This is a genomic window from Streptomyces griseoaurantiacus (genome assembly GCF_036189845.1).
GTDB classification, from domain to species: Bacteria; Actinomycetota; Actinomycetes; order Streptomycetales; family Streptomycetaceae; genus Streptomyces; species Streptomyces griseoaurantiacus.
Window position 1 is genome coordinate 5635343 of the sequence record NZ_CP108326.1, and the last position, 115343, is coordinate 5750685.

The following is a 115343-nucleotide window of genomic DNA, read 5'->3' on the forward strand; positions in this document are numbered from 1 at the left end:
ACCCCGGGGCGTGCCGAAGGGCTCGTATCCTGGTACGGCAGCGCAGTTCTCGCGCGTGTTCCGGAGTTGTCCGGGACGCGCGCCGGCACGGAGGGGTCGCACGGTGGACCAGAGCCCGGTGAACCGGAGCCCGAGCCGTCGGCAGGTACCGGTCGTGGTCCTCGCCGGGTTCCTCGGCTCCGGCAAGACCACCCTGCTCAACCATCTGCTGCACCACAGCGGGGGCAGCCGCATCGGTGCCGTCGTCAACGACTTCGGGTCGGTCGAGATCGACGCCATGGCCGTGGCGGGGGCACTCGGCGACTCCACCGTCTCGCTCGGCAACGGCTGCCTGTGCTGTGCCGTCGACGCGAGCGAGCTCGACGCCTATCTGGAGCGGCTGACCCGGCCCTCGGTCGGCGTCGACGTGATCGTCATCGAGGCCAGCGGGCTCGCCGAACCGGGGGAACTGGTGCGGATGGTGCTCGCCGGGGAGAACCCCGACGTCGTCTACGGCGGGCTCGTCGAGGTGGTCGACGCCGCCGAGTTCGAATCCACCCGCTCCCGGCACCCCGAGATCGACCGGCACCTCGCCCTCGCCGACCTGGTCGTCGTCAACAAGCTGGACCGGGCCGCCGCGGACGGCGCCGGGGCGCGCGTGCTGGAGACCGTACGGGAGCTCACCGACCGGGCCGCCGTCGTCCCCGCCTCCTACGGGCGCGTCGACCCCGAGTTCCTCTTCGACTGCCGGCCCTCCGAGGAACGCCTCGGGCAGCTCTCCTTCGACGACCTCCCCCGGGAGGACGAGGACCACGCCGCCCACCCGCACTCCGGCTACGACACGCTGTCCTTCGTCTCCGGTGTGCCGCTCGACCCGCAGCGGCTGCTGGCCTTCCTCGACAGCCGCCCCGAGGGCCTGTACCGCATCAAGGGGTACGTCGACTTCGGCGCCCACGACCGCCGCAACCGCTACGCCGTGCACGCGGTCGGGCGGTTCCTGCGCTTCACCCCGGAACCCTGGCCGGACGCCCGGGCCGGAGCCGCAGCCGGAGCCGGATCCGCAGTCGGAGCACGGGCCGGGGCGGAGACCGGGGGCCGGCTGACCCAGCTCGTGCTGATCGGTACCGGTCTCGACGCGCCCGCGCTGCGCAAGGAACTCCAGGCCTGCGAGGACGGCTCGCCGGACATCGACGAGCACGCCCTGTGGGGCGTCCTGCGCTATGTGCCGGACCCGGAGGAGGCCCCGGGCGCACGGGGCCTGGACGGACCGGCCCCGGACCCACTGACCCCGGACCCACTGGATCCGGACGCACCCGACGCGGACGCCCCCGACGTAGACCTGCGGGGCCCGGACGGCGGTCCGGGCCCCGAACGCCCCCTCGACTAGGCGAACACCCTCTCGGCCGGGCGAACCCGTCCGCCGGGCCGGGCGAACGCCCCCTCCGCCGGGCGAACGCCCCCTCCGTCAGGCCGGGCCCGCCACCACCGCCACCGTCTTCGCCAGGGACACCCCCGAGCCGTCGCGGCGCGGGTCGATCTCCGGCAGTTCGGCCGGCGCCCCGTTCTTCTGGGCCGCCCGCGCCGGGGTCGGACCCGCCCAGGCGAAGGACAGGCAGTCCTCGCCCTTGAGGAACCGCTGGCAGCGCACGCCGCCCGTCGCCCGCCCCTTGCGCGGGTACTGATCGAACGGTGTGGCCTTGGCCGTCGTCTGCACGGAGTCGTCCAGCGTGCCGCGCGATCCGGCGACCGTGAAGACCACCGCGTCGGCGGCCGGATCCACCGCCGTGAAGGAGATGACCTTGGCCCCCTGGGTGAGCTTGATGCCCGCCACGCCGCCGGCCGGGCGGCCCTGCGGGCGCACCTGGGAGGCCTGGTAGCGCAGGAGCTGGGCGTCGTCCGTGATGAAGACCAGGTCCTCCTCGCCGGTGCGCAGTTCGGCGGCGCCGACGATCCGGTCGCCCTCCTTGAGGGTGATGACCTCCAGCTCCTCCTTGTTGGAGGGGTAGTCGGGCACCACCCGCTTGACGACCCCCTGTTCGGTGCCGAGCGCCAGGCCGGGGGAGGACTCGTCCAGCGTGGTCAGGCACACCACCGTCTCGTCCGCGTCCAGGGAGACGAACTCCGCCAGCGGGGCGCCGCCCGAGAGGTTGGGCGTGCCCGTCTGCTCCGGGAGCTGGGGCAGATCGACCACGTTGACCCGCAGCAGCCGGCCGGCCGAGGTCACCACGCCCACCTCACCACGGGCCGTCGCCGGGACCGCGGAGACGATCAGGTCGTGCTTGACGCGGCGGCCCTTGCCGTCGTCGGCGAAGGGGTTGGCGTCCGCCGTCCGTGCCAGCAGCCCCGTCGAGGACAGCAGCACCCGGCACGGGTCGTCCGCCACCTGCAGCGGCACGGCGGCCGGCGCACCCGAGGACTCCAGCAGGACCGTGCGCCGGTCGGTGCCGAACTTCTTCGAAACGGCGGCCAGTTCGGCGGAGACCAGCTTGCGCAGCTCCGCGTCGGAGTCCAGGATCCGGGTCAGCTCCGCGATCTCGGCGTTCAGCCGCTCCTTCTCCGACTCCAGCTCGATCCGGTCGAATTTGGTCAGCCGGCGCAGCGGCGTGTCCAGGATGTACTGCGTCTGCACGTCGGACAGTGCGAACCGCTCGATCAGGCGCTCCTTGGCCTGTGCGGAGTTCTCGCTGGAGCGGATCAGGCGGATCACCTCGTCGATGTCCACCAGGGCGGTGAGCAGACCCTCGACCAGGTGCAGGCGGTCGCGCCGCTTGCCGCGCCGGAACTCGCTGCGCCGCCGCACCACGTCGAACCGGTGGTCGAGGTAGACCTCCAGCAGTTCCTTCAGACCCAGCGTCAGCGGCTGGCCGTCGACGAGGGCCACGTTGTTGATGCCGAAGGACTCCTCCATGGCGGTCAGCTTGTAGAGCTGCTCCAGGACCGCCTCCGGCACGAAGCCGTTCTTGATCTCGATGACCAGGCGCAGGCCGTGCTCGCGGTCGGTGAGGTCCTTGACGTCGGCGATGCCCTGGATCTTCTTGGCGCCGACCAGATCCTTGATCTTGGAGATGACCTTCTCCGGACCGACCGCGAAGGGCAGTTCGGTGACGACGAGGCCCTTGCGGCGGGCCGTGACCGTGTCGATCTCCACCGTGGCGCGGATCTTGAAGGTGCCCCGGCCCGAGGCGTACGCGTCCCGGATGCCGGACAGCCCGACGATCCGGCCGCCGGTGGGCAGGTCGGGGCCCGGGACGTGCTTCATCAGGGCGTCCAGGTCCGCGTTCGGATAGCGGATCAGATGCCGGGCGGCGGCGATCACCTCGCGCAGGTTGTGCGGCGGCATGTTCGTGGCCATGCCGACCGCGATCCCGGAGGCGCCGTTGACCAGCAGGTTGGGGAAGGCGGCGGGCAGCGCCACCGGTTCCTGCTCCTGGCCGTCGTAGTTCGGCCCGAAGTCGACGGTGTCCTCCTCGATGGACTCCGTCATCAGGCTCGTCGCCTCGGCCATCCGGCACTCGGTGTACCGCATGGCGGCCGGCGGGTCGTCATTGCCCAGCGAGCCGAAGTTGCCGTGGCCGTCGACCAGCGGGACGCGCATCGAGAAGGGCTGCGCCATGCGGACCAGGGCGTCGTAGATCGACGCGTCGCCGTGCGGGTGCAGCTTGCCCATGACCTCCCCGACGACGCGGGCGCACTTGACGTAGCCGCGGTCGGGCCGCAGCCCCATCTCGTTCATCTGGTAGACGATGCGGCGGTGCACCGGCTTGAGGCCGTCCCGGGCGTCGGGGAGGGCGCGCGAGTAGATGACCGAGTACGCGTACTCGAGGAAGGAGCCCTGCATCTCGTCGACGACGTCGATGTCGAGGATCCGCTCCTCGTACGAGTCGTCGGGCGGCGGGGTCTTGGTGCTGCGGCGGGCCATCGCTGCCGGCTCCTTGTGTGGGCGTGGGCGGGATCTGATGCGGACCATTGTGGACCGGGGGACCGACAACGTGTCGCGGGACCCGGCCCGGAGGCCCGCGGCCGTGCTCCCGGACCCGCCCACCGGGGGTGCCGGCGGCGGCCGGGCGGGTACCCGCGCACCCGTGGGTGAGCCGCGCACCGGCGTGGCCCCGCGCCCTCTGCGAGGGCACATACAGTGGCAGGATTGGCACAACTCCGCGGTTGGTCACAGCCGCTTCTCGTGAGTGAAGGGACGTACATGCCCATGGGTCACACGGCCACCGCCGAGGCAGGCTCCGGCGGCCTGACAGCGACCGAACACCGTCTGGCCAACGGTCTGCGCGTGGTGCTCTCCGAGGACCACCTGACCCCGGTCGCGGCGGTGTGCCTCTGGTACGACGTCGGCTCGCGCCACGAGGTCGAGGGACGCACCGGCCTGGCTCACCTCTTCGAGCACCTGATGTTCCAGGGCTCTGGACAGGTGAAGGGCAACGGCCACTTCGAACTGGTGCAGGGCGCCGGCGGCTCCCTCAACGGCACCACGAGCTTCGAACGCACCAACTACTTCGAGACCATGCCCGCCCACCAGCTGGAGCTCGCCCTCTGGCTGGAGGCCGACCGCATGGGCTCGCTGCTGGCCGCCCTGGATGAGGAGTCCATGGAGAACCAGCGGGACGTCGTCAAGAACGAGCGCCGCCAGCGCTACGACAACGTCCCCTACGGCACCGCCTTCGAGCGGCTGACCGCGCTCGCCTATCCCGAGGGCCACCCCTACCACCACACCCCGATCGGCTCGATGGCCGACCTGGACGCGGCCACGCTGGAGGACGCCCGCGCGTTCTTCCGCACCTACTACGCGCCCAACAACGCGGTGCTCTCGATCGTCGGCGACATCGACCCGGAGCAGACGCTCGCCTGGGTCGAGAAGTACTTCGGCTCCATCGCCTCGCACGACGGCAAGCCCGCCCCGCGCGACGGCTCCCTCCCCGACGTCATCGGCGGGGAACTGCGCGAGGTCGTCGAGGAGGAGGTCCCGGCCCGCGCGCTCATGGCCGCCTACCGCCTCCCGGAGGACGGCACGCGGGCGGCGGACGCCGCCGACCTGGCCCTGACCGTCCTCGGCGGCGGCGAGTCCTCCCGGCTGTACAACCGCCTGGTCCGCCGGGACCGCACCGCCGTCGCCGCCGGCTTCGGCCTGCTCCGTCTCGCCGGGGCGCCCTCCCTGGGCTGGCTGGACGTGAAGACCTCCGGCGACGTCGAGGTGCCCGTCATCGAGACGGCCGTCGACGAGGAGCTCGCCCGGTTCGCCGAGGAGGGCCCCACCGCCGAGGAGATGGAGCGCGCCCAGGCGCAGCTCGAACGCGAGTGGCTGGACCGGCTCGGCACGGTCGCCGGACGCGCCGACGAACTGTGCCGGTACGCCGTCCTGTTCGGCGACCCGCAGCTCGCCCTGACCGCCGTCCGGCGCGTCCTGGAGGTCACCCCCGAGGAGGTCCGGGACGTCGCCCGGGCCCGGCTGCGACCCGACAACCGCGCGGTGCTCGTCTACGAGCCGGTCGCCCCCGAAGCGGCCGAAGCCACCGACGAGGCAGCCGAAGCCACCGACGAGAACGAGGAGTCGGCGAAGTGACCGAGCTCGCGACCATGGAGTTCCACCCGCAGCCCCGGCCCGGCGAGGCGAAGCCCTGGGCGTTCCCCGCGCCCGAGCGCGGCACCCTGGACAACGGCCTGACGCTGCTGCGCTGCCACCGCCCCGGCCAGCAGGTCGTCGCCGTGGAGATCCTCCTCGACGCGCCCCTGGAGGCCGAGCCGCAGGGCCAGGAGGGCGTCGCCACCCTCATGGCGCGCGCCTTCTCCGAGGGCACCGACAAGCACTCCGCCGAGGAGTTCGCCGCCGAGCTGGAGCGCTGCGGCGCCACCCTCGACGCGCACGCCGACCACCCCGGTGTGCGGCTCTCCCTGGAGGTGCCCGTCTCGCGGCTCGCCAAGGCGCTCGGCCTGCTCGCCGACGCGCTGCGCGCCCCCGCCTTCGACGACGGCGAGATCGAGCGCCTGGTGCGCAACCGGCTCGACGAGATCCCGCACGAGACCGCCAACCCGGCCCGCCGCGCGGCCAAGGAGCTGTCCCGGCAGCTCTTCCCGGCCGACTCCCGGATGTCCCGGCCCCGCCAGGGCACCGAGGAGAGCGTCTCGGCCATCGACTCCGCCGCCGTCCGCGCCTTCTACGAGCGGCACGTACGGCCCGCGACCGCGACCGCGGTGGTCGTCGGCGACCTCACCGGCTTGGACCTCGACGCGCTGCTCGCGGACACGCTCGGCGCGTGGACCGGCGCGCCCGGACAGCCGCGCCCGGTGCCCCCGGTGACGGCCGACGACACCGGCCGGGTGATCGTCGTGGACCGCCCCGGAGCCGTCCAGACGCAGCTCCTCATCGGCCGTGTCGGGGCCGACCGGCACGATCGTGTGTGGCCCGCCCAGGTCCTCGGCACGTACTGCCTCGGCGGCACCCTCACCTCGCGGCTCGACCGCGTGCTGCGCGAGGAGAAGGGCTACACCTACGGAGTGCGGGCCTTCGCCCAGGTGCTGCGCTCCGCGCCCGACGGCAGCGGCGCGGCGATGCTCGCCATCAGCGGCTCCGTGGACACCCCGAACACCGGTCCCGCCCTCGACGACCTGTGGAAGGTGCTGCGCACCCTGGCGGCGGAGGGCCTGACCGACGCCGAGCGCGATGTGGCCGTGCAGAACCTGGTGGGCGTCGCCCCGCTGAAGTTCGAGACCGCGGCCGCCGTCGCGAGCTCGCTCGCCGACCAGGTCGAGCAGCACCTGCCGGACGACTACCAGGCGACGCTGTATCAGCAGCTCGCCGCCACCGGCACGGTGGAGGCGACAGCCGCCGTCGTCAACGCCTTCCCGGGGGACCGCCTGGTGACGGTCCTGGTGGGCGACGCCGAGCAGATCGTGGAGCCCGTCCGTGCCCTGGGCATCGGCGAGGTCACCGTGGTGGCCGCCGAGTAGCGCGCCTCCCGCGGCGACGTGGTGGGCCGGGCCCCGGTGACCCGAGAGGTCGCCGGGGCCTTCCGCGTGCCGGGGCCGGCGCTTCGCCCGCCCCCTGAAGGCCGCTCAGGGGCGCGAGTTTGTCCGTATTGCCACAGGAGAGAGCGCTTCGCTCATGTGGGATACGCAACAAAACCGTTACCTCGTTTGCCCGCTGAAACGCCGTCCGCTTAGCGTCTTCCCGGCTGTCCGTCAGGCAGCGCGCCGCATCCGCGGCAGCGGGCAGCCATCGCCGAGTCCCCCTACGGCGCGAGCCCGGGGGAGCCGGGGACCCACGTCCCTGGGGTGAATCGGGCGCCCCCGCAAAGGGTGTCCGTAGGAGACCTTCCTGCTCCGAACCCGTCAGCTAACCCGGTAGGCGAGAAGGAAGGAAAGGACAAGCCCCTTCATGGCGTTCACCCGCGCCCCTGGGAAGCACCGCCGCGCCGACCGCACGAAGCGCACGACGACCGGCGCCGTGGGCGTCGCGGCCCTCGCGACCACCGGCGTCGTCGGCACCCTCGCCGGCTCCGCGGTCGCCGCCGAGCCGCCCGCCTCGGTCGGGCAGACCGGCCTCCTGCGGGCCGCCGGCATCGGCGAGAGCGTCGCCGCCCGGATCGACGCCCAGGCGCTCGCCCAGGAGAAGGCCGCCGCCCGCAAGGCCGCCGAGGAGGCCGCCCGCAAGGAGGCCGCCGCGAAGGCCGAGCGGGCCCGTGAGGCCAAGGAGCGCGCCGCCCGCGAGGCGGAGCGCAAGCGGCTCAACACCTTCGTCATGCCGATCACCGGTTCCTACGTCTCCACCGGCTACCAGGCCAGCAGCTCGCTGTGGTCCTCCGGCAGCCACACCGGCATCGACTTCCACGCCGCCACCGGCACCTCCGTGCACGCCGTCGGCGCCGGCACCGTCGTGGAGACGGGCTGGGGCGGGGCGTACGGCAACCAGGTCGTCATCAAGATGAACGACGGCACCTACACCCAGTACGGCCACCTGTCGTCCATCGGCGTCACGGTGGGCCAGCAGGTCACGGCCGGCCAGCAGATCGCCCTGTCCGGCGCGACCGGCAACGTCACGGGCCCGCACCTGCACTTCGAGGCCCGCACGACCGCGGAGTACGGCTCGGACATCGACCCGGTGGCGTACCTGCGCGGACACGGCGTCAACGTCTGAGGCGCACGCACCGACACATACCCGCCACGACGGCCCCGGCTCACGCAGCCGGGGCCGTCGCCGTTTTTGTCCCGCCGCTGTCCAAAAAATAACCATGGATCAGGGATCGCCGTCGGAAATTCCTCCCGTCTGCAATAGAGTCGGACGAGCAATGCGCCGGCCGACGGTGTTTGCACGGAAATCAGGCGGAGGTCGGACATGCGTATTCCGGCGCACTCGGTATGCACGGCGATCCGTGAGGACATCGTCGCCGGTGTCCACGAACGCGGGAGCCGGCTCACCGAGGAGGTCCTCGCCAGACGCTACGGCGTCTCCCGCGTCCCCGTGCGCGAGGCGCTGCGCACGCTGGAGGCCGAGGGGTTCGTGGTCACCCGCCGGCACGCGGGCGCCTGCGTGGCCGAGCCCACCGGGCAGGAGGCCGCCGACCTGCTGGACATGCACGTCCTGCTGGAACCGCTCGGCGCCGCACGGGCCGCCCAGCGGCGCACCGAGGCGCATCTGAAGGTGCTGCGCGGCCTGGTCAGACTGGGCCGGGAGCGGGCCGGCCAGGGCAGCAGCGAGGACCTGCGCTCCCTGGACGGCTGGTTCCACGACACGCTGGCCCAGGCCGCCGGGAGCCCGGCGCTCAGCAGCACCCTGGCCCAGCTCCGGCACAAGATCGCCTGGATGTACGTGGCCGGGGCGCCGGCGGACCCGGTGACCGACTGGGCGGAGCACGCCGCCGTCGTCGACGCGATCGCCCGCGGCGACGGCGAACGCGCCCGCACCCTCACCGCCCGGCACACCGAACGCGCGGCCGCCGCCCACCGCCTGCGCCCCGCCCCGACGGGAGCGGACGTGAGCACTTCGCAACAAGCCGTAAACATTGCGAGCCCGCGGAATTAACGCGCGCGCCGTATACAAAGGGGAGCGAATGGGAGGAGCGGGCCTCCTTTTCTTTTCCGCTGCCCTTATTCGTGTCCGTCCGCGCCCGTGAATTGAACGGCCGACGGAAAAGCGCGAGAGCGGGGGAGAGCGGAGCGGCAAAGGGAAAAGCGAGAGCCGCGCCGCCTCGAGGGCGACGCGGCTCCACCGCACCGGGACGAGCGCTCAGACCGTCTCGGGAAGCTCCTCGAGGCCGTCGGCGACGAGCTTGGCCAGGCGGTCGAGGGCCTCGTCGGCGCCCGCGGCGTCGGAGGCGAGGACGACCTCCTCGCCGCCCTGGACGCCCAGACTGAGCACGGCCAGCATCGAGCCGGCGTTGACGGGGGTGCCACCCGCCTTGGTGATCGTCACGGGGACGCCGGTGGCGCTGGCCGCCCGGACGAAGATGGAGGCGGGGCGGGCGTGGAGGCCCTCGGCCCAGCCGATGTTGACGCGGCGCTCAGCCATGGTGATGCAGCCCTTCAGGTGTGTGCCAGGTTGTCTAGACCACTGCCCAGTGTTCCACACGGTGGCTCCCCGGCGTGCGGTCGGCTCCGGGACGCGTGCTTGTCGGTGCCGGGCCGTACGCTGGGGCCCATGCAGAGCCCGTCGGACCGGCACGAGTATCCCGCCCACTGGGAGGCCGACGTGGTGCTGCGCGACGGCGGCACCGCGCGGATCCGGCCCATCACGGTGGACGATGCCGAGCGCCTGGTCAGCTTCTACGAACAGGTGTCCGAGGAGTCGAAGTACTACCGCTTCTTCGCCCCGTACCCGCGGCTGTCCGCCAAGGACGTGCACCGCTTCACCCACCACGACTTCGTCGACCGCGTGGGGCTCGCGGCCACGGTCGGGGGCGAGTTCATCGCCACCGTGCGCTACGACCGCATCGACGCCGAGGGCCGCCCCGCCACCGGACCTGCCGACGAGGCCGAGGTCGCCTTCCTGGTGCAGGACGCGCACCAGGGCCGGGGCGTCGCCTCCGCTCTCCTGGAGCACATCGCGGCGGTCGCCCGCGAGCGCGGCATCCGCCGCTTCGCCGCCGAGGTGCTGCCCGCCAACACCCGGATGATCAAGGTGTTCACGGACGCCGGATACACCCAGAAGCGCAGCTTCGAGGACGGCGTCGTCCGCCTGGAGTTCGACCTGGAGCCGACCGACCGCTCGCTGGCCGTGCAGCGCGCCCGGGAACAGCGCGCCGAGGCCCGGTCCGTGCACCGGCTCCTCGCGCCCGGCTCGGTCGCGGTCGTCGGCGTCGGCCGGGCCCCCGGCGGGGTGGGCCGCAGTGTGCTGGGCCACCTCAGGGACGCCGGGTTCACCGGGCGGCTGCACGCCGTCAACACGGCCTTCGCCGAGGACCTCGAGGAGATCGACGGGGTGCCCGCGCACCGCTCCGTGCGCGAGATCGACGGCCCGGTCGACCTCGCCGTCGTCGCCGTCTCCGCCGAGCGGGTCCCCGACGTGGTCGCGGCGTGCGGCGAACACGGCGTGCAGGGCCTGATCGTCCTCTCCGCCGGATACGCCGAGAGCGGTCCCGAAGGGCGCGAACGGCAGCGCGCGCTGGTCCGCCATGCGCGGACGTACGGCATGCGCATCATCGGCCCCAACGCCTTCGGCGTCGTCAACACCTCGCCGGAGGTCCGCCTCAACGCCTCCCTGGCGCCCGAGATGCCCCGCCCCGGCCGGATCGGCATGTTCGCCCAGTCCGGTGCCATCGGCATCGCCCTGCTCTCCCGGCTGCACCGGCGCGGCGGGGGCGTCACCGGGGTGACCGGCGTCTCGACGTTCGTCTCGGCCGGCAACCGCGCCGACGTCTCCGGCAACGACGTGCTCCAGTACTGGTACGACGACCCGGACACCGACGTCGCCCTCATGTACCTGGAGACCATCGGCAACCCCCGCAAGTTCACCCGGCTCGCCCGGCGCACCGCCGCGGTCAAGCCCCTGGTGGTGGTCCAGGGCGCCCGGCACGGCGGCACCCCGACCGGTCACGCGGTACGCGGCACCCGGCTGCCGCACGCCACGGTGTCCGCGCTGCTGCGGCAGGCCGGGGTCATCCGCGTCGACACCATCACCGAACTGGTCGACGCCGGACTGCTGCTCGCCCGGCAGCCCCTCCCCGCGGGCCCCCGGGTGGCGATCCTCGGCAACTCGGAGTCGCTGGGCCTGCTGACCTACGACGCCTGCCTGGCCGAGGGGCTGCGGCCGCTGCCCCCGCTGGACCTGACCACGGGCGCGAGCGCGGAGGACTTCCACGCCGCCCTGTCCCACGCGCTCGCCGACCCCGGCTGCGACGCCGTGGTCGTCACGGCCATCCCCACGGTGGGGGAGGACGCCTCGGCGGACGCCGCCCTGGCCGAGGCCCTCCGCTCCGCCGCGAGCGAAGCCCCCGCGAAGCCGGTCATGGTGGTCCACGTCGAACTGGGCGGCCTGGCGGAGGCCCTCTCGGCGGCGGCCGGCACGGGCCCCCAGCCCTCCGCACCCCCTGCGCCCGCCCTCCCGCAGCCGCCGGACCACCCGCCCGCCGCGCACACCACGAGGCCCGCCCCCGCCGCACCCCCCTCCCCGCAGCCGCCCCGCGCCGTCCCCGCGCCGCCCGCGGGCTCCCGGCTCATCCCCGCCTACCCCGCCGCCGAACGGGCCGTACGGGCCCTCGCCGAGGCCGTGCGGTACGCCCAGTGGCGCCGGGAATCGGCCGAACCGGGCCGGGTGCCCGAGTACGAGGACATCGACGAGAAGGGCGCCGCCCGGCTCATCACCCGGCTCCTCAGCGACGGCCAGGGACGCACCCTCGACCCCGACCGCACCTGCGACCTGCTCGCCGCCTACGGCATCCACGTGCACCGCGCGCTGCCCGCCCCCACCCTCGCCGCCGCCACCGAGGCCGCCCGCACGATCGGCTACCCCGTCGCCCTCAAGGCCACCGCCCCGCACCTGCGGCACCGCGCCGACCTCGGCGGCGTCCGCCTCGACCTCGCCGACGAGGGGCAACTGCGCCACGCGTACACCGAGCTGACCGAGCTGTTCGGCGGCCCCGAGGAGCTGCGCCCGGTCGTGCAGGGCATGGCACCGCGCGGCGTCGACACCGTCGTACGGGCGGTCATCGACCCCGCCGCCGGGGCCGTGCTGTCCTTCGGGCTCGCCGGGGCGGCCTCGCAGCTCCTCGGCGACACCGCGCACCGGCTGGTCCCGGTCACCGACCGGGACGCCTCCTCGCTCGTGCGCGCGATCCGCACCGCACCGCTGCTGTTCGGCTGGCGCGGCTCGGCCCCCGTGGACACCCCGGCGCTGGAGGAACTCATGCTGCGCCTGTCCCGTCTGGTCGACGACCACCCCGAGGTCGTCGCCGTCACCCTGGAACCGGTCGTGGTCGCCCCGCACGGGGCCAGCGTGCTCGGCGCCACCCTGCGACTCGCGCCCCCGCCCGCCCGCGACGACCTCGGCCCCCGCACCCTGCCGGTCTACTGACCGGTACACCGGCGGGCCGGGGCTCCCGGGAGGGCGGTGACGAGCGGTGCCGGGCAGTGGGCGCGCCCCCGTAGGATGGACGTCATGGCCAAGACCAGTACGACGACCCAGGGGCTGCGGACGGCGATCGAGCGCAGCGGCTACTACCCGGCCCTCGTGGCCGAGGCGGTGGAGGCCGCCGTGGGCGGCGAGCCCATCCGGTCGTACCTGGTCCACCAGGAGACCACGTTCGACCAGAACGAGGTCCGCCGCCACGTCACCGTGCTCGTCCTCACCGGCACCCGCTTCATCGTCAGCCACACCGACGAGCAGGCCGCCGACGACACCTCGCCGACGCCCTACGCCACCACCTCCACGGAGTCCGTGAAGATCGGCCGCATCTCCTCCGTCGTGCTCAGCCGCGTCGTCGCCAACCCCGAGTCGTACAAGCCGGGCACCCCGCCCCGCGAGGTCGTGCTCACCATCGGCTGGGGCGCCGTCTCCCGCATCGACCTGGAGCCGGCCGCCTGCGGCGACCCCAACTGCGAGGCCGACCACGGCTACACCGGCAGCTCGACGGCCGACGACCTGAGCCTGCGCGTGAGCGAGGCGGGGGACGGACCGGAGACGGTGGCGCAGACGCTCGCCTTCGCGCAGTCCCTCTCCGAGGCGACCGCGGACACGACCCGATAATGGCACTGCCCGCCTGGGACCACCCCGAACCCCTCGCCCTCCGGTCGGCGCCCGTCCCCGAGTACGGCAGCGGCTCGCTCGCCGACCTGCTGCCCACCCTGGCCGCGGGCATGGGGGTACCCGGCACCACCGCCACGATCCCCGAGCTGACCCCCGCCGACCGCGCCTGCGTCTTCCTCGTCGACGGCCTCGGCTGGGAGCAGCTCAAGGCGCACCCCGACGAGGCCCCGTTCCTGACCTCCCTGCTCGGCACCTCGCGCGGCGGCACCGGCCGCCCGCTCACCGCCGGCTACCCGGCGACCACCGCCACCTCCCTGGCCTCCGTCGGCACCGGCCTGCCCCCCGGCGCCCACGGACTGCCCGGCTACACGGTGCGCAATCCGGACACCGGCGCGCTGATGAACCAGCTCCGCTGGCAGCCCTGGGCGCCGCCCGCCGCCTGGCAGCCCCACCCCACGGTCTTCCGGCTCGCCCACGAGGCCGGTGTGCACGCCGCCCAGGTCTCCGCCCCGAACTTCGAGAACACCCCGCTGACCAAGGTCGCGCTCAGCGGCGGCACCTTCCTCGGCCGGCTCTCCGGCGAGGAGCGCATGGACCTGGCCGCCGAACAGCTCGCCGCGGCCGACCGCGCCCTCGTCTACACCTACTACTCCGAGGTGGACGGCGCCGGCCACCGCTACGGCGTCGACTCCGACACCTGGCGCGGCCGGCTCATGCACGTCGACCGCCTGGTCCAGCGCCTGGCCGAGCAACTCCCGCCACGCACCGCGCTCTACGTCACCGCCGACCACGGCATGGTCGACATCCCGTTCGACGAGGAGCACCGCATCGACTTCGACGAGGACTGGGAGCTGCGCGCCGGGGTCGCGCTGCTCGGCGGCGAGGGCCGCGCCCGTCACGTCTACGCGGTGCCCGGCGCGGCGGAGGACGTCCTGGCCTGCTGGCGCGAGGTGCTCGGCGAGCAGTTCTGGGTCGCCTCCCGGGACGAGGCGATCGCGGCAGGCTGGTTCGGTCCCGAGGTCGAGGCCCGGGTCCGCCCGCGCCTCGGCGACGTCATCGCCGCCGCCCACGACGACGTCCTGCTCATCGCCTCCGAACGGGAACCGAAGGAGTCGGCGATGGCCGGCAACCACGGCTCGATGACCCCGGCCGAGCAGTGGGTCCCCCTGCTCGAAGTACGCTCCTGATCCCGCGCCGTCCCGGCCGCGCCCCTCACCGAAAGGTGCCCGTTCCCTCATGCCCGAGCTGGTGTTCTTCTCCGGAACGATGGACTGCGGGAAATCCACGCTGGCCCTCCAGATCGAGCACAACCGTTCGGCGCGCGGTCTGCAGGGCGTGATCTTCACCCGGGACGACCGCGCGGGCGAGGGCAAGCTGTCCTCCCGCCTCGGCCTGGTCACCGACGCGGTGGAGGTCGAGGACGGCTGGGACCTGTACGCCTACCTCGTCGACCACCTCTCCAAGGGCGGCCGCGCGGACTATGTCATCGCCGACGAGGCCCAGTTCCTCGACCCCGTGCAGATCGACCAGCTCGCCCGCGTGGTCGACGACCTCGGCATCGACGTCTACGCCTTCGGCATCACCACGGACTTCCGCTCCAAGCTCTTCCCCGGCTCCCAGCGGCTGGTCGAACTCGCCGACCGCGTCGAGGTCCTCCAGGTCGAGGCCCTGTGCTGGTGCGGCGCCCGCGCCACGCACAACGCGCGCACCGTCGGCGGCGTCATGGTCGTCGAGGGCGCCCAGGTGGTCGTCGGCGACGTCGCCCAGTCGCCCGACGAGATCGGCTACGAGGTCCTCTGCCGCCGCCACCACCGCCGCCGCATGACGGCCGCGACCTCCCGCGCGGGGGCGCTGTCACCGGACGTGCTGCCGGTGTCCTCGGACTGACGCCGGCTCCGGCCGAGGGGAAGCGCTCCGGTCGAGCAAGGCCCTCCCTCCTCCGGCCGAGGAGGAGCCCCCTCCCGCCTCAGCCCCCTAGTTGCCGCAGGAGGCCGGTGAGTTGGCGCACCCGGGGGTGGTCGGGACCGTGGGTGTCGCGGTATCCCTCGATCGCCTCGCGCAGCAGCGGCACCGCCTCGGCCGCCCGGCCCTGGTTGGCCTTGGCCGCCGCGAGGTCGACCTGGGCGCCGAGGGTGGAGGTGTGCCGGGGCCCGCACAGCCGGCGACGTGCCTCCACGACCTCGGTGAGCAGTTCCTCGGCGCGCGCGGTCTGCCCGAGTTTCGTCAGGACGGCGGCGTAGTTGTGCCGGGCGGTCCAGGTGGACGGATGGTCCTCGCCCTGCCGCCGGGCCCGGACCTCGATCAGCTCCCGGTACATGTCCAGGGCCTCGGCGTGCCGGCCGTGGTGGGTGAGGACGGCGGCGAGGTTGTGGAGCGCGCTCAGGGAGGTCTCGGACGCGGGATCGGGGTCCTCGGCCAGGATCGAGCGGTACTCGCGCTCCGCCTCCGCGAGCCGTTCGGGCGAGCCGCGCAGGGCGCCCGCCAGGGTGTTCCTGCTGCTCAGCGTGGAGGGATGGGCGGGGCCCAGGGTGCGGGTGCGGCGGGCCACGGTGTCCCGCATGAGCCCCTCCGCCTCGTCGTGACGGTCGAGGTGCAGCAGGACGAGCGCGAGGTTCGAGGCGATGCCGAGGGTCTGCTCGTCGTCCTGGCCGCGCAGTCGTTCCCAGCCCGACAGCGCCTCGCGCAGCCGCTGTTCGGCCCGGACGAAGCCGCCCTCGTCCTGGAGGAGCCGGGTGAGGTCGTTCAGCGCGAGAAGCCGCCGCTCGGGTTCGGCGCCGGCGGAGTCGACCAGCCAGGTCAGCAGGTCGACGGCATCGCCCCGCCGGTCGGGGAGGCGGCCCAGGGCGACCGCCCACACGTGCAGCGCGCGCAGTGTCTCGGGGTGTCCCTGCCCGAGCCGCTCCCGGCTGTTCAGGAATTCCAGCTCCGCCGCGTACTCCCGGGTCGGTGTCAGCTTGACCTCGACCAGGGGCACGTCGCCCTGCCGTTCGGTCACGGTGATGTCGGCGCTGCCGAAAGCACCGTCCACGTGTTCGCTCGCCCTCGCCGGCCCGGCCGCCGTGCCCGCGACGCCCGCCGTGTCCGTCGAGTCGATCGGGTCCGTCGTCTTCCTTCGCCAGAATGCCACCCACCCAGCTTCGCGCGTCCCCGCCCCGAAGCGGAGTCCTTTGCCGGTCATCGCCCGGAATGCAGGTACGCGGCCCAGAGGGTCGGGGTCCCGGGGAACCGCTCCCGGCAGCGCCGCACGGCGTGGTGCAGTGCCCTCGCCACGTCCTCGCCCGCCCTCAGCCCGCGGTGCAGATCCACCGAGACGAGCCGGGCCACACGGTCGTTGACCTGCCAGAGCGTGCCGACGACCTGGGGGTAGCCGGCGAGCTGGAAGGCCGAGACCAGATGCAGGCTCTCGTCCGGGATACGAGGGGCGCCCAGGGAGGTCTCGCAGGCCGAGAGCACGGCGAGCCGGACCCCGGACAGTTCCAGCCCGGACAGGTCGAGGAGGGACAACCGGCCGTCGTGCAGCAGGAGATGACCGGCCGAGGGATCGTCGGGGTCGCTCGCCGCATGGCAGGCGATGTGGACGGAGGCGTGCGAGGTGAGCGCGGCCCGGACCGCGTCGACCGTCGCCCGCGCACCGTCCAGCCGCGTGACCGGCCTCAGCGCCGCGATGTCCTGCGCCTCCCGGCCCACCCCGCGCAGTGTCCGCGCCCCGGCCGCGTCCCCGACGGTCACGACGAGGAGGTCACCGTCCGCCGGGCCGGCCGCGCTCCCCTGGTCGTGCCGGGTCCTGGCGTGGCGCAGCGCGCGCAGGGTCGGCGTGTAGGAGGACACGACCCGGTCCAGGACGGCCGGGCCCCGCGGGAAGCGGCCCGCCGCGTGCAGGGGGAGCAGGGCCGGCCTGCCCGCCGGCGACCACCACAGACGCGGCGGGTCCCCCTCCGGCGCGCCGGTGCGGCCGAGGGCGGCGAGGACCGGCTCGGCGATCGCCTCCCACAGCCAGCCGAGGACCTCCGTGACGACGGTCTGGGCCTCCGCCTCCCCCGGTCCCGGCCGGGTCGAGGCGGTGAGCGCGGCCCCGAAGTCCGCCGCCCGCTCCGCCACCGCCTCCGGGGTCACGCCGGGCAGGGCGACCGGGGTGACCCCCGAGGACCGCACGAGCAGCGCGTCGCCGCGGAAGCGGCTCACGTTGATCAGCACCACCGGACCGTCCTCCGCGCACGCGAGCAGGTCGGCGAGGCGGGGCGCGGCGAGGAAGTCGCCGAAGCCCGGCAGCGCCCGCGCCCGGTCCAGCAACTCCTGCAGCCGACGGTCCAGTCGGTGCCGGACGTCCGCCGCCGTGTTCGGCAGGTACCCGGCGGGGCCCAGCAGGTCGAAGGTCTCGCGCAGCCGGCCGGCGAGGTCCGGCGCCACGGTGCGCAGCCGGGACAGGTCGTCGCGGCCCTGCAGCACCTGCCCGCCCAGCAAGCCGCGACCCTGTTCGAGCAGCAGCACCGCGCCCTCCGGATCACCGGCGGCGAGCGCGGCGGCGGCCGCGTCGGAGGCGAGACCGTCGAGTTCGGCGAGCATCCGCTGCTGATCGGCCCGGGCCAGCCGCCGCGGCACCACGAGCGGCAGCAGGCCGACCGCGAGCGCGTACGTGTCCCGGGCGCGCCGCCACTTCCCCGCCCGCGCCTCGGTGAGTGCCCAGGCGCGGGCGGCCCTGACCCGCGTCAGCGGCGGCACCGCCTCGTTGCGCGCCGCCTCGCGGTAGGCGTGCCCGGCCGCCGCGAGCACACCGGGGTCCCCGCCGAGCGCGTACTGCGCGTCCAGCGCCTCGCCGTGGGCGATCTGCGCCTCGGCACGACGGGGCGAGTCGGGGGAGCAGGCCCGGACGGTACTGCCCAGTGCCACCACGGCCGCGCGCAGCGCCTCCGCGTCGCCGCCCGCCAGATACTCCGCGAAGCGCACCTGGCCGAGACCGGCCAGGGCGGTCACGTGGTCGTCCCCGCCGTACGGCGTCGTGCCGACGACCTCGCCGAACAGGGCGGCCGCCCGCTCCAGATCGGCGGGCCGGAGCGTGTGCCGGTACCGCACATGGTGCAACTGGCCCAGCAGCAGCGGGACCATGGCGCCCCCGCCTGCCCCGCCGCCCGCGTCGTACGCGGCCCGGCCCACCTCCAGCGCCCGGTCCAGCAACTCCACGTCGGCGGTCAGCTCGACCAGACTGTGCACGGCGGTCAGATGGTTCTCGCAGAAGTTGTGCCACGGGCCGGTGCCGGGCGGGACCGCCGCGAGGGCCTCCTCCAGCAGGGCCACGCTCTCCCGCAGGGCCACGACGTCTCCGGTGTGCCGGCCGCGGTCCCGCAGCGCGGCGGCGAGGTCGACCTTGTGCCAGGGCATACCCGCCGAGGTCTCCGGCACCTCCTCCACCACGGCCCGCAGGTACCGCACGGCTTCCTCGCGCAGGCTCTCCTCGCCCGTGTGTTCCGCGGAGGTCTGCAGCACATTGCCCAACTCGCCCAGGCGGAGCACGCGTTCGGGGGCGTCGGCGGGCGTCTGGCGCAGGCACTCCCGCAGCACCGCGGCCGCCCCGACGAGGTCCTCGTGCGCGTGGGTCACCTTGTACCGCACGTACAGGGCACTGCCCAGAACCTGCAGCGCGGCCGGTACCCGGGGCAGCCGGGACGCCGCCTCGACGGCCTTGTCCACGGGGCCGCGGTCGCGGGTCGTCTCGCCCAGCCGGAGAAGGGCGTCGGCGCGCATCAGTTCCGCCGCGAACCGGTTCTCCCCGTCCAGCAGCGGCAGGGCCTCCTCGAGCCCGTCGAGTGCCTCGCGCAGCGCCGCCGGGTCGCGGAAGTACGGGAAGTGGTCCAGCAGGAGGGCGCTCAGCGAGGCCACCAGCACCGGCCGAACGGGGTGGTCCGGCACGTACCCGAGGGCGGTGCGCAGCTGGGCGATGCCCGTCAGCAGGTCGGCGGGGTCGCCCGTGTGCCGGTGGCGCTCGCGCAGCAGCATCGCCAGCTCGTGCATCGCGTTCACCGAACCCCGCGCGGCCTCGCGCCGGTTCCGCGCGATCTCGTCGTCGAAGGGTGTCGGGGCCACCCCACGAGGCTATCCTCCGTACGGTGACGGCTGATCAACTCGGGGTGTTGTGCGGGCGCCTGACCCTCGACGGTGACGCGGTGCGCGTGACGCCGGAGATACGGGCACTCGCGGAGTCGATCGTCGAGCGGGTGCGCGCGGGCGTCCCGCCGGACGAACTCGCGGACGACTTCGACGACCTGGAGGACGCGCTGTTGCGGGCCGGCCACGCCGCGGGACTCGGCCCGGTCCGCTCGCCCTACGAGGGCTGGCCGGGCGCGGGCGACGGGCATCGGGAACTGGAGGTCCACACCTGCCCCGGCGGCACCTGCGCCCGCGTCGAGGTGCCGGGCGCGCGGCCGGTCCCCTGCCCGGTGCACCGGCGGCCGATGGCCCTGACCAGGCTCCGGCCGTGATCAAGTTCCTGGAGGCGCTCGGCGGGAAGCTGGCCGAACGCTGGCTGGCCCTGCTGTTGGGCCCCGGCGCGCTGCTGCTGTGCGTGGCCGCCGCCGGGACGACGCTCGGACAGCGGCACTGGTACCGCCTCGGCCCACTGACCGAACGCCTCGACCGGCTGTCGACGGAACCCGCGCTGCGCAACACGGGCACCCTCGTCCTCGCTCTGGCCGGGCTGCTGGCCGCCTCGGCGGGACTGGGGCTGGCGGCCGGCGCCCTCGGCGCGGCCCTGGAGCGGCTGTGGCTCGCCGACCGCCCGCGGCGCCTGGTCGAGCGGCGCAGACGGCGCTGGGACGAGGCCAGGAGGGACTACGAGGCGGCCCTGCTGGAGGCGGCCACGCGCACCTTCGCCGAGGAGGCGGCCGCCGCCCGGGAGCGGGCCCACGTCTGCAACGCCCGGCGCAACCGGATCGCCCTCGCCCGGCCGGCCCGGTCGTTCTGGCTGGGCGACCGGCTGGCCGCCGTGGACACCAGGATCTGGGAGACCTACCGGCTCGACCTCACCTCCGCGTGGCCCCGGCTCTGGCTCACGCTTCCCGAGGACGTCCGCACGGAGATCGGCGCGGCCCGCGCCCGCCTCGCCGCCGCGACCCGGCTGGCGGCCTGGTCCCTCGGCTATCTCGCGGTGGGCCTCGTGTGGTGGCCCTCGGCGCTCGCCGGCGTCGTCACGGCCGCCACCGCCTGGCGTCGCGCCCGGGTCGCCGGGGCGGCGTTCGCGGACCTCGCCGAGTCCGCCGTCGACCTGCACGGCAGGACGCTCGCGGACCGACTCGGCATCCCCTGCGAGGGCGTGCTCACCGAGGAGACGGGCGCGGCGATCACCGGACTGCTGAGGAAGCGGACCTGAGCATGGGGCCGCGGCTCTCGCGGCGGCCTGCCTCCGTCGGTGCTCCCGCCTTCGTCAGCGCGGCCGCCGCAGCAGCGCGAACAGCGCGCCCTCCGGGTCGGTGACCGTGGCCGTCCTGCCGTGCGGGCCCTCGTGGGGCGGTTCGAGGACCTGCCCGCCCAGGGCCGTCACCCGGGCCGCGGCCGCGTCGACGTCGGCCACCCGGAAGTACGTCACCCAGTGCGCGCCCCGGTCGCGGGGGAGGGCCTGGCCCATCCCGCGCACGGTGGCGACCGGGCGGCCGCGGCGGCGCAGGACGACCCGGTCGACGGGGTCGGCCGCATCGGCGGGCCCGGCCGTGCCCTCGACGTCCGCCGCCGGGTCCCGCGCCTCCGCCGTCTCCGCCTCCTCTCCGTCCTCGTAGCCGAAGACGTTGCGGTAGAACTTCGTCACCCCGGTGGACTCGTAGGTCAGCAGTTCGTTCCACACGGGTGTGCCGGGCCCCTCCGCCGGCTCCGCACCCCCGTGGACCGTCGGCTGCCAGATGCCGAAGACCGCCCCCATCGGGTCGACGGCGACGGCCATCCTGCCGTCCGCACCCGCGTCCAGGGGGCCGACGCCCACCGTGCCGCCGCAGTGGCGCACGGTCTCCGCCGTCGCGTCGGCGTCCTCGCAGGCGAAGTACGGCGTCCAGGCCACCGGGAGCTCCTGGTCGGGCGGCATGTGCCCGATGCCGGCCACCTCCCGGCCCGCCAGCAGGGCCCGCACATACGGGCCGAGCCGCCCGGAGCCGGGACGGAACTTCCAGCCGAACAGCTCCTGGTAGAAGTCCTGGGTCGCGGCCGTGCCGTGCGCCATCAGGCTCACCCAGCAGGGTGTGCCGGGTGCGGGACGGGCGGGCGCGGTGCCGTTCGGGCCGGCCGGCCGACGTGCCTCGGTCATGGTCACTCTCTTCTCGGCCCCTTGGCGGTGGCCGGTCCGCTTCGCCTGCGTGCGGCCTGTCGCGGTCGCGCCGGTGCACGCTTCGTGCCGATGGTCGCACCGCGGGTCGGGTCCGTTGCCGGGCCGCGCCGTCGTCGGTGCCTCACCGCGGGGGACCTCGGGGGTGCGATGTCCCGTCCGTTGCCGGGCGATGGCCGCGCGGTGACGTTCGGCTGTACAGATGGTGTCCGATCCCGTACGCGGGGTGATCGGAACCGTCCGGCCGGAAGGGTAGCCGGATCGCGGGGAAGTGGCCACCCCGTGCGGGAGGATGGGCGCCATGAATGCCATCATCTCCGCATCCGAGCTGGCCGGTCTCCTGGCGGACCCCGCGCCGGAGCGGCCGGCCGGCTCCGCCGCGCCCGTGCTGCTCGACGTCCGCTGGCAGCTGAGCACCGCCACGGCCTCCGGTCAGGCCCCCTTCGACGGCCGGGCCGCCCACGCGGCGGGCCATCTGCCGGGCGCCGTCTACGTGGACCTGGACGCGGACCTCGCCGGGCCGCCGGGACCGGCCGGGCGTCATCCGCTGCCCGACGTGGAGCACTTCGGCGCGGCCATGCGTGCCGCCGGTGTCCGTGAGGACCGCCCCGTGGTCGTCTACGACGGCGGCCAGGGCTGGGCGGCGGCGCGCGCCTGGTGGCTGCTGCGCTGGGCCGGGCATCCGGACGTGCGGGTGCTGGACGGCGGGATCGCCGCCTGGGACGGGCCGTCGGCCACCGGGGCCGAGGAGCCGGAGCCCGGCGACTTCCGGCCGCGTCCGGGCGCGCTCCCGCTGCTCGACGCGGACGGGGCGGCGGCGCTGGCCCGGACCGGGGTGCTGCTCGACGCGCGGGCGGGGGAGCGGTACCGGGGCGAGGTCGAGCCGATCGACCCGGTCGGCGGCCACATCCCGGGCGCGGTCTCGGCGCCGACGACGGAGAACGCGACCGCGGCCGGCACGCTGCTGCCCGCCGCCGAACTCGCCGACCGCTTCAAGGCGCTGGGTGTCACGGAGGGCACCGAGGTGGGCGTGTACTGCGGCTCCGGCGTCTCCGCCGCGCACCAGGTGCTGGCGCTCGCCGTAGCGGGCGTCCCGGCGGCGCTGTACGTGGGCTCCTGGTCGGAGTGGAGTGCCGACCCCGGCCGTCCGGTGGCGGTGGGTCCCGACCCGCAGTGACCGCGGAGCGCGTACACGAAAGCGGGGCCCGTACCGGATGAGGTACGGGCCCCGCCTCGCGCTTGACGTTCCGTCATCCGGGGCTTGCCGGTCGGTCAGCCGGAAATCGGTCCCCACACGAACGTGGCCACCACGGCGCCGGGTTGACCGGCTGTCGGTGACCACCGTGCCGAGGTGCCACGGGGACCGAGGGAGCAGATCGGACCCCGTGTCGGCTCCCGCTACTCCTGCTTCTTGCGGCGGGTGCCGAACACGATCTCGTCCCAGCTCGGCACGGCCGCCCGACGGCCCGGGCGGACGCCGTCCGCCTCGGCCTGCCGGTCGGTGGAGCCGATCAGCCGGTCGCGGTGGCTGGTCACCGAACGCGGCATCAGCACATCGGCGTAGGCCGAACCGGCCGAGGCCGCCGGCGCCGGCGGCTCCTCCGCGGCGGGTTCCTCCGTGGGCTCGTCCTCGGGCTCCGCGGGCGGCTCCGGGACCACCAGGTCGCCCCGGAAGCTCGGCACCGCCTCCAGCAGGCTGGTCAGCGAGTCGCGTTCGCCCGCGCCCTCCTCGGGCTCGGGCACCTGCGCGGGCAGTACGGGGCGCTCCGTCTGCCGGTCCAGGGCGCGGTCCAGCGGACGGTCGCGCGGCAGCCGGGCGATCCGGGGCACGAACGGGAAGCTCGGCTCGGGCGCGGCGAGGTCCTCGGACTCGCCGATCAGCGAGCGCGCCTCCTCGTCCACGGCCTGCACGAGGCGACGCGGCGGGTCGTACGTCCAGCTCGCCGAGTGCGGTTCGCCCGCGACCCGGTAGACGAGCAGAACCTCCCAAGTGCCGTCGTCCCGGCGCCAGGAGTCCCACTGGACGGTGTCCTTCTCGGCGCCGCGCAGCAGCAGTCGCTCCTGCACGGCCTCGCCGAGCAGGGGACCGGCGTTCTCGCCGGGGCGGCGGACGGGGGTCTTGCGGGCCCGCTCCGCCATGAAGGCGCGCTCGGCCAGCACCGGACCCTCGAACCGGCGGACGCGGTCCACGGGGATGCCGGCGAGCTGGGCGACCTCCTCCGCGGAGGCACCTGCTCTTATACGGGCCTGGATGTCACGGGGGCGGAGATGGCTCTCCACCTCGATCTCGATCTGGCCGAGGCGGGGACGGTCGCCGCGCACGGCGGCGCGGAGCCGTTCGTCAATCGGAAGCGTGTACTCCGTGCTGTCCGCAGCCTTCAGCACCAGCCGTGTGCCGTCATTGGAGACGGCCACGACACGCAGTTCGGGCATGGGGACCTCCCGGGTGGTGCCTGCCGACGTCACGTGCGTCGCTGCTTCCGCTAGTCGAGTGTGGCCTGCCCGGGTGCAGCCTGCCACAACCTTGCCGAGTTGCCCGGCGTGTCGGGCGCGAGCCCTGAAACGCCGTTATGGCACGGTTACCTGATCGCAACGCTGAGTGACGAGCTCAGTCACTCTGTGCAACGCACTCTCCCTCCCGGCGGTCCAGCACGGTCCCGGACACCCTGATGGGACCCGGGACCCAGGGCTCGCAACAGTACTCCATTCGGACCACCTTCGTGGATCACCACGCCGTCGGACTTCTCGGGAACAGTGCGCTCCCGAGGGTCCGGTGGGTAGGCCGTCCCGAGGTGCCGCGAGCCAGGTACCTATCTCCCCAACACACGCCGCAAGTAGTCGTTCTGGAAGCGGCCGTCCGGGTCCAGCCGGTCCCGGAGCGCCGTGAACTCGCCGAAGCGCGGATAGGACGCCGCGAAGTACTCGGCGTCGCGGGTGTGCATCTTGCCCCAGTGCGGGCGCCCCTCGTGCGCCGTGAAGATCCGCTCGGCGGCGGTGAAGTACGCCTGGTACGGCGTGCCGCGGAACATGTGCACGGCGACGTAGGCGCTGTCCCGGCCGGAGGCGGTGGACAGCGGGATGTCGTCGGCCGGGCAGGTGCGGACCTCCACCGGGAAGCTGACCCGCAGCGGCGAGCGGTCCACCATCGCCTTCAACTCCCGCAGCGTGTCGGGCAGGGCGGCGCGCGGGACGGCGTACTCCATCTCCATGAAGCGCACGCGGCGCGGGGAGGTGAAGACCCGGTAGGGGAGGTCGGTGTACGTCCGCGTGGGCATGCCCCGGCTGGCGACCCTCGCGATCGTGGGGATGGTCGCGGGCACCGCGCGGCCCAGGTGGTTGACGGCGCGGAAGAGGCCGTTGGAGAGGAACTCGTCCTCGTACCAGGTCCTCGCCCAGTGCACCGGCCGGCGCGGGCCGGCGCTGCGGTTGTTGCGCTTGGTGTTGGTGTTGCCGGTGTGCGGGAACCAGTAGAACTCGAAGTGCTCGTTCTCGGCCCACAGTTGGTCGAACTCGGCCAGTACCCGGTCCAGGCGCATCCCTTCCTCGCGCGCGGAGAGCAGGAAGACCGGCTCCACGGCGAAGGTGACCGCGGTGACGACACCGAGGGCGCCGAGCCCGATGCGGGCGGCGGCGAACACGTCCGGGTTCTCCGTGGGTGAGCACGTCAGCACCGAGCCGTCGGCCGTCACCATTTCGAGTGCCCGGATCTGGGCGGCCAGTGAGCCCGACTCGCGGCCGGTGCCGTGGGTGCCGGTGCCGGTCGCCCCGGAGACCGTCTGCTCCATGATGTCGCCCATGTTGGTGAGCGAGAGGCCCTCGCGCGCGAGGGCCTCGTTCAGCCGCTTGAGCGGGGTGCCGGCCTCGACGGTGACCGTGCCGGCCGCGCGGTCGACGCTCCGGATGCCGGTCAGCAGATCGGGGCGGATCAGGAGGCCGTCGGTGGCGGCGATCGAGGTGAAGGAGTGACCGGTGCCCACCGCCTTGACGCGCAGCCCGTCCTCGGCCGCGCGGCGCACGGCGGAGGAGACCTCCTCCACCGACGCGGGGGCGACCTGGCGGGCGGGCCGGGCGGTGATGTTGCCCGACCAGTTACGCCACGGGGCGGTTCTCCCCGTCCCGGTCCTCCCCGTACCCGGCCGCCTCGGGCCGGACCTCCCCGAGGCCGGTCCGCCGCTCCCCGTGCCGCTGTTCCCGCTCGCTGTGGTGCTCATGAAGCCCCTCCCGCCGCGTGACCGGCCTCGACAGCCGGCGGTACCCGAGGAGACCGACCGCCACCGCGACGGCCCCGGAGACCACCGGGACCCCGTACCCGGCCCTGGCCCCGGAAGCGTCGATCACCCACCCGGACACCGAGGAGCCGAGCGCGACGCCGACCGCGAGCCCGGTGCTCACCCAGGTCATGCCCTCGGTCAGTTTCGCGCGGGGTACGTGCTGCTCGATGAGGCCCATCGTCGTGATCATCGTCGGAGCGACGGACAGGCCCGCAAGGAACAGCGCCACGGCCAGAGACGGCAGGTTTCCGACCAGTAGGAACGGGATCATACTCACGGCCATGGCGCAGATGCCCAGGAACCAGCGGCGTTCCGGCGCCCCCGCGAAACGGACCAGCCCGAACAGGAGTCCGGCCAGGCAGGAACCGGTGGCGTACAGGGCGAGCACCAGGCTGGCGGCCCCCTTGTGGCCCTGCTCGTCGGCGAAGGCGACGGTCACCACGTCGACCGCGCCGAAGATCGCGCCGGTCGCCGCGAAGGTGCCGACGAGCACCTGCAGGCCCGGCGCGCGCAGGGCGGAGCCGCCGCCCCGGCCCGCGCGCGGATGCGGCGGGGGCTCGGTGGCCCGCTGCGAGGTCAGCCAGAGGACGCCCGCCGCGAGGAAGCAGGCGGCCAGCAGCGGACCCGCCTCCGGGAACCACCGGGTGGACAGCCCGATGGAGAGGATGGGGCCGAAGATGAAGCACAGCTCGTCGACGACCGACTCGAAGGAGTAGGCGGTGTGGAGCCGCGGGGTGTCGCGGTAGATCGCCGCCCAGCGCGCCCGGATCATCGCGCCCAGGCTCGGTACGGCGCCGATCCCCGCCGCGCACACGAAGAGCACCCAGTCGGGCCACCCGTGGTGCGCGGCGGGCAGCAGCACGGCCGCGGCGGCCAGCGCCACGAGGGTCGCGGGGCGCAGTACCCGGCGTTGCCCGTACTGGTCCACGAGGCGCGAGATCTGCGGCCCGAGCAGCGCGGCGGACAGCGCGAGGGTCGCCGACAGCGCGCCGGCGAGCCCGTAGCGGCCGGTGAGCTGGGAGATCATCGTCACGATGCCGATGCCCATCATCGACAGTGGCATCCGCCCGACCAGCCCGGCGGCGGAGAACGCGGCGGAGCCGGGGGCGGCGAACAGGGCGCGGTAGGGGCTGGGCACGGGGGGCTCTCCGGAGAAACGCGCGGTAAGGCGTGAAGCGAGGGACACGCCTTACGACTTAGGGGAGCCTTACTGTACGCGGGTCCTCGTCGCGCGGTACCCCGTGGGAGGATCGAAGACATGCCCGACGTACTCGATCCCGCCCCTTACGACGCCCTTCTGCTCCTCTCGTTCGGCGGCCCCGAGGGCCCGGACGACGTCGTTCCGTTCCTGGAGAACGTGACCCGCGGCCGCGGCATCCCCAAGGAGCGTCTGAAGGAGGTGGGGCAGCACTACTTCCTCTTCGGCGGCGTGAGCCCCATCAACGCCCAGAACCGCGCGCTGCTCGACGCCCTGCGCGAGGACTTCGCCGCGCACGGCCTCGACCTCCCCGTCTACTGGGGCAACCGCAACTGGGCGCCCTACCTGACGGACACCCTGCGCGAGATGGTCGCCGACGGCCGCCGCCGCATCCTGGTCCTGGCCACCAGCGCCTACGCCTCCTACTCCGGCTGCCGCCAGTACCGCGAGAACCTCGCCGAGGCGCTGGCCACCCTGGAGGCGGAAGGACGGGAGCTGCCGAGGATCGACAAGCTGCGGCACTACTTCAACCACCCCGGCTTCGTCGAGCCCATGATCGAGGGCGTACTGGAGTCGCTCGCCGACCTCCCCGAGGACGTGCGCGAGGGCGCCCACCTCGCGTTCAGCACTCACTCCATCCCCGAGACGGCCGCCGACACCTCGGGCCCCGCCGGGCAGCACGGGGACGGCGGGGCCTACGTGCGCCAGCACCTCGACGTGGCCCGGCTGATCGCCGAGGCCGTCCGGGAGCGGACCGGCGTCGACCATCCGTGGCGGCTGGTCTACCAGTCGCGCTCCGGCGCCCCGCACATCCCGTGGCTGGAGCCCGACATCTGCGACCACCTGGAGGAACTGCACGGCCGGGGCGTCCCGGCCGTCGTGATGGCTCCCATCGGGTTCGTCTCGGACCACATGGAGGTCCTCTACGACCTCGACACCGAGGCGAAGGCCAAGGCGGAGGAACTGGGCCTGCCGGTGCGCCGCTCCGCCACCGTCGGCGCCGACCCGCGCTTCGCCGCCGCCGTGCGGGACCTGGTGACCGAGCGTGCCGCCGCCGAGCGCGGGAAGAAGGTCGCCCCCTGCGCCCTCGGCGCGCTCGGCGCGAGCCACGACGTCTGCCCGGTCGGCTGTTGCCCCGCCCGTGCCCCCAAGCCCGCCGCCGCGGGCGCCGACAGCCCCTACGCGTGAGGAGCGGCGTGAACCAGCCGGACCACAACCCCCTGACCGAGCGGCCGGAACGGACCGCACTGAAGGGCGAACTGCTGCGGATCGCCCTCGACGCCGCCGACCGCGCCGGAACCTTCCTGCGCGACGGCCGGCCCGAGGACCTCGCGGTGGCCGCGACCAAGTCCAGCGCCGTCGACGTCGTCACCGAGATGGACATCGCCTCCGAGAAGCTGATCACCGGCCTGCTCGCCGAGGCGCGGCCCGAGGACGGGGTCCTCGGCGAGGAGGGCGCCAGCGTCGAGGGCACCAGTGGCGTCCAGTGGGTCATCGACCCTCTCGACGGCACCGTCAACTACCTGTACGGACTGCCGAGCTGGGCGGTGTCCATCGCCGCCCGGGTGGACGGGGAGACCGTCGTGGGCGTCGTGTACGCGCCGATGCGCGGCGAGACCTACCGCGCGGTTCTGGGGGAGGGCGCCCACGTCAACGAGCGCCCCACCCGGGTGCGGCCCGCCCCGGAGTTCGCCCAGGCCCTCGTCGGCACCGGCTTCGGCTACCTCGCCGAGCGCCGGGCCCGGCAGGCCGAGGTCATCCGTCACCTGGTGCCCGAGGTGCGTGACATCCGGCGCGGCGGCTCGGCCGCGATCGACCTGTGCGACGTGGCGCTGGGCCGGCTCGACGCCTACTACGAGCGCGGACTGCACCCCTGGGACTACGCGGCCGGCGACCTCGTTGCCCGGGAGGCGGGCGCGCTGACCGGCGGCCGCCCCGGAGAGCCCGTGTCGCCCGAGCTGACGCTCGCGGCACCCCCCGGCCTCTTCGAGCCGCTCCAGGCCCGCCTGGAGGCCCTGGGCGCCTGGCACGACTGACCCGGCCGCCGGCGGGCAGGGGAGAAGAGCGCGGAGAACACGCGGCGGGGCCCCGGTCGGATCGATCGACCGGGGCCCCGTTGCGCATGACGTGCGCGGGGTACGGCGGGAGCAGGGCTCGAAATGCCGTACGCGGATGGTTCAGACGTGGGTCACGCCTACCTCGACGCCGTGCTCGGCGGCCAGACGACGGAGGTCGTCGAGCTCCGACTCCTCGACCTCCACGAGGAAGTCGTCGCCGGTCTCGCGTGCCCGCGTCAGGTCGGACTCGGTCGTCCTTATGCGCTGCAGAAGTCCTGCGGTGAATGCGTCCATGCTGCGCCCCCTCGTCCTGGGTCGTGGGTCGGTGGCACCGGGGGGTGCCCTTCGGAAGGGACGATCACGGCTCCGGCGGATGCCCGGCGCACTCCCGCCGGGCGGCGACGGTGCCGGACACCCACGTCCGCTCTGCGCAAAAGCGGCCGCCGGCCCGCCACACGGGAGTGGCGTGCCCAAGCAGAGCGTGATCGCGGGGTGTAAAGCCGTCCTCCCCATGCCGCATCGCGGGGAAACCTCGGCGGAGAAGATTTTCCGCGCACCCCCGGCCTCACCGGACGTCCTCCACGCGCACGGGCCCCTTCCGGGCCGTCCGTCCGGCCGTCTTACAGCCGACTTATGGCCGAAAAGGGCAGGATGGAGCTCTCATCCACGAACGGACCCCTGCCCGCGTGCCCCCGCTGTGGGCCGCGTGGACAGGAACGAGGGAAGGACGAACGACGTGCGCGTACTCGTCGTCGAGGACGAGCAACTGCTCGCCGATGCGGTGGCCACCGGACTGCGCCGGGAGGCCATGGCCGTCGACGTCGTGTACGACGGCGCGGCCGCCCTGGAGCGCATCGGCGTCAACGACTACGACGTGGTCGTCCTCGACCGGGACCTCCCCCTCGTGCACGGCGACGACGTGTGCCGCCGGATCGTCGAGCTCGGCATGCCCACCCGGGTGCTGATGCTCACGGCCTCCGGCGACGTCAGCGACCGCGTCGAGGGCCTGGAGATCGGCGCCGACGACTACCTGCCCAAGCCCTTCGCGTTCAGCGAGCTCATCGCCCGCGTGCGCGCGCTGGGCCGGCGCACCAGCGTGCCGCTGCCGCCCGTCCTGGAGCGCGCCGGGATCAAGCTCGACCCCAACCGCCGCGAGGTCTTCCGGGACGGCCGGGAGGTGCAGCTCGCCCCCAAGGAGTTCGCCGTGCTCGAGGTCCTCATGCGCAGCGAGGGGGCCGTCGTCTCCGCCGAGCAGCTCCTGGAGAAGGCCTGGGACGAGAACACCGACCCCTTCACCAACGTGGTCCGGGTGACCGTCATGACCCTGCGCCGCAAGCTCGGCGAGCCCCCGGTGATCGTCACCGTGCCCGGCTCCGGCTACCGGATCTGAGCGCGTGGCCGCCACGCCGGCGCCCCCCGCGGCGCCCCCGAAGCCCACCTGGGACCCCAACCGGCCGGAACCCCCCTTCCCCTGGCTGCGCCCGACCATTCGCATACGGCTCACGCTGCTCTACGGCGGCATGTTCCTGATCGCCGGCATCCTGCTGCTGTCGATCATCTATCTGCTCGCCGCCCAGGCGCTGCGCACCGGCAGTGAACCGTTGTTCAAGATCGTCGAGTTCAACGACCTCAAGGTCACGAGCAACGACTGCCCCGGCGTCAACAACAAGCTGTCGCTGACCGAGTTCAACGACGCGATCAGCGCGTGCACCGACCACCAGCGCCAGGTGGCCCTCGACCACCTGCTCAGCCGCTCGCTGCTCGCGCTGCTCGGCCTCGCCGTGATCGCGTTCGCCTTCGGCTACGCCATGGCGGGCCGGGTGCTCTCGCCGCTCGGCCGGATCACCCGCACCGCCCGCGCGGTGGCCGGCTCGGACCTGTCCCGGCGCATCGAACTGGACGGCCCGGACGACGAGCTCAAGGAGCTCGCCGACACCTTCGACGACATGCTGGAACGGCTCCAGCGGGCCTTCACCGCCCAGCAGCGGTTCGTCGGCAACGCCTCGCACGAGCTGCGCACGCCGCTGGCGATCAACCGCACGCTCCTGGAGGTGCACCTCTCGGACCCGGGTGCGCCGGTGGAGCTCCAGCAGCTCGGCAAGACCCTGCTGGCCACCAACGAGCGCAGCGAGCAGCTCGTGGAGGGCCTGCTGCTGCTCGCCCGCAGCGACAACCAGATCGTCGAGCGCAAGCCCGTCGACCTCGCGGAGGTCGCCGCCCAGGCGATCGACCAGGTGCACGCCGAGGCCGAGGCCAAGGGCGTGGAGATCCGCAGCACCCGCGCCCCGGCGGTGGTCCAGGGCAACGGCGTCCTGCTGGAGCGGATCGCCCTGAACCTGGTCCAGAACGCCGCGCGCTACAACGTGCCGGAGGGCGGCTGGGTGGAGGTCACCACCGAGGTGCAGCACGGGCAGGCGGTGCTCGTGGTGTCCAACACCGGGCCGGTCGTGCCGGCCTACGAGATCGACAACCTCTTCGAGCCCTTCAGAAGGCTCCGCACCGAACGCACGGGCAGCGACAAGGGGGTGGGGCTCGGGCTGTCGATCGTGAGGTCGGTGGCCCGGGCGCACGGCGGACACATCTCCGCCCGGCCGCGGGAAGGGGGCGGTCTCGTGATGCGCGTCACCCTGCCGATCTGAGATCATGTCGCCGCCCGCACGGCCGGTACGGAAATTGTTTCGCTTTGGGCGTAATTTCCGAACCGGTCATCCGGCCGTCATATGTGTGATCGATCACAGGAGGGCTTTTCCGGCCGTCTACGCTGCGTGATCATTTGGGCGTCGACAAAGCCGGAAAATACGGGTTTTCCGGCACCGGTATCACGGGAAGTACACGGTGAGACGCCTTTGGAGGGCACCGTGTGGACCGTGTACGGTCCGGTTCGCCATCCAACCCGATCACTCTCGAGGACTCCGGTTGGGTGTCGATTGAGTAACAGACCTTGATGTGAGGCAAAATCTCCGCCTCGAGGCGGGCACAAGTCCGGCCTCTCACGCGTTACGTGCGCTGGAGACACCCGCAGACACCCAGAGGGGGAGAGCGAAATGGCAACCGACTACGACACCCCACGCAAGACCGACGACGATGTCGATTCCGACAGCCTGGAGGAACTCAAGGCCCGGCGGAACGACAAGTCGACCTCCGCGGTCGACGTCGACGAGTTCGAGGCCGCCGAAGGCCTGGAACTGCCCGGAGCGGACCTCTCCAATGAGGAGCTGGCCGTCCGGGTGCTGCCCAAGCAGCAGGACGAGTTCACCTGCATGAGCTGCTTCCTGGTGCACCACCGCAGTCAGCTGGCCCGGGAGAAGAACGGCCAGCCGATCTGCCGCGACTGCGACTGAGGCGGGGTCGGCCGTGACCGGCTCGACCCCTCCCTGGAAGCGCCGCTTCCGCAGGAAGGCGGAGGCGGACCCGGGGCCGCAAGACGGCCCTCACGGCGTGCGTGACGACGAGCGGGGCCCCTCGGGCCCCGGAGTGCCGGAACACCCGGGAAACCCCGGGGAGAAGGGCACTCCGGGGGACAGGGGGGCCTCGCTCGCGTCGGACGGCACGCCCTCGCGCCCTCCGGCGCCCTGGGACTCCTCCGCGCCCACGGACCACTCCGCATCCGCCGACTCCCCGACGCCCACGGATTCTCCGGCGCACACGGCCCCTCCGGCGTCCCCGGACGAGGCGCTCCCCGCCCCCGCGGCGGGCGGACCGCCCGCGCCCGTCGAGCCCTCGCGCGTGAAACGGCGCCGGGCCGAGGCGGCGCGGCTCGTGCGCACCGGCGTCCGGGCCGGTGTCCGCATGGGCGACCACGGAATCCGGCTGGGACTGACCCACCTGGCCGACCGCATCATCGACATCGCCCCGCGCGTGCCCGTGCGCGACCTCACGACCCTGCGCCGGCAGTTCCCGGGGCTGGGACCCGAGGAGATCGCGGACCGGCTGGTGACCGGCGCGGCGGCCGCGACCGCCACGGTCGGCGCCGGCGTGGGCGCCGCCGCCATGATGCCGGTGCCCCCGGCCATGCCCACCGAACTGGCCGCGGAGATCACCGGCGTCGCCGCCGTCGAACTGAAGCTGATCGCCGAGGTGTACGGCGTCCGGCCGCCCGGGACGGTCGCGCAGCGCAGCGTGGTCTATCTGCGGACGTGGTCCGGTGAGCGGGGCATCGACGTGACGAAGCCGGCGACGCTGAACACGGCGCTCGCGGGACCGATGAAGCGGGAACTGCGGCAGCAGATCACCAAGAGGCTGGTGCGGGACCTGCCCAACCTGATCCCGTTCCTGATCGGGGCGGCGGTGGGGGCGGCCCTGAACCGCCGCGAGACCAGACGGCTCGCGAAGCGGGTCCGCGCCGATCTGCGACGGGTGCGGACCGACTGGCCCGCCGTCGAGGCGTGAGCACCCCGCGCCGGGGGGACTACGACGTCCGGGCGGCCTTGAGGGAGGCCGCCAGCCGCTCCGGCTCCCTGGTGGAGAGGTAGAGGTACGGGGTGGGGTCCTCGGGGTCCGTCACCTGGACCCGCAGGGCCGTGCGGATGTAGGCCCGCAGCAGCATGAAGGCCCGGGTGTCGGCCTTGCGCGTGCGCCAGGCCTGCGCCTCCTCCGGGTCCAGCACCTCCGCCTCGCCCAGCGCGGCGACCGGGATGCGGGCCTCGCCGGCGATCAGCGCGTCGCCGACCACGCGGATGCGCGGGGAACCGTACGCACTCACCACCACCGCCGAGACCGCCGTCCCGCCGACGAGGCCGCCCAGCATCGGCAGGGTGCCGAAGGGGAGCAGGACCAGGGCCACCGCGAGGCCCATCAGGAGGCACATCAGCCACCAGGAGCGGGGGGCGGTGAGACGTTCTTCGTACGCGGGCGCGGAGGGCTGCATGAGGCCAAGCTTGGCATGGTGTCGGGGCGGGGCCGACGCGCGGGTAAGGTCTGCGCCTGTGAGTGGTACTTCCCCAAGTTCGCAGGGCGCGCGGGGCCCTCAGGGCCCGCCTGGCGCGCAGCCACCGCAGGACACGAGCGGCGCCCCCGGCCGCGGGCTCGAGGTGCTCCTCCGGCGTGTCGACCCCGACGTACCGCTTCCGGCGTACGCGCACCCCGGCGACGCGGGGGCCGACCTGCGCACCACCGAGGAGTGCGAGCTGGCACCGGGTGAACGCGCCGTCCTGCCCACCGGGGTGTCTGTCGCGCTCCCCGAGGGGTACGCGGCCTTCGTGCACCCGCGATCCGGCCTCGCTGCCCGCTGCGGTGTCGCTCTGGTGAATGCCCCGGGGACGGTTGATGCCGGGTACCGTGGGGAGATCAAGGTGATCGTGGTGAATCTCGACCCGCGCGAGAGCGTGCGGTTCGAGCGCTTCGACCGGATTGCCCAATTGGTCGTCCAGCAGGTCGAGAGGGTCCGCTTCCGCGAGGTCGCGGAACTTCCCGGCTCGGCGCGGGCCGAGGGGGGCTTCGGGTCCACCGGCGGTCATGCCGCCGTGGGCGGCACAACGGGTGGGAATCGATACGCTTCGGTCGTATCCGACCGGGAAGGACAGTGACGTGTTCGGACGTCGCAAGAAGAAGGGGTTCGCCGACGACGTGGCGGACGCGACGGGCGAGGCCGAGCAGGTCGTCGACGGCGTCGAGACCGAGGCGGACGACGAGCAGGCCGAGGGCGGGCGCGAGCGCGTACGGCTCGCCCCCGGACCGCGGCCCGACGGCCCCTGGGACGAGTCCGAGGTGCGTGACCCCGCCGAGGGCCGGGTCGACCTCGGCGGTCTGTTCGTGCCCGGTGTGGACGGCATGGAACTGCGGGTCGAGGTCGCCGGTGACGCGATCGTCGCCGCCACCGTCGTCCTGCGCGACAGCGCCATCCAGCTCCAGGGCTTCGCCGCCCCGAAGCGCGAGGGCATCTGGGGCGAGGTCCGCGAGGAGATCGCCGGCGGCATCACCCAGCAGGGCGGCATCGTCGACGAGGTCGAGGGCCCGCTCGGCTGGGAGCTGCGGGCCCAGGTGCCCGTGCAGCTCCCGGACGGCACCGGCGGCTTCCAGGTCGTGCGGTTCGTCGGCGTGGACGGTCCCCGCTGGTTCCTGCGGGGAGTGATCTCCGGGCAGGGCGCGGTGCAGCCGCAGGCGGCCGGACTGCTCGAGCAGATCTTCCGGGACACGGTCGTGGTCCGCGGCGAGGGCCCGATGGCGCCCCGCGACCCGATCGTCCTCAAGCTGCCCAACGACGCCCAGATGGTGCCCGAGGGCGTGCAGCAGGAGGAGGGCTCACGCTTCTCCGGCGGCATGGGGCAGCTCCAGCGCGGACCGGAGATCACCGAGGTCCGCTGACCGCGCCCGGCGCACCGCGCGCAAGAGGCCGCGTCCCTGGTGGGACGCGGCCTCTTCGCGTGTCCGGGCGCGAGTGCGAAGATGTGCCGCGGGCCGGGAACCCGGCCCCGGTCCCGGCCGTTCGACCGGGCGGGCGCAGGTGGGAATCCGGTGAGAATGCCGGGTGGTGCAGCGGTGCGCGGGCCGAGAGGGCCGGCGGACGGCGGGGAAGCGGGGGAGGGGCCATGAGCCTGGCCGTCACCGGGACGGAGACCGGCACGAGGACGATGGTGCGCGTCGAGGAGGTCCACAAGTCGTACGGCACCGGTGCCGCCGCCGTGCACGCGCTGCGCGGGGTCTCCTTCGAGGTACCGAAGGGCGAACTCGTCGCCCTCAAGGGACGCTCGGGATCCGGCAAGACCACCCTGCTCAACCTGCTCGGCGGGCTCGACGAGCCGGACGCGGGCCGCATCACCGTCGCCGGGCACGGCCTCGGCGACCTCGGCGAGGAGGGACTGCTCGCGCTGCGGCGGGACCGGATCGGCTTCGTCTTCCAGACCTTCGGCCTCATCCCCGTCCTCACCGCCGCCGAGAACGTGGGGGTGCCGCTGCGGCTGCGCCGGGCGGACCGGCGGGAGCGGGAGGAGCGGGTGGCGCTGCTGCTGTCGCTCGTCGGGCTCGCCGACCACGCGGAGCAGCGGCCGGGCGAACTGTCCGGAGGGCAGCAGCAGCGGGTCGCCATCGCCCGGGCGCTGGCCAACAGCCCCTCGCTGCTCATAGCGGACGAGCCGACGGGGCAGCTCGACGCCGAGACGGGGCTCGCGGTGATGGAACTGCTGCGCGCGGTGGTGCGCAGCGAGGGCGTCACCGCCGTGGTGGCCACGCACGACACGACCCTGCTGGGGCTGGCCGACCGGGTGCTCGAACTGAGCGACGGCGAGCTGACCGAGCGGACCGGGAGCATCGAGCGGACCGGGACCGCCGGGGCCTGAACCCGCGCGTTCCCCATGCGCCCCCGTCGAGGTCGTGTGCCCGCCGCCCCGTCAGGGTCGCGTCAAGGACGCCCGCGAGGGCGCCGGGCCGGCCGCCGGGCCGGAACCGCGCGCCGTAGGGTCGACATCGCGCACGCGCGCGGACGGCGGCACCCGGCGGCGGCCCGGTGCGGCGCAGAGGGACGATGAGGCGATGGGACGCGGCACACTACGGATCTACCTGGGGGCGGCACCGGGCGTCGGCAAGACCTACGCCATGCTCAGCGAGGCCGGACGCCGCCTGGCACGCGGCACCGACTGCGTCGTCGGCCACGCCGAGCACCACGGCCGCCCCCGCACCGAGGCGCTGCTGTGGGGCCTTGAGGTGGTGCCGCCCCGTGAGCTGGAGCACCGGGGCGCGGTCCGCGCCGAGATGGACGTCGAGGCCGTACTGCGCCGCGCTCCCGCCGTCGCCATGGTCGACGAACTCGCCCACACCAATGTCCCCGGCTCCCGCAACGCCAAGCGCTGGCAGGACGTGGAGGAACTGCTGGCCGCCGGGATCGACGTCGTCTCCACCGTCAACATCCAGCACCTGGAGTCACTCGGCGACGTCGTCGAGTCGATCACCGGGGTGCGGCAGCGGGAGACCGTGCCCGACGAGTTCGTGCGCCGCGCCGACCAGGTCGAGCTCGTCGACATGTCGCCGCAGGCGCTGCGCCGCCGCATGGCGCACGGCAACATCTACCAGCCGGACAAGGTCGACGCCGCCCTCTCGCACCACTTCCGCCCCGGCAACCTCACCGCCCTGCGCGAGCTGGCCCTGCTGTGGGTCGCCGACCGGGTCGACGAGCACCTCACCCGGTACCGCAGCGAGCACCGCGTCTCGGCGATATGGGGCTCCCGGGAACGCATCCTGGTCGGGCTGACCGGCGGTCCCGAGGGTCGCACCCTGATCCGCCGGGCCGCACGCCTCGCCGAGAAGGGCGCGGGCGGCGAGGTGCTCGCCGTCTACGTCGCCCGCAGCGACGGCCTGACCTCCGCCTCGCCCAAGGAACTCGCCGTCCAGCGCACCCTCGTCGAGGATCTCGGCGGCACCTTCCACCACGTGGTGGGCGACGACGTGCCCGCCGCGCTGCTCGACTTCGCGCGCGGCGCCAACGCCACGCAGATCGTCCTCGGCTCCTCGCGCCGCAAGACCTGGCAGTACGTCCTCGGCCCCGGCGTCGGCACCCTCGTCGCCCGCGACTGCGGGCCCGACCTGGACGTGCACATCGTCACCCACGAGGAGGTCGCCAAGGGGCGCGGGCTGCCGGCCGCCCGCGGCGCCCGGCTCGGCCGGGCCAGGATCGTCGCGGGCTGGGCCACCGGCGTCGCCGGTCCCGCCCTCCTCGCCCTGCTGCTCGTCACCGTCGACCCCGGTCTCGCCAACGACATGCTGCTCTTCCTGGCGCTGACGGTGGCCGCCGCCCTGCTCGGCGGACTGCTGCCGGCGCTGGCCTCCGCGGCGGTCGGTTCGGTGCTCCTCAACTATTTCTACGCACCCCCGCTGCACCGCTTCACCATCGCCGACCCGAGGAACATCGTCGGCATCCTGATCTTCGTCGGAGTCGCCGTCGCGGTCGCCGCCGTGGTGGACCTCGCCGCCCGGCGCACCGACCAGGCGGCCCGGCTGCGTGCCGAGTCCGAGATCCTCTCCTTCCTCGCGGGCAGCGTGCTGCGCGGCGAGACCAGCCTGGAGGCGCTCCTGGAACGGGTCCGGGAGACCTTCGCCATGGAGTCGGCGGCGCTGCTGGAACGCGCCGGCGACGTCGCCCCCTGGACCTGCGCGGGCGCGGCCGGCCCCGGCGCCCGTGTGGCGCGGCCCGAGGAGGCCGACGTGGACGTGCCCGTCGGCGACCACATGGCGCTCGCCCTGTCCGGGCGGGTGCTGCCCGCCTCCGACCGGCGGGTGCTCGCCGCGTTCGCCGCGCAGGCCGCCGTCGTCCTGGACCGGCAGCGGCTGCGGCAGGCCGCCGAGGAGGCCAGGACGCTGGCCGAGGGCAACCGCATCCGGACCGCGCTGCTCGCGGCCGTCAGCCACGACCTGCGCACCCCGCTGGCCGGGATCAAGGCGGCGGTCAGCTCCCTGCGCGCGGACGACGTGGCCTGGTCGGAGGAGGACCGGGCGGAACTCCTCGAAGGCATCGAGGACGGCGCCGACCGGCTCGACCACCTGATCGGCAACCTCCTCGACATGTCCCGGCTGCAGACCGGCACCGTCACCCCGCTGATCCGCGAGATCGACGTGGACGAGGTGGTGCCGAGAGCGCTCGGCGGGGTCCCCGAGGACCGCGTGGGCCTCGTGGAACTCGACGTGCCCGAGACACTGCCCATGGTCGCCGTCGACCCCGGGCTGCTGGAGCGGTCGGTGGCCAACCTCGTCGAGAACGCCGTGAAGCACGGCCCGCCCGGGACGCGGGTCCTCGTGGCCGCCAGCGCGCTGGCCGACCGGGTCGAGGTGCGCGTCGTCGACCGCGGACCCGGCGTGCCCGACGAGGCGAAGGACCGCATCTTCGAGCCCTTCCAGCGCTACGGCGACGCCCCCCGCGGCTCCGGCGTCGGACTCGGCCTCGCGGTGGCGCGCGGCTTCGCCGAGGCGATGGGCGGCACCCTGACCGCCGAGGACACCCCCGGCGGCGGACTGACGATGGTGTTGACCCTCCGGGCGGCCCCGCGGCCGGCGGAGGACGTGCCCGCGGCCGCCCCCGCCGTACTCACCGGTCCGCCCGCCCTGCACGGAAGGAGGGCCTCATGACGCGCGTACTGGTGGTCGACGACGAGCCCGGGATCGTGCGCGCCCTGGTGATCAACCTCAGGGCGCGCGCCTACGAGGTGGACGCGGCGCACGACGGCGCCACCGCGCTCCGGCTGGCGGCCGCACACCGTCCCGACGTGATCGTCCTCGACCTCGGACTGCCCGACATGGACGGCGTCGAGGTCATCCGGGGACTGCGCGGCCGGACCAGGGTGCCGATCCTCGTGCTGTCCGCCCGCCACGCCTCCGACGAGAAGGTCGGCGCGCTCGACGCGGGCGCCGACGACTACGTCACCAAGCCCTTCGGCATGGACGAACTCCTTGCCCGGCTGCGCGCCGCAGTGCGCCGGGCGGAGCCGGTGGGCGCCGGCGAGGGCGATGTGATCGTGCAGACCGAGGGCTTCACCGTCGACCTCGCCGCGAAGAAGGTCGACCGGGGCGGCCGGGACGTACGCCTCACGCCCACCGAGTGGCACCTCCTCGAGGTCCTGGTGCGCAGCCCCGGCCGGCTGGTCGGCCAGAAGCAGCTCCTGAAGGAGGTGTGGGGGCCCTCCTACGGCACGGAGACGAACTACCTGCGGGTGTACATGGCCCAGCTCCGCCGCAAACTGGAGGCCGACCCCGCCCACCCGCGGCACTTCATCACGGAACCGGGAATGGGATACCGGTTCGAGAAGTAGCCCACACCGGTCGGCGGGCGGACCGTACGTATGTGTCGGCGGCCCCCGGTACGCTTTCGGTATGAGTGCTGTTCCCCGTTCCGAGAAGCCGGTGGGCCGGTTCCGGCGCATGCTCGACCGGCTCTCCTCGTCCCAGGAGGACCTGGAGTCGGAGGAGCTGCGGGAGGACACCGAGACCGCGGGGTGCACCCGCATCGGTGACTGTCAGGACCGCCAGCTGGTCACCGTTACTGGTACCTTGCGCACGGTCACGCTGCGCCCGCGGGCCGGGGTGCCGGCCCTGGAGGCCGAGCTGTTCGACGGCACGGCCGCGCTGGACGTGGTGTGGCTCGGCAGGCGCTCCATCCTCGGCATAGAACCGGGGCGCAAGCTGATGGCCTCGGGTCGGATCTCGATGAGCCGGGGCCGCAGAGTGCTGTTCAACCCCAAATACGAACTGAGACCGCTCGGACGGGAGTAGCCGGTGACCTCACTCGAGAAGCCGACCGAAGACGACACCGCGCACGATTCGCGCGCGGTCACCGAGGCCGCTCTCTTCGAGGCGTTCGGCGGCGTCCGGGGCATGGTCGAGACGGTGCTGCCCGGACTGCTCTTCGTCAGCATCTTCACGATCAACAAGAACCTGCACCAGTCGGCGATCGCCGCGCTCGTGGTGTCGCTGCTGCTCGTCGCGGTGCGGCTGGTCCGCAGGGACACGGTGAAGCACGCCTTCAGCGGGGTCTTCGGCGTCGCCTTCGGTGTCGTCTTCGCGATGATGACCGGCAACGCGAAGGACTTCTACCTGCCGGGCATGCTGTACACGCTGGGCCTCGCGCTCGCGTACATCGTGACGACGCTGGCCGGTGTCCCCCTGATCGGCCTGATGCTCGGGCCGGTCTTCAAGGAGAACCTGTCCTGGCGCACACGCAACCCCGGCCGCAAGAAGGCCTATGCCAAGGCGAGCTGGGCCTGGGGCCTCATCCTGCTCGCCAAGTGCGCGGTGCTGTTCCCGCTGTACTGGTGGGCCGACACGACGCAGCTGGGCTGGGTCCTGATCGCCCTGAAGATCCCGCCCTTCCTGCTGGCGGTCTGGCTCACCTGGGTCTTCCTGGCCAAGGCCCCGGCGCCGATCGACGTCTTCGCCGAGATGGAGGCGCAGGAGGCGGAGGAGAAGGCGCGGGAGCAGGCGGCGCGGGGCGAGAGCGCCTCATAGGCGAACGGTCCCCCGGGGTCCGAGGGGTTCGGCCGGTCCGACGGATGGGCACCCCGTCAACGACGCGCGCCCCCCGCGCCCGCGCCCCCGCAGGGGCCGGACGCGGGGCCCGCAGGGTCCCGGCAGGACCCGTCAGCCGATCGCGTCCTCGCGGCGCACCGAGAGCAGGTCCTCGAGCTGCTCCTCCCTCGCCTGCGCGGCCACGAACAGCAGTTCGTCACCGGCCTCCAGCGCGTCCTCCGGCGAGGGCGTCAGCACCCGCGTCCCGCGGATGATCGTCACCAGCGAGGTGTCCTCGGGCCAGCGCACGTCACCCACCTGCGTGCCCGCCAGCGCGGACTCCGGCGGCAGCGTCAGCTCCACGAGGTTCGCGTCCCCGTGGCTGAAACGCAGCAGCCGTACGAGGTCGCCGACGCTCACCGCCTCCTCCACCAGCGCCGACATCAGACGCGGTGTGGACACGGCGACGTCGACGCCCCACGCCTCGTTGAACAGCCACTCGTTCTTCGGGTTGTTCACCCGGGCGACGACGCGCGGCACCCCGTACTCCGTCTTGGCGAGCAGCGAGACGACGAGGTTGACCTTGTCGTCACCCGTCGCCGCGATGACCACGTTGCAGCGCTGCAGCGCGGCCTCGTCCAGCGAGGTGATCTCGCAGGCGTCGGCCAGCAGCCACTCCGCCTGCGGCACCCGCTCCACCGAGATCGCGGTCGGCGCCTTGTCGATCAGCAGGACCTCGTGGCCGTTCTCCAGCAGTTCGCCCGCGATCGAGCGACCCACCGCACCGGCCCCGGCAATGGCGACCCTCATCAGTGACCGGCCTCCCTCTCAGGGCCCTCGGCGAACGTCGCCTCGACCTTCTCGACGTCGTCCGTGCGCATCATCACGTGCACCAGGTCGCCCTCCTGCAGCACCGTCTGGGAAGAGGGCAGCATCGCCTCGCCCAGCCGGGTGAGAAACGCGACCCGCACCCCGGTCTCCTCCTGCAGTCGGCTGATCTTCTCGCCCACCCAAGCCGGGGAGGCGTGCACCTCGGCGAGCTGCACCCCGCCGGTGGGGTCCCGCCACAGCGGCTCGGCGCCCGAGGGCAGCAGTCGGCGCAGCATCTGGTCGGCGGTCCAGCGCACGGTCGCCACGGTCGGGATGCCGAGCCGCTGGTAGACCTCGGCGCGGCGGGGGTCGTAGATGCGCGCCGCCACGTTCTCGATGCCGAACATCTCGCGGGCCACCCGGGCGGCGATGATGTTGGAGTTGTCGCCGCTGGAGACGGCGGCGAAGGCGCCGGCCTCCTCGATGCCCGCCTCGCGCAGGGTGTCCTGGTCGAAGCCGACCCCGGTGACGCGTCGGCCGCCGAACCCGGCGCCGAGCCGGCGGAAGGCGGTGGGGTCCTGGTCGATCACGGCGACCGTGTGCCCCTGCTGCTCCAGGGTCTGGGCGAGAGCGGAACCCACTCTGCCGCAGCCCATGATCACGATGTGCACGGCCCTACACCACACTCCCCGCGGACCTCGCGGCCCGCGTACGCGTCCTGCTCATGGCTCTCTTTCGGCTCGCCCGGCAACAGTGGCGGCCCGGTGCACGGGCCGCGGTGCACCATCATGCCGTTGGAACACCGTGGCGGACTCCCCCGGGGACCGGTCCGTCGCCCCGCGTCCAACGTAGCGGCAGCCGGGGCCGGACCGGGCGCCACCGTCCCCCGGCCGCCGCGAGCGGGGGCGGTCCCGTACCCGGTACCGTCTGCGGACCCCGCACGGCCCCGTCCCCGTACCGCCCCGGTACCCCCGCTGCTCCCGATACCGATACCGATACCCATACCGATGCCGACGCCGACCCGAGAAGAGGCATGCGTGACCGGAGACAATCCGTTCGGACGCCCCGAGCCCGAGCCCGAGCCCGAGCCCGAGCCCGAGCCCGAGCCCGAGCCGGGACCCGAGCCGGGACCAGGACCCGAGGCCGGGCCCGAGGCCGGGCCCGGACCCGGGCCCGAAGACCGGGCCGGGCAGGAGGCCGGACCCTCGCTCACCGCCGAGCTGCTGCGCGAGTTCCTCGCCGCGGGCAGCGACGCGCTGGCCCGGCTGGCCTCCGACGAGGGCGCCGTCGACGACTTCGGCTTCGATCCCGACCTCACCGACGAACTGATCCTGCCCCTCCTCAGGCCGCTGTACGAGAAGTACTTCCGGGTCGAGGTGGAGGGCCTGGAACACGTCCCGGCGGACGGCGGCGCCCTGGTCGTCGCCAACCACTCCGGCACGCTGCCGCTGGACGCGCTCATGCTCCAGGTCGCCCTGCGCGACGACCACCCCGCCCACCGCAGGCTGCGGCTGCTCGCCGCCGACCTCGTCTTCGAGCTGCCGCTGGTCCGCGACATCGCCCGCAAGGCGGGCCACGTGCGCGCCTGCCGCGCCCACGCGACCCGGCTGCTCCAGGCCGGCGAACTCGTCGGTGTCATGCCCGAGGGCTACAAGGGCCTCGGCAAGCCGTACGAGGAGCGCTACCGGCTGCGCCGCTTCGGCAGGGGCGGCTTCGCCGCGGTGGCACTGCGCACCGGCCGGCCCCTGGTGCCCTGCGCGATCGTCGGCGCCGAGGAGACGTACCCGATGATCGGCGAGTCCCGCACCCTCGCGCGGATGCTGAACCTGCCGTACTTCCCGATCACGCCCACCTTCCCGCTGCTGGGCGTGCTCGGCCTGGTCCCGCTGCCGAGCAAGTGGACCATCCGCTTCGGCGCGCCGATCACCGTGGACGGTTTCCCGGAGGGCGCCGCCGAGGACCCGCGAACGGTGGAGAAGCTGGCCCGCGAGGTGAAGGACACCATCCAGCACTCGCTGAACGAACTGCTCGCCGAGCGCCAGTCGCCGTTCGGCTGAGGCGCGGGCGGCCGAGCTGAGACGCGGGCGGCCGAGCTGAGACGCGCGGCCGAGGGGCGGCCCACCTCGCCACCGGGCCCCGCCCCACGGCCCCCGCCCCACGGCCCCCGTCCCGCGGCTCCGGCCCGGCCTCGGCAAGATTCCGTTAAGAATTCGCCGCCGTCCGTCCGGGCCCTCGCGGGCACAGGGCCGATCTCCTGCGGGAATCGGCGATCCGCCGCCTCCGACGCGTCGGGGGTGGCGGGTGGGCGCCGTGTGTTCGAACCCTTAACATCCCGGTTGTGTCCAAACTGACCGACGTGCCCAAACGCATCCTCATCGGGCGCGCACTGCGCAGCGACCGGCTCGGAGAAACGCTCCTGCCGAAACGCATCGCACTCCCCGTCTTCGCCTCCGACCCGCTCTCCTCCGTCGCCTACGCGCCGGGGGAGGTGCTCCTGGTCCTCTCCATCGCGGGCGTGTCGGCGTACCACTTCAGTCCCTGGATCGCGGTCGCGGTCGTCGTCCTGATGTTCACCGTGGTCGCCTCCTACCGGCAGAACGTCCACGCCTACCCCAGCGGCGGCGGCGACTACGAGGTGGCCACCACCAACCTCGGCCCGAGGGCCGGCCTGACCGTCGCCAGCGCCCTGCTCGTCGACTACGTGCTCACGGTCGCCGTCTCCATCGCCTCCGGCATCGAGAACCTCGGCTCCGCGATCCCCTTCGTCATCGAGCACAAGGTGATCTGCGCGGTCGCCGTGGTGGTCCTGCTGACGCTGATGAACCTGCGCGGGGTGAAGGAGTCGGGCAAGCTCTTCGCGATCCCGACGTACGTCTTCGTCGGCGGCGTCTTCATCATGATCGTGTGGGGGGCGTTCCGCGGTCTGGTCCTGGGCGACACCATGCGGGCACCGACGGCCGGCTTCCACATCCGGGCCGAGCACCAGGGCCTGGCCGGATTCGCCCTGGTCTTCCTGCTGCTGCGGGCCTTCTCCTCCGGCTGCGCCGCGCTCACCGGCGTCGAGGCCATCTCCAACGGCGTCCCCGCCTTCCGCAAGCCCAAGTCGAGGAATGCCGCGACCACGCTCGCGATGATGGGCCTGCTCGCCGTCACCATGTTCTGCGGCATCATCGCGCTCGCCATGACCACCAAGGTCCGCATGGCCGAGAACCCCGCCGTCGACCTCATCCGGGGCGGCACGCCGGTCGGCTCCTCCTTCGTGCAGGACCCGGTGATCTCCCAGGTCGCCGAGGCGGTCTTCGGCGACGGCAGCTTCCTCTTCGTCGTGCTGGCCGCCGCCACCGCGCTGGTCCTGTTCCTCGCCGCCAACACCGCCTACAACGGCTTCCCGCTGCTCGGCTCGATCCTCGCCCAGGACCGCTACCTGCCGCGCCAGCTCCACACCCGCGGCGACCGGCTCGCCTTCTCCAACGGCATCGTGCTGCTCGCGGGCGCGGCGGCCCTGCTCCTCATCGTCTACGGGGCCGACTCCACCCGGCTCATCCAGCTCTACATCGTCGGCGTCTTCGTCTCCTTCACACTCAGCCAGACCGGCATGGTTCGGCACTGGAACCGGCACCTGCGCACCGAGAAGGACCAGGCCAAGCGACGCCACATGATCCGCTCCCGCGCGATCAACACCTTCGGCGCCTTCTTCACCGGCCTGGTGCTCGTCGTCGTCCTCGCCACCAAGTTCAGCCACGGCGCCTGGGTGGCGCTGCTCGGCATGTGCATCTTCTACGCGACGATGACCGCGATCCGTAAGCACTACGACCGGGTCGCCGACGAGATCGCCGCACCCGAGGAGCCGGTCCCCACCGACGACCTGGTGCGCCCCTCCCGGGTCCACTCCGTCGTCCTCATCTCCAAGATCCACCGGCCCGCGCTGCGCGCCCTGGCCTACGCCAAACTGCTCCGCGCCGACAGCCTGGAGGCCCTCAGCGTCAACGTGGACGCAGCGGAGACCAAGGCGCTGCGCGCCGAGTGGGAACGGCGCGGCATCGACGTCCCCCTCAAGATCCTCGACTCGCCCTACCGCGAGGTGACCCGGCCGGTCATCGACTACGTCAAGAGCCTGCGCAAGGAGTCCCCGCGCGACGCCGTGTCGGTGATCATCCCGGAGTACGTGGTGGGCCACTGGTACGAACACCTGCTGCACAACCAGAGCGCGCTGCGGCTCAAGGGCCGGCTGCTGTTCACCCCGGGCGTCATGGTGACCTCGGTGCCCTACCAGCTCCAGTCCTCCGAGGCCGCCAAGGTGCGCGCCCGCAGGCGCCTGGAGTGGAACGCGCCGGGCGCGGTCCGCCGGGGCCCCAAGGAGCACCGGGACCACCACCACCGGGAGTCCGGCACGAAGCGCTGAGAGCCGGCGGGCCCGGGAGGGCGCTCAGCGCCGGCCGGCCCGGGAGCCGGGCGACGCGGGCGGGTGTGCCGGGCACGTAGACTGGTGGGCTGTTGCCCACCGGCGGACGGACGCGCGCCGCCCCGCCGCACCCCCTCTTGATCATCTGGAGTACTCCCCCCATGCAGGCAGAACCGAGGAAGTCGCTGGTGGGACAGGAGTACGAGGTCGAGGTCGGCCCCGTCGCCCACGGCGGCCACTGCATCGCACGCACGTCCGAGGGGCAGGTCCTCTTCGTGCGGCACACGCTCCCCGGCGAGCGAGTCGTGGCCCGGGTGACCGAGGGCGAGGAGGGCGCCCGCTTCCTGCGCGCCGACGCGGTGAGCGTCCTGGAGGCGTCCAAGGACCGCATCGACGCCCCCTGCCCCTACGCCGGCCCCGGCCGCTGCGGCGGCTGCGACTGGCAGCACGCCAAGCCGGGCGCCCAGCGGCGCCTGAAGGCCGACGTCATCGCCGAACAGCTCCAGCACCTGGCCGGGCTCACCCCGGAGGAGGCCGGCTGGGACGGCACGGTGCTCCCCGCCGAGGGCGACAAGCTTCCCGCGGGCGAGGTCCCGGCCTGGCGCACCCGCGTGAGCTACGCGGTGGACCCCTCCGGCCGCGCGGGCCTGCGCCGGCACCGCTCGCACGAGGTGGAGCCGATCGAGCACTGCCTGATCGCCGCGCCCGGCGTGAGCGAACTCGGGATCGAGCGCCGGCAGTGGCCCGGCATGGACTCCGTCGAGGCGATCGCCGCGACCGGCTCCCAGGACCGCCAGGTCGTCCTCACCCCGAAGCCGGGCGCCCGCCTGCCGCTGGTGGAGTTGGACCGCCCGGTCTCCGTGCTCCGCGTCGACGAGCGCTCCGGGGGCGTGCACCGCGTCCACGGCCGCCCCTTCGTGCGCGAGCGCGCCGACGACCGCACCCACCGGGTCGGCGCCGGCGGCTTCTGGCAGGTCCACCCGAAGGCCGCCGACACCCTGGTCGCCGCCGTCATGCAGGGACTCCTGCCCCGCAAGGGCGACACCGCGCTCGACCTGTACTGCGGAGTGGGCCTCTTCGCGGGAGCGCTGGCCGACCGGGTCGGCGAGAAGGGTGCCGTGCTCGGCATCGAGTCCGGCAAGCGCGCGGTGGAGGACGCCCGGCACAACCTCGCCGAGTTCGACCGCGTCCGCATCGAACAGGGCAAGGTCGAGGCCGCCCTGCCGCGCACCGGCATCACGGAGGCCGACCTCGTCGTCCTCGACCCGCCCCGCGCCGGCGCCGGCCGCAAGACCGTCGCCCACCTCACGACCCTCGGCGCCCGCCGCATCGCCTACGTCGCCTGCGACCCGGCCGCCCTCGCCAGGGACCTGGCGTACTTCCGCGAGGGCGGCTACCGGGTGCGGTCGCTGAGGGCGTTCGACCTGTTCCCGATGACGCATCACGTGGAGTGCGTGGCTGTTCTCGAGCCCGCCCAGAAGGGGCTTTGAGCTGCCGTTTTCGTGGCTTCGTCGGGGGTGGCCGGCGCTGACCCGGTGGTCCACCCGTCATGCGAGGTGGCTGATCCGGCCCGGACGGCCCGGCCTCGCGTCCGTGACACAGGGTCCTGACGCTCGACCGACGCGCGTTCCGGACGGCAGGTCAGCCCGAGCCCGTCGGTCCCCGGCGCCCCGTCGGCTCGCGGGTCAGGTCGTCGGAACGGGTCGCAGCCGGTAGGCGTCCCCGTGCGCGACGACACGGCCGGCTGTGGGCGGGGCGAAGTGGGTGCCGAGGAGGAGGGTGTCCGTACCGGCGAGGGAAGCGAGCAGTTCACCGCGGGTGGTCGCGGACTGCCGCGGGTCGATGTCCACGCAGGCGCCGATGGCGGGGTGGGCGAGTTGGACCGGGTGGTGGATGCAGTCACCGGTGATCAACGCCGTTTCACCCTGACTGTTCAGTTCGACCGCTACATGGCCGGGGGTGTGGCCGGGGGTGGGGACCAGGCGCAGGCTCGGGGTGACGCGCACGCCCTCGGCCGGGACGTCGACCAGGTCGAGCAGACCGGCCTGCTCGACCGGGATCACCGAGTCGCGGAACATCTGGCGGCGTGCCTCTTCCATGTCGTGGGCGGCCCAGAACGCCCTTTCGGCGCGCGCGGTGAGGTAGCGCGCCTCGGGGAACGTGGGGACCCATGCGTCATCCACCTTCCGGGTGTTCCAGCCGACGTGGTCGGCGTGCAGGTGGGTGAGGACGACCAGGTCGACGGAGTCGGGCGGGAAGCCTGCGGCGGTCAGTCGCTCGGGGAAGTCGGTACGCAGGTCGTGCCAGGCCGGGTTGGCCCGTTCCTTGCCGTTGCCGATGCCGGTGTCGACGAGTACGCGTAGCCCGTCCACGGCGAACGCGAAACTGTGGCTGTCGATGCGGAGGATGCCGTCATCGTCGGCGAAGTGGGGACGCAGCCAGTCCTGGCCGGCTACCACCTGAGGAGTGGCGTCGGGCAGCAGCCAGGGACCGGTCGCGGGCGGCAGCGGTATCTCGTCGATGCGGTGGACGGTGATGTCGCCCACGGCCCAGGAGGGGAAGGGGGTGTCCGAGGGAGTCTGCATGATCTGTTGTTTCCTTTGCTCTTCAGCGCAGTGGCCGGTTGCGTGGACTGCTGCTGGGCTCAGTTCGGGCTCGTGACACGGCGAGCGCGGTGAGGGCCGCTGCAGCGAGGAGTGCCGCGATGACGGCGTAGACGTGCGAGGTGGTCCTGAGCCCGTAGTGCCGGGTGGCGATCCCTGCGGCGACGGCGGGCAAGCTCATGGAGAGGTAGCTCAGAACGTAGTAGGCGGCCAGCGTCGCGGCTCGGTGCTGCTCGTCGAGCGAGTCGAGGAGCGTCCGAAGCACGCCTCGTGAGACGGCGCCGAAGGCTGTGCCGGCCAGGGCGGCGCCGCCGTAGACGGTCGGCAGCCCGGCGCCGTGCAGACCGCTCAGGGTCAGGACCGCGGTGGGCAGGACGGAGAGGCATCCGCCGATCGCGGTGGTGAGGGGATCGGTGCGGCGCAGTACCCACACGGTGAGTGCGGCTGCGGCGCTGAAGGTGAAGAAGATCATGCCGAGGGCCGCCTGCGGGGCGTTGGGGGCCACCAGGCGCACGAGGGCCGGCCCGAGGGAGGAGTAGAAGCCACCCAGTGCCCAGACGGCGACGACTGCGGTGCCGGTGGTCAGCAGGGTGCGGCGCACCGCGGGCGGTACACCGAGCCGTGGACGCAGCGATCGGACCCCGTTCGCCTGCCGGTCGACTGTCTCCGTGGTGAAGGTGACGGCGATCGCCTGGGCGGTGAACAGCGCTGCCAACAACGCGTAGACGGTGACGGCGGGGGCCGGGGCGAAGCGGATGAGGAGGGTGGAGACGAGAACGCCCGCAGCCATGCCGGCGACCGGGGCGATGATGTTGGTCAGGGCGGACCGGCCGGGGTGCCGCGGGTTTTCCAGGTCGAGGAGAGCCGCGCCGGCGGCGCTGGTGGCCACGCCGGTGGCCGCTCCTTGCAGGAGGCGGGCCGCTGCCAGGGAACCCGCGCCGTCCGCTGAGGCGAGGAGAACCATGGCGACGGCCTGCGCGCCCAGGGCGCCTGCCAGGACGGGGCGCCGTCCCAGTCGGTCGGAGAGCGCTCCGGTGGTGAGAAGGGCTGACAGCAGCGCCAGGGCGTAGGCGCTGAAGACCACCGTGACGGCGAGCGCCGAAAGGCCCCACTGGTCCTGATAGAGGGGATACAGCGGTGTCGGGGCACTGGATGCCGCCAGGAGGGCCACGAGTACGGACGCGTCCAGACCGAAGGAGGCGGCACGGTTCTTCCCGCGGGCGCGGCTGTCTCCGACAGGGCAGTGCGCAACTGGGCCGGACACGACGTCGGACATGGAACCCCTTCCTTAAAGCAACTCGTTTGCCTTAAGGAAGGGTAGGTTCTACAGTCGAGCTAAAGCAAATCATTAGCTTTAAGTGTGGTGCGCCTCGTCGCTCCATCCCGACCAGGGGAGAATCCGTGTCCTCCGCCGAACTCACACCGTCCGAGGCCGCCCGCTGGGCCGCCCGGGCCGGGCTTCCGTTGCCCGATGACCGCCACGCGGCGGTCGCGGCCACCGCCGACCACATCCACTCCGTCGTCGCGGTCCTGCGCGAGCTGAATCTCCGTGACACCCCGCCCGCCGGTGCCTTCCGTGCGGAGAAGGAGAAGCACGATGCAGCCGTATGAGTTGTCCCTCGCCGCCGCCGCGCAGGAGATCCGGGAGCGGCGGCTGTCCCCCGTCGAGCTGGTCGACTCGGTCCTCGACCGCATCGAGCAGGTGGAGCCGCACATTGCGGCCTACGTCTCGGTTCTCGCCGATCAGGCCCGCCGGACCGCCCGTGACGCCGAGCGTGAAGCCGTACAGGGCTCCTACCGAGGCCCTCTGCACGGGATTCCGGTGGGGCTCAAGGACTTGATCGATGTCGTCGGCGTGTCCACCACGGCAAGCTCCAGGACCCGGGCCGGTCATCGCGCGGCCTCCGACAGCACGGTCGCCGCGAGTCTGCGGGCGGCCGGCGCGATCCTGATCGGCAAAACGCACACCCACGAGTTCGCCTACGGGCTGATCACCCCGCAGACCAACAACGCCTGGGATCACAGGAGGATCGCCGGTGGCTCCAGCGGCGGTTCCGCCGTCGCCGTGGCCTCCGGCGCGGCGACATTCGCCCTCGGTACCGACACCGGCGGATCGATCCGGGTGCCCGCGACCCTGAACGGAGTGGTCGGACTCAAGCCGACGTACGGACTCGTGCCCCGTCACGGCGTCACGTCGCTGTCCTGGTCGCTCGACCACGTCGGCCCGATCGCCCGTACCGTCGACGACACGGCCCTCGTCCTGACCGCCCTCGCCGGGTACGACCCCCGCGACCCCGCCTCGGTGGCCGTGCCCGGCGTCGGCTACCGGCCGCACCCCGACCCGGACCTGACGGGAGTGCGTGTCGGCGTGCCCCGCAACTACTACTTCGCACACGTCGACGCCGAAGTCGCGGCCGCCGTCCGCCGCGCCATCGCGCAGCTCGAGGCGCTCGGCGCTCGGCTCATCGATGTCGACATACCGATGACCCGCTACATCCAGGCCGTCCATTGGGGCCTGATGGTGCCGGAAGCCACCGCGTACCACCAGGCCACCCTGCGTACCGTCCCCGAGCTGTATCGGGCGGATGTCCGGATCCTCCTGGAGGCCGGCGAACTGATGGGCGCGGGCGACTACCTGCGGGCGCAGCGCGCCCGGACGCTGATGCGCGACGAGTGGGCCCGCGTCCTGGAGGAGGTCGACGTGATCGCCGCTCCCGCGGTGCCGATGGCCGCGGTCCCGGCCGGTCAGGAGACCGTCACCTGGCCCGACGGCACGGTCGAGAGCGTCTCCGACGCGTACGTGCGCCTCTCCTCCCCGGCCAACATCACAGGAGTGCCCGCACTCTCCGTCCCGGTCGGCCAGGACGCGGCGGGCATGCCCATCGGCATGCAGTTGCTCGGGCGGCCCTTCGCCGAGCGGACGCTGCTGCTGGTGGGCCACGCATACGAGCGGACGCAGCCCGCCCGATCGCTCGCACCCGTCACCTGAGGGCGGTGCGTGGGGCCGGGCCGGAAATTTCCGGCCCGGCCCACACACCGCTCGGCTCCGGCGAGATCGGGACCGGATGCCCGCCACGACGAGATCGGCGAGGACCCCGGCACAGCTGTCGGGCAGGCGCTCGCCCTTCGCCGCGGAGGTGGTGCCGGCGTCACCCGAGGGTGCCGGAGCGCGTCGAGGGCCGGCGGCCACAGGGCCACGGTGCCACCGAAGGGCATGCTGCCCGGGGGCACGGAAAACCGCTAAACGCAAGGACTGTGCTTTAGGCTGGTGGGATGAGCACCAGGCAGAGGGTTCGCCCCGGCGGGCGCAGCGCACGCGTCCAGGCGTCGGTGCACACCGCCGTACGGGAACTCCTGGAGGAAAGGGGCCGCGAGGCGCTGACCGTCCCCCTGGTCGCCCAGCACGCCGGAGTCACCCCGTCGACCATCTACCGACGCTGGGGCAACCTGCAGGAACTCCTCTCCGACGTCGCGGTGGAGCGGCTGCGACCCGACGCCGCACCGGAGGACCACGGCGACCTGCGGTCCGACCTGACGGCGTGGGCCGAGCAGTTCCTCGACGAGATGACGTCCGCCTCGGGCCGCGCCTATGTTCGCGACGCCCTGCTCGGCGACCCGGACGGCGACAACGCCGGTCAGTGCTCGGCCTACGCGGCCGAACAGATCAACGTCATTCTCGCCCGAGCCGCCGGCCGAGAGGAGAACACTCCTGACGTCGAGACGGCTCTGGACCGCGTCGTCGCCCCCATGATGTATCGCATCCTCTTTCGTCCGGCCGGGCTCGACGCCGCGTACGCCCGCCGGCTCGTGACCGAGCTCTTCGGTGCACCCCGGAAGGGCGACCGGTGACCGGGCGGCTGTCTCCGTCGCCCGCGACAGCGCTCGCGCGGCCCACGTCCCGACGGGCGCTCCGGCCACTTCACCCGTGGCCCCGTGAGACGGGCACGAGAGCTCCCGGGTCGAGCGGGAGGTGAACGCGCCTGTGGCGCCCACGGTCGTCCGTGCGACATCGGCTACACGATCCCGGGCCGGTCGTGGACCTACCGGCACCTGGGCCCGGGGCCGGGCCCGGACTACCTCGACGACTCGCGGGGCCACGACGGGGCGCACAGGAGACGACTCGCGGGGCCGCGACCGGGCGCACAGGACCGGCCGCGCCACGGCCGCCGACCTGGAGGGCACCGCCCGTGCGCTCGCCGCCACTCCGCTGGGCCCCGCCCCGGTGAACGCACCGCGGTGAGGCCCTTGTCGGGATGGCGGCCCGGTCCGCCGGTCGTGGCCGCCGCCCGCGGGGCGTGGGGCCGGGCGCGGTGGTTACCCGTGCCGCATGACTGAGACACGGCCTCTTGCCCTGATCACCGGTGCCTCCAGCGGAATCGGCCGCGAACTCGCCCGGCAGTTCGCGCGGCACGGCCACGACCTCGTGGTGAGCGCGGAGGACGAGTCGCTGGAGTCGGCCGCGCGGGAGCTGGTGGAGGCGGGCGTGGAGGTGCGCGCCGTACGTGCCGACCTCCGCATCGGCGAGGGACGGTTCCGGCTGCTGGACGCGCTCGCCGGACTGACGGTCGACGTCGCCGTCCTCAACGCGGGGGTGGGCCGGGGCGGCGCCTTCGTGGACACCGACCTCGCCGAGGACCAGGAGATCGTCGACCTCGACGTCACGGCGACGATGCGGCTGGCCAAGCCGCTGCTGCGGGCCATGGTGATGCGCGGGGAAGGCCGGCTGGCGTTCACCTCGTCCCTCGCCTCGACGATGCCCGGCTCCTTCCAGCCCGTCTACAACGCGTCCAAGTCGTTCGTGCAGTCCCTCGCCCAGGCGCTCGCGGAGGAGGTCGAGGACACCGGCGTGACGGTCACCTCGATCATGCCGGGGCCGACCGACACCGAGTTCTTCGACCGGGCGGGCATGGCGGAGGACACCCGCATGGGCACGTCGAAGAAGGACGATCCGGCACAGGTGGCGGAGCAGGCGTTCAGGGCGATCATGGAGGGCGAGAGGAAGGCCGTGACCGGGTCCCTGATGACCAGGGCGCAGGGCCTGGTCGGGAAGGTGCTGCCCGACGGGGTCAAGGCGGCGGCCCACCGGCGCATGGCGGAACCGGGCACCGGGCGTCCCTCCGAGAACCCGGAGGACCCCGAGAAGTCCGGGCACGGCCAGGAGTGACCGCGGTACCGGGCGCGGGCGCTCCGGTTCCGGCGCTCAGACTCCCGAGGGGGTGACCGGGCGCGGGGACCGGCCGGCGTCGCCCGGGCCGTACCAGTCCAGGCAGAGGACGGTGGCGTCGTCCGCGGGCTGCCGGCCCCCGTAGGCGGCGGCGACGGCGGCGACCATCGCGCCCACCGCCTCCCGCGCGTGCTCGACGGCCGTCTCGCGGAGGAGGGCGGGCAGGTCGACGACCGAGGCGTCGCGGTCCTGCATGCCGTCGGTGTACAGCAGCAGACGGTCGCCGGGGCGCAGGTCCAGGTCCTGGACCGCGTAGGCACCCTGCCCGAGGACGCCGAAGGGCAGGTTCACCCGCGGACGGAGCTCGCGCACCCTCCCCTCGCGCAGCAGCAGGGGCCAGGGGTGACCGGCGTTGACGAACTGGGCGCGGCTGCCGTCGAGGGCGATCCGGAAGAGCTGGCCGGTCGCGAAGGTGCGCCGGCCGTGGTCGAGGAGCGCCTGGTGGATGCTGCGGGCCTGCTCGGCGAGGTCCACTCCCGCCCGGCGGGCACCGCGTGAGGCGTTGACCGCGAGGGTGGCCATGAGTGAGGCGTCCACGTCGTGCCCCATGGCGTCGGTGATGGACAGGTGCAGATGGTCCTGGTCGAGGGAGTAGTCGTAGGTGTCACCGGCGATGTCGGAGGCCGGGACCAGCGCCCCGGCCAGGTCGAACTCGGGCGCCGCGCAGGCGGAGGCGGAGGGGAGGAGCTGGCGCTGGATCTCGGCGGCCAGACTGACCGAGGTGGTGCGGTTGCCCCAGTGGTAGAGGTCGGTGAACCGGCGGTCGGTGACGATGATGTAGGCCAGGGCGTGCGCGGCCTCCTGGACCTGTTCCAGCACCTCCTCGGTGACCCGGGTCAGGAACAGCTCCAGGACGCCGATGGCGTCGCCCCTGTTGGTGACCGGGGCGAGGACCCGCTGTCCGCGCCCGTGCGCGTCCTGCGGCGTCCGCACCAGTTTCTGCCCGCGCAGCACCTCGTCGTAGACGCTGTCGTCACCGAGGAAGACCTGCTCGGCGGGGTGTTCGCGCGGGGGAGCCGCCTGATCGCTGACCCGCAGCAGACGCCTGCCCACGATGTCGACGAACAGGAACGACACGTACCGCGCGCCGAACCGCTCCCGAAGATCACGCGCGACCACGTCCAAAGAGCGCACCGGGGCGGCGTTCTCGGCCGCCGCCAGCACATCCGTCAACATCATTCGATCACCCGCCATGAAACCCCCGCACCGTGCGGCCTGCTCGCCGGCACAGCGGTCCCCGCCGGGTGCCCGGCGTGCCCGCGACCGGACGTCATCGTCTCGTACCCGCAACGCCCGCGCTCAGCCGTCCTTCGTGAAGGACGCGTGACCGTCCTCCGCACGGCCCCTTCACGCATGCCCGCCGGGGCGTGCGTGAAGGGGCCGTCACTGGCGGCTGAGGGCCCTGGACACCCCCGCGGTCAGGGTCGTCGCCAGGATCCACCCGGCGACGGTCAGCGTGTGGGCGAGCAACTGCCCGCCGCCGTGGGGCGCGAAGGCGGCCTTCTGCCCGAAGCCGATGACGGGGAGAAGGAGGTCGAGGGCGTAGAACACCGGGCTGAACGGCGGGGCCTTGCCCGCCTCCAGCGGAGCGGGGGGATGCGCGGAGAAGAAGGAGGCCCCCAGGGCGAGAAGGGCGATGATCCACAGTGCGGCGCGGGCGGGCCGGTAGCCGTAGCCGACGGTGGCGTCCTGGACGTAGCCCCACAGGCGCGCGTGCGCGGGGAGCGCGGAGCGGCGGTGCCGCTGCTTGGCGAGCAGGACGGTACGGGCCTCGTCCTCGTGCCCCAGGCTCCGGTAGGCGGCGGCGAGCTGCTCGTAGGGCTGCGGGACGTACCCTTCCGTCCCGCGCCGGAGCCAGGCGAGCCGTTCGCCGGCGGTGAGGGGGGTGGCGAGGGCGTCGTACGCGGTGTGGGCCAGGCGCAAGCCGGTGGGCCAGGTGTCCGGTGCGTCGTGGAGGACGCCCAGCTGCGCGTTTCCGGCGTCGACCGTGCCGTCGATGGGTCGCCGCGTGCGCAGATCGGTCTCCCGCGCCTGGACCAGGCGCAGCGACAGCGCGGTGCCCGAAGGGTGGTCCACGGTGGCGTCGCGGAAGCTGAGGAGGGTGCCGACGCGGGTGCCGTCGAGCTGGACGCCGCCCTCGACCGTGAGGCCCAGGCCGAGGTCGGCATTGCGGTGGACGGTGACGTCGACGGCCTCCAGGGCGATGTCACCGGGGTTGCTCAGCCGGGCGCCGCAGAACCCCAGGGCGGCCGCCACCTGGGCGCCGGACAGGATGAGGCGCCCCTCGGACCGGAAGCCGGGGTGGAAGGTGAAGTCCTCGGTGACATGCACGTGGTAGGCGTCCAGGGCGGTGCCGCTGGGGTTGCTCAGGTGGGCGCCCTCCAGGTCGAACTCGCCGGCCACCGCGGCTCCGGTGACCCGCGTCAGGCCGTGCACGGTCAGGCCGGTGCACAGCAGGTCCCCGCCCGTGGACAGCCGTACGGCGCGGACCGCGTCGCGGCCCGGCGCGGTGATCACGGTCCGCCTCAGGTCCAGGTCGCTGTGGATCTCCGCGCGGGTGAGGACGAGGGGGCCGGAGAGCCGGCAGTGGGAGAGGACCATCCGGCCGCGGACCTGGACGGTGTCGGCGCTCAGGCCGGGCAGGACGCAGTCGGAGAGGACGAGCTCGCGGAACTGGGCGCCCCGCAGCAGGGGCGCCTCGTCGAAGTGGCAGTCCGTCAGGGCGACGGGCGCGATGACCTCGGCGAACTCCAGGTCCAGCGTGCCGGTGACGGACACGCCGTCCAGGCGCAGCGCCGGGCGTTCGCCCGGGCCGGGCTCGGGGCCGGCACCGAGGAGCAGCGCCGCCAGGAACTCCGCGCGGACGGAGGGCCGGGGGCCCCGCGGCGTTGCGGGACGCGGAGCGACACGGTGGCCCCGGGCGTAGGAATGCCACAACTGGCGTTCGGTCGTGCCCAGTTCCTCCAGTCGCATGATCGGTGATCATCGCAGTGCCCGGGGGCCCGGACAAGTGCGGCGGAACGGCGGCGCGGGGCGCGCGCGACACCGTCGGCCGTGCTCCCCGGGCGCCTCAGCACGGCAGGCGCACGGTGAACACCGTCTCCTCGTACGGCCGGCTGCGCACGAGGACGTCACCGCCGTGGGCCCGCACGAGCTGCCGGACGATGGACAGCCCGAGACCGCTGCCTCCCGTGCGTCTGCTGCGGGAGCGTTCGGCCCGCCAGAAGCGGTCGAACACCCGGGGCAGGTCCTCCTCACCGATGCCGCAGCCCGTGTCCCGCACCTCGATCGCCACGGCTCCCGGCACCCGGCGGGCGTCCAGGGTGACACGACCGCCGGGAGGGGTGTGGCGTATCGCGTTGGACAGCAGGTTGCCGAGGACCTGGCGCAGGCGGACCGGGTCGGCGGTGACCGTGAGGCTTCCCGGGGCGAGGACGGCGGTCTCGACGCCCCCGGCCCGCGCGGTCGCCCGGTGGGCGCTCATCGTCTGTTCGACCAGCTCGCGCAGATCCAGTACCCGGGGGTGCAGGCGCAGGGTCCCGGCGTCCGCCGCGGCGAGCACCTGGAGGTCGTCCACGATGTGCTGCAGGAGGCCCGCCTCCTCCTGCAGCGAGGCGAGGAGGTCCGCGTCGGGCTCGGCCAGGCCGTCCTGCGCCGCGTCCAGCCAGCCGCGGATGTTGGTGAGGGGGGTGCGCAGCTCGTGGGCGATGTCGCTCACCATGACCCGGCGCTGCTCGTCGGTGCGCTCGCGGCGTTCGGACAGGTCGTTGAGGGCGGCGGCCAGATGCCCGGTCTCGTCCTTGGCGGTGACGGGGACGGGCAGGTGCCGGCCCGAGGGGGCGCGGGCCGCCTGGGCCAGCGCCCGCAGCGGACGCACGAGCCTGGTCGCCACGACGACGGTCACCGCGACGGTCGCGGCCAGGACCAGGCCGGTGGTGAGGAGGACCCTGAGGGTGCCGGACGGGGACAGGTCGAAGACGGCGGTGGCCCGGCCGGGCGGACCGGTGACGAACAGCAGGGCCGCCGGCGCGACGTGTGCAGACAGCTGCTCCCGCCGGCCCTCCTCCACGCAGTCGTCGAGGGCCGGGGAACTCTCCGCGGCGCCGTCCTCGCCCACCTGGAAGTCCGCGGTGAGGGTCAACGGCCGCGGCAGGCGCAGATGGTTGCGGGTGCCGCAGGCGCGGACGAGCCCGGTGAGTTCGCGCAGGGCCGCGGCCTCGGTCGGGGTGGGGGAGCCGAGGGCCTTGGACGCGCAGAGCGGCGGGACGACGTCGCGCGCGCCGCGGACGCGCAGTGCGGGTCTGCCCGTGGGCTCCTCCACGATGAACGCCTCGGTCTTCTGCAGGTCGTGCAGGCAGGTGACCTCCGTGCGGGCGGCCCGCAGCAGCGCCGTCCGCTCCCCGGCGGGCAGGCGGTAGGGGCCGACGGCCCGGGGGTCGATGCGGGAGGAGCGCTCCGTGCCGCCGGTGTCCCGGTCCGCGGACGGGGCGATGTGCAGGGGATCGATCACGGCGCTCTCGCCGCGCGGCAGCCGTTCCGCGGCCGACTCGCGGGAGGCGGCGAGGACCCGGCGCGTCCGCGTGGTCAGGACGAGCGTGCGCCCCGTGGACCGGGCGAGGTTCCGGACGGTGCGCTCGACGCCGTGCCAGCTCCGGTGGGTGGCGGCGTAACCCTCCAGGGTGCTCTGGATGGCGGCGTCGTCCGTGAGATCCTGGCCCCGCTCCTGCTGGATGGCGACGGTGGTGCTGCGCACCGTCAGCCAGGCGGTGGCTCCGATGGACACCAGGGAGATCAGCACGGAGGTGAGCAGCAGCCGGAAGAGCAGGCTGTTGCGGAAGGGGACGTCAGAGCCCACGCCGGCCCCCGGGTCCGCCGGAGAGCTTGTATCCGACGCCGTGGACGGTCAGCAGCAACTCCGGCCTGCGCGGCGAACCCTCGATCTTCTTCCGCAGGTTCGCGATGTGCATGTCCACGGTGCGCTCGGTGACGGCTCTGCCGTGGTCGGTGACGCAGTGCAGCAACTGGGTCCGGGTGAAGACGCGTTCGGGCGCGGCCGCCAGGGTGCTGAGCAGCCGGAACTCGGCGGGGGTGCAGTGCACGGGGCGGCCGTGGACGGTCGCCTCGTGCCGGTCCGGGGCCACGGTGAGCGGACCTGCGCTGAGCAGGCGCTCCTCCTCGCGCCGCGGCTGCCGGGTGCGCCGCAGCAGGGTCCGGACCCGAGCCACCAGTTCCCGGGGCCGGAACGGCTTCGTCATGTAGTCGTCCGCCCCGACGTCCAGGCCGAGCAGCAACTCGTCCTCGGTGGAGCGGGCGGTGAGCATGAGGACGGGGGTGTCGCCCGTGGCGCGTATCCGGCGGCATATCTCCAGCCCGTCGAGACCGGGCAGCATCCAGTCGAGGATCAGCAGGTCGGGCGGCCGCCGGGTGGCTTCGCCGAGGGCGGTCGGACCGTCGTGCGCGACGGTCACGGTGTGGCCGTCGTGCACCAGGTATCGACGGATCAGTTCCGCCTGCTTTTCGTCGTCCTCGGCCACGAGTACGTATGCGGACATGGCCAGATGATAGGCCAGGGGAGCGCGTGCGGAATGCGGAGGAATATGACTCCTCGCCATGACAACTTCTTGACATACATATGCTGGGCGGTCGGCCGGGGAAAACATTGACAGCTTTCTGACAACGCCTTGCCATGCTGCCGGGCATGCCGAAAAAGAAGCTTCTTCTCCTCACCTGCGCCGCGCTGTTGGCGGCCTCCGCCGTCGGCTGTTCCTCGGGACATACCGGAGGCCGGGACGAGGGGGTCGTCTCCACCGCCGAATCCGGTGGTGGAAAGGGCGGTGCCACGAAGGGGCCGTCCGCCGACCCCGCCGAAGCAGGCCGGCCCCAGCTCCGGCTGGACACGACTCCGCTCGAGGAACTGCGCCTTTACCAGGGCTATCTGCACTGCATCAAGGACCGCGGAGTCGACGTCGGCAGGGGCACGCAGAAAATGCCGGAAGCCGATCCGAAGATGCTCTGGTTCCCCGGTATCGACGTGGCCGAGGAGCGACCGGAGGTGGAAAAGGCGTGCATCGGCAAGAAACCGCTGACGCCGCCGGAGACGGATCCGAAGCGGAATCCGCACTACATGGACGACTACAACGAGTGGATCGCGTGCGACAACCGCAAGGGGTTCAAGGTGGAGCCCCTTCCGGACGGGGGCGGCTGGAACTACGCGCCCCATGCGACCCCGCCGAGGGACGCGGACCGGATCGACCAGGAATGCATGCGGGAGGCGTTCGGTGGCAAGTGAGCACGAGGCCGCGGACACCCTCGCCCTGCGGGTGACGGCCCGAGAGGAGGCGGACCGGGGTGTGCCGCCCACGGGCCGCCGCAGGAGGCGGACCGTGGGCCTCGCCGTCGCCGCCGTGCTCCTCACGGGCACGACGGGCGCCCTGGTGCTGTGGTCCGGCGGGGACGGAAACGGCCCCGCGCCCGAGTCCGGCCCGGGAATCAGGAAGGTCGCCGTGGTCAGGACGGACCTGTCGGGCAGTAAGGAGATGGACGGGACACTCGGCTACGACTCCCCGCGCACCCTCCGCGGGACCGGCGAGGGCCGGGTGACCTGGCTCCCCGCGCGGGGCGCCACGGTCACCCGCGGGCACCAGCTCTACCGTGTCGACGAACGCCCCACCGTGCTCCTCTACGGCAGCACACCCCTGTACCGCAGGCTCGACACACCCGGCACGGTCGGCCGCGACGTACGGGTCCTCGCCGACAACCTGAAGGCCCTGGGATACGACATCGGACCGCAGCCCGCACCGGGCACCGTCGTCCGACGGCAGGCCCCCGGGGAAGGCTCCCCGCGAACGGATCGGGCACCCGGTGCCGGCCGGGGCACGCCGTCGTCCGGCGCGTCCGCGTCCCCGACCGGGCCGCCCGCCGCGTCCGGCGGCGGAGAAGGGCAGGGGACGGGCGAGGCGGGGGAACAGCAGCCGGGCGCGAGCGCGGGCCCGGCACGGTCCACGGTGCGCCGGGACGACGGCGTGCTCACCGCCTCCCTGATGTCCGCGGTCGAACGCTGGCAGAAGGCCGCGGGCCTCGACCCGACCGGCGTGCTCGATCCCGCCGACGCGGTCGTGGCCAAGTCGGCGGTACGGGTCTCCGGTCTCCGCGCCCAGCCGGGGGACGAGGCCGCGGACGAGCTGATGTCGGTCACCTCCACCACCAAGACCGTGACCGTGCCCGTGGAGTCGCTCGACCTCGGGTCCGTCTCCACGGGCCGGCGCGTCACCGTGGTACTGCCCGACCGGTCCACCACCCTCGGCCGGGTCGCCGCGATCAGCACCGTCGTCCAAGGCGGAGGCGGGGAGAGCGGGGAGGGAGGGGAGGGCGGCGACCGGCAGTCCACCACCAACGTCACCGTCTCCCTGGACGATCCCCGAGCCGTCAAGTCCCTCGACTCCGCCCCCGTACAGGCCAGGTTCCACGGCAGGGCGAGGAAGCACGTGCTCGCCGTCCCCGTCGGCGCCCTGCTCGCCCTGCGCGAGGGCGGCTACGCGGTCCGGCGCGCCGACGGCCGCCTCGTCCCGGTCGACACCGGCATGTTCGCCCGGGGACTGGTCGAGATCAGCGGCAAGGGCGTCGACGAGGGCACGAAGGTGGAGACGACGGCATGAGCCAGGTCATCGGCGTGTACGAGGCGAGCGTGACCCATCCGCCCGCGGTCAAGGCCCTGGACCGGGTCTCCCTGAGCCTCGCCCGGGGCGAGTTCCTCGGGATCCTCGGCCCCTCCGGCTCCGGCAAGTCCACGCTGCTCCACCTCATGGGCACCCTCGCCGCACCCACCAGCGGCCGGGTCGTCATCGAGGGACAGGACGTGGCCGAGCTGTCCGACCGTCAACTGTCCGCGCTGCGCGGAAGACGGCTCGGCTTCGTCTTCCAGCACTTCCACCTGACGGACGGACTCACCGCGGCCGAGAACGTCGCGACCGGCCTGCTCTACGCCGGCGTGCCCAGGAAGTACCGCGCGAGACGGGCCGGGGAGGCACTGGCCAGGGTCGGACTCGCCCACCGGGCCGGCCACCTGCCCGGACAGCTCTCCGGAGGGGAGCGTCAACGGGTGGCCACGGCGCGCGCGATCGTCCACGAGCCCGCCCTGGTCCTCGCCGACGAACCGACCGGCGCCCTGGACACCGCCAACGGCGAGGCCGTCCTCGCCCTGCTGAGCGAACTCAACGCGGCCGGCACCACGATCGCGCTCATCACCCACGACCGTGACATCGCCGACCGGCTGCCCCGCAGGGTCCGCCTGCGCGACGGCCGCTTCGTCGCGGACACCGCAACCACCGGAAGCCCGTCATGATCACGCCCGCCGCCCCGCCCCGCACCACCACCCGGCGTCCCCGCAGGCGCACCGGCGGCCCTGTCCGACCCGTACGCCTCGCCCCGCGCGACCTGCTCAGCCTCGGACTCCTCGGCCTGCGCACCCGCAGGCTCCGTGCCGCGCTCTCGGCCCTCGGCATCTCGATCGGCGTCGCCACCATGGTGGTGGTCACCGGCATCCCGGCCTCCAGCCAACGGGCGCTCATGGACGAGATATCGGCCCTCGGGTCCGACATGCTGCGGGTGCAGCCCTTCCAGGGCGAGGGCGCACAGGCGCGGCTGCCCGAGGAATCGGTCGACATGGTGCGCCGCATCGGGCCGGTCACCGGGGTGAGCGCGGTGGCCAACACCCACGCCGAGGTCCAGCGTTCCGACCTCGTCGGCGGTGAGGACTTCTCCGGCGCCGGACTCAGCGTGCTCGCCGCCCGGCGCGACCTGCTGGACGTGGTGGGCGGGAAGGTGCTCTCCGGAAGGTACTTCGACGCCGCCGACGAACGGTTCCCCACGGCCGTACTGGGCCACAAGGCCGCGCACCGTCTCGGCATCGGGGAGATCCCCGCGACCGGCCCCGCTCCCGAGGTGCGGATCGGCAGGGCGTGGTTCACCGTGATCGGCGTCCTGCACTCCGTACCGCTCTCCTCCGACCTCGACAACGCGGTGCTCACCGGATGGCCCGCCGCCCGGCGGCTGCTGCGCTTCGAGGGCAATCCCACGGTGCTCTACGTCAAGGCGCGCGAGGAGCACCTGGAGGACGTCCGCAGGGTCCTGCCCGCCACCGTGTTCCCGGAGCAGCCCGGGCAGGTCCAGGTCAGCCGGCCGTCCGACGCCCTGGCGGCGAAGCGCGCCACACGCAACACCTTCTCCTCCCTGTTCCTGGGCCTCGCCGGTATCGCGCTGCTGGTCGGCGGGGTGGGCGTGGCCAACACCATGGTCATCTCGGTCCTGGAGCGCCGCAGGGACATCGGCCTGCGCCGGGCACTCGGGGCGACCAGGGGGCACATCCGCGTGCAGTTCCTCACCGAGTCCGTGGCACTGTCGCTGCTCGGTGCCCTCGCCGGAATCCTGCTCGGCGTCCTCGCCGCCGTGGGCTACGCGGCCCACCAGCACTGGCCGGTCGTGATCCCCCCGCTTCCGCTCGCGGGCGGCTGCCTGAGCGCGGTGCTGATCGGCATGGCCGCCGGTGTCTACCCCTCCCTGCGTGCGGCGCGCCTTCCGCCCACGGAGGCACTGGCGTCCGCGTGAGCGGCCGAGCCGAGGGTCCCGGGTGCGGTCGACGGCTGCGCCCGGCACGCGGGTTGGGGCATCCTGGCCCCATGAGCGGTCGAGGCGGCGGCACCCGGGAGCGTGTGCTGCCCCCCGCGCTGCGGGTGCCTCTGGGGGTGGCCGCGGGGCTCGCCGGGCTCGTGGTCCTCGCGCTCGGGCTGCGGTACGCCGGGGACGGCGGCCCCGGCAGGGTGGACGGGTGGCTCGTGCCCTCGACCGCGGACAGTGTGCGGCCGCCGTGGCGGTACGCGGCGCTGGCCGTCGACTTCCTGGGGGAGCCCGGGGGAGCGGCGGTGCTCATGGTGACCGCACTGGCGGGGTGCCTGCTGCTGCGCCGGCCGCGCGCGGCGGTGTTCCTCCTGGCCGCCACCGGGCTGACCGTGGCGACGACGACACTGCTCAAGCACCTCGTGGGGCGCACGATCCACGGCGCCGGGAACCTGTCCTTCCCGAGCGGGCACACCGCCTTCGCGACCACGCTCGCCCTCGTCGCGGCACTGCTGGTGGCCGGCCGGCGCGGCCTCGGCCGAACGACCGGCACGCTCCTCGTCCTCGGCGCCGGTCTCGCCGCCGGTCTCGCCATGGGCTGGGCGGAGGTGGCGCTAGGCGCCCACTACGCGACCGACGCGCTCGGCGGCTGGTGCACGGCACTCGCCGTGGTGCATGCGACCGCGTGGCTGATCGACCGCGCGGCAGAACGCGGGGCGGCCCGGCCGGGTACCGGCTCGGCCACCCGCCCCGAGAGCGGGACCGCCGCCCGCGGTGTCGCGGGGCGCTCCCGGCACGGTCGCGGGGTGTGACCCCGCGGCGTCAGCGGTCGGCGATGTCCTCGCGGAGTCCGTCGGAGAACTCCCACCACGACAGCGGCAGCCAGTCCCCCTTGACGAAGGCGTCCACGGTCGCGCCCCGGCCGCGGACGGACACCGTCGTTCCCGGTGGGTAGGTGGTGCCGGACAGGCCGACCACGGGGACCAGCAGGGTTCCCAGTCGTTCGGCGGGCATACCGCGGCCTCCTTCCTCGGTGCGTAGCGGACGGGCGTCGGACGGCCGAGGGGCGTTCGATTCCTCCGGAGGCTACCGATTTGCCCACTCGTATGGGCCGGACAATCATGAGAGATGGGTCACGGAGGGCTAAATCGAACGGATGGGCGAGGGTGGCGAGCATGAAGGCTGTCGTCTACAAGGGGCCGTTCTCGGTCGCGGTCGAAGAGGTGGAGAAGCCGGGGATCCAGCATCCCGACGACGTGATCGTGCGCGTCACGTCGACCGCGATCTGCGGCTCCGACCTGCACATGTACGAGGGGCGCACCGCCGCGGAGCCCGGCATCGTCTTCGGTCACGAGAACATGGGGATCGTCGACGAGGTAGGTCACGGCGTCACCGGGCTGGAGAAGGGCGACCGCGTGGTCATGCCCTTCAACGTCGCCTGCGGCTTCTGCCGCAACTGTGCCGCGGGGTACACGGGGTACTGCACGACGGTCAATCCCGGATTCGCGGGCGGGGCGTACGGGTACGTCTCCATGGGTCCCTGGCAGGGCGGCCAGGCCGAGTACCTGCGCGTGCCCTACGCCGACTTCAACTGTCTGAAGCTTCCCCGGGGCGACGCGCACGAGAGGGACTTCATCCTGCTCGCCGACATCTTCCCCACCGGCTACCACGGTTGTGAACTCGCCGATGTCCGCCCCGGGGAGAGCGTCGCGGTGTACGGGGCGGGGCCGGTCGGGCTGATGGCCGCGTACTCGGCGCTGCTGCGCGGCGCGAAGAAGGTGTTCGTCGTCGACCGTGTCCCCGAGCGGCTCCAGAAGGCCGAGGAGATCGGCGCGGTGCCCGTCGACTTCTCCGCGGGCGACCCGGTCGAGCAGATCAGGGACCAGACCGGCGGCGAAGGCACGGACAAGGGCGTGGACGCCGTCGGCTACCAGGCGACGGCCGGCGCGAGTGGCGAGGAGGAACCGGCGACGGTGCTGAACTCCCTCGTCAACACGGTCCGGCCCACCGGAGCGCTCGGTGTCCCCGGTCTCTACGTCCCGTCCGACCCGGGCGGCCCCGACGAGCAGGCCAAGCAGGGCATGCTGCTCGTCGCGATCGGCAGGCTGTTCGAGAAGGGGTTGCGGATCGGGACGGGGCAGTGCAACGTCAAACGCTACAACCGCTTCCTGCGTGACCTGATCATCGAGGGCAGGGCGAAGCCCAGCTTCGTCGTCTCGCACGAACTGCCGCTGAGTGAGGCCCCGTCCGGCTACGACAAGTTCGACAAGCGGATCGAGGGCTACACGAAGGTGATCCTGCACCCGTAGTCACCGTGGTGGCTCCACCCCTCCCGCCTCACGCCCGCCGCCGGAACACCGGCTTCACCGGGCGGCCGCCCAGCCACGGGGTGGGGTCGCCCGCGTCCAGGGCCTTGCGGTAGACCGCGCAGGCCCCCGCGACCACCTCGACCGTGTGGTCGATGTCGGCCTCGTCGAGGGCGGCGCTCACCACGAACGAGGGCGCCAGCACCCCGCCCATGAGGAGCCGGCGCAGGAACAGGGTGCGGTACGGCTGGGACGGCCTCCCGTGCGCGTCCAGGGTCGCGAAGACCAGGTTGCTGGCCCGGCCGCGCACGAGGACGTGCTCGCCGACGCCCACGCCGGCGGCGGCCTCGCGGACCCCGGCGGCCAGCCGCTCGCCGAGGGCGTGCAGCCGGGCGGTGACGCCCTCCTCCACGTAGGTGGCCTGCACGCTCATCGCCGCGGCCAGGGAGTGCGTCTCGGCGCCGTGGGTCGTGGACAGCAGGAAGACGCGGTCGCCCGAGTGGCGCAGTCCGCCGCGTTCCATCAGCTCCCGGCGTCCGGCGAGCGCGGAGACGGCGAAGCCGTTGCCCAGCGCCTTGCCGAACGTGGACAGGTCGGGGGTGACGCCGTACAGGCCCTGGGCGCCCGCCTCGGACCAGCGGAAACCGGTGATCATCTCGTCGAAGACGAGGACGCAGCCGTGCCGGTCGGCCAGTGCGCGCAGCCCCTCGAGATAGCCGGGCGGGGGCTCCTCGGCGGCGGCGGGCTCCAGGACCAGGCAGGCGATCTCGCCCTCGTACCGGCCGAGCAGGGCCTCCGTGGCGGCCAGGTCACCGTAGGGGAAGGACACCGTCAGCTCGGTGGTGGCGGCCGGGATGCCGGCGGACATCGCGGTGGTACCGATGAACCAGTCGTCGACGGAGAAGAAGGGGTGGTCGGCGCAGATCGCCACGCGCGGGCGCCCGGTGGCGGCGCGGGCCAGGCGCACGGCGGCCGTGGTGGCGTCGGAGCCGTTCTTGGCGAACTTGACCATCTCGGCGGTCGGCACGGTCGCCAGGAACCGCTCCGCCGCCTCGGCCTCCAGGACGGAGGGGCGGACGAAGTTGGCGCCCCGGTCCAGTTCCCGCCGCACCGCCTCGGTGACCCGCGGATGGGCGTGGCCGAGGCTGACCGAGCGCAGCCCGGAGCCGTACTCGACGTACCGGTTGCCGTCCACGTCCCACACATGGGCGCCCCGGCCGTGGCTGATGACGGGGGCCAGGCCCTCGGGGTACTGGTCCTCGCCCTTGGCGTAGGTGTGCGCGCCACCGGGGATCACCGCGCGCAGGCGCGCGTTCGCCGCCCGGGACCGGGGCAGGGCGAACTCCTCGGCGGCCGCGTCGACTTCGGCCGTTCGGGTTTCTTCGGTGCTCACCGCTCACTCCCCAGTCGCTCGATGACCTCGGCGAGGCCCGGGGCCTCCCGGTCCCGGGGGGACACCGAGGTGACCGGCAGCGGCCAGGGGATGGCCAGCTCCGGGTCGTCGTAACGGATCGTCACGTCCTCGGCCGGGTCGTGCGGGCGGTCGATCCGGTACGAGGTGTCGGCGGTGGCGGTCAGCGCCTGGAAGCCGTGCGCGCAGCCCGCCGGGACGTACAGCGTCTCCTGCGTCTCGCCGGAGAGTTCGAAGAACGCCCGGCCCAGGTAGGTGGGCGAGTCCGGCCGCAGGTCCACGACCACGTCGAAGACCTTCCCGGAGGAGCAGCGCACCAGCTTGGCCTCGCCGGCGCCGGACCGCAGATGCATGCCGCGCAGCACGCCCCGAGCCGAGCGCGAGAGGCTGTCCTGGACGAAGGCGTGCGGGTCGAGGCCCACCGAGCGGAGCACGTCGGCGTCGAAGGTGCGGCAGAAGAAGCCGCGTTCGTCGGCGTACGGAGTCGGCCGGAACAGATACGCTCCGGCGACGGCCGGGACGGCGTTCGCTTTCATGAGGTCTCCCGCGTCGGGTGGGCGTGCGTGGCGGCCGGGTACAGTGCCGCCGCCAGCGCGTCGAACTGGTGCCGGACCCGCCGGGCGACCGCCTCGCTCCGCTCGGCCAGGGGCCGCCGCAGCTCCGCCGCCCGCTTCTCCAGCTCCCGGAACTGCTCGAGCAGCCGGTCGGCGTCGATGTCGCGGGCCGAGTGACAGTAGGCACCCATCCCCATCCCGGCCATGAGCGCCTCGCTCTTCGCCGAGTAGCTGAGGGCGAGAGTCGGCGTGCCGACCTTCAGCGCGCAGACCAGGTTGTGGTAGCGGGTCGCCACCACGGTGTCGGCCGCCGCGGTCTCCTCCATCAGGGCGGCGAGCGAGGCCGCCGGGGAGACGGTGACGAGCGGCGAGTCGACCGCGTCGGCGATCGCGGCGGCCACCGGCCGGTCGAGTTCGTCGCCGGTGAGCAGCCGGACCGGTCTGCCCTCCTCGACCAGCGCGCGGACGAACCGCGTCACCCCGTCGAGGTAGCGCCGGTGGATCTCCTCCGCCACGGCCCGCTCGTCGTTGCTGCCGTGGAAGTCCATGACGCCCACGCAGACCCGACCCCGCGTCCGCGCGGGCTCGCTCGCGGACGGCGTCGGCAGGGCGAACACGAGGTCCGCGTAGACCTCGTCCCTCGCGGTGTTCACGCCCATGGCCCGCATCGCCTCGCGCGACTGGGCGTCACGGTAGGACCGGTACACGGCCAGCCGTGTCGACCAGCGCGTCAGGACCCGGGTCGACCGGTTGCCGATCGTGCCCGCGCCCACGCTCACCAGCGCGACCCGGGTGCCGAACAGCCGGCCCGTCAGACACAGCAGGAACAGCGAGTAGGGGAAGCCCCAGGGCCTGAGCGGCAGTGTGGTCTCCAGGACACCCGTGCCCGGCACGATCACCGCGTCGTGCCTGCGCACCCAGGCTGCGGTGCGGAAGACGTCGATGAGCTTGCCCAGCGCCTTGGCGGCGATCGCGCTCGCACGCGATGCGGTCCGGTACTCCCCGCCGTACCAGTTCAGCCGCGTCGCGGGGATCCCGTGGCGGGTCGTGACGATCTCGGGTCCGCCGCACATCGCGTCCACGGCCGCATCCGGGCGGGTGGTCCTCAGGTGGCGGAGCACGGCCTCGAGCGACCCGTCGTTGCCGCTGTTGCCGGCGCCGAACAGGCCGAACACGCCGAGACGCAGGGGCTTGTCGTGCATGGTGGTCATGCCCGCCTTCCCTCGCGGCCGGCGACCAGGTCGTCCACGGAGACGGTGAGCCGGTCCGGGGCGAGGGGTGCGCGGTCCTCGACCCGCTCGCCGGCGCCCGGCCGGATGCGGCTGGTCAGCCACGCGGCCAGATGGCGGTGGCACGCCCGCCGGTCGGCCGAGGACAACGGTGCCCGCCCGATCGCGGAGGCGAAGCCCCAGACGTACTCGGCGAGGAGCCGGGGCGTCGGATGCAGCGGGCCCGCCCGGCGCGGGTCGAGGTTGACGCACCGGGAGCGCTTGGAGGGGTTCGCCCGCTCGGCGCGGGTGGGGTGGTCCCGGCGGAAGTACAGCAGCTCCGGCACCTGGTGGAACGGCCCGTGCAGGGTGATCTCGGCGACGAACGTGCGGTCCGCGTGGTGATAGCTGTCGTGCGGTTTCACGCGGCGCAGCACGGAGGCCCGCATCACTCCGTAGAAGTCGTCGCCCCCGGGCTCGAAGAGCAGGCTGCGGAAGCGCTCCGGAGCGCGTGGGGAGTCGGTGGCGAGCCCGTACTCGTAGGGCACCTTCACCTTGCCGTCGCCGTCGATGACGGCCTGGCCCGCGTGCGCGAGGACCACCTCCGGCCGCTCGTCCAGCGCCGACACGCAGCCGCGCAGCAGGTCCCGGGCGTAGAGGTCGTCGTGCGAGGCCCACTTGAACAGTTCGCCGCGGCACTCGGTGAACACGTAGTTGTGGTTGGGGGCGGCGCCGATGTTGCGGGGCAGCCGGATGTACCGGATGCGTGAGTCCCGGGCGGCGTACCGGCGGCAGATGCCCTGGGTGCCGTCGGTCGACGCGTTGTCGGAGATCACCAGTTCGAAGTCTTCGTAGGTCTGCCCGAGGAGGGCGTCCAGCGACTCGGCCAGGTACTCCTCGCCGTTGTGGACGGGAAGGCCGATGCTCAGCCGGGGGTGGGCGGTCATGTGGTCCTCACTTCGGGATGGGATGGTCGTGGCGCTCGCGCAGGGCGGCCCGCAACTGCGACCACCACACGGCGGAGCCGCAGACGGACGCGGCGGCCGCGCCCCAGGCCGAGCCGGCCGTGCCGCCCGCGACGGCTCCGCCCAGCCCGCCCGCGACGTAGCAGGCGGAGGCGAACAACTGGCAGCGCAGACTGCGCCGGGCCGCCGCGAGCGCGCGCAGGCCGGCCGCCGCGCCGGTGCCGAGCCCGGCGCCCGCGACGCTGAGGGTGACGGGCACGATGAGCTCGGCGGAACCGCGCCAGACGTCGCCCAGAACGAAGGCGCCGAGCCGGTCCGGCACCAGCAGCAGCGCCGCCCCCCACGACAGCGCGGCGACGGCCTGCCCGCCGCCGAGCAGGAAGCAGAACCTCGCGAGCCGTCGCGGGGCCTGCCTGAGCACCCGCGCCGCCTCCGCGACGGTGACCAGCGACAGCCCCATCAGCACGGCGAGGAACGGGCCGAGCAGCAGTTCGGCGCCCCGGATCACCCCCACGGCGCCGACCCCGACGATCGCGCCGAGCCCGTACGCCCTTATCTGGCTCGCGCCGCTGACGCCGATGTTCTCGGCCAGGTAGCGGTAGCCGAGGTCGCGGTGGTCGCGGTGCCACTCGCGTACCCCGGCCGGCCTCGGCCGGATGCCGGACTGGTACCAGCCGTAGGCGGCGGCGACCGCGGCGGACCCGCCCCAGGCAAGGAGGAAGGCCGGCACAGTGCCCACGCTCGCCGCCGCCACCATGGCCGGGACGAGCGCGAGGGCCCACACGACGTCGTTGACGAACGCCTTCCGGCCGACGCCCGCGGCGAAGAACGAGTACCGCCAGGCGTCCTGGAGCAGTAGCCCCGGCAGGACGACGCCGAGCGCGGCGAACGCGGCTCCCACCTGGCCCCGGATGCTCAGCCCGGCGACCAGACACACGGTGCCGATCCCGGCGCCGACCAGCAGCGCGGTGCCCGACGACCGGGCCACCGCCCCGCGCCAGGACGACTCCGGCACGCCGCTGAAGCGCACCACGAGCGGATCGGTGGCCAGGCCGCGGGAGACGTTGAGAACCACGCCGTAGGTCACCCAGGCCAGGCTGAACACGCCGAACGCGGTCAGCCCCAGCGAGCGTGCCAGGTAGACGCCCACCACGAAGTTGGACAGGCTGGAGGCCGCCTGGTCGGCCAGCCCCCAGGACAGTCTGCCGACGACGCCCCGCCGGGCGGGTTCCGCCGGTTTCGTCGTCCGCTCCCCTTCGACGGTCACCGGCGTCATGCCTTGAGCAGCCCGGCGCCGTGCAGGGCGTCCGCGGCGTCGGCGACTGTGTCGAAGGGCAGCCCCGCCCGCTCGGCGACGTCGAGCAGGCTGTGCGTGCCGTCGGCGAGGTTCAGCACCCAGAGCATCGCCATCTGCGCCTGCTTGGCGTCGCTGCGGCCGCCGAGGGAGTCGTACAGCCCCCGCCGGCCCAACTGCGGTTCCCCGTAGGGGCTCAGGTTGACGTACCGCCGGTTGCGGTCCAGGACGGCGAAGGCCTCGCGGCACACCGCGAGGGTGTCCGCCATCGCCTCGGGCGAGACGAAGTCCAGGTCGTCCGCCGAGGTGTGGTACTCGGGATAGGCGGCGTACGGGGTCCGGGTGAGGGAGCCCACGCCCAGGTCGAAGCCGGGGGAGCAGTACTGCCGCTCGTCGTAGCCGTACGGGGTGAACTCGGTGATCCGGTGCGGGCGTTCGGAGGAGGACAGGACGTGCCGCAGCACCCGGTCGATCTCCGCGTCGCCACGCCGGCTGCGCTTGTACGTCAACTGCCCGGGGTCGCCCGCACAGGCCAGCACCAGGCCGTGCTCGACCTTGCCGACCCGCTCCCGGTTCCGGGCCAGCCAGGTGATCGCCCCGATGGTGCCGGGCGCGAACACGAACCGGTAGGTGTAGTAGGGCTCGCGCGCGGCCAGTTCACGGGCCAGGTACGTCGCGACCGCGATGCCGGCCAGGTTGTCGTTGGCCAGCGAGGGGTGGCAGACGTGGCAGGAGACGAGCACCTCCTCGGGGACCTGCCCGGGGACCACGTGCTCGGCGTAGGTGAGGTGTCCCTCGGTGAGGGTGGAGTCGATCCGCACCTCGTACTCGCCTTCGGGCAGCGCGTCCAGGGTGTCCTGGGCCAGGCAGAAACCCCAGGTCGGCGTGTAGTAGCTGGTGCGGTACGGCACCCAGGACGGATGCTCGGGCAGGGTGTGCAGATGGGCCCGCAGCTCCGACAGCGGCATCCGTGCGAACACCGGCACGCTGTAGCCGAGCACGTGCAGGCTGGAGGCGCGGAAGTCGACGACCCGGCGGCCGGCGGCATCCGCGATGTAGGCGTCCCGGATGTTCCACTCCTGCGGGATCGTCCAGTCCAGCACCTGGGTGCCGGTCGGCACCTCGTGCACCCGGAGCGGGAGGTACTCGCCGACGATGTCCAGGGTGGCGCGCACCCCGTCGCCCGTGATGCTCCGGCACAGCGGGTACAACCGCTCCACCAGCGCGTACATCTCGGCCGCGGACGAGCCCCCGGCGCCCGCGGGCACCCTCTCCTCACTCGCCGCGGTCATCGGCGCCACCGCAGGGTGTCGTCGACCGCGCCCGCTTCGACGGCCGTGCGGAGCACGGCGAGCCGGGTGAAGCGGCGCTCGAAGTCGTGCCGGGAGAGCCCGAACCGCTGATACGCGTCGACGAGTTCGATCGCCCCCTGTTTGACGGTCCACTCGCAGTCGAAGCCGGGGACCGCGGCCCGGAACCGGGAGAAGTCCACCCGGTAGGAGCGCGGGTCGGCCCCCGTCTCCCCGGTGATGACCACCTCGGAGCCGGGCACCGCCGCCGCGACCTGCTCGGCGATCTCGGCGACCGTGACGTTGTTGACCTCGCTGCCGATGTTGAAGGCCCGGTCGTGCACGGCCTCCCGGGGCGCGGTCAGCGCGGCGGCGAAGGCGCGGGCGATGTCGGCGGCGTGCACCAGCGGACGCCAGGGGGTGCCGTCGGACATGACGAGCACCTCGCCGGACAGCAGCGCGTGGCCCACCAGGTTGTTCAGCACGATGTCCGCGCGCAGCCGGGGCGAGAAGCCGAAGGCGGTGGCGTTGCGCATGAACACCGGGGTGAAGTCCTCGTCGGCGAGGGCGTGCAGGTCGTCCTCCACCCGGACCTTCGACTCCGCGTACGGCGTCACCGGGCGCAACGGGGCGTCCTCGCCGACGAGTTCGCCGCCGCCGGCGGCCCCGTAGACCGAGCAGGTGGAGGCGTACAGGAAGCGCCGCACCCCCGCCTCACGGGCCAGCCGGGCCAGGCGCACCGAGGCGTGGTGGTTGATGTCGTAGGTGAGTTCCGGCGCCAGCGAGCCCAGCGGGTCGTTGGAGAGCGCCGCCAGGTGGATGACGGCGTCCACCCCGGCCACGTGCTCGGCAGTCAGGTCCCGCAGGTCCACCCTTCCCCGAGCTCTCGGCTCCGCTCGAGCAGGGGAGACCCCGACCCCCGGCGGGTCGGCCGGCGCCGGGCCGAGGACGCAGTCGGCGAACAGGCCGGAGTCCAGGCCGAGGACCTCGTGTCCGGCGGCGGCCAGTACCGGGGCCATCACGCTGCCCAGGTAGCCCTGGTGTCCTGTCAGCAGTACGCGCACAGTTCATTCCCCCAGCGTGAGAGTGAGTTTGGTGACCGCGAACGCCTCGGCGTACCGCGCGTGGCATTCGATGCCGCGGATCCGGGCCAGGCCGAGGAAGGCCTCCCGGTCGTACCAGGGCCGGTGCCGCTGCGAGGGGTAGTGCTCCTGCAGCAGCCGCACCTTGTCCTCGGCGGTCTCCGGGGACAGCGGCTGGTACGCCGTGGGGCGGGCGAGGTCGCCGTCCCACTTGACGATCTCGTAGCCGAGGACGAGGTGGTCGCGGAACGCGCTGGGGACCAGCCGCGCCAGGCAGCGGTGGTCCTGGTGGGCGTCCTCGGTGCGCGGGGCGAGCACGAGGTCCGGCTCGGTCCGCCCGCGCAGCTCCTCGACGGCCGCCTTGGCCTCCTCCCAGCGCCCGGGTATCCGCCCGTCCGGCAGCTTGAGCACGGTCGGCCGCAGGTCGGCGCCCGGGCAGAACGCGGCCAGCGCGGCCCGCTCCTCCTCCTCGCGCTCCCCGCCGCCCCCGGTGAGGACGAGCGCGTCCACGCGGAGCCCGGGGTGCGCGCGGCAGGCCGTCAGCAGGGTGCCGCCGGCGCCGAGGGCGATGTCGTCGCAGTGCGCGCCCACCGCGACGATCCGCTCCAGGGGGCCGGTCCCGAGCCCTCTCACGCGTCCACCTCCGCGCGGTCCCGTTCCCACACGGCCCAGGGGCGCTCGCCGCGGGCGTAGGAGGCGTCGAGCGCGGCCCGCTCCTTGACGGTGTCGGTCGGCCGCCAGAAGCCGCGGTGCCGGTGCGCCACCAGCCGCCCCTGCTTGGCGAGCTGCGCGCAGCCGTCGGCGACCAGGTCGCCGTTCTCCGGGATGTGGTCGAAGACCTCCTGCCGGAGCACGAAGTAGCCGCCGTTCTCCCACAGCGGCAGCTCGCTCACCGGGGTGATGCCGCCCACCAGGCCGTCCTCGCCCAGCTCCACGCAGTGGAAGGAGGACTGCGGCGGCACCACCATCATCGAGGCGCCGGCGTCCCGCCGCTCGAAGCGGTCGATCATCTCGGGCAGCGGGGCGTCGGTGAGCACGTCGGCGTAGTTGGCGAGGAACATCTCGTCCCCGTCGAGGTGGTGCCGCACCCGGCGCAGCCGCTCCCCGATCGGCGACTCGATCCCGGTGCCCGCGAAGGTGATCGTCCAGTCGGAGATGTCGGTGGACAGCAGCTCGGTGCGCCCGCCGCGCAGCACGAAGTCGTTGGACGTCGTCTCCTCGTAGTGGAGGAAGAAGTCCTTGATGTGATGGGCCCCGTAGCCCAGGCACAGGATGAACTCGGTGTGTCCGTAGTGGGCGTAGTAGCGCATGACGTGCCAGATCAGCGGGCGCGGGCCGACCATCGCCATCGGCTTGGGCACGTCGTCGGAGGCGCCGTTGCGCATCCGCATCCCGTAACCGCCGCAGAACAGGACGACCTTCACGGCCCCACCTCGACAATGCTCAGTTCCGGTATGGGGAAGACCAGCCGGCCGCCCCATTCGTGGACGAAGGACAGCTGCTCGGTCAGCTCGGCCCGCAGGTTCCACGGCAGGACGAGGACGTAGTCCGGCCGGTCGGCGGCGATCCGCTCCGGTTCCAGGATCGGGATGCGGGTGCCGGGGGTGAACCTGCCGTGCTTGTAGGGGTTGCGGTCGACGGTGTACGGCAGCAGGTCGGGGCGGATGCCGCAGTGGTTGAGCAGGGTGTTGCCCTTGCCCGGGGCGCCGTAGCCGACGACCGTCTCGCCCCGCTCGGCCGCGTCGATGAGGAACCGCAGCAGGTCCCGGCGCACCTTGGCCACCCGGGCGGAGAACTCGGTGTACCCGGACAGCTCCCGCAGCCCGGCCGCCTTCTCGCGGTCCAGCACCTCGGTCACCCGGGCCGAGGGCTCACCGGCCACCCCTTCGGGCCGGGCCCACAGCCGGATGGACCCGCCGTGCGTGGGCAGCAGCTCGACGTCCACGAGGGTCAGTCCACCGCTCGCCAGCGCCCGGGCCGCGGCCGCCACCGTGTAGTACTGGAAGTGCTCGTGGTAGATCGTGTCGTACTGGTTCTCCTCGATCAGGGTGAGCAGGTGCTGCACCTCGATCGAGACCCAGCCGTCGTCCGCGACCAGCGCCCGCAGCCCCTCGGTGAAGCCGACCACGTCCGGGATGTGCGCGTACACGTTGTTGGCCACGACCAGGTCCGCCGGGCCGTGCTCCGCGCGGACGCCCGCCCCGGTCCCCGGGTCGAGGAACGCGGTGAGGGTCGGCACCCCCGCCTCCCGGGCCGCCGCGCCCACGTTCACCGAGGGCTCGACGCCCAGGCAGCGGATCCCCCGGTCCACCAGGTGCTTGAGCAGATACCCGTCGTTGCTCGCGACCTCGACCACGAAGGCCTCGGGGCCGAGCCCCAGCCGGTCCACGGCACCGGCGACGAAGGAGCGCGCGTGCTCCACCCAGGACGTCGAGTAGGAGGAGAAGTACGCGTACTGCGTGAACGTGTCCTCCGGAGTGATCAGCGGCGGGATCTGCGCCAGCCAGCAGTCGGTGCACACCCGCAGGTGCAGCGGGAACGCCGGTTCCGGCAGGTCGAGTTGCTCCTCGGCGAGGAAGCTCTCGCACGGCGGGGTCGCCCCCAGGTCGACGACGCTCTCCAGCGCCGCCGAGCCGCACAGTCGGCATCGTGTCATCTGCTGCCCCCATTTCGCTCGCGCGGGCGCCCCCGCCGCGAGCCGGTGATCTCTGTCCCCACGGGCGACGGGCCCTCCCCGCCCCCGGACCGGCCGGCGAGCGCGGCGCGGTACCCCTCCACCAGGCGCTCCAGGCCGACGGCCGGACCGAAGTCCCGCTCGTAACGGCGCCGGGCCGCCCGGCCCATCTCCTCGTTGCCCTCCCGGTCGGCCGTGATCCGGCGCAGGCACCGGGCCAGCGAGGCGGTCTCGCCCGGCTCGTGCAGCAGCCCGCTCACCCCGTCCTCGACCAGTTCGGTGAAGGCGCCGTGCCCGGCGGCGACCGCCGGGACCCCGGCCGCCATCGCCTCCGCGGCCACCAGACCGAAGGCCTCCAGCCATGTCGAGGGGGCCACCACGGCCACCGCCCGCGCGAGCGCCCGGCGGCACTCCTCGGGCCCGTACAGGCCCGCGTACCGCACGTCGTCCCGGCCCGCCGCCCACGCGGCGACCTCCCCCTCCAGCGGGCCCGTGCCGGCGATCAGCAGCGGCACGCCCACGCCCCCGGAGGCGGCGAGTTCGTCCCAGGCGGCCATCAGCAGCCGTACGCCCTTGGCCTCGGCGAGCCGGCCGAGGAAGAGCAGGTGCTCGCCGGGGCCCGCGCGGCGGTCCGCCGGGTCCGGGTCCGGCACGAAGTTGTGCTTCACCGCGAGCCGTTCGGCCGGCATCCCGCCCCGCACCAGCACCTCGCGCTGCGCCGCCGAGATGCAGAAGAACCGCTCCACCCCGGTCCACCAGCGCCGCCGGTTGACCGAGAGGCTCACCGCGAGCGGCACCGTCGCCACCCGCGAATCGCGGTAGCAGCCGTGCCGGACGGCGGGCAGCGGCGAGGAGCCGACGCACTCGGTGCACGGGCGGCCCTCCCGCTGGAGGGTGCCCGGCGGGCAGATCTGGGTGTAGTTGTGCAGCGTGGCCACGGCCGGCACCCCGGCGTCCGCGCACGCCGCCAGGACGGCAGGCGACAGCAGCGGGAAGACGTTGTGGACGTGCACCACGTCGGGGCGCTCGGCCCGCAGCCGGGCGGCGAACTCCCGGCGCACCGCCGGGTTCCACGGCACGAGCAGCGGCACGGCGGCCTTGCCGAGGGGGGAGCGGGCGGCGATGTCGTCGCTGTGCCGCTGGAACAGCCCGACCTCGTGGCCGCCCTCGCGCAGCAGCTCCACCTCCTGGTCGACGGCCTTGTTCTCGCCGCTGGGCTGCGCCGAGCGGTAGCGGTTGTGCACCACGAGCACGTGCATGGTCAGGGAACCTCCGGTTTCCGGGCCCAGCGCGGGACGCGTCGGCGCGGGGGTCCGGGCGTCCGCGGGGCGGCGTCCGGGGCGGCGGGCGCCGCCGGGGGTGCGGGCGCCGGGGCGGGGGGCACCAGCAGGGAGGCGGCCACGGCCAGGTGCAGCAGGTAGGGCGAGGCGTCGCCGAGACCGGCCTCGGTGTACGAGGCGAGGGCGCAGTAGCTGATCAGGAAGAGCGCGCAGGCCCGCGACAGCGAGGGCGGCCGCAGCAGCGCCACGGTGCCCAGGACGAGGAGGGCCGTCGCGATCAGCGAGACGCCCAGCAGGCCCTGCTCGTGGTAGACGGCCAGCCAGCTGTTGTCGATGGGCAGTCCGTCGAAGGACTTGTCGCCGAGCCCCGTGCCGAACACCTGCTCCGTCACGGTCCGGGGCGCGTCGAGCAGCGCGTGCCACACCTTGGCCCGGCCGGTCAGGCTGGAGAAGTTCTCCTCGTCCTGCCCGCGCAGGAACCACGCCTGCAGCGCCGAGCCGAAGCCCACCGCCGCCACGGCGGCGACCATCACCGTCCAGGTGAAGAAGCGGCGGGCGGCGGCGCTGCTCAGGAAGAGCGAGCCGATCGCCAGCAGCAGTCCCACGAGCAGGCCGAGCGTGGCGGTGCGGGTGTGGGTGAGCGCGAGCAGCACCAGCGAGGGCACGACGACCACCGTCGCGCTCCGCCGGTCGGTGCGGCGGCCCAGCAGGAGCAGCACGGCGAGACCGGTGATCACGGCGGCGTACTGGCCGATCTGCGGCGGGGTGAGCGGCCACAGCGCGCCCACCAGCCGCCCCCCGTACAGGTCCGGCAGCGCCGTCCCCGGGGAGACGAGCGCCCCGGCGGCGACCGAGCCGAGCACCAGGAAGTACGCCCGGATGTGGTGCCGAACGAAGGTGTGGCTCCCGTCCCACCAGCGGCTCAGCAGCCACAGCGTGCCGAGGAACAGCGCCAGCCGGCCGCAGCGGAACAGCGCCCCGAACCCGGAGCCCAGACCGGCGCTGGACAGGACGCTCGACACGAGCAGCAGGGTGAGCAGGGACAGGAAGGCCCCGCCCCGCACGCGCAGCCGGGGATTGACGAGGAGCGCCAGGGCGAAGGCGAGGACCAGCGCGCCCATGGTGACCATCTGGATGAGGGAGCGGGGCAGCGGGACGATGGTCTCCGCCCCGGCGGAGCCGAGGGTGTTGAGGACCAGCAGGCCCCAGACGACCCCGACGGTCCGCGGCGTGCGGGCGGCGGGGGGCGGCTCGGCACCGGGCCGGGTGTCCACCACCGTGCCCGTCGCCGTTTCCACCGCCGTTTCCACCGCCGTGTCTGCCCCGTCCTGCAAGGATCGTCCGTCCTGTCTGTCCTGTCCGTCCTGTCCGGCCCGTCCGGCCGGTTCGCGCTCCTCGTGCGGATCCACGCGCATCTCAGCCCCCCACCGGTGTGTCGAACGCGCTGCCCTTGTCCTGCCGGTAGGGCGCGGCCTGCCATTCCTGGGCATCGAGCACCCGGCTCGGGTCGTGGGCGACGAACGTCCACGGCCCGACGTAGACGTTGTCGTACCACCGGTTGTGCTGCTCGCGGGTGATGGCCTCGGCCACCTTCTCGCCCTTGTACGGCGACCAGTCGGGATACGTGCCGTAGTTGGCCAGCACCGCCATCCGGTCACACTTCACCGTGCAGCCGAGGACTGACTTGTCCAGGACGAAGCGGTTGGCGTGGATGTCCACCCGCTGGGTCCTCCAGCGGCAGTCCGCGTAGAGCGGCGCCTCGGCGATGCCCGGCTGCGCGCAGCGCTTCTTCCGCTTCACGAGCAGGGTGCAGTCACCGGAGGAGGTGTTCGCGGGGCTGTTGCAGAACCGGTCGGCGTTCTCCCAGAGGGTGATGCCGGACCAGTTGTCCTCCAGCACGTTCCGGTAGATCTCCAGCTTGTCCGTACGGGCCGGGACGCGCGGCTCACCGCCGGACTCGGACACGTAGACCGTCGCGAAGGGAAAGGTGTCGCCGCGGTCGGCGTACTTGCGGCCCTCCACCCAGTTGTTGCGCCGGATGACGTTGTCCCGGACGACCGCGTTGTAGCTGGTCTCGTAGATGAGCGCGGCACCGTCGTTGGCCTCCAGCAGGTTGTCCTCGATGCGGAAGTCGTTGTTGTTGGTGTCGGCCCACAGCCCGGTACCCCGGTTCTCGTGCACCCAGTTGCCGCTGACGTCGGCGCCGTCCACGGCCCAGAACTTGACGCCCCCGGTGCAGCCGCAGCCCGGCCGGCGCCGCTCCCAGTCGCCGGTGTTGTTGCCGGTGATCTCGTTGCCCTTCACCACCAGGTCGCGCAGGGGGCCGTCGCCCTTGTACGCGTTCATGCCGTACTGCCCGTTGCCGCGCAGGCAGTTGCCGCGGACCGTCTGGCGGGCGCCGGCCATCAGCCCTGCGCCGCTGTTGCGCTGGATCACCGAGTGCTCGATCACCCATCCGTCGGCCGAGTCGTGATTGACGACGCCCTCGTCCTGCGGGGCGACGAAGCCCTGCACGGTCAGACGGCTGAGGGTGACGTCGGTGGCGGAGCCGCCGAAGGCGTACTGGTTGGTCTTCCGGCCGTCGAGCACCGCTCCCGGGGCGCCGAGGTAGCGGTCGCCCTTCTTGGGGACGACCTGGGAGAAGCGGTCCTTGTCGAGCCGGTGCCTGCCGGGCTTCAGCCAGAACGTGGTGTGCGCCGGGTGGCTCTTCGTCTTCTCCGCGAGGTCGCCGACGACCGAGGGGTCGACCGTCACCGCACCCGCCGGCGCCTTCGCCGGTCCCGCCGGGGGCTTCGCGCACACCCGGGCCGGGTGCCCGGGCCCGGACGTGGAGGGCGCGGTGGTCGGACGCGCCTTCGGGGCGTCCGACGAACCCACGCAGCCGGAGACCAGCAGTACCGGCGCCAGCACGGCCGCCGCCCGCCGGGCCCGGCGCCGCCAGGTGGATCCCACGCGTCCTCCTCCCTTCCTCTGCACTGCGGTCGTCGGTGGTCGGTGATCGGTGGTCGGTCGCCTGCCGGCGCTAGTCGCGGAACGCGAGCACGGTCGTGAACGCGTGCGCGTCCTCGGTGAATCCACTGCCGATCAGGGTCGTGGCGGGCTCCTTGCGGCCGAAGCCGGGGGAGTACCAGCCCAGCGGCGGATCGCTCTCGCCCCGGTGCGCCCGCCAGGTCAGCCGTCCCGGCAGGTCGAGCACCGCCGTGCGGGCCTCGCCCTCCCGCGACCAGGTCAGCTCGGCCCGGTTCCCCGAGAGCTCCGCGGTGACGGCCGGGCCGAGGTGGAAGGCCAGGCGCACCGCCCGGCGCGGGCCGCGCACCTCGTCGGTCACCCGCAACTCCCGTCGCTCGGCGTCCAGTTCGACCCGGCGGCGGTGGACGGCGCCCCGGTACCCCGTGTGCTCGGCGCACCAGTGGGACACCCCCGTGGCGGAGGGGCGCACGTCGAGGACGCGGCTGCGGGCGTGCCGCGTCCACAGGAACGGGCCGCCGGAGACCGACTGGTCCTCGCCGTCCAGTTCCAGCGTGTTGTGCCCCAGGGTCGAGCGGAAGTAGCGCCGCCACTCGGGCTGCCCGTGGTAGCAGTACGTCCCCGGGTCGGCGAGCACGTCGACGCCCTCGTGCCGCACCTCCAGCGACAGCGCGTCCGCGTGGGCGTGCGCGGCGATGGACAGGAAGCCGTGCGGGCCGCCGTCGCAGCGGCACCAGAGGCCGCCCGGTCCGCGCAGCACGGTGAGTCCCGCGTCCCGGAAGTGGACGGGCCGGCCCTCCGGGCGGCGCGCCGGGAGCCGTACGGGGCGCAGGAGCGCGGTCAGCAGCGGGGTGCGGACGTCGGTGCCGGGCACGGCGGGCCACCAGGGCAGGGAGCCGAATACGGCACCCCCGGTGGCCAGCAGCGAGCCCCAGCGCCCGGTGCCCGCGCCGTCCAGGACCAGGCCGTGCCCGTCGTCCGCGTCGCCCTGGCGCGGCGGCCGCAGCCGCTCGTCCACGACGGCGGCGAGCGCGTCGGTCATCCGCAGCAGGACCAGCCGGGTCCTCGCCGGGACCGGCACCCCGGCGGCGTCCGCCTCCACGAGGGCCGCCAGGCCCAGTTCGAGGACGAGACCGTGGTACTCGGTGGCCAGCTCGCGGTTGAGCCCGGAGGGGAAGGTGTTGCCGCGCAGGTGCCGGTCCAGCGCACGCAGGGCCTCGGCCCGCCGGCGTGCCGAGTCGGGGAACCAGCCGAAGGCGCAGGCGGCGGCGAACTGCCCGGCGGCCTCGGCCACGGCGTGGTTGTTGGCCGAGGAACCCCGGCTGGGGAACGCTGCCAGCCAGCGTTGGTGGTGCCAGATCTGCCCCAGCGCCTCCGGGTTCTCCTCGAACAGCGCGGCGGCGCCCGGCCAGCCGTCGAGCAGCCGGCGGACCCACACCCACGACAGCAGCCGGATGCCCAGCTCGATGCCGCTCGTCCAGTGCGCCCCGCGCAGCGGCGGATCGGCCGCCCACCAGGACCGCAGATGCGCGGCCGTCCGCTCCGCGTAGCGCTCCTCGCCGGTCAGCGCGTACGCGGCGGCGAGGACGGTCAGGTACTGGTGCCGGGAGGGCTCCCAGATCTGCTTGATGTCCCCGACCGCCTCCTCGTCCCGGTAGGGCACGTCGAAGGCGTGCACCGACGGGGCCCGGCGCCCGGTCCTCGGGTCGTACGACCAGTCCGGGTCGGCCATGTCCGCGCGGGGCACCCCGAAGAACTCGGCCTGGCCGTCCATGAGCCGGTCCGCCTCGGCGAGCAGGCGCTTGGCGGCGTCCGGCGGCACCGCGTCGAGCGCGCCCGCGGGCAGCACGGCGGTGAACCGGGCGCCCGTCACCCGGGGCGCCCGTGGCAGCGGCGCCGAGCGCCACCGCCGGCGGCGCACCGCGTCCCCGGCCCGGCCCGCGACCTCCCGCGGCCCCATCCGGGACAGCCTGCGCAGATACCAGCCGGGGCTCCCCGGCGGCGCGGTCACCGCGCCCCCGTCAGCGTCACCGGGGCGCCGGCCGCGAGGCTCGCCGCGACGGCGAGCGTGGCCGCCGTGGTGGTGGCCTGCGATTCCAGCGGCACCGGCATCGGGCCGCCGGTCCGCACCGCCCGCACGAACGCCGCCAGTTCGGCCTCCTGCCCCTTGTCCCGGGCCTTGGGCAGCCGCGAGGACACCCAGGTGCGGCGGCGGCCGTCGTAGACCGAGGCACGCACGAAGTCGTCGAGGCGCAGCGCCCTGCCGTCCGCGACCAGGTCCAGGGTCTCCTTGGGGAAACCGCTCGGACCGCTCGTGACATAGCTGAGCGTGGCCGTGGACCCGTCCGGGTAGCCGAGGACGACCTGCAGGTCCTCGTTGCCTGGGGTGGCCCTCGCGTACACCGAGACCGGGTCGGCCCCGAGGAGCCGGCTCGCCGTGTCGATGAAGTGCCCGCCCTCCCCGGCGAACCGCGAACCCTCGGTGCTCTGCCGCAGGTACCAGCTCCCCGGGTCCAGCCGGCCCGCGTTGATCAGACAGCGCAGGCTCGCCGGGCCGCTGCGCGGCCCGAACCGCTTCCCGGCCTCCACGAGCAGCGGCGCGAAGCGGCGGTTGAAGCCCACCTGGAGGCGGTCGTTGCCGGACTCCTCCACCGCCGCCAGCACCCCGGCCAGTTCCTCCTCGGTGAGCGCGAGCGGCTTCTCCACGAACACCGCCTTGCCCGCCAGCAGTGCCTTCCGGGTCAGCTCGGCGTGCGAACTGTGCCGGGTGACCACGAACACCGCGTCCACGGACGCGTCCCCGAGGACGGCGTCGAGGTCGGTGGTGGCCTCGGCGAAGCCGAACTTGCGCTGTGCGTTGGCGGCGGACAGGGCCGTCGTGGTGACGACCGCGGACAGCTCGACGCCCTCGCGGCCGGCCAGGTGCGGCAGCAGCATCGACGTCGCGTAGTTCCCGGCGCCGAGGAACGCGAGCCGCACCGGCCTCCCGGCGGCCCGGACCGGGGCGGGCGCCGCCGCCGCGCGCCGCACGGCGGGCACGCCCACCTCCGGCGGCACCGTCTCCGCCGTGTGGGCCGGATAGCGGAACAGCACCGCCACCGCCTTGAGTTCGCCCTCCTCCAGACGCCGGTAGGCCTCCACGGCGTCCTCGAACTCGGCGACGTGGGAGACGAGCGGCTCCACGTCGACCCGGCCGCGGGCGACCAGGTCCAGGAAGCAGGCCAGGTTGCGGCGCTCGGTCCAGCGCACATGGCCGATCGGGTAGTCCCGGCCCTCCAGCTCGTACTCCGGGTCGTAGCGCCCGGGCCCGTAGCTGCGGGAGAAGCGGACGTCGAGCTCCTTCTCGTAGTACGCGTTCCACGGCAGGTCCAGGCGGCACTTGCCGATGTCGACCACCCGGCCGCGGTCCCGGCTCAGCCGGGCGGCCAGCTCCACCGGCTGGTTGCTGCCACCGCCGGCGGCCAGATACACCTGGTCCACGCCGTGGCCGTCGGTCAGTTCCGCGACGGCGTTCTCGACGGCCGGGGAGGAGGGGTCGCCGCAGGCCGCCGCGCCCAGCCGCTCGGCCAGCTCGCAGCGCGCCGGATCGGGGTCGGCGCCGATGACCCGCACGCCCGAGGCGGTCAGGAGCTGTGCCACCAACTGCCCGATCAGCCCCAGTCCGACGACCAGGGCCACCTCCCCGAGCCGGGACTCGCCCTGGCGCACGCCCTGCAGCGCGATCGACCCGACCGTGCCGAAGGCGGCGTGCCGGGGGGCGAGGCCGTCCGGCACCGGGGCGTACAGGTTCTTGGGGACCCAGTTGACCTCGGCGTGCAGCGCGTGCTCGTTGCCCGCGCAGGCCACCAGGTCGCCGACCTTCACGTCGTCGATCCCGGCACCGACCTCCTCGACCACCCCGCACAGCGAGTAGCCCAGCGGCGTGTACGAGTCCAGCTTGCCCATCACCTTGCGGTAGGTCGCGGGCACGCCGTTGACGGCCACGCTCTGCACGACCTTGGCGACCTGGTCCGGGCGGGAGCGGGCCTTGCCGAGCATCGACATCCCGGCCTCGGAGACCTTCATCAGCTCGGTCCCGGTGGAGATCAGCGAGTAGAGCGTGCGGACCAGCACCCCGCCCGGCTTGCAGCCCGGCACCGGCACGTCGAGGAGCGTCAGCTCACCGCTCTTGTAGTTCTGTACGACCTGTTTCACCGAAAGTCCTCTTCAGTCCTCTTCAGTCCTCTTCGTTGCTCCGCCGTCTCTTCGCCGGGGGAGGGCTACGCCGTCACAGACGGGGGCGGGCCGGGTGGCGCCCCGGACCCGGAGGCCGCGCCGCGGTACCAGTACTCCAGGGTCAGCACGTGCCACAGGTGCTTGGAGAAGTCCCGCTGTCCGGCGGCGTCCTCGGCGACCATCCGCCGCAGCGCCTCCCGCCGCAGCAGCCCCGCACGCACCAGTTCGCCGTCCTGCACCACCTCCCGCACCAGCGGCGCCAGGTCCCGGCTCATCCAGGCCCGCAGCGGGGCGCTGAACAGGCCCTTGGGCCGGTACACGATCTCCCGGGGCAGCACGGAGGCGGCCGCCTCCTTCAGCACGGCCTTGCCCTGCCGGCCGGCGATCTTGCGGTCGCCCGGCAGCGCGAAGGCCGCCCGCACCACCTCGACGTCCACGTACGGCACCCGCACCTCGGTGGAGGCGGCCATGCTGGAACGGTCCGTGTAGGCGAGGTTGAGGCCCGGCAGGAACATCCGGGCGTCGCCCAGGCACATGCGGTTGACGAAGTCGTCGAGGTCGTTGTCCTCGTAGACGTCCGCGTGCTCGGTCAGCACGTCGTCCACCGTCCCCGCCAGGTCCGGATGGAGCAGGGCGAGCAGCTCCTCGCGGTCGTACATGGTGTAGCTGCGCCGGAACGCGGTCTCCTCGGGCAGATCCGCGAAGGACAGGAACCGCTTCGCGAACCGCACCGACCGGTAGCCCCGGCGGGCGGAGGCCACCGGCAGCCGGTCCACGGCCGCGGACAACCCGCGCCGCAGCGGGCGCGGCACCCGCTGGTAGCGCAGCGCCAGCACGTTGGCGAGGTGCTTGCGGTACCCGGCGAACAACTCGTCGGCGCCCATCCCCGAGAGCATCACCTTGACCCCGGCCTCCCGGGCGGCCGAGCAGATCAGATACGTGTTGATCGCGGCGGGGTCGCCGATCGGCTCGTCCAGGTGGTACGTCATCCGCGGCAGCAGGTCGAGCACGTCGGGCGCGATCTCGATCTCGTGCAGGTCGACGCCGAACCGCGCGGCCACCTGACGGGCGTACCTCAGGTCGTCCGGCATCGCCTCGAAGCGGGCGTCCTCGGCGCGGAACCCGATCGTGTAGGCGGAGATCCCGGGCCGGTCCCGGGCCGCCAGCGCGGTGAGATAGCTGGAGTCGAGACCGCCGGAGAGGAACGTCGCCACGGGTACGTCGGACATCAGATGGCGCCGGGTCGACTCCTCGACGACGGCGGCCAGGTCCGGCACCTCGCCCGCGAGGGCCCGCTCCCGGCCCTCGGCCGCGACCTCCTTGAGGCTCCAGTACCGGCCGCGCTCCTCCCGGCCGTCGGGCCGCAGCCGCAGCCACGTCCCCGGCGGCAGCTTCTCCGCCTCGCGGTACGCGCACCGCGAGTCAGGCACCCAGTAGTAGAGCAGGGAGGCCACCAGCGCCCCGTGGTCCACCTCCAGCTTCCCGCCCGTCACGGCGGCCAGCGCCTTCAGCTCGGAGGAGAAGACCAGGCCCCCGCCGCGCCGCAGCAGGAACAGCGGCTTGATGCCCAACTGGTCCCGTGCCAGGGTCAGTTCACCGGTCCGCTCGTCGAAGACGGCGAAGGCGAACATGCCGCGCAGCCGGGGCAGGCAGTCGGTGCCCCAGCGTCGCCACGCCTCCAGCAGCACCTCGGTGTCGGAGGTGCCCCGGAAGCGCACCCCGGCGGCCTCCAGCTCGGCCCGCAACTCGGGCGCGTTGTACAGCTCGCCGTTGTAGGTGAGGGCGAGGCCGCCGGAGACCATCGGCTGGGCGCCGGTCTCCGACAGGTCGATGATGGACAGCCGGCGATGCCCGAGCTGCACCTCGCCGTCGCCGGCGGGGTGGCCGTAGCGGCCCGCCGCGTCCGGGCCGCGATGGGCGAGGACGGCGGTGAGCCGGTCGGTCACGGCCTTGCCGTCCGGCCACCGGTAGGTGCCCGCGATGCCACACATGTGCTAGCGCACCTCCTGATCGCTGCCACCCGGAACCCTCGGCACCGGCATCGACGGCCGCTCCGCGCGCGGCCGGGCCGCCACCCCGTTCCGCCGCCCCGGCCACTCCCCGCGCCCGCCCTCCCACAGCGTGCCGTCGGTGCGGTCGCGGGGATCGGGGTCGACGAGCACGGCCCCGAGCACCTCGACGCGCTGCTCGGCGAGCCGCCGTGCCACCGTGTGCAGCCAGGCGGCACTCCCGTGCCCGGCCCGCACCACGAGGACGGCCCGCCCGCCGAGATGCGGCAGATCGGACCAGGCGGTGCCGGGCCGGACGGACCCGAGCCCGATCCGCCGCCCGGCGGACGTCCCCTCGTCCGCGGGGGCCTCGGACAGGGCGACCGCCTTCGGGCCGCCCCGCCGCCCGCTCCGCACGGCCTCCTGGCCGGGCAGGCCGTCGACGAGGAGCACCGGGCCGCCCTCCGTCTCCAGTGCCGACGCGAGGTCCCGGGCGAGGAGGGCCGCGGTGCGGGCGCAGCCCAGTTCGAGCAGGGCGACGGGCGCGTCCGCGGCGGCTGCCTCATCGGTTCCGCGCACCGTGCGTGCCAGGGTCGTGGTGAGCCGGGCCCGGGCCGCGCGGGCGCGGCGGCCGCCGGGGCGCAGTTCGGCGAGGACCGAGGTGCCCAGGTGCGCCGCGATCTCCCGGCGCAGCACCGGACGGTCACCCACCACCGCGCCGACCGCCGCCACCGCGAGCCCCAGCACCAGCCCGAGGACCAGCCCGATCGCCGCGTCGGTGGCGAGCGCCCGGGGCAGCGAACGCGGCACCACGCGGGCGTCGTCCACGATCTGCGTGCCGGCCAGCACCTCGGGCTCGCCGGTGCGGGCCTCCGCCGCCCGCTCGTCGAAGTCGGCGATGCGCGAGTTGAGTTCGGCCCGGCGGGCGAAGAGCGACTCGACGCTCGCGGAGGCCTTCGGGTCCTGCTCCGGCGACTCGTCGCCGATCGCCTTGTTGACCTGGGCGAGTTCCTTCCGCATCCGGTCGCGCTGGTCCAGCAGCGCCTGTGCCTCGGCGTCGGCGCTCCGCCGCATCCGCCGCACGTGGTCGGCGACGAAGGCGTTCGCCAGCGCCCCGGCCCGGTCCACCGCCTCCGCGTCGCTGTCCCCGGTCACCTCGATCCGCAGCAGGTTGTTGGTGAGCCCGGTGCCCCGGTAGTCCCGCAGGAAGTCCCCGGGCTTCTGGGAGGAGCCGAGGGCCCGCAGCGCCGCCCCGGCGATCCGGGTGGTGCCCAGCAGTTCGACGTCGGTGCGGATCAGCGTGCCGGTGTCATTGGGCTGGTCGTCCTCGTGCGTGACCAGCACCGTGGTCGTCGCGGTCGGCGCCGGGGGCAGCAGGACCGCCACGGCCGCGCCGACCAGCAGGCCCAGCAGTGCCAGCGCACCCCACAGGCGGCGCCGTCTGCGGACCGCCGCGAGCAGCGACTGCAGGTCGATCAGCGGAGCGTCGGCCGAGGCTTCCCCCGCCTGGTGCGTCGTCATGCGCCGCCCCCCGTCGTACGGCCGCGCGCGGCGAGCGCCGGGGCGGCGGTGTCCGGCACGGCCTCGTCCCCGGCGGTGGCGTCCCGGTGCCCCGCCGACCGTTTCCCGCGCAGCCGGACCGGGCCGGCCAGGACGACGCCCACGACCTCGTGCCCGGCGTCCGCGCACGCCCCGGCGAGGCCGGCGAGTTCCTCCTCGGTCCAGTTGCCCGCGCCGAGCACGACCAGCGCGCCGGCCTCGTCACCGCGGTCCGGCACGAGCGGCCGGGCCACCGGCACCCCCACCACCCGCAGCAGCGGGTGCCGGCCGTTCGCCGAGCCCGGCGAAGGAGCGCTCCCGGCCTCGGCGGCGAGCCGCCCGGCCGCGTGACGGGCACTCGCATCCCCCTCGGGCACGAGGACCAGGACCCCTCCGGGCGCCGGCAGCCGGTCCCGCAGCCGCGTGTACACCCGCCGGTAGCGCAGCCGCAGCCCGGCCCCGTCCGCCGTCGTGCGCGGCACCGGCACGTCCCAGCGGGTGTCGGTGCCCAGCAGCCGGCGCAGCCGGGCCCGCGCGCCGCGGCGCTTCGGGCCGTGCCGCCCGGTGGGCACGTCGACGGTGCCGAGCGGCACCGTGCCGAGCGCCGCGGCGATCTCCGGTCCGGTGCGCGGGCGGCGGTCGGCCCGGGCGGCGACGAGGTGGCCGACGATCCCGAGCAGCAGGAACAGCACCGCGCCTGCGGCGACCAGCTGGATCCGCGTCGGCGGGACCTCTCCGGCCGGCCGGGGCGCCGGCCCCATCACGACCATGCCCGTCCTGTTGCTCGCGGGATCGGCCTCGTCCAGCTTCTTCATGGCCTCCTGCAGCGCGATCCGCAACTGCTCCAGCTCGGTGCGCGCCTGCACGCTCTCCACGGTCCGCCCGGGATCGGCCGCCTCGGCCAGCTCGCTGATCCGGCGGTTGGTCGTCGTCACCTGCTGCCGCAGCGCCTGCGGTCCCGACACCTCGTCGGTGTCGGAGGAGTCGCCCGCGATCCGCCCCGCGAACGCGACGAACTGCTGCGCCACCTGGTCGGAGAGCCGCTGGGCGCGCGCCGGGGTGTCCGCCGTGCCCGAGATCCTGATGACGTTGCCGTCGGTGACCTTCGCACGCACTCGGTCCCGCAGCTCGGCACGGCTCACGTCGGTCCAGCGCAGCGAGGCGGCCGCGCGGTCGACCACGGTGGAACTGCTCGCGATCTCCGCCTGGGTCAGCAGTCCGCGCTCCTCCCACTGCCCCGGCAGCAGCACCGACGCCGACGCGGTGTAGCGGGGCGGGAACAGCAGCGAGGTGCCGTAGCCGGCGAGTGCGCCCAGCACGACGAGGAGGGCGAGCAGCCGCCGTCGCCGGCGCAGGATGCGTCCGAGAGTGACCAGCCGGATGGTGTCCTCGCTCAACGCCGCCGCCTCCGCCCCGTGCGCGGGGGGCCGTCGCCGCAGGCCGCGGCGTAGGCGGCGAGCAGCGCGGCCTGCGAGTTGCGCCAGGACAGCCGCCCCTCGATCCGTTCCCGGCCGATCTCGCCCATCCGGGCCCGTCTTCCGGGATCGTCCAGCAGCATCGCGACGAGCTTGGCGAACGCGGACTCGTCGTCGGCGGGCGCGTAGACGGCGGCGTCCCCGGCGGAGACCCGCGCCTCCTTCAGATCGAAGGAGACGATCGGCCGGCCCATCGCCATGTACTCCAGGACCTTGTTCATCGTCGACACGTCGTTGAGCGGATTGCGCGGGTCGGGGGAGAGGCACACGTCCGCCGTGGACAGCCGGCGCACCAGGTCGTCGTCCGGGATGCGCCCGGTGAACTCCACCTGGTCCTCCAGCCCGAGTTCGCGGGACAGCTCCACCATCGCGTCGAAGGCGTCGCCGGAACCGACGAACACCGCGTGCCAGTCGGTGCGCCCCTGCTCCTCGCGGAGCTTCGCCAGCGCCCGCAGGGCGTAGTCGACGCCGTCCTGCGGGCCCATGACGCCGAGGTAGCACAGCAGATGGGGCTTGCCGCGCTTCAGTTCCGGCTCGGGCGGCACCGGCCGGAACCGGTCGGTCCCCGGTGCGCTGCGCACCACGAACACGTCCTCGGGCCGCCGGCCGCCGCGGCGCACCGCGACCTCCTTGTAGCTCTCGTTGGTGGCGAGGACCACGTCCGCGGCCCGGTAGGTCATCCGCTCCAGCGCGCACACCGCGCGGTAGAGCACGTCCTTGCCGCGGCCGAACCGGGACAGGTACAGCTCGGGCACCAGGTCGTGCTGGTCGAAGACGAACCGCGCCCCGCGCCGCTTCAGCCGCAGCGCGGGCAGGAACAGCAGGTCGGGCGGGTTGCAGGCGTGCACCACATGCACCGGGCCGACCTTCCGGGCCAGCCGGGCCGTGTGCCACAGCGCCGAGCCGTACTCCCGCAGGTACCCGGCCGGCCCGCCGGTGGCGGCGCGCAGGGGGTAGCGGTGGATGCGCACCCCCTCGATCACCGTCTCCGCCTCGGTGTCCCGCTTGGTGCCCCGGGGGCAGATGACGTGCACCTCCCAGCCGGCGTCGCGCAGTGTCGTGCACTCCTGCCAGACCCGGCGGTCGAAGGGCACGGAGAGGTTCTCCACCAGGATCAGCGCGCGCCGGCCCTTCCGGCCTGCGGAACTCCCCGACGGGAAGCGGCCGTTGCTCCGGTCGACCGCTCCGCCGTCTCGGTCGTCGAACGATGTGTCACCAGGCAAGGCCCACGTACCCCGGTTCGGCCCGGCGCGTCTCGGCGTCGGGAAGGCGGACGAGATCGATGATCGCGGGAGTGCCGCCGTGGGGCAGGGCCCCCAGCACGGCGGGGTCCCTGGTCCCGACGAGGCACACCTCGGCATGGTCGAGGACCTCCTCGACGGAGTCGGCGAGGAGCTGCGCGAGATGCGGCAGCCGCGTCTCGACGTACTCGCGGTTGGCGCCGAGCAGCCGGGAAAGGCTCACGTTGGCGTCATGGATGCGCAGCTCGTAGCCCTTGCCGAAGAGCCGCTCCGCCAGTTCGACGAGCGGACTCTCCCGGAGGTCGTCCGTGCCGGGCTTGAAGGACAGCCCGAACAGGCCCACCCGACGGCTGCCGGTGCGCTCCACCAGCTCCACCGCGCGTTCCAGATGGGCGGAATTGGAGGGCAGGACGTGCGAGAGGATCGGCACCGACACGTCCGCCCGCTGCGCCGCGTGGACCAGACTGCGCAGGTCCTTGGGCAGGCAGGAGCCGCCGAAGGCGAAACCGGGCCGTAAGTAGGCGGGGCTGATGTTGAGTTTGCGGTCGGCCAGGAACACGTCCATCACCTGGTGCGAGTCCACGCCCAGTGCCCGGCACACCGCGCCCAGCTCGTTGGCGAAGCCGATCTTCAGCCCGTGGAAGGCGTTGTCCGCGTACTTGATCGCCTCGGCCGTCGGGACGGGCACCCGGAACACCTCCCCGGGCAGGTCCTCGTACAGCTCCAGCACGGTGTCCCCGCTGGCCCGGTCGAGCTCGCCGATGACGGTCTTCGGCGGGTCGAAGAAGTCCCGCACGCTCGTGCCCTCGCGCAGGAACTCCGGGTTGACCGCGACGCCGATGTCCACCCCGGCCAGCCCGCCGACGTGCTTCTCCAGCAGCGGCACCAGCAGGTTCAGGCAGGTGCCCGGCAGCATGGTGCTGCGGAAGACGACGGTGTGCCGGACCCCCCGCCCGGCGTCCCCCGCTCCGGCGCCGCCCGCTTCGGTGTCGCCCGCCGCTCCGGTGTTCCCCGCTCCGGTGTTCCCCGCTCCTGTGTCCCCGGACCGCTCGCCGGCCTGCCGCGCGGCCTGCTTCTCGGCCAGCGCGGCGCCGATCTCCTCGGTGACCCGCTCCAAGTACGTCGTGCACAGGCTGCCGTTGGGCTCAGAAGGGGTGCCCACGCAGATCAGCGACACCTCGCTCCCCATGATCGCCTCGCGGACGTCGCCGGTGGCGCGCAGCGCACCGCCGGCCACCACCTCGGCGATCAGCTCACCGATCCGTTCCTCGACCACCGGCGCCTTGCCGTCGTTGACCAGGTCGACCTTGACCCGGTTGACGTCCACCCCGATGACCTCGTGCCCCATGCCGGCCAGGCACGCGGCCGAGACACAGCCCACGTAACCGAGCCCGAACACGCTGACTCTCATGACCCGTTCCCCCCTCCCAGCTCCCATGACCCGTTTCTCCCCCCGGGCCGTACCGGCGCCCGTCGGCCGCGCGCCGGTACGGCGTCCCCGCCTCAGTACGCGCCCTGCCCGTAGAGCACCGCGCGCAGCGTCTTCCACAAGATCACCGTGTCCAGGGCGAGCGACCAGTCCTCCACGTACCGCAGGTCCAGGCGCACCGCCTCCTCCCACGGCAGGTCGCTGCGCCCGCTGATCTGCCACAGGCCGGTGAGCCCGGGCTTGACCAGCAGCCGCCGCCGGATGTCCGGCCCGTACGCCGCGGACTCCTCCGGCAGCGGGGGCCGGGGACCGACCAGCGACATCGACCCGGTGAGTACGTTGAGCAACTGCGGGAGCTCGTCGATCGAGTAGCGCCGCAGCACCGCCCCCACCCGGGTCACCCGCGGATCCCGGCGCAGCTTGAACAGCAGTCCCGCGCCCTCGTTGTGATCCGCCAACGTGGCGCGTGCCCGGTGGGCGCCGTCGACCATCGTGCGGAACTTGAGGATGGTGAACTCGCGGCCGTCCTTGCCGACCCGGCGCTGCCGGTAGAACGCCCCACCCCTGCTGTCCACCCTCACCAGCAGGGCCACGAGCGCCATCAGCGGCGCGAACAGCAGCAGCAGGAGGGCCGCGCCCAGCCGGTCGACGATCTCCTTGACCACCCGGCGGCCGCCGGTGAAGGCCGGCATGCTGACCCGCAGCAGCGGGATGCCGAGCACCGCGTCGACGTGCAGTCGCGGGCCGGCCACCTCCATCAGCACCGGGGCGACGACCATCTCGGCCTCGCTGCCCTCGAGGTTCCAGGCGAGCCGCTGCAGCCGCTCGGGGGACCAGTGCGGATCGGGCGTGATGGCGACGACGCGGTAGCCGTCGCGGCGGACGTGGTTCGCGACGTCCGTCAGCCGGCCGACGACCGGCACCCCGCCCACGTGGTCGGTGTGCTCGGTGCCGGGGCCCAGGCCGTCCGTCGTGCACACCGCGTCCACCCGCCAGCCGAGATGCGGGAACTTGCGGGTCCGGGTGATCAGATCGCGCACGGTGGCCGGATCCCCGGCGGCGAGCACCGGTCTCAGACACCGGCCCGCCTTGCGCTGCCGGTGCAGCCGGAGGCGCAGCACATAGCGGGCGATCATGACGACGAGCGCGATCGCGGGGACCGCGACGAATATCCAGAGTTTGATGTTGCGCGAAGTGAGAGCGATACCGCCGAGTGCGAGGACGACCGTCGCCATGAACAGCGAGCGGCCGAGCCGCCGGAATTCCTCGGCCCCCTGGCCGAGTACGGCCGGCGCCCAGGCCCGACTCACCGCGAGAGCGCCCAGCACGAGTAACTCGGTGCCGAAGGCGAGAATCCCCCACTTCTCGTGCCAGTTGGCCGCGTCCCGGACTCCGAAGAACTCCCCGATCACCCCGACGACCAGGGCGGTCGCCAGAGTATCGGTGGTGATCACCGTGCGGCGGTACCGCTGTTCCCAGTCACTCTCGGACGGTCTGATCGTCCTGCCGGCCCCGTCCGGCCCGTCCGGCAGACGCCCGGACGTGGACGGAAAAGGGCTGACCAATTCCCCCTGTCGCACAGAAACCCCCCAGGTCAACAGTGGTGGGCGGACACGCCCACCACTGTGCTCACCACGAGGGGCCCCCGCCCCTCGCAGTCCCTCCCCTTCACGGGGGGCACCGCCCCCCGCCCCGCGCCGTTCCTCCCCTGGAAGGCCCCCGCCTCCCAAGCACGACATCCCCGGTGTTTCGGCGCTGCTTTGACTACCCACCCTCGCGGCAGCGAACTCGTCTTCCCTGACACTTTCTCGAAGTGCGCGACCACTCGTCGCATCTCGGGCCGAACGCAGGTGGAACACCCGTGCGACACGAGAAACTCCGGTAATTGATCATCCCCCTGATCTCTTCCCGAAGATCATTCCCCCCGCTTGTCGCCCGAGCGGCTGAAGCACGGTCAATCTAGACCATCGAGGCCGGTATGTAGAGGGGATGTGTGCAATTCGTGTACGGCTTTGAGCCAGCATTCAGCCGCCCTCCGGTTCCGGCTGAACGTGCGTCACTGCGGGCATTCACCGCGGAGCCGGGCGGGAGGCCTCTTCCGGCCGCCGGTGTCGCGCGCGGGTCCGCGCGCGGGCGGCGCCTGCCCGGCCGTCCGCCGCCCCCCACGCGGGCGTGCGCCCCCTCGCACTGGGCGCTCCGCCCCGCCGGAACCGCCGCACACTCCACCGCCACTGCCCTCGCACGCCCTTGACCTGCGGCGATGTGCCGCGCGCACCGGCCGATGCGCAACTTCTATTGGCCGCGGGGCGCGGCCCGGGGGCAGGGTGGACGGCGGTGGCCCGGTTCTCTCCGGTGCCGCGATCCCGACTGCCCCCGCACCGAACGGAGTTCAGCCATGCCCACATCCGCCTCCACCCCGGCCTCCACCCCCGCCCCCACGCCCGCCGCCCTGATCACCGGGGGGACCAGCGGCATCGGCCGGGCGACGGCCGAACTGCTGCACGCGCGTGGCTATCGGGTCATGGTCACGGGACAGAACCCCGAGACGCTCGACGCGGCCCGGCGTGAGCTTCCCGAGGATGTCGTCGTGCTGCGGGCGGACGCGCGGTCCCTGGCCGACGCCGACCGGGTCGCCGAGGAGGTCCGCGACCGCTTCGGCTCGCTCACCGCCCTCTTCCTCAACGCCGGCATCACCCGCCCGACGCCCCTGGAGAAGGCCGACGAGGAGACCTTCGACGAGGTGTTCGAGGTCAACGCCAAGGGCCAGTTCTTCACCCTGCAGAAGACGGCGCCGCTGCTCGCCGACGGGGCGTCCGTCGTCTTCACCGTGGGCATCGGCGTGACCAGCGGCATCCCGGGCGGCAGCGTGACCGCGGGCAGCAGGGGCGCCCTGCTGGCGATGGTCCCGTCGCTGGCCCTGGAGCTGGCACCCCGGCGGATCCGCGTCAACGCGGTGAGCCCGGGGGCCGTCGACACCCCGATCTGGACGAAGTCCGGACTGCCCGCCGAGCTCCTCGCGGAGGTCAAGGAGACGACCGCCACCCGGGTCCCGTTCGGCCGCTTCGGCACCGCCCGGGAGATCGCCGAGACGGTCGCCTTCCTCGTGTCCGACGGTGCCGCCTACGTCACCGGGCAGAACATCGTCGTCGGCGGAGGGAGCGGGCTGGGGGTGTGAACGCCCCCGTTCCTGAGCCGAGTTGTGGGGTCTGCCCGCTCAGGCCGCCGCAGGCGTCCCCGCCAGGCCCCGCTTGACGTGCCGGGTGACGTCGTCGGCGAGGATCTCGGTGAGGCCCCGCTCGATGCCGTCGAGGGCCTGGGTGGCCACCTCGGCCGGGTCGATCTTCTGGTCGGCGGGGATGGCGTCGGCCATGTCGGTGTCCATGTAGCCCACGTGCAGCGCCGAGACGCCGATGCCGCGGGGCGCGAGTTCCTCGCGGACGGCGTCGGTCAGCGCCCACGCCGCCGCCTTGGCCGCCGAGTAGGCGCCGACCTGGGCGGGGTGCAGCCAGGACAGTACCGACAGGACGTTGAGGACGGCGCCGCCCCCGTTGCCCTCGATGACGGGGGCGAAGGCCCGGGTCACGGCGAGCGGGCCGAAGAAGTTGATCCGCATCTCCTCGTGCACCGCGTCGAGGTCACCGCCCACCAGAGCCGCGCCGGTGAGGATGCCCGCGTTGTTCACCAGGAGGGTCGCGTCGGAGGCGAGGCGTGCCGCCTCCCGCACGGACTCCTGGTCGGTGAGGTCCAGGCGCAGCGGGACGGCCCCCGGCAGGTCCACGCTCTCGGGCCGGCGTGCTGTCGCGTAGACCTTGGCCCCGCGTTCCACGAGCTGGGCGGCCAGGTGCCTGCCCAGCCCCCGGTTGGCTCCGGTGACCACGGCGACCGCGTTGTCGAGGTTCATGTCCGCTCCCTGTGCTGTGGGCAATTAGATTGCATCCATAATCTAAAACAGGTCTAGGATAGATGGCAAGCGACATCCAAATGGGAGGTGGCCGATGGGTCGCGTATCACAGGCGCAGGCGCGGGAGAACCGGCGACGGGTCGTGGAGACCGCCTCCCGGCTCTTCCGCGAGCAGGGCGTCCACGTCAGCGTCGCCGACCTGATGAAGGCCGCCGGACTGACCCACGGCGGCTTCTACAAGCAGTTCGACTCGAAGGAGGCGCTGGTCGACGAGGCCACCGCGCACGCCTTCGAGGAGCTCGCCCGTACCTATGGGCTCGACCGCGGACGGGGCGCCCGGGAGCCGGGGGAGAGGGAGGCCGGGCGGCGGGCCCCGGCCGCTCAGCGGGAGCTGATCGAGGCGTACCTCTCCGTGCGGCACCGCGACAACGCGGCGGAGGGCTGCCCGGTCGCCGGACTCGCCACCGACATGGCCCGCACGGACGAGGGCCGCGGGGCCCACCGCGTCTACGCCGAGGGCGTGCGCGACTTCGCCGACGTGCTCGCGACCGAGGAGGAGGACGGTCTCGTCCGGTTGTGCACGATGCTCGGGGCGCTGGTCCTGGCCCGCGCCACGAGGGACGACCCGCTCTCCGAGGACGTCCTCGCCGCCGCGCGCACCGCGCTGACGGACGGCGGCTGACGGCAGGCCCGTACGAGACCCGCCGCGAGGCCACACGCACGTCCCGCCCGCGTTCGGTCGTGTCCGGCCGTGTCCGGCCGTTCACGACGCGGGGCGGCGCGGCCGGGGATCACCGTGCACCCCGCCCCGGGCGGGGCCCGACGCGTCCCCGCCCGGACCGGGGCCCCGTGCCAGAATGGGGCGTCCTCCGCCGCCGATCACCGCCCCGAGGTCCCGCCGTGCCGAAGCCCGCCGCCCGCGAACCGCAGCGGCGCAACGCACGCTCCAACCGGGCGCGCATCCTGGCCACCGCCCGTCAGGAACTGGGCCGCGACCCGGACGTCACGCTGGAGGAACTGGCCCGCGCCGCCGGCGTCGTGCGCCGCACCCTCTTCGGGCACTTCCCCGGACGGGCGGCACTGCTCGAAGCCCTGGCCGAGGAGGCGTCCGAGACGCTGCGGGCCACGATGGAGGACGGCGCCCGCCGCCCCGAAGCACCGGCCGAGCACGCCCTGGCCCACTTCACCCTGTCGATGTGGGCCGTCGGCGACCGCTACCGCCTGCTGCTCTCCCTGGCCCGGCACGACCTGGGCGCCGAACGCGTCGCCGAGGTCCTCGCCCCCGCCCGCGAGGAGGTCACCGCCATCCTGGACCGAGGACAGCGTGAGGGCGTCTTCCACGCCCACCTTCCGCCCGACGTGCTCAGCGCCGGCCTGGAGGCGATGACCGTCGCCCTCCTCGAACAGGTCAATACCGGCGCCCTGACCGACGACGGCACTCGCACGACCGTCGCCCTCCTCATCGCCGCCGGGGTGCCGGGAGAGCGGGCCCACTCCGTGGTGACGGAGGCGGCGAAGGGAGTGCGGGCGGACGACGGCGGCTGAGCCGCGCGCTCACCACCTTCCGTACGAGGGGCCGTACGACGGGCCGCCGGTACCGGTCCGCCCGGTGAGCTCGCGCGGCTGCGTGCCGCGTTTGCCCAGGACGTACAGGCAGGCGACGAGCGGCGCGACGACCCAGAGGGTGCCGTGCCAGAAGTCCAGTGCGTAGGCCACGGCGAGCAGGGTGTGCGTCAGGCCGTCCGCCCACAGGTGCCACAGCAGGGCGGCGGTGGCGAGGGTGGCCGCCGCGGCGCACACCAGCCGCAGCACATCGCCCCGGCCGCGCACGGCCCAGCGCAGCCCGGCGGCACACGTGAGCAGCACCAGCACCGGCAGCAGCCAGGGCAGATGCGCGGGCACCCGGGTGCCGGCCCCGAAGAACGCGCCGTCGTCGGCCCACTCCGGCCGCTTGTCACCGATGTCGGCGGAGAGATCCCGCAACGACGTGATCATGTCGGCGGTGTTGCCCGGCGCACCGGTTCGGGCCTCGTCCCACAGCTGGTCGCGTGAGCGCCAGAGCGGATCGTCGTTCGACGCGGGCGACTTGCCCCGGTGCGAGGCGGCCGGGTTCGACGTGGCCGGGTGTGACGTGCCGGGGCGTGATGCCGCCGGACGCGACGGGGCCGCGACGGCGGCCACGCGCAGGCCCGAGTGGGACGGCACGGGACCGGCGGAGGCGCTGGCCGGTGGCGGGGTGTAGGGGACCCAGCCGAAGGCGGAGCAGCCGATGACGTCGAGCAGCCCGAGCGTGAACGCGACCAGCCAGAGCCACCGGAGCGACAACAGCCTGCGGTGAGCGAGTCCCAGTGACGCGCGCCGCCGCTCGCGTGCGCCCTCCCGGTCTGCCGGGGAGCGCGTGAACCGGGCGCGCGCGCCCCGCGCTCCCTGCTGCAGGACCGTGCCGATCCGCCGCCCCGTGTCGATGCGCCGGGCCCGCCGCACTCCTCGCCGGAACACCACGATCTGCCGGTCGAACGCGAGCGCTGCCGCCAGGAGTCCGGCCGCCGTCGCGTCCGGAGGCCCCGACCCTTCCCGGCCGAGCGCACCGGCGGCCGAGTCGTGCAGCCGCCCCCACCAGCGCGGGGTGCCCACGCCGGGGCGGGCACGCGAGAGCCGCTCCCGGCACTCCCCGAGGAAGGCGGCGTCGCCGAGGAGGAGCCGGATCACCCCAGGCAGCACGGTGTCCCGGTCGTACCAGGCGGGACCAGTCGGGACGAGGTGCTGCGCGGCCTCCGCCCGCAGGGGGTCGGTCTCCTCGGCACGCTCGCGTCCCAGAGCCCTGGCGGTGCGCTCGGTCTCCTGGCGGGTCGTCTCCAGCGCCCGGCTCACCTTCTCGTCCAGACCGCGCAGGACCGGGCAGCCGACCTCGCCGCCGTGCCGGGCGCAGGTCTGCCGCGCAGCGTCGCGCAGCACCCCGCTGTCCAGTACCGCGGACAAGGTGGCGGTGTCGTGTCGCACGGCCAGTGCCACCAGGCCGTCCTCGTCGATGACGTCGCCCCGGAAGCGGGGCGGGATGCCGCGCAGGAACTCCGCCGCGAGACCGGCCAGTGCCCGCTCCGCGGCGTAGGGCCTGCTCGGCGACCGCCGGAACCGGTCGAGCGGGCTCCGGTCCGCCGAGGGGACCCGGGTCTCGAGCCACTCCGCCAGCCGGCCGGAGTTCTCCGGGGCGCCGAGCCACGCGGAGCCCGCCGGGCCGGCGTCGAGGAGCGCCGACACCAACTCGGCGGGGTCGTCGAAGGCGCGATCGGCGTACCGGAACGGTTCCGCGGAGGCCGCCGAGGGCGCCTGCTCCGCGCACCAGGCCCGCACATCGGCGGCGTCGAGGCGGCCACCGGCCAACCGGTCGAGCAGGTCGTCCCAGTGCGGGTCCCCGGTGTCCGCGGCGGGACGGTGCAGCAGGGCGTCGGGCAGGTCGTCGAGGTCCGTGCCGGGCGGGATCCCCGGTCGCCCGGTGAGGAGTTCGCCGATGACGGCCGCCACGCTCACCCAGGCGCTTCGGGTGCTCCACCGGCCCTGTTCCACCAGATGGGCCGGCGCCAGATAGCGCGTGAGCGGCGGACGCGGCCCCCGGGCGCACTCCTCACCCGGTCGAGCCACGGCGTCGAGATCGGGGAGGACCGGCTCGACGCCGCCGAGCTCCCGCAGGTACAGGGTGTCGGGAGAGAGGTTGACCGGGACGGCTTCGGCCTCCCGCTCCCACGTCTCCAGCAGTTCGGCGAGGCCGGACAGCAGGGCCCGTACGGTCGGCTCGGGCAGGCCGCCGAGTCTGCCGGGCGGTCCCTCCGGGGCGGCCAGGGCGTCGTCCAGCGCCTTGCGCAGAGTGCCGCCGCCGGGGAGCCGCCAGGTCTCCCAGGTGACGGTGCGGCTCCCGTCGGGAAGGGCCTCCACACCGCTGTCCAGCCGGTCCATGACGCCGCGGCCGGCGCACCTCTCCAGTAGCCGGTCCTTGGTGAGGCCGGGCCGGAAGCCGTGGGCGTGCACCTTCAACAGCACCATGCCGTGCGGGCTCCCGACGGGTGCGGCGAGCCACAGCCGGCCACCGACCGCCGCCTCGGGCGGCAGCATGTCCAGCAGGCGGTACCGGCGCTTCACACCGGACGGGAGTTCGACGCGACCGTCGTCGGGGCGGGACGCGGTGCCCGGGGCGGACGCCGGCACAGTGAGGGGACGGCCCAGCAGGTCGGCGATCGGGTCGCCCTCGCCGGGACCACCGCCTTCATCGGCGGCGGCACCACCGGTACCGGCGGTGCCCTCGGCTCCGGGATCCGGGTGCCCGCTGTCCGGCTCCCCGGGACCGTCGTCCCGCACCGTGTCGCAGTCGTGTTCGTCGCAGTACGCGGTGGCGCAGGGGTGCTCGCGCGCGCCGCCCCGGCAGTAGTACCTCACCGGTCGCTCTCCTTGTCCCCGGAGGTCTCCCCGGATCCGGACGGGATGGTGGGCGGGTGCGCGTACGGCCCCGCCGACGGGGCGTCCGGGCGCGCCGGGCGCCAGGACACCTGCCCCTGGCGGAATCCCGCCGTACGCAGCGAGCGCTCGAGCGCCGCGAGTTCGCCCGCCCGGGGCACGCCGATGAGCCAGGCGTCATGGTCCGAGGCGACCAGTTGCATGGGGGCGCGCCCAGGACGGTGATCCAGCCAGGGCCCGTACCGCTCCCGCCCCAGTACGGTGAGCGGGGTGAGGGTCTGATTGGCCGAGCCGCGCCAGATCAGCGTGGTCGGCTCGTCGGCCCGATACGGTTCACCGATCACCGCGTCCGCCAGCCCGCCGGTCACCTCGGGAGCCCGCCGCTCCAATTCCGCCAGTGGGTGCCCCGAGTAGACGAGGAGGTCGGCCGGGCGGCCCGCGGCCTCCTGCCGGGCGACCCGGAGCAGTGCCGTCAACGCTTCCGGCTGGTCGCCCGGTTCGCCGCCGGACACGGTCAGACCCTCCGCACCCCGTTCCAGCGCCCGGCGCCACACCTCCCGGAACGCCTCCGGTGTCAGCCGTGGGCCCGCCCCGGCCGCCCAGGTGTCGTGCGCCAGACAGCCGGCGCAGCCGATCGAGCATCCCTGCACCCACACCCCCAGCCGTCGGCCCGGCCCCAGCGCGGTCACCGGGAAGTGCACCCGGTTGACGACGAGAGCCGTACCGGCCGGCTCCGGGCCGGTGGTGTCCGTACTCGTCAGCTCCATACCGGTCTCCACGCGTCGTTCTCCGGGATGAGCGTGGTGAGAGTGATGCGGCCGCCCTGTCCCCGGGGCCGCTCGAACAACTCCCGGCTCAGCGGATTGACGACCGCGCTCTCCACCAGGTTGAGGATGCCGCGCGCCCCCAGACCGAGGTGGGCCGTCGCGGCGTCACGCAGGTCGTCACGGGCGCCCGGGTCGATGATCAGCTCCGTCTCGTGCACGGCGGCGACACGCGCCACCACCGAGTCCAGCGAACGGTCCAGGACCCTGCCCGCCGACTTCTCGTCGATGAACCCGAGGGTGACGTAGTTGTCGCCGAGCCGGTTGCGCAGTTCGGGCCGGCCGATCTTCCGGTCGAAGAAGTCCTCGTACGCGGCCCGGAAATGGTCGAAGTAGCCCGCCCGGTCGTCGGTGAACTGCCGCAACAGGTCCGCGGCGCGGTGGGTCACCGCCTCCGGTTCGGAGCCCTCCCGCTCGTCGTCCGGCTGGGTGCCGAGGTTGGAGGTGAAGACGATGAAGCACTCCGAGAAGTACACCGTGCCGCCGCGGCTGTCGGTGAGCCTGCCGTCGTCGAGGATCTGCAGGAACAGATCGAGGATGCGCTCGTGGGCCTTCTCGATCTCGTCGAAGAGCAGCACGCTGGCGGGCTGCGCGCGCACCGCGTTGGTGAGTTCGCCGCCGGAGTCGTAGCCGACATAACCGGGCGGGGCGCCGATCAGGCGCTGCCGGCTCTCGTCGACGCGGAACTCCGACATGTCGAACCGCACCGGCTGCGCCTCCTCGCCGAGCAACAGCGTGGTGACCGCCCGGGCGAGTTCGGTCTTGCCGACGCCGGTGGGGCCGGCCAGGAACAGCACCCCTCGCGGGCGGTTGCGGGCGGCGGAGGACTGCGCGCCGGTGAGCCCGACGGCCGCCCGTGTGAGCACGTCGACCGTCTTGCGAACGGCGGTCTCCTGGCCGAGCACTCGCTCGGACAAGTAGCTCTCGGCGTGAGTGAGCTGGCGGCGCACGGTGTCCCCGGCCCAGGGATCGTCGGTGATGCCGACCCGTACCAACCGGGCCGCGTCGGAGAAGACGGTCGGTCCCGGCGGCAGTGTGGCGGCGGTCAGGACGGTCGTGCGGACCTGGCGGGCCGTCATGCCGTCGGTGGCACCGGCGACCGCCTCCAGCTCCTCCGCCGTCGCCGCGTCGTCGAAGACCCGCCCGATGAAACGGGCCGCCAGCTCGGCACGGCGGTCGATGTTCGGACGCAGCAGCCGGATGATCCGGACCGAGTCGCTGGCGACCGGGAACGCGGAGGGGAGCTGGTCCTGCTGCGCACACACCCAGAACAGGGTGAGTCCGAAGGCCTGGTGGCCCGGCCGGCCCGGGGCCGGGATGGCGGGCGCCGCGTGACCGAGCGCCTCGACGGTGGTGAGCAGGGTGCGGTCGGCCCGCAGGACGGTGTCGCCCGGCAGGGCGTGCGCCGCGTAAGGGATCATCATGGCGACGGGGACGGTGAGACCGTCGCGGCCGCTGAACAGGCCGTGCAGGTCCAGCAGCAGGCCGCGCAGCTGCGCGGAGTCGAACTCGGCGTCCGGCCGGGTGTGCTGCCTGACGAGATCGCGCAGTCGCCTGTCGGCCGCGGCGAGAGCGGGGTCGTGCGGCTCCTGCGGAGCGTGGACGTGGTCGACTCCGCGCAGCGGGTCCAAGGACAGCAGAGCGGCGTACCCCTGCTCTCGGCACACCTCCCACAGCACGTCCTGTAGGGCCAGCAGACGCGGCCGCCCGCCGCCCGCCGCGGGAGGCAGTTGGTGCAGGTCACGGACGTTGCCGGTGAGCAGCAGGTGTGGGGCGAGGGAGAGGGAGAGGCGCACCTCGCGCATCCACGCCTCGGGCAGTGCGGCGGGCTCGGCGGGGGAGAGGGGGATGGTCATCGGCGGCCTCCTTCGGGCCCGGTGGGACGGGAGGCGGCCTGCCGGGGAGCGGCCGCGCGGGCGCGGCTGATGGCCGCGGCCCGCTCCTGTTCGGCCCTCGCCGTCTCCCCGGCGGTGCTCCTCCCACCGTCGGCGGCCGCATCGCCCGCGGTCGCGGCGGCTGCGGGGAAGGCGCCCGCCGGGGCCTGTTCCCGCCACCTGGTGGCGAAGCCCCGCGCGGCGAGCCGCTCCGTCAGCTCGTCCATGTCCCCGCACATGCGTTCCTGCGCCGCCCGGTCCGTCGCCGGGTCTCCGCCGGGCAGACGGACGACCTCCGCGGTCAGCGCGTCCGCGCCGTCCACGTCGAACCGGACGGCGTGGTGCGGGAAGGCGTCGGGCAACGGCAGGAGGACGGCGACGTCACCCCGCGCCGCCGCGGCACCGCCTACCGCCGCCGTACCGTCGGGGGCGTCCGTGAGGGACCAGACCTCGCCCATGGCCTCGTGCACCGCGGCGACCAGCTCCGCGCGGCTCTCCGCGGCGGTGAGCCGGCCGAGCACCTCCTGCGCCAGTCGCAGCGCCGCGGTCAGCGCGGCGGGGTCCTCTCCGCAGCCGTCGGTCCGGGCGCGCAGGGTGTCCGCGTAGGTGTCGGCGGCGGGGTGCCGGGCGGCGGCCACCCGCTCGGTCACCAGCGCGATCCGTTCGCGCAGCAGCGTGGCCTCCTCGCGGGCACGTTCGGCCCGGGCGGTCTCCCGGGCGGCGGCCGACAACCGGGCGAAGGACTCCTGCGCGCCGGGTTCACCGGCCAGGACCCCGCGCGCCGCGGCGTGCACCTCCTCCGCCCGCCCGGGAAGCGCCCGGGCGAGCTCGGCGGCCTGCTCCAGGGTCGCGGCGGCCGCGCGCTCCGCGGCCTCGGCCCGGTTCCGGTCGGCCACCGCGTCGTCCAGGGCTCGCTGCCGCTCGTTCTCCCGCGCCCGCCATGCGGCGAGTTGATCGGTCGCGGTGGTCGTCGCACCCGGACGGGGCACCGCGGTGCCCCGGGCGGGGCGGGCGGCCGCGCGCTCACGTGCGTAGGTCCGCGCCGACTCCTCCAGTTGCGTCTCGACCGCCGCCAACCGCTCCCGTACCGAGTCGAGTTGCTCGGCGAGCGCGGTCGAGCCCTCCTCGATGCCGGGCGTGACGACCTCCGGTACGCCGACGCGCGTGCCGGTGACGGCGCGGGCCACGGCACAGCGGCGCGCGAGGCGGCGTGCGTGCGCACGCGCCTCGAGGAACTCCTGCCGCAGTGCGAGACACCGGTCGCGCTCCGCCGCCGCGAGCTGCTCCCAGTCGATGATCACCGACGAACTCATCGGCCCCCCCCGAGTGTTCTCCCGCGCACGGTGTGCCGCGCGGGGCGCACACGTTATCGGACGGAACGTCAAGATCGTTGCGGAGTAGCTCCTTTGGGGTGCGATGACGCGATTCGTGGGCCATGATGAGTGGCCATGTACGACTCCGACGACGACCCCCCGGCCGACGGCCCCGCAACCGATCTCGAGGGCGCCCACGCCGACCTCGCCTCGGCCTTCCCGCCCGCCGCCGGCCCCACCCTGGAACACGGGTACGCGTGGCGCTGCCGGGGCACGGACACCGAGAGGTGCCCGGAGGCGCACAGTGGCACCAGCGACTGGACCGACAGCGGCATCGAGATCTGTCCCCGGCACCGATCCCCGCTCGAGTACCGCCTGCCCTGAACGACCCGACCGCCCCGAACGGACCGGAAGGAAGACGGTTGGAGCTGCTGAGCGCCTTCGCGGCGGGCCGCACCAAGAAGTGGCTGACCCGGATCAGCGGAGGCGCTCTGGTCTTCTGGGCGGTCGCCGGACTGGCGGTGCGGGTCTGGCTGCCCCCGGCACGCGGCTGCGGCCCCGCGTCCGCGGGCTCCGGCAGCGGGGCGTGGTGCGAGGGCGGCCGTTTCGACGTCGTCACCCTGTGCGTCTACGGTGTGCTGGGGCTCGCGGCCGCGGTGGGTTCCACGCTCGTGGTCACGGCCGCGTCCCAGTCCGCGGTCCGCTTCCTGGCCGGCACGTCCTGGCCGGTGCACGGCCTCCGGGGCCGCTGGACGGCCCGCCGCGTGCGGCACCACCTGCGCGTCTTCGGACGACTTCTGGCGGCCGATCCGGTTGACGCGGTCGGCACGGCGTCGGCGGGTCCGGCGGCCGAGCCGGTCGGTCCGGTTGGCACGGCGTCGGACGGTCGGGCGGCGGGTCCGGTGGCTGTGCCGAATGAGGGTCCGGTTGGTACCGCGTCCGTCGGTCCGGCGGCCGAGCCGGTCGGTCCCGACGGCACGGCGTCGGACGGTCCGGTGGCGGGTCCGGCCCCCGCGCCGACTACTCCCCGCTTGCCCACCGCCTCCCAGGTGCTCGGTACCTGGGAGGTGACGCGGGCGCGTGAGCACAAGCGGCGGTACCCGCGTGCCACCCGGATCGCGCCGACCCGGATCGGCAACAGCCTCGTCGCGATGACCGACCGGGTGACGGCACGACACGGCTGGGACCTCGCGTACTGCTGGGAACTGATCGATCTGGCGTTGCCCGACCGCGCGGCGGGCCGGCTGCGCGCGGACTCCGACCGGCTGACTGCCCGTGCGCAGAACCTGTTGTGGGCCATACTGACCTGCCTCGCCGCGCTGACCGGGGGCGCCGTGACCGTCGTACGGGACGACGGCGGTTCCCTCGTGCGCGGTGCCTTCCTCGCGGCGGCCGTCGGAGCCGCCCTGGGCGTTCTGCTGCTGTTCCGAGGTCTGTGCGCCGCCGTCGACGTGTACTGCGACAGTGTCGAGGCCGTCCTGGTGACCGCCCGCGCCGACATCTACCGGGCGGCGGGCTGGCCCGCGCCCCGCACTCCCGCCGAGGAACGCGCGTACGGCGCTGCCCTCAGCGGCTACCTCAGCCGCCGCGGTGTGCAGGCTCCGCACACGGTGTTCGTCCCGCCCGCCGAACCCGATGCGCCGGCTGTCTTCACGCTTCTGCCCCGGCCCGCCACCGCCACCGATCCCACGACCTCGAGCGCCCCGTCGGCGAACGGAGGAGCGTCATGACCGAGCCCCGGGACAGCGAGCCCCCGGGCCGGGGGCCGTACGACGGCGCGATGGCCGACGAGGACGAGGCCCTGCAGGTCGCGGAGATCCTCGCCCACACCGGGGCCGTCGGTCCCGACGGCCCCGGCACGGCCCCCATGCTGAGCGATCTCGCCGTGCTGGTCGCGGCCGAGGTGGATCGCCACGACACCGCGCGTCCCCTCCCCGGGCCGCTGCACCGGCTGCGCACCGACACGGTCGGGCTGCTGCGGCGGGCACCGGCGCCGTACGACCTCCGCGACCGGGTGAACCGGAAGGCCGCGCTCGCCCTGCTGCTGCTCCACTCCGGCGGGCCCGGCCCGCACCGTGTGCGCGGTGCCGCCGGGGCGACGGCCCGGCTCGCCGAGTGCCTGGAGGCCCTGCACCTGCTGGAGAGCGCCCACGAGGAGGCCCGCGAGGCGTCGGCGGCAGAACCGGACTACCGGGACGAGCGAGCGCTGCGGCCCGGGGAGCTTCTCGACTGGGCCCTCTGGGCGCACACGGAGATCGACGGTGTGCTCACCTACGCCCTGGAGTTCCGTCCGGAGCGTCCGTCCGCCGTTCCCACGCCGCTTTCCGCGCCGCTGCGCAAACTGGCCGGCAAGCTCCGGCTGCGGCGCCAGTACCTCTTCCCCGACACCGGGGAGGCGACCGCGGCCGACGACGGCGGCCTCGGTGGGCCGGCCCCGGACGTCGTCCACGTGGTCACCGAACTGGAGCGGCTGATGGACGACGACACGCGGATGGCCTCCGGGGAGGCGGAACACGTGCTCAACCGCTCCCGACGGGTGCGGGAGGGAGGCCGGCTTCCCTCGGCACTGGCGCGTGAACTGCGCCTGCTGGAGGCACGGATCGAGATCAAGTGGATCCTGGAACACCGTCTCGCCGACGCGTCCGCGCGGCGCGCCTACCTCGCGGTCCTGAAGTATCTCGACGGCGTCCGCGGGCACGAGGACGACCTCGCGGCGCGCGCCTCCGTGCTGTTCGCGGAGGCGACCACGCACGCCGTCAACGCCGGCATGCTCGGCCGCTCCCACGTGGGGGACGCCGTGGAGGCCTGCGACAGCGCCCTCGCCGTGCTGTCCGAGGACGCTCCCGACCGCCCGGTCGCGCTGATGGTCCGGGGACTCGCCCGCGCCATGCGCGCGCAGGGCACCCTCGCCGACGACGACATCGCCGGCGCGATCGAGGACCTCCGCCAGGCGTTGGCCCTGGCGCCGCCGGACCACTCGGGCGTGCCCAACGCCGTGGTGACGCTGAGCCAACTGCTCCTGCAACGGGGCAACACCACCGGATCCGTCGCCGACACCCGTACGTCGCTCGCCCTGCTCAACCGGTACGCGTCGGACACCCTGCCGAGCGGCCCCGGGGTCGTCGTGCTCCGGCTGCTGCAGGCGCTGACCCACGTCGTGTTCCACCACCGTGCGGGCAGTGAGGAGGTGGACTGCGGCACACCGGTCAGCCCCGGCGTGAACCACGTCGACGCGGCACTCAGGCAGATCAGGCACACCATGCGCCGCCCCGAACGGAGCGCGCTGCCTCCGGTGCTGTCCGCCGTCGCCGCACAACTGGCCGCCCACGCACTGGCGCTCGCCTCCCAACTGCCCGGCCGGGACTCCGCGGCCCTGGCCCGGGAGGCCCTGCCGTGGGCGGAGGAGGCGTACGTCGCCGGCCGGGCCGACCCCGCCGACCGGCAGCACCGGCTGCTGCTGCGCGACTGGCTGCTCGTCGTCGGCGGCGGTGACGAGGCGGCCGAGGCGCGACGCCGCCTGCTGTCCCTCGCGGGTGCCCCGGCCGGGCCGGGCGGGACCAACGACCCCGAGGCCGGTTTCGCACACTTCCTGCAGGGCCTGCTCGGACTCGCCGCGGCCGTCGCCGACGACAGCACGGTCGCCGAACTGCGTACGGCCGCCGAGGCGGCGGCCGGCAGTCCGCTGCGCGAGGTACGCACACAGGCGGCGCTCCAACTCGCCGCGGGTCTGCGCCGACGCGCCCTGATCCACTCCCTGTCGGCCCGAGCGGAGGAGTCGGAGCGCCTGCTCTCCGCCGCCACCGTGCCCGCCGCGCTGGCGCCCCTGCTCGAACTGTCGCGCGCACGCATCGACCGGGCCGGCGCCCTGCGGATCGCCCGGCCCGACCCCGGCGGCCCGGACCCGGCGGCGGACTTCGCCGAGTCCCGCCGACTCGGCAGGGACTGCCTGCGCGCACACGCCACCGCCGCCATGGGGCAGGAGGGCACCGCCGACGCCCTGATCATCGCGCGCGACGCCGGCGCACTCGCGCAGCGTGTGGCCCGGTGGGCGGCGTACGACAGGGCGTGGGACGACGTCGTAGGGGCGCTGGAGACCGGCCGTGCCGTCGTCGAACGGACCAGGCTGCGTCCCGACACGGCCGTCCGGCTGCGCGCCATGGGTGAGCACGCGCTCGCCGACGCCTGGGAACGGCGGTCCCCGGCCGCCGCGCCCGGGAGGCCCTACCGCCCGCACGACCCTGGCCGCGATCTGGCCGTACCGGACCAGCTCGCCCAGCGGGTCGCCCGGGTACTGGACGCGGAGGACACCGCCCGTACGGCCGGCGTGCCCACCGTGCGCACCGTCGCGGAGGCGCTCCGGGCGGCCGACGCCCACGCCCTCGTCTACCTGCTTCCCTCGCCCGCCCCGGACACCCCGGACGTGCTGGAGCGCGGTGCCGTCCTCATCACCCCGGCGGGCGCCGCACACTGGGTACCGCTGCCCGTGGCTCCCGGCGACGACGAGACGCTCGCTCGTTATGTCGCCGCGCTGCGCGAGCGCACGACCGCCCGCGAGGGGCGACGCGAGGCCGCCGTCGAGGACTGGAGGGAGACCCTCGCCGATCTGACCGTACGCATGGGCAGCGCGTTCCGTCCTCTGCTGCGGGCGCTGGAGAGGCACTGCGGGCGGCGTGTGGACGGGCGCCCCCGCGTCGTCCTCGTCCCGGTCGGCGAGCTGACGTTCGTTCCCTGGGCGGGGGTCCTGCTGGACGGCGGTACTCCGGCCGCCGACCGCCTGGTCATCACCACGGTGTGCGGAGCACGGCAGTTCATCGGCGCGGCGGCGCTGCCCCCGGTCCGGCCCGACGGGCGCACGCTCCTCGTCAACGCGCTGACGGGGGAGCAGGCCCCCTGGGCCGCCACCGGCGTCCTGCGGGAGGCGCTCTATCCCCGGGCAGTCGGCCCGGACGGGCCCGCGGCCACCGCACGCGGATTGCTGAAGACCCTGTCCGAGGACGCCCACCGCTTCACCGTCGTGGATATCGCCGCCCACCTCTCGGCGGACGTGACGGAGTCCTGGCGGGCGACGCTGCGACTGGCGGACGCCGGTCTGCGCATCGACCGGATCAGCGCGCTGGACCTGGCCGGTACACCTGACGGCGGTACCGGCCCACGCGGGGTGTGCGTGGCCCTGGCCTGCTGCTCCGGCAACGTCAGCTTCAGCCACCCCGACGAGGGCTTCACCCTCGCCTCCGCGTTCCTCGCCGCGCGGGCCGGTGCGGTCATCGCCTCCCTGTGGCCGGTCACCAACGCCGCCGTCGGGTTCCTGATGACGGTCTTCCACCACCACCTGTGCGCCGGACACGAACCGGCCGAGGCGCTGCGCCGTGCCCAGCGGTGGATGCGCGACCCCGCCCGCCGGGCACCCGCGAGCCTTCCCGGCCCGGTGGCCCGTGCCTTCGAGGAACGGATGGCCTCCTTCGAGAAATCCCTGGGGGAGAGCGGGGACAGCATGACCTCGCCCGCGCACTGGGCGGGCGTCGTCCACATGGGCCGCTGACCGTGACACGGGGCCGGGGGTGACGGTGTCACCGTCACCCCCGGCCCTGTCCCCCTCCCCGTGGTTCTCCCCCGATCCCCCGATCCCCCGTGAGCCGGATCCCCCTCCCCCCCGGGCCGGTCAGATCCCCGTGACCCCGAACTCGTCGCCGCCCACGCTGCCGACCGACGTCAGTGACGAGTCGCGCATCTTCCACATGCCGACCAGGGGCGGTGTGGGGCGGACCGCGTAGTCGGGGGCGACGAAGTACATGGTCCCGTCGGGCCACAGAGCGAGGTACGACGCCGTGCGGGACCGTGCGGTCGGGGGAACGCCGTGGGGGACGATCGCGAGCACCGTTTCGGGAACGGGGTCGGGGCCCGTCCACCGCACGGTGAGGAACTCCGGCTCCGAGCCCAGCTGCTGGGTCATCGCCGCGCGGAAGTTCACCAGGGACTCCTCCACACCGGCCCGCGAGGCGAACTTGCGGCCGATGTACGAGGGTGCCGGCTGTTGCTGCCGGCGGCGATTGCCGAAGAGCGGCATGGTGTCCTCCTGGAGGGACGGGGTCAGGCCGTCACCCGGCAGGCCGGGTCGGCGTCGGTGAACGCGTCGGTGACCTTCGTGACGAGCTTGCGCGCGTGCATGCCGCCGCCCATGCCGTGCGGGGAGTAGAGCTCGACCGTGCGGGTGGTCCCCCTGTCCCACACGTACATGTGCACCGCTGTGCCGTTCCCCTGGGCGCCCGCCGCGAACTTCGGCACGAAGACGCCCACCGTGAAGTCCGGCGGATCGTCGTCCAGACTCGCGAACGGCGAGTCGTTGGCCGGGGTGAAGAATCCGCTGTTGTCCTTGCCCGTCAGCTTGGCGCCCATGCCGCCGAGTACGGAGCCGATGCCGCGTGCCTGCGCCGCACCGGTCCGGAACACGTCGGCACACTCCTTCACCGTGAGCGTCGTGCTCAACCGAGACTGCTTGCTTCCCATGCCCGCACCCCTGAGATCTGTGGGCCGTCCGAGGACTTCGCCCGATGGAGGAATCGAGCGTAAGGGCGATCAGGAGTGCCTCACCGGTGTTGCCTGTTGCCACGTCAGACCGGTGGGGCGCACCCCGCGCAGTGGAGGGCGGCGGTGACCCGGGCATGGAGTTCGCGCATATGGGGACGGGCGTACCGGCGGCGCAACGAGACGGCGAGTGAACGCAGTTCGGTGCGCACAGTGTGCGAGCACAGGCCGGCCGAGTCCCTCAGCAGGGTGTCGACCACCGGAACGAGTGCGTCCAGCCGACCGCATGTGGCGAGGCTCTGGGCGAGCCGGGCGGTGAAGAGTGAACGGAGCCGTTGCGAACGGGCGGGCACCAGGAGCAGTCCCGAGCCGAGCCGCTCCGCCGCCTCCTCCGGTCGCCCGAGGTCGTGCAGGCACCAGCCGCCGACCAGGGCGGGCAGCCGGGGAGTGACCTCGGAGCCGACGGAGAGGGCGGGCGGCCGGGGGCGGGGCGCCGTGCCGAGCAGTTCGGCAGCACGGTCCAGCGCGCCGTCGCAGGCGTCCGCGTGGCCCGCGAGGGCGAGGCCCTGCGCCTCGCGGAGGGCGGCCAGGCCACGCACCCGGGGGCTGCCCGGCGCACGCCGCCCGGCCTCGGTGGCGTACTCCACGACACCGCGGGCGTCGCGCCGGTAGAGCGCCAGGCAGGCACGGCGTATCAGGGTGTGGTCGGCGAGATCCGTCGCGCCCGCCTCGGCGGCCAGGACCTCGGTCCTTGCGATCCACCGCTCGGCCGCCGGCTCGTCATCCGCCTCCTGGGCCATCCACCCGGCGAAGTCGGCGTAGTGAGCGAGGAGTTCGACGTACTGTCGGCGCACCGCCGAGGTGTGAGCGGCGCGTCCCAGCGTGTCCAGCAGGATGACCGAGGTGCCGACCTGCCCGAGGACCGCCGAAGGTGACATCCGCTGCGCGAGGCGGCGCAACTCGGCGAGGTGGAGGGCGTAATGGGATATCAGCCGGGCATCCTCCGTGTCGTCGTCGGCCGGAAGCGTGACGGGACACGCGGTGGTGGACGGGAACTGCGCCACGGGCGGGACGGCCGGTGGCCTGCGCCCGACCGGCGCCGGCAGGCCGTGTGCCGGCACGAGTCCGGTCAGCGCGCCGTCGGCGCCGAGCGCCACGTCGCACAGGCGGGCGAGCTCCGGATTGGGCCTTCGCTCGCCCGACTCCACCCGGCTGAGGTAGGGCGACGAGTAGTGGACGCGTGCGGAGAGCTCGGACAGGGACAGCCCGGCCCTGACCCGATGCAGTCGCAGCGCATGCCCGAAGGGGACGGTCGGCATGGTCGTACTCCTGCCTGAGCGGTGAGCCCGGACGATATCGACGAAAGTGGCTCCTTGTCCGCCGAAGTGCTTACGAAAGCCCTACTCCGGTCCGTCTCCGAGCAACCCCTCGACTTCGTCGACCAGCCGGGCCAGGTCCGCCGGCGCGTAGCGGTGGTGCAGTCGCAGGTACTGGTTGCTGCCCAACCTGGCCAGCGGAGGGGGCAGTTCGTGCTCCTGCGGTAGGTTGGCGTGCAGCAGTACCGGCACCACCCGGGTGCCGCTGTGGAAGGCCGCGAGGAGTTCCCGGCGCACCCAGTCGCCCGGGTTCCGCAGCCGTGGCTCGCCGTCCCGGCCGGTCGCGCCCAGCCAACGGGGGCCGATCACTGCCAGGAGGACCGAGGACTCCCGTACGGCCCCGAGGATGGCGTCCGCGAAGTTCTCTCCGGGAGGGATCGAGCGAGGAGCGCGGAAGACCGCATCGGGCCCGAGCCGAGCGCACAGCGCGGTGTCGATCAGGGCTGCGCCGAAGGGCTCGTCACCGGTCCGGTAGCTGATGAAGACACGTGTGGCGGACCGGCCGTACGGCCGCCGCCCGCCCACCGAAGCGGGGGTCGAAGTACTCATGCCGAAATCGAACCGCCCGCCCCGGGGTGAAAAAAACGGCTCCGAGGTGAAAACGCCCGCGACCCCTTCGTCCGGCACGCCTCACCCGGGCGCCGTCCCGCTCGGCGAGGCCGGCACCACACGATCCGAGGGAAGCCGGGGGAGCGCGGGTCCCGGCGGTGCGAGCGGGGCGGCCGATTCCACCGACCCCCTCGGCCCCGGCGGTCACTGGCCGCTGCTGCGGGCGGGCTTGCGGCTCGCGCACGCCGTCGTCGCGCACGGGGTGCGCGACGAGCGGGAGGAGGAGTACGAGTCCCTGTGCGCGCTCGCCGAGGCGCCCGCGTTCGCCGCGTTCGGGCCACAGGAGGGGTGCACCCCGCTGGAGCGGGGCCGCTGGCTGGCCGAGCGCGTCGTCCGCGGGGTGCAGCAGGCTCGCGACACGGCGCCCCCGGTCGTGCCCGGCGGCCTGTCCGGTGCCGCGGGCCAGGCGCTCGTGTTGTGGTGCCTTCACGTCGCAGTCGGTGTCCCGCTCGGCGAGCTCGGCGCCGCGCAGCACGGCGACATCGAACCTCCGCTGGCCGGCCGGGACCTGGTGCAGAAGATCGAGGGGCGGATGTGGCTCAGCGCGCGTCCGACCGCCCGTGCCGAGGCCGGCATCCGTACCCTCCACCACGAGGTGCAGGCCGCCCTGCGCGACCGTTTCCCCACCCGTGAGGACGAGGCCGACGCCGAACTCGCCCGCGCCCACTTCGTCCACGAATGGCGCCGGCTCGCACACCTCGGCCAGGAATCCGAGCGCCATCTGCTCATCCTGCTCGGCGTCCTCGCCCCCGCCCCGCTGCGTGTGACGTTCCTCGCCGAGGCGTGGGGCCCGCTGCCCGGGCCGCTGCGCGACCTGGGCACCGACACCTACCTGATGGCCCTCGCCCTGCGCCGGCTCCTCGACCGGGGAGTGCTGCTCGTGACCTCACGGGGGGACACCCGGCTGGTCGCGCTGCCTCCGCTGATGCAGCCCCTTCCGTCGCGGTGTCTGGACGCCCCGGAGCGCCGTCGCTGGAACGGACTGGCCCTGCGGTTCCTCGGAGTCGCCCTGCGAGGGGACACTCACGATCCCGACTCCTGGCCCGAGTGGCGCGACGCCCGCCCCCACGTCCTGCATCTCGTGTCCCTCGCCGAGGAGTACGGCGAGGGCCTCCAGGAGGCCGCCGATCTGATGGACCGGCTCTCCGTCTTCCACCGGATGCGCGACGACGACCACGACGCCGCCCTGGCCGCCGCCGACCGCGCCGTACGCCTGTTCGAACGTGCGGGCGTCCCCGCCCCCGTCGCGTACGCGACGTACCTCGTCAATCAGGCGATGGCGGTGCGCGCCGTCGACGGTCCCGCCGCCGCACTGGAGCCCATGGAACGCGCGCTCGCGGTCGAGGAGGGCCGCGTCGACGGCGACCACGCCCAGACCCTCAACCTGTACGCGTCGCTCCTGGCCGGGGCCGGACACGTCCGGAAGGCGGCCGCCGCCTTCGACGACGCCCTCGCGACCGCCCGCCGCGCCCACCGGGACACCGGCAGCGACGAGGACGCCGGAGCCGTGGTCATGGTCCTCAACGACTACTCGGTCCACCTCCTGCACCACAGCCCCGAACAGGGCACCACCGCACAAGACGTGGCGCGGGACGTCCTGGCACTGCTCGACGAGGCCGAGTCCCTGGGACCGCCCGGAGGCTACGGCACCGAACAGATCATGCTGAACCGTGCCGAGGCCCTGCGGCGCCTCGGCCGTCACGAGGAGGCGCGGGCGGAACTCGAGCGGCTCGTCGCCGCGTGCGAGGAGTGGGACGAGCCCACGCTGCTGCTGTTCGCGGCGCTGGTCGGCCTCGCCGAGGTCCTCGACGACCTCGACGACCCCCGACACGCGCAGGTGCTGCGCAGGGCCCACGAGGTCGACGACCTGCTCGACACCTGACCCCCGCGCCCCCCCCGCGCCCCCTCAGTCGTCGTCGCCCCCGCCCTCGTCCTCGTCGTCCCCCTCGAAGAAGTCGCCGATCTCGTCGACGACCTCCGCCGCGACCATTCCGCCCGCGA

Annotated in this window: 95 protein-coding genes and 1 riboswitch (1 of these 96 cut by a window edge); of the genes, 45 read left to right on the plus strand and 50 right to left on the minus strand. The window is 73.7% G+C overall.

Features of this window, described 5'->3' with window-relative positions; translation table 11 throughout:
- The first annotated feature begins 103 nt into the window (after nucleotides 1-103).
- Nucleotides 104-1366 carry a CobW family GTP-binding protein gene (locus tag OHB09_RS25065; protein ID WP_309486335.1) on the plus strand — a complete coding sequence of 421 codons (1263 nt, stop codon included), beginning with the start codon at nucleotides 104-106 and terminating at the stop codon, nucleotides 1364-1366.
- Between the two features lie 78 nt (nucleotides 1367-1444).
- Here the strand turns inward: OHB09_RS25065 and OHB09_RS25070 are convergent, their stop codons facing one another.
- A complete protein-coding gene (locus tag OHB09_RS25070; RefSeq protein WP_234527749.1) occupies nucleotides 1445-3898 on the minus strand; it encodes a DNA gyrase/topoisomerase IV subunit A in 2454 nt (817 codons plus the stop codon).
- A gap of 279 nt (nucleotides 3899-4177) precedes the next feature.
- On the opposite strand from OHB09_RS25070, the gene OHB09_RS25075 reads away from it, so the two are divergent.
- The 4 genes from OHB09_RS25075 to OHB09_RS25090 all read left to right on the plus strand — a co-directional run bounded on the left by OHB09_RS25075 (nucleotide 4178) and on the right by OHB09_RS25090 (nucleotide 9004).
- On the plus strand, nucleotides 4178-5548 hold the full coding sequence (locus OHB09_RS25075; protein ID WP_093594116.1) for a M16 family metallopeptidase: 1371 nt from the start codon (nucleotides 4178-4180) through the stop codon (nucleotides 5546-5548).
- Nucleotides 5545-6933 (plus strand): M16 family metallopeptidase, encoded by a 1389-nt coding sequence (locus tag OHB09_RS25080; RefSeq protein WP_006142633.1) that lies wholly within the window; start codon nucleotides 5545-5547, stop codon nucleotides 6931-6933. Before OHB09_RS25075 ends, OHB09_RS25080 begins: the two co-directional genes overlap by 4 nt.
- 259 nt (nucleotides 6934-7192) lie before the next feature.
- Nucleotides 7193-7347, plus strand: a riboswitch (cyclic di-AMP (ydaO/yuaA leader).
- Nucleotides 7348-7360: 13 nt separating this feature from the next.
- Entirely contained in the window at nucleotides 7361-8119 is a 759-nt protein-coding gene (locus tag OHB09_RS25085; protein WP_006142634.1) for a M23 family metallopeptidase, read from the plus strand.
- Between the two features lie 198 nt (nucleotides 8120-8317).
- On the plus strand, nucleotides 8318-9004 hold the full coding sequence (locus OHB09_RS25090) for a GntR family transcriptional regulator (RefSeq protein ID WP_006142635.1): 687 nt from the start codon (nucleotides 8318-8320) through the stop codon (nucleotides 9002-9004).
- 204 nt (nucleotides 9005-9208) lie between these two features.
- Here OHB09_RS25090 and OHB09_RS25095 read toward each other — a convergent pair whose 3' ends face one another.
- Nucleotides 9209-9490: an HPr family phosphocarrier protein gene (locus OHB09_RS25095; RefSeq protein WP_006142636.1), complete on the minus strand. Its 282-nt coding sequence runs from the start codon at nucleotides 9488-9490 to the stop codon at nucleotides 9209-9211.
- Between the two features lie 129 nt (nucleotides 9491-9619).
- Here OHB09_RS25095 and OHB09_RS25100 point away from each other — a divergent pair, with 129 nt between their 5' ends.
- From OHB09_RS25100 to OHB09_RS25115, 4 genes are all read left to right on the plus strand, one after another.
- On the plus strand, nucleotides 9620-12490 hold the full coding sequence (locus OHB09_RS25100; RefSeq protein WP_328922560.1) for a bifunctional acetate--CoA ligase family protein/GNAT family N-acetyltransferase: 2871 nt from the start codon (nucleotides 9620-9622) through the stop codon (nucleotides 12488-12490).
- A gap of 84 nt (nucleotides 12491-12574) precedes the next feature.
- Nucleotides 12575-13162: a DUF5998 family protein gene (locus OHB09_RS25105; protein WP_006142638.1), complete on the plus strand. Its 588-nt coding sequence runs from the start codon at nucleotides 12575-12577 to the stop codon at nucleotides 13160-13162.
- Nucleotides 13162-14349 carry an alkaline phosphatase family protein gene (locus OHB09_RS25110; RefSeq protein ID WP_191889747.1) on the plus strand — a complete coding sequence of 396 codons (1188 nt, stop codon included), beginning with the start codon at nucleotides 13162-13164 and terminating at the stop codon, nucleotides 14347-14349. The genes OHB09_RS25105 and OHB09_RS25110 overlap by 1 nt, the downstream gene beginning before the upstream one ends.
- A gap of 49 nt (nucleotides 14350-14398) precedes the next feature.
- The gene (locus OHB09_RS25115) at nucleotides 14399-15049 is read left to right on the plus strand and encodes a thymidine kinase (protein WP_328922561.1); all 651 of its coding nucleotides are present in this window, start codon (nucleotides 14399-14401) and stop codon (nucleotides 15047-15049) included.
- Between the two features lie 79 nt (nucleotides 15050-15128).
- On the opposite strand, the gene OHB09_RS25120 is transcribed toward OHB09_RS25115, so the two are convergent.
- Nucleotides 15129-16289, minus strand: coding sequence for a tetratricopeptide repeat protein (locus OHB09_RS25120; RefSeq protein ID WP_328922562.1), 1161 nt, complete (start codon nucleotides 16287-16289; stop codon nucleotides 15129-15131).
- A gap of 47 nt (nucleotides 16290-16336) precedes the next feature.
- Entirely contained in the window at nucleotides 16337-19240 is a 2904-nt protein-coding gene (locus OHB09_RS25125; protein ID WP_328922563.1) for a CHAT domain-containing protein, read from the minus strand.
- 23 nt (nucleotides 19241-19263) lie between these two features.
- On the opposite strand from OHB09_RS25125, the gene OHB09_RS25130 reads away from it, so the two are divergent.
- A complete protein-coding gene (locus OHB09_RS25130) occupies nucleotides 19264-19635 on the plus strand; it encodes a hypothetical protein (RefSeq protein WP_139062990.1) in 372 nt (123 codons plus the stop codon).
- Nucleotides 19632-20522: a hypothetical protein gene (locus tag OHB09_RS25135; RefSeq protein WP_006142644.1), complete on the plus strand. Its 891-nt coding sequence runs from the start codon at nucleotides 19632-19634 to the stop codon at nucleotides 20520-20522. Before OHB09_RS25130 ends, OHB09_RS25135 begins: the two co-directional genes overlap by 4 nt.
- Nucleotides 20523-20576: 54 nt before the next feature.
- Here OHB09_RS25135 and OHB09_RS25140 read toward each other — a convergent pair whose 3' ends face one another.
- A complete protein-coding gene (locus OHB09_RS25140; RefSeq protein WP_328922564.1) occupies nucleotides 20577-21443 on the minus strand; it encodes a VOC family protein in 867 nt (288 codons plus the stop codon).
- A gap of 319 nt (nucleotides 21444-21762) precedes the next feature.
- Here OHB09_RS25140 and OHB09_RS25145 point away from each other — a divergent pair, with 319 nt between their 5' ends.
- Entirely contained in the window at nucleotides 21763-22638 is an 876-nt protein-coding gene (locus tag OHB09_RS25145) for a sulfurtransferase (protein ID WP_191889742.1), read from the plus strand.
- 221 nt (nucleotides 22639-22859) lie between these two features.
- Here OHB09_RS25145 and sepH read toward each other — a convergent pair whose 3' ends face one another.
- The 3 genes from sepH to OHB09_RS25160 form a co-directional block, all read right to left on the minus strand.
- Complete coding sequence (gene sepH, locus OHB09_RS25150; RefSeq protein WP_006142647.1) at nucleotides 22860-23894, minus strand: septation protein SepH; 1035 nt, start codon at nucleotides 23892-23894, stop codon at nucleotides 22860-22862.
- A 377-nt stretch (nucleotides 23895-24271) separates the two neighbouring features.
- A complete protein-coding gene (locus tag OHB09_RS25155) occupies nucleotides 24272-25537 on the minus strand; it encodes a D-arabinono-1,4-lactone oxidase (protein ID WP_050811307.1) in 1266 nt (421 codons plus the stop codon).
- Nucleotides 25538-25550: 13 nt separating this feature from the next.
- On the minus strand, nucleotides 25551-26870 hold the full coding sequence (locus OHB09_RS25160) for an MFS transporter (RefSeq protein ID WP_093594139.1): 1320 nt from the start codon (nucleotides 26868-26870) through the stop codon (nucleotides 25551-25553).
- A 120-nt stretch (nucleotides 26871-26990) separates the two neighbouring features.
- Here OHB09_RS25160 and OHB09_RS25165 point away from each other — a divergent pair, with 120 nt between their 5' ends.
- Together OHB09_RS25165 and OHB09_RS25170 are read left to right on the plus strand one after the other, a co-directional pair.
- The gene (locus OHB09_RS25165) at nucleotides 26991-28118 is read left to right on the plus strand and encodes a ferrochelatase (RefSeq protein WP_328728281.1); all 1128 of its coding nucleotides are present in this window, start codon (nucleotides 26991-26993) and stop codon (nucleotides 28116-28118) included.
- Nucleotides 28119-28150: 32 nt separating this feature from the next.
- Nucleotides 28151-28966: an inositol monophosphatase family protein gene (locus OHB09_RS25170; protein WP_040896548.1), complete on the plus strand. Its 816-nt coding sequence runs from the start codon at nucleotides 28151-28153 to the stop codon at nucleotides 28964-28966.
- A 141-nt stretch (nucleotides 28967-29107) separates the two neighbouring features.
- Here OHB09_RS25170 and OHB09_RS25175 read toward each other — a convergent pair whose 3' ends face one another.
- Complete coding sequence (locus OHB09_RS25175) at nucleotides 29108-29281, minus strand: hypothetical protein (protein WP_006142652.1); 174 nt, start codon at nucleotides 29279-29281, stop codon at nucleotides 29108-29110.
- A gap of 442 nt (nucleotides 29282-29723) precedes the next feature.
- Here OHB09_RS25175 and OHB09_RS25180 point away from each other — a divergent pair, with 442 nt between their 5' ends.
- From OHB09_RS25180 to OHB09_RS33345, 4 genes are all read left to right on the plus strand, one after another.
- Complete coding sequence (locus OHB09_RS25180) at nucleotides 29724-30377, plus strand: response regulator transcription factor (RefSeq protein ID WP_004982445.1); 654 nt, start codon at nucleotides 29724-29726, stop codon at nucleotides 30375-30377.
- 4 nt (nucleotides 30378-30381) lie between these two features.
- Nucleotides 30382-31626 (plus strand): sensor histidine kinase, encoded by a 1245-nt coding sequence (locus tag OHB09_RS25185; RefSeq protein WP_093594145.1) that lies wholly within the window; start codon nucleotides 30382-30384, stop codon nucleotides 31624-31626.
- Nucleotides 31627-32031: 405 nt separating this feature from the next.
- Nucleotides 32032-32328, plus strand: a complete 297-nt coding sequence (locus tag OHB09_RS25190; RefSeq protein WP_005481602.1) for a DUF4193 domain-containing protein — start codon at nucleotides 32032-32034, stop codon at nucleotides 32326-32328.
- A 13-nt stretch (nucleotides 32329-32341) separates the two neighbouring features.
- Nucleotides 32342-33376 (plus strand): hypothetical protein, encoded by a 1035-nt coding sequence (locus tag OHB09_RS33345; RefSeq protein WP_407077350.1) that lies wholly within the window; start codon nucleotides 32342-32344, stop codon nucleotides 33374-33376.
- 19 nt (nucleotides 33377-33395) lie between these two features.
- Here the strand turns inward: OHB09_RS33345 and OHB09_RS25200 are convergent, their stop codons facing one another.
- Nucleotides 33396-33854 (minus strand): DUF3093 domain-containing protein, encoded by a 459-nt coding sequence (locus tag OHB09_RS25200; protein WP_006142655.1) that lies wholly within the window; start codon nucleotides 33852-33854, stop codon nucleotides 33396-33398.
- A gap of 163 nt (nucleotides 33855-34017) precedes the next feature.
- Between OHB09_RS25200 and dut the strand changes: the two genes are divergently transcribed.
- The 7 genes from dut (at nucleotide 34018) to OHB09_RS25235 (ending at nucleotide 40909) form a co-directional block, all read left to right on the plus strand.
- The gene (dut, locus tag OHB09_RS25205) at nucleotides 34018-34512 is read left to right on the plus strand and encodes a dUTP diphosphatase (RefSeq protein ID WP_006142656.1); all 495 of its coding nucleotides are present in this window, start codon (nucleotides 34018-34020) and stop codon (nucleotides 34510-34512) included.
- A 1-nt stretch (nucleotide 34513) separates the two neighbouring features.
- Nucleotides 34514-35290, plus strand: a complete 777-nt coding sequence (locus OHB09_RS25210) for a DUF3710 domain-containing protein (protein ID WP_328922565.1) — start codon at nucleotides 34514-34516, stop codon at nucleotides 35288-35290.
- A gap of 224 nt (nucleotides 35291-35514) precedes the next feature.
- Nucleotides 35515-36261, plus strand: coding sequence for an ABC transporter ATP-binding protein (locus OHB09_RS25215; protein ID WP_006142658.1), 747 nt, complete (start codon nucleotides 35515-35517; stop codon nucleotides 36259-36261).
- 193 nt (nucleotides 36262-36454) lie between these two features.
- Nucleotides 36455-39037: an ATP-binding protein gene (locus OHB09_RS25220; protein WP_191852064.1), complete on the plus strand. Its 2583-nt coding sequence runs from the start codon at nucleotides 36455-36457 to the stop codon at nucleotides 39035-39037.
- Nucleotides 39034-39717, plus strand: coding sequence for a response regulator (locus OHB09_RS25225; RefSeq protein ID WP_006142660.1), 684 nt, complete (start codon nucleotides 39034-39036; stop codon nucleotides 39715-39717). The genes OHB09_RS25220 and OHB09_RS25225 overlap by 4 nt, the downstream gene beginning before the upstream one ends.
- A gap of 61 nt (nucleotides 39718-39778) precedes the next feature.
- Nucleotides 39779-40177 (plus strand): OB-fold nucleic acid binding domain-containing protein, encoded by a 399-nt coding sequence (locus tag OHB09_RS25230; protein WP_006142661.1) that lies wholly within the window; start codon nucleotides 39779-39781, stop codon nucleotides 40175-40177.
- A 3-nt stretch (nucleotides 40178-40180) separates the two neighbouring features.
- The gene (locus OHB09_RS25235) at nucleotides 40181-40909 is read left to right on the plus strand and encodes a DUF3159 domain-containing protein (protein ID WP_006142662.1); all 729 of its coding nucleotides are present in this window, start codon (nucleotides 40181-40183) and stop codon (nucleotides 40907-40909) included.
- 132 nt (nucleotides 40910-41041) lie between these two features.
- Here the strand turns inward: OHB09_RS25235 and OHB09_RS25240 are convergent, their stop codons facing one another.
- Entirely contained in the window at nucleotides 41042-41719 is a 678-nt protein-coding gene (locus tag OHB09_RS25240; protein WP_006142663.1) for a potassium channel family protein, read from the minus strand.
- Nucleotides 41719-42390 (minus strand): potassium channel family protein, encoded by a 672-nt coding sequence (locus tag OHB09_RS25245; RefSeq protein ID WP_006142665.1) that lies wholly within the window; start codon nucleotides 42388-42390, stop codon nucleotides 41719-41721. Before OHB09_RS25245 ends, OHB09_RS25240 begins: the two co-directional genes overlap by 1 nt.
- Nucleotides 42391-42756: 366 nt before the next feature.
- Between OHB09_RS25245 and OHB09_RS25250 the strand changes: the two genes are divergently transcribed.
- The 3 genes from OHB09_RS25250 to OHB09_RS25260 all read left to right on the plus strand — a co-directional run bounded on the left by OHB09_RS25250 (nucleotide 42757) and on the right by OHB09_RS25260 (nucleotide 47611).
- Nucleotides 42757-43776: a lysophospholipid acyltransferase family protein gene (locus OHB09_RS25250; RefSeq protein WP_328922566.1), complete on the plus strand. Its 1020-nt coding sequence runs from the start codon at nucleotides 42757-42759 to the stop codon at nucleotides 43774-43776.
- 281 nt (nucleotides 43777-44057) lie between these two features.
- Nucleotides 44058-46121, plus strand: coding sequence for an APC family permease (locus OHB09_RS25255; RefSeq protein WP_093594154.1), 2064 nt, complete (start codon nucleotides 44058-44060; stop codon nucleotides 46119-46121).
- 161 nt (nucleotides 46122-46282) lie between these two features.
- Complete coding sequence (locus OHB09_RS25260; RefSeq protein WP_040896474.1) at nucleotides 46283-47611, plus strand: class I SAM-dependent RNA methyltransferase; 1329 nt, start codon at nucleotides 46283-46285, stop codon at nucleotides 47609-47611.
- Nucleotides 47612-47806: 195 nt separating this feature from the next.
- On the opposite strand, the gene OHB09_RS25265 is transcribed toward OHB09_RS25260, so the two are convergent.
- Nucleotides 47807-48706, minus strand: a complete 900-nt coding sequence (locus tag OHB09_RS25265) for an MBL fold metallo-hydrolase (RefSeq protein WP_328922567.1) — start codon at nucleotides 48704-48706, stop codon at nucleotides 47807-47809.
- Between the two features lie 22 nt (nucleotides 48707-48728).
- On the minus strand, nucleotides 48729-50000 hold the full coding sequence (locus tag OHB09_RS25270; RefSeq protein WP_328922568.1) for an MFS transporter: 1272 nt from the start codon (nucleotides 49998-50000) through the stop codon (nucleotides 48729-48731).
- 125 nt (nucleotides 50001-50125) lie between these two features.
- Between OHB09_RS25270 and OHB09_RS25275 the strand changes: the two genes are divergently transcribed.
- The 4 genes from OHB09_RS25275 (at nucleotide 50126) to OHB09_RS25295 (ending at nucleotide 53888) form a co-directional block, all read left to right on the plus strand.
- Nucleotides 50126-50335 carry a hypothetical protein gene (locus OHB09_RS25275; RefSeq protein WP_006142671.1) on the plus strand — a complete coding sequence of 70 codons (210 nt, stop codon included), beginning with the start codon at nucleotides 50126-50128 and terminating at the stop codon, nucleotides 50333-50335.
- Entirely contained in the window at nucleotides 50322-51713 is a 1392-nt protein-coding gene (locus tag OHB09_RS25280) for an amidase (RefSeq protein ID WP_319350623.1), read from the plus strand. Before OHB09_RS25275 ends, OHB09_RS25280 begins: the two co-directional genes overlap by 14 nt.
- A 284-nt stretch (nucleotides 51714-51997) precedes the next feature.
- The gene (locus OHB09_RS25285; protein ID WP_328922569.1) at nucleotides 51998-52573 is read left to right on the plus strand and encodes a TetR/AcrR family transcriptional regulator; all 576 of its coding nucleotides are present in this window, start codon (nucleotides 51998-52000) and stop codon (nucleotides 52571-52573) included.
- A gap of 478 nt (nucleotides 52574-53051) precedes the next feature.
- Nucleotides 53052-53888 carry an SDR family NAD(P)-dependent oxidoreductase gene (locus OHB09_RS25295; RefSeq protein ID WP_191889732.1) on the plus strand — a complete coding sequence of 279 codons (837 nt, stop codon included), beginning with the start codon at nucleotides 53052-53054 and terminating at the stop codon, nucleotides 53886-53888.
- Nucleotides 53889-53924: 36 nt separating this feature from the next.
- On the opposite strand, the gene OHB09_RS25300 is transcribed toward OHB09_RS25295, so the two are convergent.
- The 4 genes from OHB09_RS25300 to OHB09_RS25315 all read right to left on the minus strand — a co-directional run bounded on the left by OHB09_RS25300 (nucleotide 53925) and on the right by OHB09_RS25315 (nucleotide 59500).
- The gene (locus OHB09_RS25300; RefSeq protein ID WP_328922570.1) at nucleotides 53925-55142 is read right to left on the minus strand and encodes a PP2C family protein-serine/threonine phosphatase; all 1218 of its coding nucleotides are present in this window, start codon (nucleotides 55140-55142) and stop codon (nucleotides 53925-53927) included.
- A 189-nt stretch (nucleotides 55143-55331) separates the two neighbouring features.
- Entirely contained in the window at nucleotides 55332-56921 is a 1590-nt protein-coding gene (locus OHB09_RS25305) for an oxidoreductase (protein ID WP_328922571.1), read from the minus strand.
- Nucleotides 56922-57018: 97 nt separating this feature from the next.
- Nucleotides 57019-58803, minus strand: a complete 1785-nt coding sequence (locus OHB09_RS25310; protein WP_328922572.1) for a sensor histidine kinase — start codon at nucleotides 58801-58803, stop codon at nucleotides 57019-57021.
- On the minus strand, nucleotides 58793-59500 hold the full coding sequence (locus OHB09_RS25315) for a response regulator transcription factor (RefSeq protein ID WP_328922573.1): 708 nt from the start codon (nucleotides 59498-59500) through the stop codon (nucleotides 58793-58795). The genes OHB09_RS25310 and OHB09_RS25315 overlap by 11 nt, the downstream gene beginning before the upstream one ends.
- A gap of 146 nt (nucleotides 59501-59646) precedes the next feature.
- Between OHB09_RS25315 and OHB09_RS25320 the strand changes: the two genes are divergently transcribed.
- The 5 genes from OHB09_RS25320 (at nucleotide 59647) to OHB09_RS25340 (ending at nucleotide 64372) form a co-directional block, all read left to right on the plus strand.
- Nucleotides 59647-60237 (plus strand): hypothetical protein, encoded by a 591-nt coding sequence (locus OHB09_RS25320; protein WP_318295062.1) that lies wholly within the window; start codon nucleotides 59647-59649, stop codon nucleotides 60235-60237.
- Nucleotides 60227-61603, plus strand: a complete 1377-nt coding sequence (locus OHB09_RS25325) for a peptidoglycan-binding domain-containing protein (RefSeq protein WP_328922574.1) — start codon at nucleotides 60227-60229, stop codon at nucleotides 61601-61603. The genes OHB09_RS25320 and OHB09_RS25325 overlap by 11 nt, the downstream gene beginning before the upstream one ends.
- Nucleotides 61600-62289, plus strand: coding sequence for an ABC transporter ATP-binding protein (locus tag OHB09_RS25330; RefSeq protein WP_167793146.1), 690 nt, complete (start codon nucleotides 61600-61602; stop codon nucleotides 62287-62289). The genes OHB09_RS25325 and OHB09_RS25330 overlap by 4 nt, the downstream gene beginning before the upstream one ends.
- Entirely contained in the window at nucleotides 62286-63551 is a 1266-nt protein-coding gene (locus tag OHB09_RS25335; RefSeq protein ID WP_191852053.1) for an ABC transporter permease, read from the plus strand. The genes OHB09_RS25330 and OHB09_RS25335 overlap by 4 nt, the downstream gene beginning before the upstream one ends.
- Nucleotides 63552-63622: 71 nt before the next feature.
- Entirely contained in the window at nucleotides 63623-64372 is a 750-nt protein-coding gene (locus tag OHB09_RS25340; protein WP_328922575.1) for a phosphatase PAP2 family protein, read from the plus strand.
- A gap of 10 nt (nucleotides 64373-64382) precedes the next feature.
- On the opposite strand, the gene OHB09_RS25345 is transcribed toward OHB09_RS25340, so the two are convergent.
- Complete coding sequence (locus tag OHB09_RS25345) at nucleotides 64383-64574, minus strand: hypothetical protein (RefSeq protein ID WP_328922576.1); 192 nt, start codon at nucleotides 64572-64574, stop codon at nucleotides 64383-64385.
- 161 nt (nucleotides 64575-64735) lie between these two features.
- Here OHB09_RS25345 and OHB09_RS25350 point away from each other — a divergent pair, with 161 nt between their 5' ends.
- On the plus strand, nucleotides 64736-65869 hold the full coding sequence (locus tag OHB09_RS25350; RefSeq protein WP_093594173.1) for a glutathione-independent formaldehyde dehydrogenase: 1134 nt from the start codon (nucleotides 64736-64738) through the stop codon (nucleotides 65867-65869).
- 28 nt (nucleotides 65870-65897) lie between these two features.
- Here the strand turns inward: OHB09_RS25350 and OHB09_RS25355 are convergent, their stop codons facing one another.
- The 21 genes from OHB09_RS25355 to OHB09_RS25460 form a co-directional block, all read right to left on the minus strand.
- On the minus strand, nucleotides 65898-67259 hold the full coding sequence (locus OHB09_RS25355; protein ID WP_328922577.1) for a glutamate-1-semialdehyde 2,1-aminomutase: 1362 nt from the start codon (nucleotides 67257-67259) through the stop codon (nucleotides 65898-65900).
- Complete coding sequence (locus tag OHB09_RS25360) at nucleotides 67256-67813, minus strand: dTDP-4-dehydrorhamnose 3,5-epimerase family protein (RefSeq protein ID WP_234526707.1); 558 nt, start codon at nucleotides 67811-67813, stop codon at nucleotides 67256-67258. The genes OHB09_RS25355 and OHB09_RS25360 overlap by 4 nt, the downstream gene beginning before the upstream one ends.
- Nucleotides 67810-69042 (minus strand): polysaccharide pyruvyl transferase family protein, encoded by a 1233-nt coding sequence (locus OHB09_RS25365; RefSeq protein WP_234526709.1) that lies wholly within the window; start codon nucleotides 69040-69042, stop codon nucleotides 67810-67812. Before OHB09_RS25365 ends, OHB09_RS25360 begins: the two co-directional genes overlap by 4 nt.
- Nucleotides 69039-69986 carry a glycosyltransferase family 2 protein gene (locus OHB09_RS25370; protein WP_093594179.1) on the minus strand — a complete coding sequence of 316 codons (948 nt, stop codon included), beginning with the start codon at nucleotides 69984-69986 and terminating at the stop codon, nucleotides 69039-69041. Before OHB09_RS25370 ends, OHB09_RS25365 begins: the two co-directional genes overlap by 4 nt.
- Nucleotides 69987-69993: 7 nt before the next feature.
- Nucleotides 69994-71280, minus strand: a complete 1287-nt coding sequence (locus tag OHB09_RS25375) for an MATE family efflux transporter (protein WP_167793140.1) — start codon at nucleotides 71278-71280, stop codon at nucleotides 69994-69996.
- Nucleotides 71277-72599: a DUF4910 domain-containing protein gene (locus OHB09_RS25380; RefSeq protein WP_397891787.1), complete on the minus strand. Its 1323-nt coding sequence runs from the start codon at nucleotides 72597-72599 to the stop codon at nucleotides 71277-71279. The genes OHB09_RS25375 and OHB09_RS25380 overlap by 4 nt, the downstream gene beginning before the upstream one ends.
- Complete coding sequence (locus tag OHB09_RS25385; protein WP_191852045.1) at nucleotides 72587-73651, minus strand: NAD-dependent epimerase/dehydratase family protein; 1065 nt, start codon at nucleotides 73649-73651, stop codon at nucleotides 72587-72589. Before OHB09_RS25385 ends, OHB09_RS25380 begins: the two co-directional genes overlap by 13 nt.
- A 3-nt stretch (nucleotides 73652-73654) precedes the next feature.
- Nucleotides 73655-74302, minus strand: a complete 648-nt coding sequence (locus OHB09_RS25390; RefSeq protein ID WP_167793138.1) for a PIG-L deacetylase family protein — start codon at nucleotides 74300-74302, stop codon at nucleotides 73655-73657.
- Nucleotides 74299-75093, minus strand: coding sequence for a glycosyltransferase family protein (locus tag OHB09_RS25395; RefSeq protein WP_234526713.1), 795 nt, complete (start codon nucleotides 75091-75093; stop codon nucleotides 74299-74301). Before OHB09_RS25395 ends, OHB09_RS25390 begins: the two co-directional genes overlap by 4 nt.
- On the minus strand, nucleotides 75090-76325 hold the full coding sequence (locus OHB09_RS25400; protein WP_006142697.1) for a class I SAM-dependent methyltransferase: 1236 nt from the start codon (nucleotides 76323-76325) through the stop codon (nucleotides 75090-75092). Before OHB09_RS25400 ends, OHB09_RS25395 begins: the two co-directional genes overlap by 4 nt.
- A complete protein-coding gene (locus OHB09_RS25405; RefSeq protein ID WP_234526715.1) occupies nucleotides 76322-77602 on the minus strand; it encodes a glycosyltransferase in 1281 nt (426 codons plus the stop codon). The genes OHB09_RS25400 and OHB09_RS25405 overlap by 4 nt, the downstream gene beginning before the upstream one ends.
- A gap of 2 nt (nucleotides 77603-77604) precedes the next feature.
- Nucleotides 77605-79032, minus strand: a complete 1428-nt coding sequence (locus tag OHB09_RS25410) for an O-antigen ligase domain-containing protein (RefSeq protein ID WP_328923058.1) — start codon at nucleotides 79030-79032, stop codon at nucleotides 77605-77607.
- A gap of 7 nt (nucleotides 79033-79039) precedes the next feature.
- A complete protein-coding gene (locus OHB09_RS25415; RefSeq protein ID WP_328922579.1) occupies nucleotides 79040-80575 on the minus strand; it encodes a right-handed parallel beta-helix repeat-containing protein in 1536 nt (511 codons plus the stop codon).
- 70 nt (nucleotides 80576-80645) lie between these two features.
- Nucleotides 80646-82550: a heparinase II/III family protein gene (locus OHB09_RS25420; protein ID WP_191852161.1), complete on the minus strand. Its 1905-nt coding sequence runs from the start codon at nucleotides 82548-82550 to the stop codon at nucleotides 80646-80648.
- 47 nt (nucleotides 82551-82597) lie between these two features.
- Nucleotides 82598-84784 (minus strand): bi-domain-containing oxidoreductase, encoded by a 2187-nt coding sequence (locus tag OHB09_RS25425; protein ID WP_328918435.1) that lies wholly within the window; start codon nucleotides 84782-84784, stop codon nucleotides 82598-82600.
- Nucleotides 84785-84849: 65 nt separating this feature from the next.
- Nucleotides 84850-86796, minus strand: a complete 1947-nt coding sequence (asnB, locus tag OHB09_RS25430) for an asparagine synthase (glutamine-hydrolyzing) (RefSeq protein ID WP_191852040.1) — start codon at nucleotides 86794-86796, stop codon at nucleotides 84850-84852.
- A 3-nt stretch (nucleotides 86797-86799) separates the two neighbouring features.
- Nucleotides 86800-88314, minus strand: a complete 1515-nt coding sequence (locus OHB09_RS25435) for a Wzz/FepE/Etk N-terminal domain-containing protein (protein ID WP_234528786.1) — start codon at nucleotides 88312-88314, stop codon at nucleotides 86800-86802.
- On the minus strand, nucleotides 88311-89729 hold the full coding sequence (locus tag OHB09_RS25440) for a Wzz/FepE/Etk N-terminal domain-containing protein (protein ID WP_328922580.1): 1419 nt from the start codon (nucleotides 89727-89729) through the stop codon (nucleotides 88311-88313). The genes OHB09_RS25435 and OHB09_RS25440 overlap by 4 nt, the downstream gene beginning before the upstream one ends.
- A complete protein-coding gene (locus OHB09_RS25445; RefSeq protein ID WP_093594209.1) occupies nucleotides 89726-91030 on the minus strand; it encodes a glycosyltransferase family 4 protein in 1305 nt (434 codons plus the stop codon). The genes OHB09_RS25440 and OHB09_RS25445 overlap by 4 nt, the downstream gene beginning before the upstream one ends.
- Nucleotides 91020-92486, minus strand: coding sequence for a nucleotide sugar dehydrogenase (locus OHB09_RS25450; RefSeq protein WP_407077351.1), 1467 nt, complete (start codon nucleotides 92484-92486; stop codon nucleotides 91020-91022). Before OHB09_RS25450 ends, OHB09_RS25445 begins: the two co-directional genes overlap by 11 nt.
- Nucleotides 92487-92551: 65 nt before the next feature.
- On the minus strand, nucleotides 92552-94057 hold the full coding sequence (locus tag OHB09_RS25460) for a sugar transferase (RefSeq protein ID WP_319116101.1): 1506 nt from the start codon (nucleotides 94055-94057) through the stop codon (nucleotides 92552-92554).
- 815 nt (nucleotides 94058-94872) lie between these two features.
- Between OHB09_RS25460 and OHB09_RS25465 the strand changes: the two genes are divergently transcribed.
- Nucleotides 94873-95652, plus strand: a complete 780-nt coding sequence (locus tag OHB09_RS25465) for an SDR family oxidoreductase (protein ID WP_006142713.1) — start codon at nucleotides 94873-94875, stop codon at nucleotides 95650-95652.
- A gap of 39 nt (nucleotides 95653-95691) precedes the next feature.
- On the opposite strand, the gene OHB09_RS25470 is transcribed toward OHB09_RS25465, so the two are convergent.
- Nucleotides 95692-96378 carry an SDR family oxidoreductase gene (locus OHB09_RS25470; protein WP_328922581.1) on the minus strand — a complete coding sequence of 229 codons (687 nt, stop codon included), beginning with the start codon at nucleotides 96376-96378 and terminating at the stop codon, nucleotides 95692-95694.
- A gap of 94 nt (nucleotides 96379-96472) precedes the next feature.
- Between OHB09_RS25470 and OHB09_RS25475 the strand changes: the two genes are divergently transcribed.
- A complete protein-coding gene (locus OHB09_RS25475; RefSeq protein ID WP_328922582.1) occupies nucleotides 96473-97060 on the plus strand; it encodes a TetR family transcriptional regulator in 588 nt (195 codons plus the stop codon).
- A gap of 218 nt (nucleotides 97061-97278) precedes the next feature.
- Nucleotides 97279-97923: a TetR/AcrR family transcriptional regulator gene (locus OHB09_RS25480; RefSeq protein ID WP_191852032.1), complete on the plus strand. Its 645-nt coding sequence runs from the start codon at nucleotides 97279-97281 to the stop codon at nucleotides 97921-97923.
- A gap of 9 nt (nucleotides 97924-97932) precedes the next feature.
- Here the strand turns inward: OHB09_RS25480 and OHB09_RS25485 are convergent, their stop codons facing one another.
- The 4 genes from OHB09_RS25485 to OHB09_RS25500 are packed head-to-tail and all read right to left on the minus strand — an operon-like array spanning nucleotide 97933 to nucleotide 104835.
- Nucleotides 97933-100806: a hypothetical protein gene (locus tag OHB09_RS25485; RefSeq protein ID WP_328922583.1), complete on the minus strand. Its 2874-nt coding sequence runs from the start codon at nucleotides 100804-100806 to the stop codon at nucleotides 97933-97935.
- The gene (locus tag OHB09_RS25490; RefSeq protein WP_328922584.1) at nucleotides 100803-101591 is read right to left on the minus strand and encodes a 4Fe-4S cluster-binding domain-containing protein; all 789 of its coding nucleotides are present in this window, start codon (nucleotides 101589-101591) and stop codon (nucleotides 100803-100805) included. The genes OHB09_RS25485 and OHB09_RS25490 overlap by 4 nt, the downstream gene beginning before the upstream one ends.
- Nucleotides 101582-103504 (minus strand): AAA family ATPase, encoded by a 1923-nt coding sequence (locus OHB09_RS25495; protein WP_328922585.1) that lies wholly within the window; start codon nucleotides 103502-103504, stop codon nucleotides 101582-101584. The genes OHB09_RS25490 and OHB09_RS25495 overlap by 10 nt, the downstream gene beginning before the upstream one ends.
- The gene (locus tag OHB09_RS25500; protein ID WP_328922586.1) at nucleotides 103501-104835 is read right to left on the minus strand and encodes a hypothetical protein; all 1335 of its coding nucleotides are present in this window, start codon (nucleotides 104833-104835) and stop codon (nucleotides 103501-103503) included. The genes OHB09_RS25495 and OHB09_RS25500 overlap by 4 nt, the downstream gene beginning before the upstream one ends.
- Before the next feature lie 135 nt (nucleotides 104836-104970).
- Between OHB09_RS25500 and OHB09_RS25505 the strand changes: the two genes are divergently transcribed.
- From OHB09_RS25505 to OHB09_RS25515, 3 genes are read left to right on the plus strand one after another with little or no spacing between them, the layout of a single operon-like run.
- Complete coding sequence (locus tag OHB09_RS25505; protein ID WP_167795677.1) at nucleotides 104971-105219, plus strand: hypothetical protein; 249 nt, start codon at nucleotides 104971-104973, stop codon at nucleotides 105217-105219.
- A gap of 38 nt (nucleotides 105220-105257) precedes the next feature.
- Nucleotides 105258-106565: a hypothetical protein gene (locus OHB09_RS25510; RefSeq protein WP_328922587.1), complete on the plus strand. Its 1308-nt coding sequence runs from the start codon at nucleotides 105258-105260 to the stop codon at nucleotides 106563-106565.
- Nucleotides 106562-110374, plus strand: coding sequence for a CHAT domain-containing protein (locus tag OHB09_RS25515; RefSeq protein ID WP_328922588.1), 3813 nt, complete (start codon nucleotides 106562-106564; stop codon nucleotides 110372-110374). The genes OHB09_RS25510 and OHB09_RS25515 overlap by 4 nt, the downstream gene beginning before the upstream one ends.
- 120 nt (nucleotides 110375-110494) lie before the next feature.
- Here OHB09_RS25515 and OHB09_RS25520 read toward each other — a convergent pair whose 3' ends face one another.
- The 4 genes from OHB09_RS25520 to OHB09_RS25535 all read right to left on the minus strand — a co-directional run bounded on the left by OHB09_RS25520 (nucleotide 110495) and on the right by OHB09_RS25535 (nucleotide 113282).
- Nucleotides 110495-110899, minus strand: a complete 405-nt coding sequence (locus OHB09_RS25520) for a hypothetical protein (protein WP_191852025.1) — start codon at nucleotides 110897-110899, stop codon at nucleotides 110495-110497.
- 23 nt (nucleotides 110900-110922) lie between these two features.
- A complete protein-coding gene (locus tag OHB09_RS25525) occupies nucleotides 110923-111282 on the minus strand; it encodes a hypothetical protein (protein ID WP_319116057.1) in 360 nt (119 codons plus the stop codon).
- Nucleotides 111283-111443: 161 nt separating this feature from the next.
- Nucleotides 111444-112676: a helix-turn-helix transcriptional regulator gene (locus OHB09_RS25530; RefSeq protein ID WP_319116055.1), complete on the minus strand. Its 1233-nt coding sequence runs from the start codon at nucleotides 112674-112676 to the stop codon at nucleotides 111444-111446.
- A gap of 81 nt (nucleotides 112677-112757) precedes the next feature.
- Nucleotides 112758-113282: a toll/interleukin-1 receptor domain-containing protein gene (locus OHB09_RS25535; RefSeq protein WP_167794489.1), complete on the minus strand. Its 525-nt coding sequence runs from the start codon at nucleotides 113280-113282 to the stop codon at nucleotides 112758-112760.
- Between the two features lie 46 nt (nucleotides 113283-113328).
- Here OHB09_RS25535 and OHB09_RS25540 point away from each other — a divergent pair, with 46 nt between their 5' ends.
- Nucleotides 113329-115224, plus strand: coding sequence for a tetratricopeptide repeat protein (locus OHB09_RS25540; RefSeq protein WP_328922589.1), 1896 nt, complete (start codon nucleotides 113329-113331; stop codon nucleotides 115222-115224).
- 24 nt (nucleotides 115225-115248) lie between these two features.
- Here OHB09_RS25540 and OHB09_RS25545 read toward each other — a convergent pair whose 3' ends face one another.
- On the minus strand, nucleotides 115249-115343 hold the 3' portion of the coding sequence (locus tag OHB09_RS25545) for a sporulation protein (RefSeq protein WP_006142717.1). It continues 934 nt past the right edge of the window; only the last 95 of its 1029 coding nucleotides appear in the window; its start codon lies off the right edge, out of view — the gene reads right to left on this strand; its stop codon occupies nucleotides 115249-115251.

Excerpts from the sequence above, each read along its gene's own strand:
- OHB09_RS25365 (WP_234526709.1), bottom strand. The coding sequence starts at position 69,042 with ATGACCACCATGCACGACAAGCCCCTGCGTCTCGGCGTGTTCGGCCTG.
- OHB09_RS25505 (WP_167795677.1), top strand. The coding sequence starts at position 104,971 with ATGTACGACTCCGACGACGACCCCCCGGCCGACGGCCCCGCAACCGAT.
- OHB09_RS25215 (WP_006142658.1), top strand. The coding sequence starts at position 35,515 with ATGAGCCTGGCCGTCACCGGGACGGAGACCGGCACGAGGACGATGGTG.
- OHB09_RS25470 (WP_328922581.1), bottom strand. The coding sequence starts at position 96,378 with ATGAACCTCGACAACGCGGTCGCCGTGGTCACCGGAGCCAACCGGGGG.
- OHB09_RS25095 (WP_006142636.1), bottom strand. The coding sequence starts at position 9,490 with ATGGCTGAGCGCCGCGTCAACATCGGCTGGGCCGAGGGCCTCCACGCC.
- OHB09_RS25270 (WP_328922568.1), bottom strand. The coding sequence starts at position 50,000 with ATGTCCGACGTCGTGTCCGGCCCAGTTGCGCACTGCCCTGTCGGAGAC.
- OHB09_RS25450 (WP_407077351.1), bottom strand. The coding sequence starts at position 92,486 with ATGGGAGCTGGGAGGGGGGAACGGGTCATGAGAGTCAGCGTGTTCGGG.
- OHB09_RS25100 (WP_328922560.1), top strand. The coding sequence starts at position 9,620 with ATGCAGAGCCCGTCGGACCGGCACGAGTATCCCGCCCACTGGGAGGCC.
- OHB09_RS25360 (WP_234526707.1), bottom strand. The coding sequence starts at position 67,813 with ATGAAAGCGAACGCCGTCCCGGCCGTCGCCGGAGCGTATCTGTTCCGG.
- OHB09_RS25530 (WP_319116055.1), bottom strand. The coding sequence starts at position 112,676 with ATGCCGACCGTCCCCTTCGGGCATGCGCTGCGACTGCATCGGGTCAGG.
- OHB09_RS25090 (WP_006142635.1), top strand. The coding sequence starts at position 8,318 with ATGCGTATTCCGGCGCACTCGGTATGCACGGCGATCCGTGAGGACATC.
- OHB09_RS25265 (WP_328922567.1), bottom strand. The coding sequence starts at position 48,706 with ATGCAGACTCCCTCGGACACCCCCTTCCCCTCCTGGGCCGTGGGCGAC.
- OHB09_RS25500 (WP_328922586.1), bottom strand. The coding sequence starts at position 104,835 with ATGAGTTCGTCGGTGATCATCGACTGGGAGCAGCTCGCGGCGGCGGAG.
- asnB (WP_191852040.1), bottom strand. The coding sequence starts at position 86,796 with ATGTGTGGCATCGCGGGCACCTACCGGTGGCCGGACGGCAAGGCCGTG.
- OHB09_RS25520 (WP_191852025.1), bottom strand. The coding sequence starts at position 110,899 with ATGCCGCTCTTCGGCAATCGCCGCCGGCAGCAACAGCCGGCACCCTCG.
- OHB09_RS25330 (WP_167793146.1), top strand. The coding sequence starts at position 61,600 with ATGAGCCAGGTCATCGGCGTGTACGAGGCGAGCGTGACCCATCCGCCC.
- OHB09_RS25200 (WP_006142655.1), bottom strand. The coding sequence starts at position 33,854 with ATGCAGCCCTCCGCGCCCGCGTACGAAGAACGTCTCACCGCCCCCCGC.
- OHB09_RS25515 (WP_328922588.1), top strand. The coding sequence starts at position 106,562 with ATGACCGAGCCCCGGGACAGCGAGCCCCCGGGCCGGGGGCCGTACGAC.
- OHB09_RS25375 (WP_167793140.1), bottom strand. The coding sequence starts at position 71,280 with ATGACGCCGGTGACCGTCGAAGGGGAGCGGACGACGAAACCGGCGGAA.
- OHB09_RS25435 (WP_234528786.1), bottom strand. The coding sequence starts at position 88,314 with ATGACGACGCACCAGGCGGGGGAAGCCTCGGCCGACGCTCCGCTGATC.
- OHB09_RS25140 (WP_328922564.1), bottom strand. The coding sequence starts at position 21,443 with ATGACCGAGGCACGTCGGCCGGCCGGCCCGAACGGCACCGCGCCCGCC.
- OHB09_RS25110 (WP_191889747.1), top strand. The coding sequence starts at position 13,162 with ATGGCACTGCCCGCCTGGGACCACCCCGAACCCCTCGCCCTCCGGTCG.
- OHB09_RS25230 (WP_006142661.1), top strand. The coding sequence starts at position 39,779 with ATGAGTGCTGTTCCCCGTTCCGAGAAGCCGGTGGGCCGGTTCCGGCGC.
- OHB09_RS25420 (WP_191852161.1), bottom strand. The coding sequence starts at position 82,550 with ATGGGGCCGCGGGAGGTCGCGGGCCGGGCCGGGGACGCGGTGCGCCGC.
- sepH (WP_006142647.1), bottom strand. The coding sequence starts at position 23,894 with ATGCCCGAACTGCGTGTCGTGGCCGTCTCCAATGACGGCACACGGCTG.
- OHB09_RS25350 (WP_093594173.1), top strand. The coding sequence starts at position 64,736 with ATGAAGGCTGTCGTCTACAAGGGGCCGTTCTCGGTCGCGGTCGAAGAG.
- OHB09_RS25280 (WP_319350623.1), top strand. The coding sequence starts at position 50,322 with ATGCAGCCGTATGAGTTGTCCCTCGCCGCCGCCGCGCAGGAGATCCGG.
- OHB09_RS25475 (WP_328922582.1), top strand. The coding sequence starts at position 96,473 with ATGGGTCGCGTATCACAGGCGCAGGCGCGGGAGAACCGGCGACGGGTC.
- OHB09_RS25495 (WP_328922585.1), bottom strand. The coding sequence starts at position 103,504 with ATGACCATCCCCCTCTCCCCCGCCGAGCCCGCCGCACTGCCCGAGGCG.
- OHB09_RS25085 (WP_006142634.1), top strand. The coding sequence starts at position 7,361 with ATGGCGTTCACCCGCGCCCCTGGGAAGCACCGCCGCGCCGACCGCACG.
- OHB09_RS25335 (WP_191852053.1), top strand. The coding sequence starts at position 62,286 with ATGATCACGCCCGCCGCCCCGCCCCGCACCACCACCCGGCGTCCCCGC.
- OHB09_RS25145 (WP_191889742.1), top strand. The coding sequence starts at position 21,763 with ATGAATGCCATCATCTCCGCATCCGAGCTGGCCGGTCTCCTGGCGGAC.
- OHB09_RS25240 (WP_006142663.1), bottom strand. The coding sequence starts at position 41,719 with ATGAGGGTCGCCATTGCCGGGGCCGGTGCGGTGGGTCGCTCGATCGCG.
- OHB09_RS25175 (WP_006142652.1), bottom strand. The coding sequence starts at position 29,281 with ATGGACGCATTCACCGCAGGACTTCTGCAGCGCATAAGGACGACCGAG.
- OHB09_RS25070 (WP_234527749.1), bottom strand. The coding sequence starts at position 3,898 with ATGGCCCGCCGCAGCACCAAGACCCCGCCGCCCGACGACTCGTACGAG.
- OHB09_RS25260 (WP_040896474.1), top strand. The coding sequence starts at position 46,283 with ATGCAGGCAGAACCGAGGAAGTCGCTGGTGGGACAGGAGTACGAGGTC.
- OHB09_RS25370 (WP_093594179.1), bottom strand. The coding sequence starts at position 69,986 with ATGACCGCCCACCCCCGGCTGAGCATCGGCCTTCCCGTCCACAACGGC.
- OHB09_RS25225 (WP_006142660.1), top strand. The coding sequence starts at position 39,034 with ATGACGCGCGTACTGGTGGTCGACGACGAGCCCGGGATCGTGCGCGCC.
- OHB09_RS25535 (WP_167794489.1), bottom strand. The coding sequence starts at position 113,282 with ATGAGTACTTCGACCCCCGCTTCGGTGGGCGGGCGGCGGCCGTACGGC.
- OHB09_RS25490 (WP_328922584.1), bottom strand. The coding sequence starts at position 101,591 with ATGGAGCTGACGAGTACGGACACCACCGGCCCGGAGCCGGCCGGTACG.
- OHB09_RS25345 (WP_328922576.1), bottom strand. The coding sequence starts at position 64,574 with ATGCCCGCCGAACGACTGGGAACCCTGCTGGTCCCCGTGGTCGGCCTG.
- OHB09_RS25105 (WP_006142638.1), top strand. The coding sequence starts at position 12,575 with ATGGCCAAGACCAGTACGACGACCCAGGGGCTGCGGACGGCGATCGAG.
- OHB09_RS25300 (WP_328922570.1), bottom strand. The coding sequence starts at position 55,142 with ATGGCGGGTGATCGAATGATGTTGACGGATGTGCTGGCGGCGGCCGAG.
- OHB09_RS25190 (WP_005481602.1), top strand. The coding sequence starts at position 32,032 with ATGGCAACCGACTACGACACCCCACGCAAGACCGACGACGATGTCGAT.
- OHB09_RS25405 (WP_234526715.1), bottom strand. The coding sequence starts at position 77,602 with ATGCACGTGCTCGTGGTGCACAACCGCTACCGCTCGGCGCAGCCCAGC.
- OHB09_RS25400 (WP_006142697.1), bottom strand. The coding sequence starts at position 76,325 with ATGACACGATGCCGACTGTGCGGCTCGGCGGCGCTGGAGAGCGTCGTC.
- OHB09_RS25465 (WP_006142713.1), top strand. The coding sequence starts at position 94,873 with ATGCCCACATCCGCCTCCACCCCGGCCTCCACCCCCGCCCCCACGCCC.
- OHB09_RS25320 (WP_318295062.1), top strand. The coding sequence starts at position 59,647 with ATGCCGAAAAAGAAGCTTCTTCTCCTCACCTGCGCCGCGCTGTTGGCG.
- OHB09_RS25220 (WP_191852064.1), top strand. The coding sequence starts at position 36,455 with ATGGGACGCGGCACACTACGGATCTACCTGGGGGCGGCACCGGGCGTC.
- OHB09_RS25305 (WP_328922571.1), bottom strand. The coding sequence starts at position 56,921 with ATGCGACTGGAGGAACTGGGCACGACCGAACGCCAGTTGTGGCATTCC.
- OHB09_RS25075 (WP_093594116.1), top strand. The coding sequence starts at position 4,178 with ATGCCCATGGGTCACACGGCCACCGCCGAGGCAGGCTCCGGCGGCCTG.
- OHB09_RS25295 (WP_191889732.1), top strand. The coding sequence starts at position 53,052 with ATGACTGAGACACGGCCTCTTGCCCTGATCACCGGTGCCTCCAGCGGA.
- OHB09_RS25315 (WP_328922573.1), bottom strand. The coding sequence starts at position 59,500 with ATGTCCGCATACGTACTCGTGGCCGAGGACGACGAAAAGCAGGCGGAA.
- OHB09_RS25115 (WP_328922561.1), top strand. The coding sequence starts at position 14,399 with ATGCCCGAGCTGGTGTTCTTCTCCGGAACGATGGACTGCGGGAAATCC.
- OHB09_RS25340 (WP_328922575.1), top strand. The coding sequence starts at position 63,623 with ATGAGCGGTCGAGGCGGCGGCACCCGGGAGCGTGTGCTGCCCCCCGCG.
- OHB09_RS25285 (WP_328922569.1), top strand. The coding sequence starts at position 51,998 with ATGAGCACCAGGCAGAGGGTTCGCCCCGGCGGGCGCAGCGCACGCGTC.
- OHB09_RS25165 (WP_328728281.1), top strand. The coding sequence starts at position 26,991 with ATGCCCGACGTACTCGATCCCGCCCCTTACGACGCCCTTCTGCTCCTC.